Annotated in this window: 119 protein-coding genes, 2 other RNA genes and 3 pseudogenes (2 of these 124 running past the window's edge); 42 read left to right on the plus strand and 82 right to left on the minus strand. The window is 61.6% G+C overall.

What is annotated here, in order from left to right; all coding sequences use genetic code 11:
- The 6 genes from AERO9A_RS17250 to AERO9A_RS17275 form a co-directional block, all read right to left on the minus strand.
- On the minus strand, positions 1-745 hold the 5' portion of the coding sequence (locus AERO9A_RS17250) for a DUF4340 domain-containing protein (protein ID WP_159973150.1). Its footprint begins 248 nt before the window's first position; only the first 745 of its 993 coding nucleotides appear in the window; its start codon is at positions 743-745; its stop codon lies off the left edge, out of view.
- A gap of 189 nt (positions 746-934) precedes the next feature.
- Positions 935-2,767, minus strand: a complete 1,833-nt coding sequence (locus AERO9A_RS17255) for a Gldg family protein (protein ID WP_159973151.1) — start codon at positions 2,765-2,767, stop codon at positions 935-937.
- Between the two features lie 12 nt (positions 2,768-2,779).
- A complete protein-coding gene (locus tag AERO9A_RS17260) occupies positions 2,780-3,511 on the minus strand; it encodes an ABC transporter permease subunit (RefSeq protein ID WP_159973152.1) in 732 nt (243 codons plus the stop codon).
- A complete protein-coding gene (locus AERO9A_RS17265) occupies positions 3,511-4,431 on the minus strand; it encodes an ABC transporter ATP-binding protein (RefSeq protein WP_159973153.1) in 921 nt (306 codons plus the stop codon). The genes AERO9A_RS17260 and AERO9A_RS17265 overlap by 1 nt, the downstream gene beginning before the upstream one ends.
- A 272-nt stretch (positions 4,432-4,703) precedes the next feature.
- A complete protein-coding gene (locus AERO9A_RS17270) occupies positions 4,704-5,927 on the minus strand; it encodes a Bcr/CflA family efflux MFS transporter (protein ID WP_159973154.1) in 1,224 nt (407 codons plus the stop codon).
- Entirely contained in the window at positions 5,924-6,361 is a 438-nt protein-coding gene (locus tag AERO9A_RS17275) for a helix-turn-helix domain-containing protein (RefSeq protein ID WP_159973155.1), read from the minus strand. Before AERO9A_RS17275 ends, AERO9A_RS17270 begins: the two co-directional genes overlap by 4 nt.
- A 208-nt stretch (positions 6,362-6,569) precedes the next feature.
- Here AERO9A_RS17275 and AERO9A_RS17280 point away from each other — a divergent pair, with 208 nt between their 5' ends.
- The 4 genes from AERO9A_RS17280 (at position 6,570) to AERO9A_RS17295 (ending at position 9,070) form a co-directional block, all read left to right on the plus strand.
- Positions 6,570-7,373 (plus strand): SDR family NAD(P)-dependent oxidoreductase, encoded by an 804-nt coding sequence (locus AERO9A_RS17280; RefSeq protein ID WP_159973156.1) that lies wholly within the window; start codon positions 6,570-6,572, stop codon positions 7,371-7,373.
- Positions 7,374-7,415: 42 nt separating this feature from the next.
- Positions 7,416-7,712, plus strand: a complete 297-nt coding sequence (locus AERO9A_RS17285) for a YciI family protein (RefSeq protein ID WP_159973157.1) — start codon at positions 7,416-7,418, stop codon at positions 7,710-7,712.
- A 93-nt stretch (positions 7,713-7,805) separates the two neighbouring features.
- Positions 7,806-8,579 (plus strand): SDR family oxidoreductase, encoded by a 774-nt coding sequence (locus AERO9A_RS17290; protein ID WP_159973158.1) that lies wholly within the window; start codon positions 7,806-7,808, stop codon positions 8,577-8,579.
- Positions 8,580-8,671: 92 nt separating this feature from the next.
- A complete protein-coding gene (locus AERO9A_RS17295; protein ID WP_159973159.1) occupies positions 8,672-9,070 on the plus strand; it encodes a nuclear transport factor 2 family protein in 399 nt (132 codons plus the stop codon).
- Positions 9,071-9,204: 134 nt separating this feature from the next.
- On the opposite strand, the pseudogene AERO9A_RS17300 reads toward AERO9A_RS17295, so the two are convergent.
- A pseudogene (locus AERO9A_RS17300) lies at positions 9,205-10,169 on the minus strand (IS5 family transposase).
- A gap of 632 nt (positions 10,170-10,801) precedes the next feature.
- Here AERO9A_RS17300 and AERO9A_RS22940 point away from each other — a divergent pair.
- From AERO9A_RS22940 to AERO9A_RS17330, 8 genes and pseudogenes are all read left to right on the plus strand, one after another.
- Positions 10,802-10,855, plus strand: a pseudogene (locus AERO9A_RS22940) (hypothetical protein); the annotation flags it as partial.
- 195 nt (positions 10,856-11,050) lie between these two features.
- Positions 11,051-12,292, plus strand: a complete 1,242-nt coding sequence (locus tag AERO9A_RS17305; protein ID WP_372239704.1) for a methyl-accepting chemotaxis protein — start codon at positions 11,051-11,053, stop codon at positions 12,290-12,292.
- 84 nt (positions 12,293-12,376) lie between these two features.
- On the plus strand, positions 12,377-12,790 hold the full coding sequence (locus AERO9A_RS17310) for a hypothetical protein (RefSeq protein WP_159973161.1): 414 nt from the start codon (positions 12,377-12,379) through the stop codon (positions 12,788-12,790).
- A gap of 65 nt (positions 12,791-12,855) precedes the next feature.
- Positions 12,856-13,272, plus strand: a complete 417-nt coding sequence (locus AERO9A_RS17315; protein WP_159973162.1) for a GFA family protein — start codon at positions 12,856-12,858, stop codon at positions 13,270-13,272.
- Positions 13,273-13,313: 41 nt separating this feature from the next.
- Positions 13,314-13,439 (plus strand): hypothetical protein, encoded by a 126-nt coding sequence (locus tag AERO9A_RS22540; protein WP_256665993.1) that lies wholly within the window; start codon positions 13,314-13,316, stop codon positions 13,437-13,439.
- Between the two features lie 89 nt (positions 13,440-13,528).
- Entirely contained in the window at positions 13,529-14,371 is an 843-nt protein-coding gene (locus AERO9A_RS17320) for an EamA family transporter (protein WP_159973163.1), read from the plus strand.
- Between the two features lie 327 nt (positions 14,372-14,698).
- Positions 14,699-17,182: a glycerol-3-phosphate 1-O-acyltransferase PlsB gene (gene plsB / locus AERO9A_RS17325; RefSeq protein WP_159973164.1), complete on the plus strand. Its 2,484-nt coding sequence runs from the start codon at positions 14,699-14,701 to the stop codon at positions 17,180-17,182.
- Between the two features lie 228 nt (positions 17,183-17,410).
- Positions 17,411-18,124, plus strand: a complete 714-nt coding sequence (locus AERO9A_RS17330; RefSeq protein WP_159973165.1) for a serine protease — start codon at positions 17,411-17,413, stop codon at positions 18,122-18,124.
- Positions 18,125-18,436: 312 nt separating this feature from the next.
- Here AERO9A_RS17330 and AERO9A_RS17335 read toward each other — a convergent pair whose 3' ends face one another.
- The 5 genes from AERO9A_RS17335 to AERO9A_RS17355 form a co-directional block, all read right to left on the minus strand.
- A complete protein-coding gene (locus tag AERO9A_RS17335; RefSeq protein ID WP_159973166.1) occupies positions 18,437-20,044 on the minus strand; it encodes a malate:quinone oxidoreductase in 1,608 nt (535 codons plus the stop codon).
- Between the two features lie 292 nt (positions 20,045-20,336).
- Complete coding sequence (locus AERO9A_RS17340; RefSeq protein WP_159973167.1) at positions 20,337-21,020, minus strand: LrgB family protein; 684 nt, start codon at positions 21,018-21,020, stop codon at positions 20,337-20,339.
- On the minus strand, positions 21,017-21,373 hold the full coding sequence (locus tag AERO9A_RS17345) for a CidA/LrgA family protein (RefSeq protein WP_159973168.1): 357 nt from the start codon (positions 21,371-21,373) through the stop codon (positions 21,017-21,019). The genes AERO9A_RS17340 and AERO9A_RS17345 overlap by 4 nt, the downstream gene beginning before the upstream one ends.
- Positions 21,370-21,888: a DUF934 domain-containing protein gene (locus AERO9A_RS17350; RefSeq protein WP_159973169.1), complete on the minus strand. Its 519-nt coding sequence runs from the start codon at positions 21,886-21,888 to the stop codon at positions 21,370-21,372. The genes AERO9A_RS17345 and AERO9A_RS17350 overlap by 4 nt, the downstream gene beginning before the upstream one ends.
- A complete protein-coding gene (locus AERO9A_RS17355; RefSeq protein WP_159973170.1) occupies positions 21,885-23,552 on the minus strand; it encodes a nitrite/sulfite reductase in 1,668 nt (555 codons plus the stop codon). Before AERO9A_RS17355 ends, AERO9A_RS17350 begins: the two co-directional genes overlap by 4 nt.
- Before the next feature lie 342 nt (positions 23,553-23,894).
- Here AERO9A_RS17355 and ccoG point away from each other — a divergent pair, with 342 nt between their 5' ends.
- From ccoG to ubiM, 3 genes are all read left to right on the plus strand, one after another.
- Complete coding sequence (gene ccoG / locus AERO9A_RS17360) at positions 23,895-25,307, plus strand: cytochrome c oxidase accessory protein CcoG (protein WP_159973171.1); 1,413 nt, start codon at positions 23,895-23,897, stop codon at positions 25,305-25,307.
- A 166-nt stretch (positions 25,308-25,473) separates the two neighbouring features.
- Complete coding sequence (gene mapR, locus AERO9A_RS17365) at positions 25,474-26,886, plus strand: GntR family transcriptional regulator MpaR (RefSeq protein ID WP_159973172.1); 1,413 nt, start codon at positions 25,474-25,476, stop codon at positions 26,884-26,886.
- A 362-nt stretch (positions 26,887-27,248) separates the two neighbouring features.
- Positions 27,249-28,421 (plus strand): 5-demethoxyubiquinol-8 5-hydroxylase UbiM, encoded by a 1,173-nt coding sequence (gene ubiM / locus AERO9A_RS17370; protein WP_159973173.1) that lies wholly within the window; start codon positions 27,249-27,251, stop codon positions 28,419-28,421.
- 4 nt (positions 28,422-28,425) lie between these two features.
- Here ubiM and AERO9A_RS17375 read toward each other — a convergent pair whose 3' ends face one another.
- The 3 genes from AERO9A_RS17375 to AERO9A_RS17385 all read right to left on the minus strand — a co-directional run bounded on the left by AERO9A_RS17375 (position 28,426) and on the right by AERO9A_RS17385 (position 31,622).
- Positions 28,426-29,091: a TIGR04211 family SH3 domain-containing protein gene (locus tag AERO9A_RS17375; RefSeq protein ID WP_159973174.1), complete on the minus strand. Its 666-nt coding sequence runs from the start codon at positions 29,089-29,091 to the stop codon at positions 28,426-28,428.
- Positions 29,092-29,294: 203 nt separating this feature from the next.
- Positions 29,295-30,650, minus strand: a complete 1,356-nt coding sequence (locus tag AERO9A_RS17380; RefSeq protein ID WP_159973175.1) for a bifunctional diguanylate cyclase/phosphodiesterase — start codon at positions 30,648-30,650, stop codon at positions 29,295-29,297.
- A gap of 72 nt (positions 30,651-30,722) precedes the next feature.
- Entirely contained in the window at positions 30,723-31,622 is a 900-nt protein-coding gene (locus tag AERO9A_RS17385; protein ID WP_159973176.1) for a LysR family transcriptional regulator, read from the minus strand.
- Positions 31,623-31,723: 101 nt separating this feature from the next.
- Here AERO9A_RS17385 and AERO9A_RS17390 point away from each other — a divergent pair, with 101 nt between their 5' ends.
- The 5 genes from AERO9A_RS17390 (at position 31,724) to AERO9A_RS17410 (ending at position 35,313) form a co-directional block, all read left to right on the plus strand.
- Positions 31,724-32,587, plus strand: coding sequence for an MBL fold metallo-hydrolase (locus tag AERO9A_RS17390; RefSeq protein ID WP_159973177.1), 864 nt, complete (start codon positions 31,724-31,726; stop codon positions 32,585-32,587).
- A complete protein-coding gene (locus tag AERO9A_RS17395) occupies positions 32,584-33,276 on the plus strand; it encodes an SDR family oxidoreductase (protein ID WP_256665994.1) in 693 nt (230 codons plus the stop codon). The genes AERO9A_RS17390 and AERO9A_RS17395 overlap by 4 nt, the downstream gene beginning before the upstream one ends.
- Positions 33,277-33,533: 257 nt before the next feature.
- Complete coding sequence (locus tag AERO9A_RS17400; protein WP_159973179.1) at positions 33,534-34,076, plus strand: chalcone isomerase family protein; 543 nt, start codon at positions 33,534-33,536, stop codon at positions 34,074-34,076.
- A gap of 8 nt (positions 34,077-34,084) precedes the next feature.
- The gene (locus tag AERO9A_RS17405; RefSeq protein ID WP_159973180.1) at positions 34,085-34,618 is read left to right on the plus strand and encodes a DUF3833 domain-containing protein; all 534 of its coding nucleotides are present in this window, start codon (positions 34,085-34,087) and stop codon (positions 34,616-34,618) included.
- A complete protein-coding gene (locus AERO9A_RS17410; RefSeq protein WP_159973181.1) occupies positions 34,615-35,313 on the plus strand; it encodes an SDR family NAD(P)-dependent oxidoreductase in 699 nt (232 codons plus the stop codon). The genes AERO9A_RS17405 and AERO9A_RS17410 overlap by 4 nt, the downstream gene beginning before the upstream one ends.
- Positions 35,314-35,320: 7 nt before the next feature.
- Here the strand turns inward: AERO9A_RS17410 and AERO9A_RS17415 are convergent, their stop codons facing one another.
- The gene (locus tag AERO9A_RS17415; protein ID WP_159973182.1) at positions 35,321-35,722 is read right to left on the minus strand and encodes a hypothetical protein; all 402 of its coding nucleotides are present in this window, start codon (positions 35,720-35,722) and stop codon (positions 35,321-35,323) included.
- Positions 35,723-36,392: 670 nt separating this feature from the next.
- Between AERO9A_RS17415 and AERO9A_RS17420 the strand changes: the two genes are divergently transcribed.
- The gene (locus AERO9A_RS17420; RefSeq protein ID WP_159973183.1) at positions 36,393-36,839 is read left to right on the plus strand and encodes a hypothetical protein; all 447 of its coding nucleotides are present in this window, start codon (positions 36,393-36,395) and stop codon (positions 36,837-36,839) included.
- Positions 36,840-36,953: 114 nt separating this feature from the next.
- On the opposite strand, the gene AERO9A_RS17425 is transcribed toward AERO9A_RS17420, so the two are convergent.
- From AERO9A_RS17425 to AERO9A_RS17535, 23 genes are all read right to left on the minus strand, one after another.
- Positions 36,954-37,409: a DUF1353 domain-containing protein gene (locus AERO9A_RS17425; RefSeq protein ID WP_159973184.1), complete on the minus strand. Its 456-nt coding sequence runs from the start codon at positions 37,407-37,409 to the stop codon at positions 36,954-36,956.
- Positions 37,409-37,945, minus strand: a complete 537-nt coding sequence (locus AERO9A_RS17430) for a DUF4376 domain-containing protein (RefSeq protein WP_159973185.1) — start codon at positions 37,943-37,945, stop codon at positions 37,409-37,411. Before AERO9A_RS17430 ends, AERO9A_RS17425 begins: the two co-directional genes overlap by 1 nt.
- 1 nt (position 37,946) lies before the next feature.
- The gene (locus AERO9A_RS17435; protein WP_218580148.1) at positions 37,947-39,374 is read right to left on the minus strand and encodes a hypothetical protein; all 1,428 of its coding nucleotides are present in this window, start codon (positions 39,372-39,374) and stop codon (positions 37,947-37,949) included.
- Positions 39,374-39,949: a YmfQ family protein gene (locus tag AERO9A_RS17440; RefSeq protein WP_159973186.1), complete on the minus strand. Its 576-nt coding sequence runs from the start codon at positions 39,947-39,949 to the stop codon at positions 39,374-39,376. The genes AERO9A_RS17435 and AERO9A_RS17440 overlap by 1 nt, the downstream gene beginning before the upstream one ends.
- Positions 39,946-41,016 carry a baseplate J/gp47 family protein gene (locus AERO9A_RS17445; RefSeq protein ID WP_159973187.1) on the minus strand — a complete coding sequence of 357 codons (1,071 nt, stop codon included), beginning with the start codon at positions 41,014-41,016 and terminating at the stop codon, positions 39,946-39,948. The genes AERO9A_RS17440 and AERO9A_RS17445 overlap by 4 nt, the downstream gene beginning before the upstream one ends.
- Positions 41,016-41,333 (minus strand): phage GP46 family protein, encoded by a 318-nt coding sequence (locus tag AERO9A_RS17450; protein ID WP_256665995.1) that lies wholly within the window; start codon positions 41,331-41,333, stop codon positions 41,016-41,018. The genes AERO9A_RS17445 and AERO9A_RS17450 overlap by 1 nt, the downstream gene beginning before the upstream one ends.
- A gap of 390 nt (positions 41,334-41,723) precedes the next feature.
- Entirely contained in the window at positions 41,724-42,272 is a 549-nt protein-coding gene (locus tag AERO9A_RS17455; protein WP_178111151.1) for a phage baseplate assembly protein, read from the minus strand.
- Complete coding sequence (locus AERO9A_RS17460; protein ID WP_256665996.1) at positions 42,269-43,396, minus strand: phage baseplate assembly protein; 1,128 nt, start codon at positions 43,394-43,396, stop codon at positions 42,269-42,271. The genes AERO9A_RS17455 and AERO9A_RS17460 overlap by 4 nt, the downstream gene beginning before the upstream one ends.
- The gene (locus tag AERO9A_RS17465; RefSeq protein WP_159973190.1) at positions 43,380-44,765 is read right to left on the minus strand and encodes a DNA circularization protein; all 1,386 of its coding nucleotides are present in this window, start codon (positions 44,763-44,765) and stop codon (positions 43,380-43,382) included. Before AERO9A_RS17465 ends, AERO9A_RS17460 begins: the two co-directional genes overlap by 17 nt.
- Positions 44,762-47,242, minus strand: coding sequence for a phage tail tape measure protein (locus AERO9A_RS17470; RefSeq protein WP_159973191.1), 2,481 nt, complete (start codon positions 47,240-47,242; stop codon positions 44,762-44,764). The genes AERO9A_RS17465 and AERO9A_RS17470 overlap by 4 nt, the downstream gene beginning before the upstream one ends.
- Before the next feature lie 123 nt (positions 47,243-47,365).
- On the minus strand, positions 47,366-47,740 hold the full coding sequence (locus tag AERO9A_RS17475) for a hypothetical protein (RefSeq protein WP_159973192.1): 375 nt from the start codon (positions 47,738-47,740) through the stop codon (positions 47,366-47,368).
- A gap of 6 nt (positions 47,741-47,746) precedes the next feature.
- Positions 47,747-48,118, minus strand: coding sequence for a phage tail protein (locus AERO9A_RS17480; protein ID WP_159973193.1), 372 nt, complete (start codon positions 48,116-48,118; stop codon positions 47,747-47,749).
- An 11-nt stretch (positions 48,119-48,129) separates the two neighbouring features.
- Entirely contained in the window at positions 48,130-49,227 is a 1,098-nt protein-coding gene (locus AERO9A_RS17485; protein WP_159973194.1) for a phage tail sheath C-terminal domain-containing protein, read from the minus strand.
- Positions 49,224-49,463 (minus strand): DUF2635 domain-containing protein, encoded by a 240-nt coding sequence (locus AERO9A_RS17490; RefSeq protein ID WP_159973195.1) that lies wholly within the window; start codon positions 49,461-49,463, stop codon positions 49,224-49,226. The genes AERO9A_RS17485 and AERO9A_RS17490 overlap by 4 nt, the downstream gene beginning before the upstream one ends.
- On the minus strand, positions 49,463-50,026 hold the full coding sequence (locus AERO9A_RS17495; protein ID WP_159973196.1) for a phage protein Gp37: 564 nt from the start codon (positions 50,024-50,026) through the stop codon (positions 49,463-49,465). The genes AERO9A_RS17490 and AERO9A_RS17495 overlap by 1 nt, the downstream gene beginning before the upstream one ends.
- Positions 50,026-50,517 (minus strand): phage protein Gp36 family protein, encoded by a 492-nt coding sequence (locus AERO9A_RS17500; protein WP_159973197.1) that lies wholly within the window; start codon positions 50,515-50,517, stop codon positions 50,026-50,028. Before AERO9A_RS17500 ends, AERO9A_RS17495 begins: the two co-directional genes overlap by 1 nt.
- Positions 50,514-50,930, minus strand: a complete 417-nt coding sequence (locus AERO9A_RS17505; RefSeq protein WP_218580149.1) for an HI1506-related protein — start codon at positions 50,928-50,930, stop codon at positions 50,514-50,516. The genes AERO9A_RS17500 and AERO9A_RS17505 overlap by 4 nt, the downstream gene beginning before the upstream one ends.
- A gap of 3 nt (positions 50,931-50,933) precedes the next feature.
- Complete coding sequence (locus tag AERO9A_RS17510) at positions 50,934-51,839, minus strand: Mu-like prophage major head subunit gpT family protein (protein WP_159973198.1); 906 nt, start codon at positions 51,837-51,839, stop codon at positions 50,934-50,936.
- Between the two features lie 23 nt (positions 51,840-51,862).
- A complete protein-coding gene (locus tag AERO9A_RS17515; RefSeq protein WP_159973199.1) occupies positions 51,863-52,258 on the minus strand; it encodes a hypothetical protein in 396 nt (131 codons plus the stop codon).
- Between the two features lie 3 nt (positions 52,259-52,261).
- A complete protein-coding gene (locus AERO9A_RS17520) occupies positions 52,262-53,245 on the minus strand; it encodes a phage protease (protein ID WP_159973200.1) in 984 nt (327 codons plus the stop codon).
- 56 nt (positions 53,246-53,301) lie between these two features.
- Positions 53,302-54,330: a hypothetical protein gene (locus tag AERO9A_RS17525; RefSeq protein ID WP_159973201.1), complete on the minus strand. Its 1,029-nt coding sequence runs from the start codon at positions 54,328-54,330 to the stop codon at positions 53,302-53,304.
- 228 nt (positions 54,331-54,558) lie between these two features.
- On the minus strand, positions 54,559-55,032 hold the full coding sequence (locus AERO9A_RS17530) for a phage virion morphogenesis protein (protein ID WP_159973202.1): 474 nt from the start codon (positions 55,030-55,032) through the stop codon (positions 54,559-54,561).
- Positions 55,033-55,136: 104 nt separating this feature from the next.
- The gene (locus tag AERO9A_RS17535; protein WP_159973203.1) at positions 55,137-56,414 is read right to left on the minus strand and encodes a PBECR2 nuclease fold domain-containing protein; all 1,278 of its coding nucleotides are present in this window, start codon (positions 56,412-56,414) and stop codon (positions 55,137-55,139) included.
- Between the two features lie 46 nt (positions 56,415-56,460).
- On the opposite strand from AERO9A_RS17535, the gene AERO9A_RS17540 reads away from it, so the two are divergent.
- Positions 56,461-56,754: a hypothetical protein gene (locus AERO9A_RS17540; RefSeq protein WP_159973204.1), complete on the plus strand. Its 294-nt coding sequence runs from the start codon at positions 56,461-56,463 to the stop codon at positions 56,752-56,754.
- Here the strand turns inward: AERO9A_RS17540 and AERO9A_RS17545 are convergent.
- From AERO9A_RS17545 to AERO9A_RS17690, 30 genes are all read right to left on the minus strand, one after another.
- Positions 56,749-58,308 (minus strand): DUF935 domain-containing protein, encoded by a 1,560-nt coding sequence (locus AERO9A_RS17545; RefSeq protein ID WP_159973205.1) that lies wholly within the window; start codon positions 58,306-58,308, stop codon positions 56,749-56,751. The genes AERO9A_RS17540 and AERO9A_RS17545 overlap by 6 nt on opposite strands.
- On the minus strand, positions 58,308-59,891 hold the full coding sequence (locus AERO9A_RS17550; RefSeq protein ID WP_256665997.1) for a hypothetical protein: 1,584 nt from the start codon (positions 59,889-59,891) through the stop codon (positions 58,308-58,310). Before AERO9A_RS17550 ends, AERO9A_RS17545 begins: the two co-directional genes overlap by 1 nt.
- Entirely contained in the window at positions 59,888-60,226 is a 339-nt protein-coding gene (locus AERO9A_RS17555) for a DUF3850 domain-containing protein (protein ID WP_159973206.1), read from the minus strand. Before AERO9A_RS17555 ends, AERO9A_RS17550 begins: the two co-directional genes overlap by 4 nt.
- Positions 60,223-60,735 carry a DUF3486 family protein gene (locus tag AERO9A_RS17560; protein WP_159973207.1) on the minus strand — a complete coding sequence of 171 codons (513 nt, stop codon included), beginning with the start codon at positions 60,733-60,735 and terminating at the stop codon, positions 60,223-60,225. Before AERO9A_RS17560 ends, AERO9A_RS17555 begins: the two co-directional genes overlap by 4 nt.
- A 4-nt stretch (positions 60,736-60,739) precedes the next feature.
- Positions 60,740-61,042 (minus strand): hypothetical protein, encoded by a 303-nt coding sequence (locus AERO9A_RS17565; protein WP_159973208.1) that lies wholly within the window; start codon positions 61,040-61,042, stop codon positions 60,740-60,742.
- Positions 61,039-61,353 (minus strand): hypothetical protein, encoded by a 315-nt coding sequence (locus tag AERO9A_RS17570; RefSeq protein WP_159973209.1) that lies wholly within the window; start codon positions 61,351-61,353, stop codon positions 61,039-61,041. Before AERO9A_RS17570 ends, AERO9A_RS17565 begins: the two co-directional genes overlap by 4 nt.
- Positions 61,353-61,970, minus strand: a complete 618-nt coding sequence (locus tag AERO9A_RS17575; RefSeq protein WP_159973210.1) for a hypothetical protein — start codon at positions 61,968-61,970, stop codon at positions 61,353-61,355. Before AERO9A_RS17575 ends, AERO9A_RS17570 begins: the two co-directional genes overlap by 1 nt.
- On the minus strand, positions 61,967-62,422 hold the full coding sequence (locus AERO9A_RS17580; protein WP_159973211.1) for a lysozyme: 456 nt from the start codon (positions 62,420-62,422) through the stop codon (positions 61,967-61,969). Before AERO9A_RS17580 ends, AERO9A_RS17575 begins: the two co-directional genes overlap by 4 nt.
- Positions 62,419-62,754 (minus strand): hypothetical protein, encoded by a 336-nt coding sequence (locus AERO9A_RS17585; protein WP_159973212.1) that lies wholly within the window; start codon positions 62,752-62,754, stop codon positions 62,419-62,421. The genes AERO9A_RS17580 and AERO9A_RS17585 overlap by 4 nt, the downstream gene beginning before the upstream one ends.
- A gap of 82 nt (positions 62,755-62,836) precedes the next feature.
- On the minus strand, positions 62,837-63,601 hold the full coding sequence (locus AERO9A_RS17590; protein WP_159973213.1) for a DUF4339 domain-containing protein: 765 nt from the start codon (positions 63,599-63,601) through the stop codon (positions 62,837-62,839).
- Positions 63,594-64,037: a Mor transcription activator family protein gene (locus AERO9A_RS17595; RefSeq protein WP_159973214.1), complete on the minus strand. Its 444-nt coding sequence runs from the start codon at positions 64,035-64,037 to the stop codon at positions 63,594-63,596. The genes AERO9A_RS17590 and AERO9A_RS17595 overlap by 8 nt, the downstream gene beginning before the upstream one ends.
- Entirely contained in the window at positions 64,034-64,441 is a 408-nt protein-coding gene (locus tag AERO9A_RS17600; RefSeq protein WP_159973215.1) for a gp16 family protein, read from the minus strand. Before AERO9A_RS17600 ends, AERO9A_RS17595 begins: the two co-directional genes overlap by 4 nt.
- A complete protein-coding gene (locus tag AERO9A_RS17605) occupies positions 64,438-64,728 on the minus strand; it encodes a hypothetical protein (RefSeq protein ID WP_159973216.1) in 291 nt (96 codons plus the stop codon). The genes AERO9A_RS17600 and AERO9A_RS17605 overlap by 4 nt, the downstream gene beginning before the upstream one ends.
- Positions 64,729-64,800, minus strand: an RNA gene (locus tag AERO9A_RS17610) — hammerhead ribozyme type II.
- A complete protein-coding gene (locus AERO9A_RS17615; RefSeq protein ID WP_159973217.1) occupies positions 64,799-65,035 on the minus strand; it encodes a hypothetical protein in 237 nt (78 codons plus the stop codon). The genes AERO9A_RS17610 and AERO9A_RS17615 overlap by 2 nt, the downstream gene beginning before the upstream one ends.
- A gap of 7 nt (positions 65,036-65,042) precedes the next feature.
- Entirely contained in the window at positions 65,043-65,450 is a 408-nt protein-coding gene (locus AERO9A_RS17620) for a hypothetical protein (RefSeq protein ID WP_159973218.1), read from the minus strand.
- Positions 65,451-65,455: 5 nt separating this feature from the next.
- Positions 65,456-65,527: hammerhead ribozyme type II (locus AERO9A_RS17625), an RNA gene on the minus strand.
- On the minus strand, positions 65,526-65,744 hold the full coding sequence (locus AERO9A_RS17630) for a hypothetical protein (protein ID WP_159973219.1): 219 nt from the start codon (positions 65,742-65,744) through the stop codon (positions 65,526-65,528). The genes AERO9A_RS17625 and AERO9A_RS17630 overlap by 2 nt, the downstream gene beginning before the upstream one ends.
- Positions 65,745-65,752: 8 nt before the next feature.
- Positions 65,753-66,247, minus strand: coding sequence for a hypothetical protein (locus AERO9A_RS17635; RefSeq protein ID WP_159973220.1), 495 nt, complete (start codon positions 66,245-66,247; stop codon positions 65,753-65,755).
- Between the two features lies 1 nt (position 66,248).
- Positions 66,249-66,536, minus strand: coding sequence for a hypothetical protein (locus tag AERO9A_RS17640; protein WP_159973221.1), 288 nt, complete (start codon positions 66,534-66,536; stop codon positions 66,249-66,251).
- A 1-nt stretch (position 66,537) separates the two neighbouring features.
- A complete protein-coding gene (locus AERO9A_RS17645) occupies positions 66,538-67,017 on the minus strand; it encodes a hypothetical protein (RefSeq protein WP_178111152.1) in 480 nt (159 codons plus the stop codon).
- Positions 67,017-67,655: a DUF3164 family protein gene (locus tag AERO9A_RS17650; RefSeq protein WP_159973222.1), complete on the minus strand. Its 639-nt coding sequence runs from the start codon at positions 67,653-67,655 to the stop codon at positions 67,017-67,019. Before AERO9A_RS17650 ends, AERO9A_RS17645 begins: the two co-directional genes overlap by 1 nt.
- 10 nt (positions 67,656-67,665) lie before the next feature.
- A complete protein-coding gene (locus AERO9A_RS17655; RefSeq protein ID WP_159973223.1) occupies positions 67,666-67,974 on the minus strand; it encodes a hypothetical protein in 309 nt (102 codons plus the stop codon).
- The gene (locus AERO9A_RS17660; RefSeq protein ID WP_159973224.1) at positions 67,961-68,347 is read right to left on the minus strand and encodes a hypothetical protein; all 387 of its coding nucleotides are present in this window, start codon (positions 68,345-68,347) and stop codon (positions 67,961-67,963) included. The genes AERO9A_RS17655 and AERO9A_RS17660 overlap by 14 nt, the downstream gene beginning before the upstream one ends.
- The gene (locus tag AERO9A_RS17665; protein WP_178111153.1) at positions 68,344-69,141 is read right to left on the minus strand and encodes a hypothetical protein; all 798 of its coding nucleotides are present in this window, start codon (positions 69,139-69,141) and stop codon (positions 68,344-68,346) included. The genes AERO9A_RS17660 and AERO9A_RS17665 overlap by 4 nt, the downstream gene beginning before the upstream one ends.
- Positions 69,141-69,860 (minus strand): AAA family ATPase, encoded by a 720-nt coding sequence (locus tag AERO9A_RS17670; protein ID WP_159973225.1) that lies wholly within the window; start codon positions 69,858-69,860, stop codon positions 69,141-69,143. The genes AERO9A_RS17665 and AERO9A_RS17670 overlap by 1 nt, the downstream gene beginning before the upstream one ends.
- A gap of 17 nt (positions 69,861-69,877) precedes the next feature.
- Complete coding sequence (locus AERO9A_RS17675) at positions 69,878-71,935, minus strand: DNA-binding protein (protein ID WP_159973226.1); 2,058 nt, start codon at positions 71,933-71,935, stop codon at positions 69,878-69,880.
- On the minus strand, positions 71,928-72,344 hold the full coding sequence (locus tag AERO9A_RS17680) for a hypothetical protein (RefSeq protein WP_159973227.1): 417 nt from the start codon (positions 72,342-72,344) through the stop codon (positions 71,928-71,930). Before AERO9A_RS17680 ends, AERO9A_RS17675 begins: the two co-directional genes overlap by 8 nt.
- Positions 72,341-72,784, minus strand: coding sequence for a hypothetical protein (locus tag AERO9A_RS17685; RefSeq protein ID WP_159973228.1), 444 nt, complete (start codon positions 72,782-72,784; stop codon positions 72,341-72,343). Before AERO9A_RS17685 ends, AERO9A_RS17680 begins: the two co-directional genes overlap by 4 nt.
- A gap of 14 nt (positions 72,785-72,798) precedes the next feature.
- A complete protein-coding gene (locus tag AERO9A_RS17690; protein WP_159973229.1) occupies positions 72,799-73,056 on the minus strand; it encodes a helix-turn-helix domain-containing protein in 258 nt (85 codons plus the stop codon).
- Positions 73,057-73,176: 120 nt separating this feature from the next.
- On the opposite strand from AERO9A_RS17690, the gene AERO9A_RS17695 reads away from it, so the two are divergent.
- From AERO9A_RS17695 to AERO9A_RS17705, 3 genes are all read left to right on the plus strand, one after another.
- Positions 73,177-73,530: a helix-turn-helix domain-containing protein gene (locus AERO9A_RS17695; RefSeq protein ID WP_159973230.1), complete on the plus strand. Its 354-nt coding sequence runs from the start codon at positions 73,177-73,179 to the stop codon at positions 73,528-73,530.
- A 180-nt stretch (positions 73,531-73,710) separates the two neighbouring features.
- The gene (locus tag AERO9A_RS17700; RefSeq protein WP_159973231.1) at positions 73,711-74,337 is read left to right on the plus strand and encodes a hypothetical protein; all 627 of its coding nucleotides are present in this window, start codon (positions 73,711-73,713) and stop codon (positions 74,335-74,337) included.
- Positions 74,338-75,060: 723 nt separating this feature from the next.
- Positions 75,061-75,738: a DUF4197 domain-containing protein gene (locus AERO9A_RS17705; protein WP_159973232.1), complete on the plus strand. Its 678-nt coding sequence runs from the start codon at positions 75,061-75,063 to the stop codon at positions 75,736-75,738.
- Between the two features lie 54 nt (positions 75,739-75,792).
- Here AERO9A_RS17705 and AERO9A_RS17710 read toward each other — a convergent pair whose 3' ends face one another.
- From AERO9A_RS17710 to AERO9A_RS17730, 5 genes are all read right to left on the minus strand, one after another.
- A complete protein-coding gene (locus AERO9A_RS17710; RefSeq protein ID WP_159973233.1) occupies positions 75,793-76,578 on the minus strand; it encodes an EAL domain-containing protein in 786 nt (261 codons plus the stop codon).
- Between the two features lie 47 nt (positions 76,579-76,625).
- A complete protein-coding gene (locus tag AERO9A_RS17715; protein ID WP_159973234.1) occupies positions 76,626-76,940 on the minus strand; it encodes a hypothetical protein in 315 nt (104 codons plus the stop codon).
- A 382-nt stretch (positions 76,941-77,322) separates the two neighbouring features.
- Entirely contained in the window at positions 77,323-79,284 is a 1,962-nt protein-coding gene (gene acs, locus AERO9A_RS17720; protein ID WP_159973235.1) for an acetate--CoA ligase, read from the minus strand.
- Between the two features lie 218 nt (positions 79,285-79,502).
- Complete coding sequence (locus tag AERO9A_RS17725) at positions 79,503-80,507, minus strand: TRAP transporter substrate-binding protein (protein ID WP_159973236.1); 1,005 nt, start codon at positions 80,505-80,507, stop codon at positions 79,503-79,505.
- Between the two features lie 123 nt (positions 80,508-80,630).
- Positions 80,631-81,551, minus strand: a complete 921-nt coding sequence (locus tag AERO9A_RS17730) for a LysR family transcriptional regulator (protein ID WP_159973237.1) — start codon at positions 81,549-81,551, stop codon at positions 80,631-80,633.
- A 167-nt stretch (positions 81,552-81,718) separates the two neighbouring features.
- Here AERO9A_RS17730 and AERO9A_RS17735 point away from each other — a divergent pair, with 167 nt between their 5' ends.
- The 3 genes from AERO9A_RS17735 (at position 81,719) to AERO9A_RS17745 (ending at position 84,172) form a co-directional block, all read left to right on the plus strand.
- Positions 81,719-82,921 carry a CaiB/BaiF CoA-transferase family protein gene (locus tag AERO9A_RS17735; RefSeq protein ID WP_159973238.1) on the plus strand — a complete coding sequence of 401 codons (1,203 nt, stop codon included), beginning with the start codon at positions 81,719-81,721 and terminating at the stop codon, positions 82,919-82,921.
- A gap of 131 nt (positions 82,922-83,052) precedes the next feature.
- The gene (locus AERO9A_RS17740) at positions 83,053-84,003 is read left to right on the plus strand and encodes a hydroxymethylglutaryl-CoA lyase (RefSeq protein ID WP_159973239.1); all 951 of its coding nucleotides are present in this window, start codon (positions 83,053-83,055) and stop codon (positions 84,001-84,003) included.
- Positions 83,984-84,172, plus strand: coding sequence for a hypothetical protein (locus AERO9A_RS17745; protein WP_159973240.1), 189 nt, complete (start codon positions 83,984-83,986; stop codon positions 84,170-84,172). The genes AERO9A_RS17740 and AERO9A_RS17745 overlap by 20 nt, the downstream gene beginning before the upstream one ends.
- On the opposite strand, the gene AERO9A_RS17750 is transcribed toward AERO9A_RS17745, so the two are convergent.
- The 6 genes from AERO9A_RS17750 to AERO9A_RS17775 form a co-directional block, all read right to left on the minus strand.
- Entirely contained in the window at positions 84,169-85,722 is a 1,554-nt protein-coding gene (locus tag AERO9A_RS17750; protein ID WP_159973241.1) for a sigma-54-dependent transcriptional regulator, read from the minus strand. The genes AERO9A_RS17745 and AERO9A_RS17750 overlap by 4 nt on opposite strands.
- A gap of 152 nt (positions 85,723-85,874) precedes the next feature.
- A complete protein-coding gene (locus AERO9A_RS17755; RefSeq protein WP_159973242.1) occupies positions 85,875-88,949 on the minus strand; it encodes an efflux RND transporter permease subunit in 3,075 nt (1,024 codons plus the stop codon).
- Positions 88,946-90,031: an efflux RND transporter periplasmic adaptor subunit gene (locus AERO9A_RS17760; protein ID WP_159973243.1), complete on the minus strand. Its 1,086-nt coding sequence runs from the start codon at positions 90,029-90,031 to the stop codon at positions 88,946-88,948. Before AERO9A_RS17760 ends, AERO9A_RS17755 begins: the two co-directional genes overlap by 4 nt.
- On the minus strand, positions 90,028-91,152 hold the full coding sequence (locus AERO9A_RS17765) for an efflux RND transporter periplasmic adaptor subunit (RefSeq protein WP_159973244.1): 1,125 nt from the start codon (positions 91,150-91,152) through the stop codon (positions 90,028-90,030). The genes AERO9A_RS17760 and AERO9A_RS17765 overlap by 4 nt, the downstream gene beginning before the upstream one ends.
- Before the next feature lie 22 nt (positions 91,153-91,174).
- Positions 91,175-92,035 (minus strand): alpha/beta fold hydrolase, encoded by an 861-nt coding sequence (locus AERO9A_RS17770; protein WP_159973245.1) that lies wholly within the window; start codon positions 92,033-92,035, stop codon positions 91,175-91,177.
- Between the two features lie 849 nt (positions 92,036-92,884).
- Positions 92,885-93,865 carry an IS5 family transposase gene (locus AERO9A_RS17775; RefSeq protein ID WP_159972500.1) on the minus strand — a complete coding sequence of 327 codons (981 nt, stop codon included), beginning with the start codon at positions 93,863-93,865 and terminating at the stop codon, positions 92,885-92,887.
- Here AERO9A_RS17775 and AERO9A_RS17780 point away from each other — a divergent pair.
- The 3 genes from AERO9A_RS17780 (at position 93,864) to AERO9A_RS17790 (ending at position 95,627) form a co-directional block, all read left to right on the plus strand.
- Positions 93,864-94,295: a hypothetical protein gene (locus AERO9A_RS17780; protein ID WP_159973246.1), complete on the plus strand. Its 432-nt coding sequence runs from the start codon at positions 93,864-93,866 to the stop codon at positions 94,293-94,295. The two genes, AERO9A_RS17775 and AERO9A_RS17780, sit on opposite strands and share 2 nt — an antisense overlap.
- 111 nt (positions 94,296-94,406) lie before the next feature.
- Positions 94,407-95,192 (plus strand): phenylalanine 4-monooxygenase, encoded by a 786-nt coding sequence (gene phhA / locus AERO9A_RS17785; RefSeq protein WP_159973247.1) that lies wholly within the window; start codon positions 94,407-94,409, stop codon positions 95,190-95,192.
- Positions 95,193-95,273: 81 nt separating this feature from the next.
- Entirely contained in the window at positions 95,274-95,627 is a 354-nt protein-coding gene (locus tag AERO9A_RS17790; protein ID WP_159973248.1) for a 4a-hydroxytetrahydrobiopterin dehydratase, read from the plus strand.
- 209 nt (positions 95,628-95,836) lie between these two features.
- On the opposite strand, the gene AERO9A_RS17795 is transcribed toward AERO9A_RS17790, so the two are convergent.
- Both AERO9A_RS17795 and AERO9A_RS17800 read right to left on the minus strand, forming a co-directional pair.
- Positions 95,837-96,190, minus strand: a complete 354-nt coding sequence (locus AERO9A_RS17795) for a 5-carboxymethyl-2-hydroxymuconate Delta-isomerase (protein ID WP_159973249.1) — start codon at positions 96,188-96,190, stop codon at positions 95,837-95,839.
- 247 nt (positions 96,191-96,437) lie between these two features.
- Positions 96,438-97,313, minus strand: coding sequence for an SDR family oxidoreductase (locus AERO9A_RS17800; protein WP_159973250.1), 876 nt, complete (start codon positions 97,311-97,313; stop codon positions 96,438-96,440).
- 81 nt (positions 97,314-97,394) lie between these two features.
- Here AERO9A_RS17800 and AERO9A_RS17805 point away from each other — a divergent pair, with 81 nt between their 5' ends.
- From AERO9A_RS17805 to AERO9A_RS17850, 11 genes and pseudogenes are all read left to right on the plus strand, one after another.
- Positions 97,395-97,832, plus strand: coding sequence for a helix-turn-helix domain-containing protein (locus tag AERO9A_RS17805; protein WP_218580150.1), 438 nt, complete (start codon positions 97,395-97,397; stop codon positions 97,830-97,832).
- Between the two features lie 307 nt (positions 97,833-98,139).
- Positions 98,140-99,006 (plus strand): formyltetrahydrofolate deformylase, encoded by an 867-nt coding sequence (purU, locus tag AERO9A_RS17810; protein WP_159973251.1) that lies wholly within the window; start codon positions 98,140-98,142, stop codon positions 99,004-99,006.
- Positions 99,003-99,878, plus strand: a complete 876-nt coding sequence (gene folD, locus AERO9A_RS17815) for a bifunctional methylenetetrahydrofolate dehydrogenase/methenyltetrahydrofolate cyclohydrolase FolD (RefSeq protein ID WP_159973252.1) — start codon at positions 99,003-99,005, stop codon at positions 99,876-99,878. Before purU ends, folD begins: the two co-directional genes overlap by 4 nt.
- Positions 99,879-99,883: 5 nt before the next feature.
- Entirely contained in the window at positions 99,884-101,122 is a 1,239-nt protein-coding gene (locus AERO9A_RS17820) for an FAD-dependent oxidoreductase (RefSeq protein ID WP_159973253.1), read from the plus strand.
- Positions 101,123-101,132: 10 nt separating this feature from the next.
- Positions 101,133-101,441: a sarcosine oxidase subunit delta gene (locus AERO9A_RS17825; RefSeq protein ID WP_074938280.1), complete on the plus strand. Its 309-nt coding sequence runs from the start codon at positions 101,133-101,135 to the stop codon at positions 101,439-101,441.
- Entirely contained in the window at positions 101,438-104,335 is a 2,898-nt protein-coding gene (locus tag AERO9A_RS17830) for a 2Fe-2S iron-sulfur cluster-binding protein (protein WP_159973254.1), read from the plus strand. The genes AERO9A_RS17825 and AERO9A_RS17830 overlap by 4 nt, the downstream gene beginning before the upstream one ends.
- A 1-nt stretch (position 104,336) precedes the next feature.
- Positions 104,337-105,011, plus strand: coding sequence for a sarcosine oxidase subunit gamma (locus AERO9A_RS17835; RefSeq protein ID WP_159973255.1), 675 nt, complete (start codon positions 104,337-104,339; stop codon positions 105,009-105,011).
- A gap of 105 nt (positions 105,012-105,116) precedes the next feature.
- Positions 105,117-105,896, plus strand: a complete 780-nt coding sequence (locus AERO9A_RS17840) for an IclR family transcriptional regulator (protein ID WP_159973256.1) — start codon at positions 105,117-105,119, stop codon at positions 105,894-105,896.
- Between the two features lie 267 nt (positions 105,897-106,163).
- Positions 106,164-107,237: pseudogene (locus AERO9A_RS22945) on the plus strand (methyl-accepting chemotaxis protein); the annotation flags it as partial.
- Between the two features lie 114 nt (positions 107,238-107,351).
- Positions 107,352-108,095 carry a methyl-accepting chemotaxis protein gene (locus AERO9A_RS22950; protein WP_372239706.1) on the plus strand — a complete coding sequence of 248 codons (744 nt, stop codon included), beginning with the start codon at positions 107,352-107,354 and terminating at the stop codon, positions 108,093-108,095.
- Between the two features lie 148 nt (positions 108,096-108,243).
- Positions 108,244-109,075, plus strand: partial view of a di-heme oxidoredictase family protein gene (locus AERO9A_RS17850; protein ID WP_159973258.1) — the 5' portion only. 581 nt of this gene lie beyond the right edge of the window; 832 of the gene's 1,413 nt are visible here — the first part of the coding sequence; its start codon is at positions 108,244-108,246; its stop codon lies beyond the right edge, outside the window.

Genomic DNA, 109,075 nt, shown 5'->3' on the forward strand with positions numbered 1-109,075 from the left:
CGGCGTCGGCGAACTGCAGGTTGGAGAACAGCGTGGCCACACCATTGGCGGCGCCCTCGAAGCTGAGCTTCTGCTCCTTGCGCAGCTCCTCGACGGCCAGGTTGTACTGCTTGGCATCGGCGCGCGTCAGGGTAAGCGTCTGGCCATCGGCATGGCGCAGTTCGAGGCGGGCAATATCGAGGAAGGGAATATCGGTCATGCGCCGATCCAGCCAATCCAGCTCCGCAGCCGGCAGTTGCAGTTGCTGATCAATCAGCCAGACCTGATCCTCCCCAGCACGCCGCACCAGTTGCCCGCCGCCCTGCTGCGACAGCTTGCCCAGGCGCAGTTGCAGATCCGGGTGGCCGTCGAACTTCAGCGTCAGACGCTGCGCCTGCTCGTCAGCCTCGCCCTGCTCAGCCAGGCCCAGGCGTGCGTGCCACTGCGGGTTGGCGGTCTTGGCCTCGACGATGCGCGCCTCACGCAAGCTGCGCAGCAGGTCGGCCAGCGTCTGTGGCGCCGCCGGATAATCAGCCTTGGCCGGCACCACCCAGGTTTCACCATGGCGCTCGATACGCACCGACGGTTGGCCGGGCGACTCGATTTCCAGCGCCTGCAAACTGCCCAGGTAGCCCTGCTCGGCGGCCAGCCACGGCGCCTGCTCGACCTGCGCGGTGCTCTGCTGCTGACTGCGCTGCACGGCCAGGTAGCCCGCCACGCAGAGCAGCACAATGACGATCAATGCGATCAGACCTTTGCGTCCCATACTCGTCTCACTGTTGATGATTCGGTAGCGGCGTAGGGTGGATCACGTTTCACCGATCCACCGTTGCGGTGGATGTACAAAGCGACATTCACCCTACGCTCGGTTCGTGGGAGGGGCTTTAGCCGCGACTGTCACCGCTCAAGCGCCTCCCACAGGTGCAGCCCTCAGCCCCTCTCATGGCTACTGGCCTCACGCGCGACTGCGGCGGCGCCACACCCACAGCGCCAGCACGCCGAACGTCAGCAACGCCGGCACCAGGGCAATGTTGATGATCTTCAGCGTTCGCCCCAGCGCCTCGATATTGGCGTTGAGCTGGTATTGCACGTCGCGCAGCTCCTTGCGGATTTCCAGCTTCTGCTGGATGAAACGCTGCAGCGTCTTCTGCTGCTCTGGCGTCAGTTCCAGGGCCTTGTTCGGATCATCGCTATGCTGCAACGCGGCTAGTTGCTGCTCGGTCTCACTCAGGCGTGCCTGCAGGGCCTGCTCCTTGTCGCGGAAACGCTGCTCGGCGGCGCGCTGCAACTCGTCCACCACGGTGAACGGACGGCTGAAGCGACCGCGCGAACGCACGCTGATCAGCGCGTCGGAGCCGGTCAGGTTATCCAGCGCGTTGACGGTGAAGCTGCCGTTATCGGCCCAGGGTTGCGGCATGCGCTGGCCGAAGAAGTCCTGCACCTGCACCCACATGCGGTCGCTGAGGATGTCGGTGTCCGCCACGGCGATGACATTGATGTTGTCCGCCTGCTTGAGCCCGTCCTTGTGCCCCTCGATGCCATCGGGGAAGGCGCTCTTGGCCGGCCCATCGATACGCGCGGCGATGGCATAGCGCTCGCCGGTCGGCTCCAGTTCGCGGATCAGCTCTTCCGGGTTGCTGAGCATGGCAAAACGCTTGGCGTCGAAGGGCATGGCGTATTCGGAGCTCTGGATCAGCGGGGTGAAATGCGTCTTCGCCCCTTCCACAGGTTCGAGGATGCCAGCGGTAGCGACGGTGATGTTCTCCAGCCCGGCGGTGGCGATGTCGTTCTGATCCAGCGCCTTGCGCGGCAGGTTCAACCAGGCCGCGTGGCGCACCGGGCGCTGGCCCTGACCACGGTTGACCGACATGGCGTAGGAGCCATCACCCAGCACCTTGTCCGGCACCATGCGCAGGCCCCAGGCCTTGAACAGCGGCTCGAGATCGGACGACTTGTCCACCGCCATCTCGCCCGGCATACCGCCCGTATCGGCTTCGGCATAGGGGTCGACGAACACCATCAGCTTGCCGCCACGCAGGACGAACTGATCGATGGCATAGAGCGTCTGCTGTGGCAGGTTTTTCGGGTGCACCAGCCACAGCACCGAGACCTTGTCAGGAATCTGATCGACGTCAGGCTTGAGGTTCTCGATCTGGAACAACTGGCGCACCTGCTCCAGCACCATCCACGGCGGCGTCGGCTGCTGCGTCATCATGTCGAAGCCGCCGGTCATCGGCAGCCCGGAGAGCACCCCAACCACCGGCAGTTGCGGCTTGGACAGCGTCTGCACCAGACGGCTCAGCTCGTATTCGAGGTGCTCCTCCTGATCCAGGGCGAAGAACGGGATCACCTGGGTGTCGTCCAGACCATTGGTGCCAGCCAGGCCGAAGTAGATCGAATCACCGCCTTGCTGCAGCGGAATGGCCTGCAGGCCGTACTGCGCCGCCTTGTCCTCGTCCTCGGAGAACGGCTCGGGGTCGATGATGTGCAGGTGGATCTTGCCATTGGACTGAGCCTGGTAGGCCTTGAGCATCTCCTCCACACGCTGCGCGTAGGTGCGCAGCGCCGGCAAGTCCTTGGCTATCTTGTCCGAGTAGAAGAAGTACAGGTTGATCGGCTCATCCAGCTCACTGAGGATCTGCCGGGTGCCGTCAGAGATGGTGTAGAGCTTCTGCTCGGTCAGATCCAGGCGCGCACCGCCCAGACCGATACCGGTCAGCAGGTTGAAGGCGATGAAGGCGACCGCGATCAGCAGCAGCCCGGCGCCGGAATAGATCAGCTTTTTCATGGGCGCATTCCTTCAGTCAGCTTTCTTCAGGTCGATGACTACGGCGGTGGCGGTCAGCCAGGCGGCGATCAGCGAGAGGAAATACAGCAGGTCGCGCGCATCGATCACGCCCTTGCTGATGGCATCGAAGCGCACCAGAAAGCTCAGCGAGGCGACGGCGTCCACCAGCCACTGCGGCGCCCAGGCAAAGGCGTCGAGCACCATGGGAAAACCACTGACGATGAACAGGAAGCAGGCACTGACCGCGAGGATGAAGGCGATCACCTGATTCTTGCTCAGCGCCGACATGCACGAGCCGATGGCCAGGTACGCGCCGGCCAGCAGCCAACTGCCGATGTAACCGGTGACGATGGCGCCGTTGTCCGGCTCACCCAGGTAGTTGACGGTGATGACCATGGGGAAGGTCAGCAGCAGCGCAATGCCAGCGAATACCCAGGCCGCCAGGAACTTGCCGGTGACCGCTTCAAAACGGGTGATCGGCAGGGTCATCAGCAGCTCGATGGAGCCGGACTTGCGCTCCTCCGCCCACAAGCGCATGGCGATGGCCGGCACCAGGAACAGGTACAGCCAGGGATGGAAGTTGAAGAAGGCCGACAGATTGGCCTGGCCACCCTCGAAGAAACCGCCCAGGTAGAAGGTGAACACCGCGGACAACACCAGAAAGATAACGATGAACACATAGGCCAGCGGCGTAGCGAAATAGCTCGCCAGCTCGCGCTTAAAGATCACGGGCAACTGGGTCATCACTGCTCTCCCCGGGTCAGCGTGCGGAACACTTCATCGAGGCGGCCGCGTTCCACATTGAGTTCACGCACCTTCCAGCCGCGTTCGGCAATCAACGCATTGACCTGCGGGAAGATCACCTCACCCGGCTGCGCCAGCACGCTCAGGCTGTGCTCACGGGCGTTCTCCTCGACACCCGCAACACCCGGCAGCGCCGCCAAGGCGGCATGATCCAGCGCCTCATCGGCCACCAGCGTCACCGCCTGGTGGTAGCGCGAGCGGCTCTCCAGTTCCAGCGGCGTGCCATCGGCCAGCAAACGGCCCTGGGCGATGATCACCGCACGGGAGCACAAGGCCGTGACCTCTTCGAGGATATGGGTGGAAATAATCACGATCTTGTCGCGCGCCAGGCCCTGGATAAGCTGGCGCACCTGATGCTTCTGGTTGGGGTCGAGGCCATCGGTGGGCTCGTCGAGAATCAGCACACGCGGATCATGCAAGATCGCCTGGGCCAGACCGACGCGACGCTTGAAGCCTTTTGACAGCGTCTCGATGCTCTGCTCCAGCACCGTTTCCAGCTCCACTTGCTCGACTGCGCTCTGCACCCGCAAGGTCTTTTCGGCGCCACGAAAGCCGCGCACCTCGGCGATGAATGCGAGGAACCCGCGCACCGTCATGTCGCCGTAGCACGGCGCGCCTTCGGGCAGATAACCAATCTGCCGCTGAGCCTTGAGGGTCTGCGTCTGGATATCGCAACCGAGAATGCTCGCCGTACCGGAGGTCGGCGCGAGAAACCCCGTGAGCATCTTCATGGTGGTGGATTTACCGGCCCCGTTGGGGCCAAGAAAGCCCAGCACTTCCCCAGGCTGGACACTGAACGACAGATCATCGACTGCCGTGTGCTGCGCAAAACGCTTGGTCAGGTTGCTTATCTCGATCATGGCCTCTCACCGTCGCGAAGACGCCTGAGCACCGCGTAACCACCGCGAGAGCGCAGGCCGCAAGAATGTCCGGCGCAGCGAAGGAACGCACGCGGACAGGGGCATGACTTGGCATAAAGCAAAAAGTTCAAGCAAACGATTGCAACAAACAATGAATCACATATAGGTTCAGCAACCGAACAGGTTCACGCCCATCCGCACAGCCAAAACACCTCTGTGACCTGAACTGAGCAAGGCCAAAACGCACTCGACCAAGACCGGCTTCTGTTCTTTTATTCAGGGCGAGTGGCTGTCCTGGATTTATCCCAGAAAACGACCCAAGCAAACATTTGAAAACCCGCGATCAAAAGTCCGACAGCGGCCATGTGAGAAGCGCCGCCCATCGCATTGACCAACATAGCGCCAAGTGCTGCGCCTGACATCTGCATGAATCCCAGCATGGCGGAGGCTGCACCTGCGTGCGCACCAAATGGCGAAAGCGCCAATGCAGTACTGAGTGGATTGGCAACGCCCATCCCCATGAGGAAGACACAAAGCCCGAATGTGAATGCAGCGAGGCTTGATGGATATTGCACGGAAGCCAACCAGATCATGCCTCCTCCAACCAACGCAAACACGATTCCAACTTGGATAATTCGAGGTGCGCCCCACCGATGCGAAAGCCATGGGGCGGCAAGACCTGTAGCAAAAACCACCGGCACGGTGGCTGCAAAAAAAAGCCCCATCTCCAACGCGCTCAATTTTATGGCACCCATCAGTACCGACGGGGCAGCAGCGAAGAAGCCATATAGCCCGCCTGTGAGACACATAACAGCCACGACTGGGCGTAGGAAGCGTGGATCAATCAGAAGGCTGCAATAGGTTCTGAGAATTGGACGAACGGCCAGAGACACACGTTGCGACGCCACATACGTCTCCCGAAGTCGGAAGGCATACCAGATCGCAAGCACGACACCGCAAGCGCTCACGGCCAGAAAGGTCATACGCCAGCCAATAATCCGTTCAGTCATGCCGCCCAGCAGAGGGGAGAACCCAGGAGCAGCGGCCATCGCAACAATGACCATGGCGAGAACCCGTGCCAGCGTTTCTCCCTCGTAAAGATCTCTGGCGATTGCGCGTGCAAGTACGGCAGCCGCGCATACGCCAGCGGCCTGTATGCCTCGTCCAATAATCAAATCGGCAGGAACGGCCGCCTGGGCGCACACAACACCACCGGCGGCGAAGATCAGCAGACCACCGATCACCAGCTTTCGACGCCCGAAGCGATCCGAAATCGGCCCCACAACAAGTTGCCCAGCCGCAAAGACAATAAAGAAGACGCTGAGTGTCAGGCTGAGTTGCGTGTCTGATGCCCCCAAGCCTGCAGCAATCGCAGGAAACGACGGCAGGATGATGTTAGTTGACAATGCACCTATCGCGGCAAGAGCTGCCAGTAGCGCAACAACTCCACGAGCTGGGTTATCAACAGGCGAGGAAGCCAGCCGGGCTGGCTTCATTCGGGCATTACCATACGAATTTCGCGAGTCCCGATTTCAGCACCGGTCTCCGCATCAATCGCAACGGGCTTGAGATCTTTACCGGTTTCAGCATCTAGGAATCGCATCAACTTGCCTTCGCCGCGGTGCTTCCGGCCCCAAGCAGCAATCATGAAGAGGACGGGCAAGTAGTCGCGTCCGGCTTGAGTTAGGACGTATTCCTCCCTTGGAGGACGCTCTGAATACTGACGTTTTTCAAGCAGGTTCTCCTCTGTGAGGGTCGCTAGCCGCTTAGTCAGCATGGTGGGAGCTATCCCCAGGCTCTTGCGGAACTGATCGAAGCGCGTCAAGCCAGAATTCGCATCCCTGAGAATCAGCATAGTCCAGGCATCACCAAGGAATGCCAAGCTGCGAGCAATCGGGCACGTGCTTTGAGAAGATTCTTTTGAGTTCATATCGTTTTAGTATTGACTGAGTACTCAAACGATACTAACGTGTGATCACCGTGCCGTCCAGTATGAGATCGCTCGAAAGGAATGCTGCATGGTGAGTCTCGAGCCATTCCGAACCAATCAGCAACCAAAGCGTGCTCGACTCTACGACTTGGCTTGATCGCATAGCGCTCAGAAATCTATCTAGATCCATTCTTAGGAAAGCTTACAAATGAAAAAAACAGTTTTGATCACTGGTGCGTCCTCAGGCTTCGGCCTGTTGCTGGCCAACAGCCTTCACAAGCAAGGCTTTGATGTCATCGGTACCAGCCGCGAACCTGAAAAGTACGCTGGCAAAGTTCCTTTCAAACTGCTTCGCCTGGACATCAGCGACGACAAATCTATCAGCGCCTTCGCTGATGAGCTGTTCCGCAACATCAAGCAATTGGATGTATTGGTAAACAATGCTGGCTACATGGTGACGGGGCTGGCAGAAGAAACGCCCGTCGAGCTGGGAAGGCAGCAGTTTGAAACTAATTTCTGGGGTACGGTCAAGGTAACGAATGCCTTGCTGCCACGACTGCGCGCGCAGAAGCGTGGCCAGATCATTACTGTCAGTTCAATCGTGGGGCTAATTGGCCCGCCAAATCTCTCGTACTACACAGCGTCCAAGCACGCAGTCCAGGGTTACTTCAAGTCTCTGCGCTTTGAGCTGGATCAGTTCAACATTCAGGTCAGCATGGTTGAGCCCGTGTGGTTCAAGACCAATCTGGCTCACAACGCCGTATCACAATCAAACGGCCGTATTGCTGATTATGACGCCTACCGCAAGCAAGCTAACGCTGCTACGCAAAAAGGTATTGATGGGGCCGAGGCACCTGATGCGGTAGTTAACACTATCACTAAGCTCATCGCGACCAAGAAGCCAAAATTCAGTAATCCGGTTGGAAAGATGACTGGGATGATCCTCTTCTTACAGAATTATGCGCCCAAGATATTTGAGGGCTCCATCCTCAAAAGCGTGAAGACTGTTTAAGTGCCACAACGATCGAATACGCGATTTAGATAAGGAGCCATCATGAAATACTACCTGTGCAAATTTGTCCCTCCGCGACCCAACTTTCTAGGCACTATGTCTGTCGATGAAAAAGCATTGATGGAACAACATGGCGCCTACATGAACGGGCTTCTCGATCAGGGCTTGATAGTGGCCCACGGGCCAGTTATTGACGATGGCGACGGCTATGGCGTCTCGCTCTACCAGATTGCCGACGACCAAGACATTGCCTCCTTTACATCACAAGATCCCATTGTGAAAAACGGAATTGGTCACTACGAGCACTTCACCATGGCCAGTTTGAAAGCACGCGCTTAAAGGCATCTTTCTTAGTCGTAGAATTTCTCTGCCATTGATGCATTTCGTCTCCCAGACGTGTCATCAAACGGCTGAAACCAATAGGGATAAGATATGACAACCACTCTCATTACTGGTGCCTCCAGTGGCATCGGTGCCGTTTATGCACGCCGCTTCGCGGCCCGCGGCCACGATCTTGTACTCGTCGCCCGGGCCACCGACCGCCTTGATGTACTGGCCGAAGAGTTGCGCAAGGCACATGGCGTGACGATTGAGGTGCTCACGGCCGATCTGACCGAGGCAGCTCAACTCGATGCGGTCGCGCAGCGGCTGCGGGCTCAACCTGCTATCGACATCCTCGTCAACAACGCCGGCGCGGGGCTAGCAAACGGCTTCGTGCAGGCCCCTGTGGCAGACATGCAGAAGTTGCTGAAACTGAACGTGGAGGCCCCCACAGTGCTCGCGGCAGCGGCGGTGGGCGGGATGATAAAGCGTGGCAGTGGCTCCATCATCAACGTGGCCTCTGTATTAGCGCTTTTGCCCGAATACTCACAAGGCATCTATGCCGCAACCAAGTCGTACATGCTTACGTTCTCTCAGAGCCTGGCGGTTGAGGTCAATCCACAAGGTGTTTATATCCAGGCAGTCCTGCCTGCGGCGACCCGCACGGAGATATATGAGCGGTCTGGTGGCGACATCAGCAAGGTGCCGGACGTCATGGAAGTCGATGACTTGGTCGATGCCGCTTTAGTGGGCTTTGATCGCAAAGAGTTGGTGACAATTCCGCCAGTGCCCGAAGTGTCAGCGTGGGAGGACTTCGAGCAGGCACGGGGCACCTTAGCTCAAGGGTTCAGCAATTCTCAGCCAGCGGCGCGTTATCGCGCCTGATCATTACGCTTCGCCCGCCAAAGACAATGCCAACCTAACGGTTCCATAGTCAACTTCTGGCGACACCGAATTACTGCAGTTAGGAACTAGCTATGACAAATATCACTGTTGATCCACTCAGCGCTCTTGATGAATGGCACCGCATCGTCACCCAACTCGACTGGGATGCATTGCCCGATCTGCTCGCAGATGATGTGACTTATCACAATCCTGGCCAGCTTGAGCCCTTGCGCGGCAAAGATGCATTCGTCGGAACCTTGCAGCTAGTGTTCGAAATCTTCGAAGACTTCGAGTATGCCCGCCGTTTTTCCGGAGACGAGGGCTATGTATTGGAATTTCGAGGACGTGTTGGAGATGCACCGTTCACGGGTATCGACATTGTCCGCTTTGATGAAACAGGAAAGATCACTGATTTGGTCGTGATGATCCGTCCTGTCGGTGCCATCTTGAAGCTAGGGCAGGAAGTGGCTCACCGCCTAGGGAAGGTCTGAACTAGGCCGCTGTTTTTGGTCGACTTCGGCCATTGCCGATTTTAAAAGAGGTGAATTGATCATAAACGGTCAAATCACCTGCTTTTTTGCTGTTTTCGGCCTCCACAAGCTGCCTGCGGGGGTCAATTCCCGCATTACAGGCGCACCTCTCCTGCACGGCTCAACAAATGTCGGCGTGCCATCCACAGATTCGATAGAGCGGACAGCGTCACCATCTGGACGGTGTTCTTCGCCAAACCACGAAACCTCACCTTCGTATAGCCAAATTGACGCTTGATCACCCGAAACGGATGCTCGACCTTCGAGCGCGTCTGCGCTTTGGCTTTCTCGATAGCCCGATAGGCTTTGTACTGCTCGCTTTTCTTGTCGTGCTTTTCGTACGCGCTGCGCCGAGCCGCGATCTGCCAGATCACCAGGCGCCCCGCATGTTCCTCGCGCTTCTCGACGCCCCTGTAACCGGCATCAGCCGCCACCATGTTCTCTTGACCGTGCAGCAGCTTGTCCACCTGGGTGACATCCGCAACATTGGCCGCCGTGACATGGACGTGGTGCACCAAGCCCGACTCCACATCGACCCGATATGCGCCTTGGCACCGAAGTAATACTGGTTGCCTTTCTTGGTCTGGTGCATCTGCGGGTCACGTTCACGCTTCTTGTTCTTGGTTGATGTCGGCGCATGAATCAAGGTGGCATCGACGATAGTGCCCTGGCGCAGCGATAGGCCGCGACTCCCCAAATAGCCGTTGATGACACCGAGAATGCCGACAGCCAGGTCGTGCCTTTCCAGCAAGTGTCGGAAATTGAGGATGGTCGTTTCATCAGGGATGCGATCCAGGCTCAAACCTGCGAACTGGCGCAAGATCGTTGTTTCGTACAGCGCTTCTTCCATTGCCGGATCGCTGTAACCAAACCAGTTTTGCAGCAGATGAACCCGCAGCATGACCATCAACGGGTAGACCGGACGACCGCCTTCGCCCTTGGGATAGTGCGGCTCGATCAGGGCGATCAGGCCTTTCCAAGGCACGACCTGTTCCATCTCGATTAGGAACAGCTCCTTGCGGGTCTGTTTGCGCTTACCGGCATAATACAACTCGGGCAACGGGGTCGGCGTATTTCACCAGATTGGGGAAGTGAAATTCAGCTTTCCTTAGGGAGCGACGACAGGTGTGGAGGCCTAAATGGAGTTTAGACACCTGCGCTGCTATCTCGCCGTGGCTGAAGAACTCCATTTCGCTCGCGCGGCGGTGAAACTTTTTTACTGCTTCGCCCTCTCCCCAACGCGCTTGCTTCTACACTGAACAATCTACAGACACACCGCCGCGATTGGGCATCGAATAACTACTCACGGATGATTTCGCTAAAGGTTCTACACCACCAGTCGAAACCGAGAGAGACCGTGGATTTTCTGCCAGGAGCTGCAATATGCAGTCGCTGAAGTCGCTGTACGATGCTATCGAGATACATTTTTTCAACACCCTGACCAAGAAGCTCTCCAGCCTCTTCCTGCTGGTGTTAGTCAGTGGCCTGTTGTTCTGGGTAGCCATCAGCCTGCGTGCCGACATCCTGCAACTGCTGCACAACGCCAAGGTGGAGAGTGCCCCGCTGGCACAGATCGAGGCCAAGCTCGACACCCTCGGCACCGCCCTGGCGCTCAGTGCGCTCTTCACGCTGGCCATGGTCAGCTTCATGGTCTGGTATTTTCGCCACCTGATCGTACGCCCAGTCGACAACATGACCCGCGCCCTCGAAGAGATCGCCAACGGTGAAGGCGACCTGTCGCGCGACCTGCCCCTGCTGACCCACGACGAAATCCGTACCCTGGCCAGCACCTGCAACCGCTTTTTGGCCAAACAGCGCGAGATCATCAGCAACGTGCAGGCCCTGACCGTACAAATCGCTGTCGAATCCGCCCGCTCACTGAAGAACATCAGCGACTCCAGCGACAGCGCCACCCACCAGGCACGCTTCGCCAATGAAGTGATGAGCGAGAGCAACATCGCGGTCGGCCGTATCGACGAGGTATCGCAGCAAACCGTCGCCATCTCCAGCACCACCGCGCACAACCTGAGCATGGCGCAAGACTCTTATGCCGAACTGCAGGAAGTGACCGGCAAAATCGGCGCTATCTCCAGCAGCCTGACCGAGTTCGGCGCCCTGGTCGCAGCCCTCAACGAGCGTTCCTCGAATATCAAATCCGTGGTGGGCCTGATCCAGCAGATTTCCTCGCAGACCAACCTCCTGGCCCTCAATGCCGCCATCGAAGCCGCCCGCGCAGGTGAAAGCGGACGCGGCTTCGCGGTCGTTGCCGACGAAGTTCGCACGCTGGCACAAAACGTCAGCCGCGCCACCGGCGAAATCTCGCAGAACATCGACGCCATGCTCAAAGAAGTAGGCTCGACCCACGAACAAACCACCCTGATCAGCCAAAGTGCTCGCGAAACCCAAACAGTGGTTGAGCGCGCCACAGGCCACTTCGAGAGCATGATCGCGGACTTCGAGTCCACCAACAGCAAGCTGGCCGACATCGCCGAACACATTCAACAGGTCGCCGATACCAATACCGGCATCAACGAACGCGTCACCCAGATTCACGCCGACAGCCAGGCCATCGACCAGCGCATGCAACGCTCAGCCACCGCCACCCGCGACCTCTCCACCGTGGCTGAACGCGTGCAGACCTTGCTGGGCCGCTTCATTCTTGGCGAAGGTGAACTCGACGCCGCCATTACCCGTGCCACGCGCTGCCGTGATGCCCTGCAAACGCGCCTGGCAACCCTGCAACGCGAAGGCGTGAACCTGTTCGACCAGAATTACAAACCGGTGCCCAACACCGACCCCAAACAGTTCCTCACCAGCTACACCGACCGCTTCGCACAAATCTGCCAGGACGAGGTCGACGCCCTGACCAAAGGCACCACCGGCGGCATCGTCACCTTTATCGTCGACAGCAAAGGCTACTGCCCGGTGAACAATAGCTGGGTCTCGAAGGCGCCAACCGGCAAGCGTGAAATCGATCTGCCGGTATGCCGCAACAAACGTATGTTCTCCGACCCGGTGGGCCTGCGAGCAGCCAGCAACACCCAACGCTTCCTGCTGCAGACCTACCTGCGCGACACTGGCGAAATCATGACCGAGATCGACGTACCCTTCTTCTTCGAAGGCCGCCACTGGGGCAACCTGCGTATGGGCTTCGACGCTGCGCGTTTGCTGGGTAAGTCATAACCCGCGCGCATCGGTCAAACTGCGGGGCAATCGCCCCGCCCCGCTCAGCCGAGCTGGGCCTCACACCTCTTGCAGGAAGCAACCATGTTCACTCCCGTCATACAGGAAGAAATCTCCGGCTGCGCAATTGCCGCCGTCGCCAACATCCTCAGCAAGTCCTACGCCGAGATGAAAGCCATCGCCAACGGCCTGGGCATTTATGCCGAAGACCCGGCGCTATGGTCGGACACCCGCCATGTACGTCGCTTACTGGCCAATGCCGCAATACCTTGCAGTGCAGAGCAAACGCCCTTCACTGACTGGCAAGCCCTGCCCGACCTGGCACTGCTGGCTATCAAGCACCACCGCGAAGGCGACCGTGATTTTTGGCATTGGGTAGTCTTCCGTCGCAGCGGCGACTACGCCTGCGTGCTCGACTCAGCCAGCTACCTGCCGAACAACCTGCGCACCGACTTTGCCGAGATGCAACCGAAATGGTTTATCGAAGTGCAGGGATAAGCTGAGGCCCCGTGTTGAAGGCAAGCCGCTCACTTGCAATACCCCACGCCCCGAATGGAGATCCCATGAAAGTCCACGGTAGCTGCCACTGCAATCAGATCCAGTTCGAAGCCGAGACCGATCCGGCATTGGTCAGCATTTGCCATTGCAATGACTGCCAGAAGCTCACCGGTACGGCGTTTCGCCTGTCCACCCCGGCCTTATCGGGCACCTTCAGGGTGCTCACCGGGACACCTAAGATCTATGTGAAGGTGACAGAGAGTGGTTCACGGCGTGCCCAGGCGTTCTGTGGCGAATGTGGCTCGCAACTCTTCACTTATGACGCGGACAACCCGGTGGCGTACATCCTGCGCGTCGGCGTGCTGGACGAACGCCAGCAATTGCCGCCAACCTGGCAGAAATGGTGCGAGGCGGCCCTGCCCTGGACGCAGGACATCTCGGGGCTGGAGCAGGCGCCGCAGAACCAGCGCACTCGCACATAACGTCGCAACGCCTGCATGCGGTACCCAGCGAGCGCCGACAGATGGACTTCGAGCTGGCAGGCTGCGGCTGGGCCGTCGATTCGATCATGGCGGCAGACGATGAGGCCGCGCTGCTGCATGCGCTGGTGGTGGAAGCCGGTCGCCGGGCAAAGGGCCCAGACTGCTGAGGACACCTGGCCGGTCAAGGTCAGAACTCCGTTGCGGATAGACTCGCAGACAAATACGCCATTCCTGCCCCCCACCACCGAGGCCCGCCTTGGACACACCTGTCTTTCTCGCCGTCATCGCCGCCGCCGCTCTGCATGCCGGTTGGAACGCGATTCTCAAGGTCGGCCTCGACCGTTTTCTTACCGCCACGCTGATCCAGATAGGTGCGGGGTTAGTGGCGCTTTGTGCGCTGCCGTTGGTGGCCGTGCCGCAGGGGGCGGCCTGGCCGTGGATTGCGCTGTCGGCGCTGTTGCATGTCGGCTACAACATCTTTCTGGCTCGTGCTTATCAGTATGGCGATCTGGGTCAGGTCTATCCCATCGCCCGTGGCAGTTCGCCGTTGATGGTCGCACTGCTGGCATTACTGCTGGTGCATGACCCGCTCAGTAGTACGCAGCTCTTCGGCATTCTGGTGTTGGTGGCAGGCATCTGGCTGATGGCCCTGCGCGGCGGTCAGCACAGGGCGCCGCATCCTGCGATGCTGTTCTGCGCGGTGATGACGGCGCTGTTCATCGCCGGCTATACCCTGAGCGATGCCGTGGGCGCCCGCACCAACGGCGATGCGTTGAGCTATTCGTTGTGGTTGTTCAGCGTCAACGGTGTGGTGATGGCGGCGGTGTTGGCCGTCAGCCGTGGGCCGCGCGCCTTCCTCGCGCTGGGCCCGCACTGGCGTGGGGGATTGGCCGGTGGAGCGATGTCGATGGCGGCTTACAGCATCGTTATCTGGGCCATGACCCAAGCGCCGGTGGCGCTGGTGTCGGCGTTGCGTGAGACCAGTGTGGTGTTCGCTGTGTTGTTGGGGATGGTGTTGCTCAAGGAGAGGTTGCGGCCGATTCGTCTGGTGGCGTGCGCGGTGATCGCATCCGGCGTGGTGGTGATGAAATTGGCGTGAGCGGTGGCACAGGTGTGGTGGGCTGAAGCCCACCCTACGGCTGAAGCGGATCGCCCCCAGCCAGGCTGCAAGGACACCTGTAGGAGCGCACCCAGCAGCTCAGGAGGTGCGCCGTTCGACGGGAGCGGCCTGACTCGGGCTTGCGTTCGGGAACCTGAAGCCGTTTTGCGGTTCAGTTATCGGGTAGGCGCGTTGCTTCGATCTTTCGTCATCTGCGTGGCGCATGCTGCCCGCCAACAGTGAGAGTTTTTTGCCCGCCAGGTGCGGCTTGCGGCACACTAGCGCCCTTTCCCGAGCCTGCGCTCGCTCAACTGCCCAAGAGTCCGTATGACCCGCTCCCCTTTGCGCCGCATGGCCTTTAGTGCACTGCGCCGTCTGTTGTACCTCTGGGTACGCTCGGAAACCATCAACCAGTCCGCCTTCACGCTGAAGCTCGACCGCAGCAAGCCGGTGTTTTACGTGCTGCAGCAGCCCTCGATGAGCGATTTGGCAGTGCTCGACCGTGAGTGCAGCAAGTCCGGTCTGCCGCGCCCGGTGCTGCCGGTGGCAGTCGGTGAACACATGGAGCCTGCGGCATTCTTCTATCTGACGCCTGAGCCGGACTGGTTCGGCCGTCAGGACAAGCGCGGCATTTCACCGACGCTCGACCGCATCGTCAACGCCCTCGGCCAGCATGCCGTGGATGATGCGCAAATCATTCCGGTCAGTGTGTTCTGGGGGCAATCGCCGGATCGTGAAACCAGCCCCTGGAAGCTGCTGTTCGCCGATAGTTGGGCGGTGACCGGACGCCTGCGCCGCCTGGTGAGTATCCTGATTCTCGGGCGCAAGACCCGCGTGCAGTTCTCCACGCCGATTCACCTGCGCGAGCTGGTCGAACAGGACAAAGGCCAGGAGCGCACGCTGCGCATGGTGCACCGCATCCTACGTGTGCATTTTCGCAATCAGAAGGCCGCTGTCATCGGCCCGGACGTGTCGCACCGGCGCAATCTGGTCAAAGGGTTGGTGCACGCGCCACAGGTACGCCAGGCCATTGCCGAGCACACCGAGCGCGAGAAGGTCACCCAGGAAAAGGCCGAGGCGCAGGCGCTGCGCTTCGGCAATGAAATCGCCTCGGACTACACCTACACGGTGATCCGCTTCCTCGAACTGGTGCTTTCCTGGTTCTGGAACAAAATCTACGACGGCATCAAGGTGCACAACATCGAAGGTGTGCGCGACATCGCCCAGGGCCACGAGGTGATCTACGTGCCCTGCCACCGCAGCCATATCGACTACCTGCTGCTGTCCTACCTGCTGTTCCGTAATGGCCTGACGCCGCCGCATATTGCCGCCGGCATCAATCTCAACATGCCGGTGATCGGCGGCCTGCTGCGCCGTGGCGGCGCCTTCTTCATGCGCCGCACCTTCAAGGGCAACCCGCTGTATACGGCGGTGTTCAACGAGTACCTGCATACCCTGTTCAGCAAGGGCTTCCCGGTCGAGTATTTCGTCGAGGGCGGCCGCTCGCGCACCGGGCGCATGCTCAGGCCGAAGACCGGCATGCTGGCCATCACCCTGCGTAGTTTTCTGCGTAGCAGCCGCCTGCCCATCGTCTTCGTGCCGGTGTACATCGGCTACGAGCGCGTGCTCGAAGGCCGCACCTACCTGGGCGAACTACGCGGCGCAAGCAAGAAGAAGGAGTCGATCTTCGATCTGTTCAAGGTGCTCGGCGCGCTCAAGCAGCGCTTCGGCCAGGTGTCGGTGAATTTCGGCGAGCCAATCAAACTCGGCGAGTTTCTCGACCAGCAGCAGCCGGACTGGCGCCAGCAGGAACTCGGCCCGCAGTACCGCCCGGCCTGGCTCCACGACACCACCAACCGCCTGGGCGAGCGCGTGGCGCGCCACCTCAACGAAGCGGCAGCGATCAATCCGGTCAATCTGGTGGCATTGGCGTTGCTCTCCACCAGCAAACTGGCCCTGGATGAACGCGCACTGACCCGTGTGCTCGACCTCTACCTGGCGCTGCTGCGCGCGGTGCCGTATTCGCCACACACGACCCTGCCAGAGGGTGACGGTGCGGCGCTGATCGAGCACGTACAGGGCATGAATCTGCTCGCCGAACAGAAGGACGCGCTGGGCAAGATTCTCTATCTGGACGAGCAGAACGCCGTCCTGATGACCTACTACCGCAACAACGTGCTGCACATCTTCGCCCTGCCGGCGCTGCTGGCGAGCTTCTTCCAGAGCAGCGCGCGGATCAGCCGCGAGCAGATCCTGCGCTTCACCGGCGCGCTGTATCCCTACCTGCAATCGGAGCTGTTCATCCGCTGGGAGCCGAGCGAGCTGGAAGGCGTGGTCGACCAATGGCTGGCGGCGTTCGTCGAGCAAGGCCTGCTCAAGGTCGAGGGCGACGTGTATGTGCGCCCGGCGCCCAGCTCGCGCCAGTTCGTGCTGCTGACCTTGCTGTCGCGCTCGGTGGCACAGACCCTGCAGCGCTTCTACATGGCCATTGCCCTGCTGCTCAATGCCGGGCAGAACGCGATCAGCGCCGAGGAGCTGGAAGACCTGTGCACGGTCATGGCTCAGCGCCTGTCGATCCTGCATGGCCTGAATGCACCGGAGTTCTTCGACAAGAGCCTGTTCCGCCACTTCATCCAGAGCCTGTTGGATCAAGGCGTACTGCGCCAGGACGAAGCGGGCAAACTCAGCCATCACCCACTGCTCAGCGAGCTGGCCGAGGGCGCGGCCAAGCGCGTGCTGCCGGCGGAGATTCGCCTGTCGATCCGCCAGGTGGCGCTCGATCGCAACGAGGACGAACCGGCTAGCGTATGACGCGGGTGGGATTTAGCCCAGGCTGGCAGCGTGGTGGGCTGAAGCCCACCCTACGAAGCTCACAAAAACCGGCATCGGGAGCATACGCGGGAGCCGGCCAGTAACCGCTCACCCCGGAGGATGTCGCTTTTTACATCCACCATGGCGAAGGCTCGATACCATCAGACGAACCTGTCACGCGCGTGGCAGTCAGTCGCTAAGCCACACACCGGCAGGAGGCCAATAGCAATGATCGATTCCCTGATGCTCAGCGCCGCGCGCATCACCACCCTGGCGGCGGGCCAAACCCAGACCAACGCCAGCGGTTTTTTCTTCCAGCGCGATGCTCGCCTGTTTCTGGTGACCAGCCGTCATGTCGTGCTCGACGAACCCAGCGGCCACCAGCCCGATAGCCTGCAAATCGAGTTGCATACCGATGCCGACAATCTGGCCTGCACCGTCAGTTTCGCCATTCCGCTGTATGACGGCGTGCAGCAACTGTGGCGACAAGGCATGGATGGCGCGGGCGAGATCGATGTGGCGGTGATCGAACTGGATCAAACCGCCCTGCCCTATAACGGCGCCTACCAGGCCTTTACCCCGCGGCACCTGCTGCAAGCCGACGAGCATGTGGAGATCGGCTCGACGCTGCTGGTGGTCGGCTTCCCGCTGGGCTTCCAGGACACCCTGCACCGCATGCCGGTGGCGCGCCATGCCGGGCTGGCATCCTCTTTTGGCCTGCGTTTTCAGGGGCTAGGCTACTTTCTCACCGATGGCCGCACCCACCGTGGCCTCAGCGGTGCGCCGGTGGTCAGACGCACCAATAGTGCCGACGACCTGCCCTGGCGCCTACTCGGCATCCACTCCACGCGCCTGCTCGGCAATCGCGACGAAGATCAGGACGAAGCCCTGGGCCTGAACTGCACCTGGTACGCCGATATTCTGATGACGCTGACGGAGTAACCGTATGACCTCATGCCAAAGATGTCGCGGCTAAAGCCCCTCCCACAGGCACGGTGGGATCTGTGGGAGGGGCTTCAGCCGCGACTGGGTATGGGCATGCCCCCGGGTTGCGACTGGGCTACGGTACTTGCATGCAAGCCGGTGCCTTGGGGCTAACAAAAACATCGCGGCTGAAGCCGCTCCTACAGGTCTTCCCCCGCCCCGTAGGAGCGGCTTTAGCCGCGAAAGATTCAGGTCACGAATATCAGCCGCCCAATAAAAAACCCGCCCTGCGCATCACGCAGGGCGGGTTCTTGTACAGCGCCGGACGCCTTACAGGGTCACGGCTTTCGGCTCAGGCTCGGCGGCCACGTCTACGTCCGGGGCCACGTCGACGTGCAGCAGGCCAAGGCGCTCGCTGCTCCACTGACGGATGCGGTTGGTCAGTTCCAGGTCATCGTTCAGCTTCTGCCCATAGGACGGAATGATCTCCTTCAGGCGCGCCTGCCACTCGGGGGTGGCGACCTTGTCGGCGAAGGCCTTCTCGATCAGGTGCAGCATGATCGGTGCCGCGGTGGAGGCACCCGGCGAGGCGCCCAGCAGCGCGCTGAGGCTGCCGTCAGCGGAAGTCACCACTTCGGTGCCGAACTGCAGCACGCCACCCTTGACCGGGTCTTTCTTGATGATCTGTACGCGCTGGCCGGCGTTGATCAGCTCCCAGTCCTCGTCACGCGCCTGCGGGAAGTATTCGCGCAAGGATGCCATGCGCTCTTCCTGGCTCAACATCAGTTGGCCCATCAGGTAGGTGCTCAGCGACCAGTTGTCCATACCGGCGTTGACCATCGGCATAAAGTTGTCGGTGGTCATGGCGCTGAACATGTCCAGCAGCGAGCCGTTCTTGAGGAACTTGGTGGAGAAGGTGGCGAACGGGCCGAACAGCAGCACGGTTTCGCCATCAATCACGCGGGTGTCCAGGTGCGGCACGGACATGGGCGGCGAGCCGACCGAAGCCTTGCCGTAGACCTTGGCCAGGTGCTGGGCGACCACGTCCTGGTTGCGGGTCATGAGGAACTGGCCACCCACCGGGAAGCCAGCGTAGCCCTCGGCTTCTTCGATGCCGGATTTCTGCAGCAGCTTGAGCGCGCCACCACCGGCGCCGATGAAGACGAAACGTGCGTTGACGCTCTGCTCGGCGCCACCCTTGGCCAGGTCGGCCACGGTCACGCGCCAGGTGCCGTCATCATTGCGCTGCAGGTCACGCACCTCATGCTCCAGGTGCAGGCTGGCCTTGTCCTTGCCGATCAGCGAGTCGGTCAACTGGCGGGTGATCTCACCGAAATTGACGTCGGTGCCGATGGCCATGCGGGTGGCTGCGATCTTCTGCTGCGGGTCACGGCCTTCCATGATCAGCGGCACCCATTGGGCGATCTGCGCGGGATCCTCGCTGAACTCCATGCCACGGAACAGGTTACTGTGCTGCAGCGCAGTGTGGCGCTTGCGCAGGTATTCGACGTTGTCGTCACCCCAGACGAAGCTCATGTGCGGAGCATTGTTGATGAAGGTCTTGGGCTTGCTCAACACGTCGCGCTCGACCTGGGTGGCCCAGAACTGCTTGGAGATCTCGAACGACTCGTTGATGGCGATGGCCTTGCTGATGTCGATACCACCGTCGGCGGTTTCCGGCGTGTAGTTCAGCTCGCAGAAGGCCGAGTGACCGGTGCCGGCGTTGTTCCAGGCGTTGGAGCTCTCACCAGCAACGCGGTCGAGACGCTCGTAGATATCGATGCTCCAGTCCGGCTGCAGCTCGTTGAGGTAAGTGCCGAGGGTGGCGCTCATGACGCCGGCACCAATCAGTACGACGTCGACAGTTTTCTCGGGCTCCTGGGGTTTGGAGCAGCCGATCACGCTGAGGCAGAGCAGCGTCAGCAGGGTTTTCTTCATGGGACAGTCCAGTGTTGTCGCACGGCGATAAGCCATGCAGGCAAGGTTTCAAGTAGCAGCCGTATGGGCCGCTCATGGGCGATAGCCGCAGGTCTGCGGCGCGGCGGGAGGAAGGGTGCTTCAGGCCTCTTGATGGGCGTACTCCAGCGCGCCGTGGGCTAGAGCAAGTTACGTGCCGCTGAAAGGTTTCAGCAGTAATAACGCGGCTTTCTGCCGCAGCCCCATGAAAATCTGGCGAGAACTCGCCAGATCGCAGGGAAACTAGCGCCAACACTGGCGGGATTCCGCCCGCTCAAGCCAGCAGCAGCGGCAAGAGCAACGCCGTAATGATCCCCAGCAGGCTCATGCCCAACGCCGCGAAGGCGCCGCACTCTTCACCTTCCTGCAGGGCGTGGGCGGTGCCGATGGCATGGGCGTTGATGCCGTAGCTCAGGCCGCGCGCAGCCGGATGCTCGACACCGGCCCAGCGCAGCAACAACGGCCCCAGCGCCGTGCCGATCACCCCGGTGAGCATCACCATCACCGCCGCCAGCGACGCCACGCCGCCGATCTGCTCGGCCACCGGCATGGCAATGGGCATGGTGACGAACTTCGGCGCCAGGCTCATCACCACGCTCCAATCGGCGCCCAGTGCCCAGCCGATGGCCAGGGTCAGCGCCACCGACAGCACACCGCCGGCACAGAGGGTGATCAGCACCGGCCAGAACAGTTGGCGAATACGCGCGATATTGTGCTGCAGCGGCACGGCCAGGACGATGGTGGCCGGCCCCAGCAGCCAGGCGATGGGCTCGGCGCCAGCGCGATAGGTGGCGTAGTCGACACCGCAGGCCAGCAGTGTGCTGACAATCAGCACCACGGACACTAGCACCGGCTGCAACAGTAGCCAGCCGCTGCGCCGATAGAGCCAGGCGGCGATGAGAAAGGCCGCCAGGGTCAGGGCGATGGCGAACAACGGGTGCTGAGTCAGCACGCTCATCGCTTGCGCTCCTGACGGCGGATCAAGGTTTGCAGCAACCAACCGCAGAACGGCACGGTGATCAGCAGCGACAGCACCAGCGCGGTGGCGATCACCGGCAGCTCGGCGAGCAGCAGGTCACCGCTGGTCATGATGCCCGAGGCTGGCACGGCCAGCAGCAGCGGCAGGAATGGCAACAAACCGCCCGCTGCCTGTTGCAACGGCTCGGGCACGGCGCCGCGCCACATCAGCCACACCGACAGCAGCAACAGACCGATGATGGCAGCCGGCAGCATGGGCAACAGCCAGTGATTGAGCACGACACCCGCGAGCTGCAGCAGCACCAGCCAGAACAGGCCGCGCAGCAGCGTCATAGCGACTCCTCACTGATGCGTCCGCGCCGAAACAGGGGGCGCGGTTCGATGGCCGAGCGACCGTAGAGTACGCTCAGGCCAGCCAGCCCCTTGAGTGCATCCTCCACCGATTTGTCGGCGCGCACGGCAAAGGCATCGAAGCCGCACTGGCGCATATGCGCCAACTGGTCACGCAGCACATCGCCCACCGCACGCAACTCGCCGCGCCAACCCAGGCGGGTGCGCAGCAGGTAGGCCTGGCTGTAGCCACGGCCGTCGCGGAAGCTGGGAAAGTCAATGGCGATCAGCGGCAGGCTGGCGAGAAACGGCTGCAGCACTTGCGGCTCGTCATCCACCTGCAGCAGCAAGCCATCGGCGCTCAGCGCCCTGCCCTCCAGCACCTCGGCGGATTGCCGCTCGCGCCAGGCGGCCAGCGGCAGGATCAACGGCGCGCCGCTCTCTTCGTCCTGCAGTTGCCAGGGATCGTCGCTGACGATGCAGGCCTGGCCGTCGATCAGGCGTATCAGGTTGTTCATGCCACCTCCTCGCGGCGGTACACGCGCTCCTTGAACGGCTCCAGGCCGATGCGCTGGAAGGTGTCGAGAAAGCCCTCGCCCACCTCGCGATAGTCCACGTACGTGCCGACGATGCGCTCGATCACTTCGGGCACCTGCTCGGCGGCGAACGACGGGCCGATCACCTTGCCCAGCGCCGCCTGCTGACCCTGGCTGCCGCCGAGGGTGAGTTGGTACCACTCGCTGCCGTTCTTGTCGACGCCGAGGATGCCGATGTTGCCGATATGGTGATGGCCGCAAGCGTTCATGCAGCCGGAGATGTTCAGGCTCAGCTCGCCCAGATCATGCAGGTAGTCGAGGTCGTCGAAACGCTGCTGGATGGCCTGGGCAATGGGGATCGACTTGGCATTGGCCAACGAGCAGAAGTCACCACCGGGGCAGGCGATGATATCGGTCAGCAGGCCGGCGTTGGCGGTGCCCAGGCCGGCTGCCTGGGCCTCCAGCCATAGCGCATGCAGATCGGCCTTGCATACGTCGGGCAGCACCAGATTCTGTTCGTGAGCGACGCGAATCTCGCCGAAACCGTAGCGCTCGCTCCACTCGGCCACGGCCTGCATCTGCGCGGCGGTGACGTCACCGGGCGGCGCGCTGATACCGGGTTTGGTCGACAGCACCACACTGACGTAACCCGGCACCTGATGCGCCATGACATTGCACGCGACCCAGCGGGCGAAACCGGCGTCGCGCGCCAGGTGGGTGCCAAAGTCCAGATCGGTCTGCGCCAGCGACGCGTAGGCAGGCCGACGGAAAGAAGCGGCGACGCGCTGATACTCGTCCTCGGTCAACTGCGCCGGGCCCTCCTTGATCATCTGCCACTCGCGCTCCACTTCGGCGGCGAAGGCCTCGATGCCAAGGGCCTTGACCAGGATCTTGATGCGCGCCTTGTACTTGTTGTCGCGCCGGCCGTGGCGGTTGTACACGCGCAGGGTGGCCTCGACGTACGACAGCAGGTCGCGCCAGGACAGGCCCTCACGCAGTGGCTGGGCGATGATCGGTGTGCGCCCCAGACCGCCGCCGACCAAGACGCGCAGCAGCAGCTCGCCGATTTCGTCGCGGTAGACCTGCAGGCCGATATCGTGCACCTGCACCGCTGCACGATCCTGCTCGGCGGCGCACAGGGCGATCTTGAACTTGCGTGGTAGGAAGAGGAATTCCGGGTTGACCGTCGACCACTGGCGGAGGATCTCGGCCAGAGGACGCGGGTCGAGGTATTCGTCGGCGGCGACACCGGCGAAGGCTTCGGTGGTGATGTTGCGCACGCAATTGCCCGACGTCTGGATAGCATGCATGTCGTGATCGGCCAACCAGTCGAGGATGTCCGGTACACGCTCCAGCTCGATCCAGTTGAACTGGATGTTCTGCCGCGTGGTGAAGTGGCCATAACCGCGGTCGTACTCGCGGGCGATATGCGCCAGCGCGCGCATCTGCCTGGCCGACAGGGTGCCGTAGGGGATGGCCACGCGCAGCATGTAGGCATGCTTTTGCAGGTACAGGCCGTTCTGCAGGCGTAGCGGCAGGAACTCCTCCTCGCTCAGCTCGTCAGCCAGGCGCCGCTGGACCTGGTCACGGAACTGGGCGACGCGCTCGCGCACCAGCGCACGGTCATAATCGTCGTATTGGTACATGCCGGCAGGCCTCCTGATCACGGGGAGCCGACTATGCCTGCCAGACGTGCACCGAAAACAGCGCCAGAAAAGCCTTAAAAAAGCGGATCAGATCGGTACGGCAGGGACCGCTGCAGCGCACTGATTGGCGTGGCGCGATGTCGCAGGGCGGCCTCTGTATCGCCAACCAGCAAAGCTACAGGCGCCAGACAGGGCGCGGCTTGGCGAGCTTCCTGACACCACCCCCTGCGCTTGCCTCAGCCATCTGATCTGCTTTTTTATCGAAAACCTGAGTCTGTTTTGCAAACAGCCCCACTCGGATCATGCCGCCAGCCTGAATAAATGCCTGATGAGGGCAACGCCATGACCGATCTGATCCCCGTGCGCAGCGTCGAGACCCTCGACCCGAGCAAACCCATCCGCCTGACACCGGCCCAGGCCGGCGGCCCGATCCATACGCGCAGCTTCACCGGGCGCTTTCGTAACCTGCGTTTGCTCGGCGCCGGCCTGCTGTTCCTGTTGTTCTTCGGCACCGCCTGGCTCGACTGGAACGGCCGCCAGGCCGTGCTCTGGGACCTGGAGAACCGCCAGTTCCACATCTTCGGCGCAACCTTCTGGCCGCAGGATTTCATCCTGCTCTCAGCCATCCTGATCATCGCCGCCTTCGGCCTGTTCTTCATCACCGTGCTGGCTGGCCGCGTCTGGTGCGGCTATGCCTGCCCGCAGAGCGTATGGACCTGGGTGTTCATGCGTGTCGAGCAGATCACCGAGGGTGACCGTGGCCAACGCATCAAGCTCGACGCCGCGCCCTGGTCGCTGCAGAAACTGGCTCGGCGCAGCGCCAAGCACGGCCTGTGGCTGGCGGTGAGCCTGCTCACCGCACTGGCTTTCGTCGGCTACTTCACCCCGGTGCGCCAGTTGACGCTCGATCTGGCGACCCTTGAAGTCGGCGCCACCACGGCGTTCTGGGTGCTGTTCTTCACCGCCGCTACCTATATCAACGCCGGTTGGCTGCGCGAGAAGGTGTGCCGCGACATGTGCCCCTATTCGCGCTTCCAGAGCGTGATGTTCGACAGCGATACGCTGGTCATCTCCTACGACGCCGCCCGTGGCGAGAACCGTGGCCCACGGCGCAAGGACGCCGACTACAAGGCCGAGGGCCTGGGCGATTGCATCGACTGCACGATGTGTGTGCAGGTCTGCCCGACCGGCATCGACATCCGCGATGGACTGCAACTGGAGTGCATCGGTTGCGGCGCCTGCGTCGACGCCTGCGACAGCATCATGGACAAGCTCGGCTATGCCCGCGGCCTGGTGCGCTACAGCTCGGAGAACGAGTTGGCCGGCGGCAAGACCCACTGGCTGCGCCCACGCCTGATCGGCTACGCGGCGATGCTGGCGGTGATGATGGGGGCCTTAGTCTGGGCGCTGGCCGAGCGCCCGCTGATTTCCCTCGACGTGACCCGCGACCGTGGTCTGTTCCGCGAGAACGCCCTGGGTCAGATCGAGAACATCTACAGCCTGAAGATCATCAACAAGACCCAGCAACCGCGCAGCTATGCCATCAGTCTGGTAGAGCCCGGTGACTTCGAGCTGCACGGCCCGCGCGCGCTGAACCTGGCACCGGGCGAGATCCGCGATTTGCCGGTCAACGTCGCCCTGACCGCCTCCAGTAACGGTGCCAGCACACGCACGGTGGAATTCGAGGTGAGCGACCAGGCCAACCCGGACAGCCGCGTCAGCACCCAGAGCACCTTCCTCGCACCGTTGCGTTGAGGCCTGTAGCCCGGATGCAATCCGGGGGCTCTGTGCCCGTTCCCCGGATTGCATCCGGGCTACATCCGCCATCCCCCTCCTGAACGATTCACGAGGCACTGCCATGTCTGCCGCGCACCCCGTAAAGTGTTCGCCCGTACCCTTTGCGGCGGTGAACCAGGACAGGATGAAACGCTACGAAAAATTCGCCGACGAGATTGCCGAGCTGATTCGCACCGGCGTGCTCGGCCCCGGTGAAAAAGTGCCGTCAGTGCGTCATGCCAGCCGCACCTACGGCGTCAGCCCATCCACCGTGTTCCAGGCCTATTACCTGCTGGAAGATCGCGGCCTGATCCAGGCGCGCGCCCGCTCCGGCTACTTCGTTCGCGAACACGCCAAGCGCCCACTGCACGAGCCTGAGCTGACCGCCCACGCAGCCCACACCACCGAGGTCGGCGTCAGCGAACTGGTTTTCTCCGTGCTCGCCTCGCTCAAGAACCCGCACACCGTACCCTTCGGCTCGGCCTTCCCCAGCCCCGACCTGTTTCCCCTGCCGCGTCTGGCCAAGAGCATGGCGCACGCCCTGCGCAGGCTCTCGCCGCACGAGATCATCGCCGACATGACCGCCGGCAACGCAGACCTGCGTCGGCAGATCGCCCTGCGCTACATGGTCAGCGGCGTGATGCTGCCGATGGAGGAGCTGGTGATCAGCAACGGCGCCATGGAGGCACTCAACCTCTGCCTGCAGTGCGTGACCCAGCCGGGCGACCTGGTGGCCATCGAGTCGCCCACCTTCTACGCCTGCCTGCAGGTGCTGGAACGCCTGCAGCTCAAGGCGGTGGAAATTCCCGTGCACCCGCGCGAGGGCATTGACCTGAAGGCTCTGTCGCAGAGCCTGGAACAACTGCCAATCAAGGCCTGCTGGTTCATGAGCAGCCTGCAGAACCCGTTGGGCGCGAGCATGAGCGAGGAGAAGAAACAGGCGCTGTACGAGCTGCTGGTGGAGCATCAGGTGCCGCTGATCGAGGACGACGTGTACGCCGAGCTGTACTTCGGCAGCCGCCCGCCCAAGCCGGTGAAGAGCTTCGACCGCGACGGCCTGGTGATGCATTGCAGCTCGTTCTCCAAGAGCCTGGCGCCGGGTTACCGCATCGGCTGGGTGGCCGGCGGGCGCTATGCCGAGCAGATCGCCCGGCTCAAGCTGATGACCACCATCTCGCCCTCGGTGCCGGCGCAGGCGGCGCTGGCCGATTACCTGCAGCACGGCGGCTACGACCGCCACCTGCGCAAGCTGCGCCACGCCCTGGAAATGCAACAGAGCGCCATGCTCGCCTCGGCTGCCCGGCACTTTCCCGCCAGCACGCGGGTCACACGGCCAGCCGGCGGCTACTTCCTCTGGTTCGAGTTCCCCGAGCGCCTGGACTCGCTGCAACTGCTTCGCCTGGCGCTGGCCCAGGGCATCAGCCTGGCGCCAGGGCCGATCTTCTCCGCCAGCCAGGGCTTTCGCCACTGCGCGCGGCTGAACTACGGCCACCCATGGAATCCGCGCAGCGAACAGGCCATGGAAGTGCTTGGGCGTCTGGTGGCCGGATTGTTGTAGGGCACCTCTAAAAACTACCTGCGTTGCCATCGCGGCGTTAAAAACAGGCTCAAAATGCTCATTTACAACTCGTAAACTGCGCTTTTTCGCCTGTTTTTGCCTTGCGCTGACTGCCTCGCCTACGTTTTTAGAGGCGCCCTGTAGTCGGATATTTCCTGTCGCGGCTAAAGCCCCTCCCGCAAATCATCTGCGCCTGTAGGTAGGAGCGGCTTTAGCCGCGATTCCTAACCATGATCCCGGACAATATCAGGCACTACCTGCCGGCCTAGACTCGCCCTTCCGAGTTCACGTAGGGCGGGTGCAACCCGCCGCCCTCGTGGCGGGCTTCGCCCGCCCTACTCATCCGCACGGAGAGCAGCAGCATGTCACCCGATATCGTCATCGTCGGCGCCGGCCCAGCGGGCTTGTGCCTGGCGCGCGCCCTGTCCGGGCACGGCTTGTCCATCGTCGTGCTGGAGCGCCAGGCCGAACAGGCGTTGGCGGAACCGGCCTTCGACGGCCGCGAGATTGCCCTCACCCATGGCTCGCAGGCCCTGCTCGAACGCCTGGGCCTGTGGGCGCGCCTGCCCGCCGAAGAGGTCGCCGTACTGCGCGACGCCCAGGTGCTCAACGGCCCGTCACTGTTCGCCTTGAAAATTCGAGCCGAGCAAGCCGGCGCCGAGCGGCTCGGCCACCTGGTGGCCAACCAGGCGATTCGCCACGCCGCCTATCAGGCCGTGAGCGACTGCGCCGATGTGCAACTGCTATGCGAAAGCAGCGTACGCGCCATAGAACACAGCGCGGGCAAGGTAAAGCTGGTACAGCAGGACGGCCAGGTGTTGCAACCGCGTCTGCTGGTCGCCGCCGACAGCCGCTTCTCGGAAACCCGCCGCCAGCTCGGCATCGGTGCGCAGCTCAAGGACTTCGGCAAGACCATGCTGGTGTGCCGCATGCAGCACGAGCAGGATCACCAGCAGGTGGCCTGGGAGTGGTTCGGCTACGGCCAGACCCTCGCCCTGCTGCCCCTGAATGGCCGGCAGTCGTCCACCGTGCTGACCCTGCCGCCACGCGAGATCGAGCGCCTGCAGAAGCTGGACGAAGCCAGCTTCGCCCGCGAGATGGAGCAACGCTTCGACCGCCGCCTGGGCGCCATGCAACTGGTCAGCAGCCGCCACGCCTACCCGCTGGTGGGCGCCTACGCGCGGCGCATGGTCGGCAACCGCTGCGCCCTGCTCGGCGATGCTGCCGTGGGTATGCACCCGGTCACCGCGCACGGTTTCAACTTCGGCCTGATCGGCGTGCAGCTACTGAGCGACGCCCTGCTGGCGGCTCATGCCAAGGGCCAGGACATCGCTGCAAGCTCTGCCCTCGCGCGCTACGAGCGCCAGCTCCGCCTGGCCACCTGGCCGCTGTACCAGGCCACCAACCTGCTGGTGGAGCTGTACACCAACGACAATCTGCCAGCGCGCCTGCTGCGCGGCGCCGGATTGCGCGTGGCCCAGGGCCTGCTGCCGCTGAAGAAGGGTATCGCTCGTCACCTGACAGCCCGTGCCTGAGACATCAAACCCATTGGTCGCTGCGCTTGCGCTTGACCCGCAGCATGGTTGGCAGAATCAAACCCAGCAACAAGCCGGCACCAGCAATGCTGCCGCCATAAACCATATAGCGCATCAGCACCTGCTGCTGCTCATTACCCAGTTGTGCCTGGGCGTCACGCAGTTGCGAGCGGGTGCTGGTCAGTTCGGCATCCAGCGCACTGCGAGCGGCCTGCAGCTCGTCGATCAGTTGCTTGCGTGAATCCAGGGTTTCCTGCATACCCTGCACGCGCGCCTTCCAGGCATCGTCGATGCCTTTAAGCTCGGCGGAAAGATCCGCCACTTTTTGCTCCAGTTGCGGCAGGCGTTCGGCCTGGCCCGGCACCGACTGCAGGTCGCTACTGGGAATCCACACCGTATCGCCGTTTTCGCTGCGCACCTGGCTGTAATCACCTTGAGTACGCAGCAATGTCACTTTCTGCCCGGAGGCCAACGTGCCGACGATGCGGTAGCCATCGGTAGGCCCACTGCGAACATAGGTGTTGAGGCTGTCGCTGACCCAGCGTTGATCGCTGGCGGCCTCTTCGGCGTGCAGCGGTGCTACACCGAGCACACTGCCAAGCAGGCAGGCCCCCAGCAGGCGGGAAGGTGACGGGGTGAGGCGAACAGAAAACGGGCGGGATAAGCGCATAGGAGATCTTCGACTGGCAGTGGTACGAAGCCCGACTGACGGGCGTGCTGAAAGCCGACACGCAGGTTGAATGCAGGATCGCCGCTGAACTGCGCACAATGACAGCAATTTGCCATTAAATTCTGCCCTGCCTGGCCGACAGCAGACAGACCCTGGCAAGCCGCCACGAGTTCACTCGAACGCCGAAATGGAGGATGGACGGTTCAGCCGTTATGCCGCTGAACGAATTGGCAGAAGTCTTCCAGCGGCATCGGCCTGCCCAGCAGATAGCCCTGGAACTGCTGACAGCCGCTGTCAGCCAGAAAATGACGCTGCGCCTCGGTCTCCACACCTTCGGCAATCACCGTCATGCCCATGCTCTGGCCGAGGGCGATGACGGTACGCACAATGGTTTCGCTGTTGGCATCGGTGAGCACGTCGCAGATGAACGAGCGGTCGATCTTCAGCTTGCTCAGCGGCAAACGCTTGAGGTGGCTGAGGGACGAGAAACCGGTGCCGAAATCATCCAGGGAGAAACGCACGCCGCGCTCGACCAGCGCCGCCATCTTGCTGGTGAGGTCTTCCATGTCTTGCACGATCAGGGTTTCGGTCAGTTCCAGTTCCAGGCGCCGCGCGTCGATAGCATGGCGCTGGATCAGATCGAGTATCTCGGCGACGAAACTGGCCTGACTGGCCTGCTTCTGGCTGATGTTCACCGCCAGACTGAGATGCTGGTAGCGCGGATCATCCTGCCACTGGCGCAAGCGGGCAGCGGTTTGTTCCAGCACCCACTGGCCGATGGCGATGATCAGGCCGGTCTTTTCCGCGTGATCGATGAACTCGCCCGGCCCGAGCAGACCGCGTTGCGGGTGCTGCCAACGAATCAGCAGTTCAGCGCCGAGCACACGATTGTGCTCGTCCAGTTGAGGCTGGTAATGGAGCACGAACTGCTGCTCACGCAAGGCGGCCTGCAGGTCGCGATCCAGCTCGGAGCGCTCGGCAGTGTCGGTCTGCAGGATGTACAGGAGCATGAACAACATGGCCATGGCTGCCGCGCCCTGCAGCCAGGAGCCAACTGCGCGCACCTCGTCGGGCAGCGCATAGGCCAGGGTCGGCGACCAAGAGGAAGCCCCCAGCGCCAGAAACAGCACAAAGCAGAATAGGCACATGCCGTAGCGCAGCCACAAGACTTCGTCGCGAAAGGCCATCAGCGCGGCGACGGCCACCGGCAGCAGATAAAGATGAGTGGCGCGCGGTGCGGCCGCCGTCTGTGGGTCGAGAAACAGGGTGGAGCCGACGATGGCCAGGATCAGCGCAGCGAACATCACCAGATTGGCGCTGCGTGCTCGCTGTTTCAGCGTAAGGATGAACACCACAATACCGCTGACGATGATTGCCACGTCCATCGCCACGATGGGCCACTCACCCCGAGTGGCGAAGAACAGGCCCCAGCCCACACCAACCAGCGGCATCACCAGGCTGGCCAGCAGACGCATGCGGCGCTCCCGGCGCTGACCGATCAGCGCGAGATCCGCGGCATCCCAGAGTTGGCGAATACGTTTGATGAAGCTGAGGAGCATGGAGGGGGTGTCCGATAGGCCAACACCTTCATTCTCGAAGGTCGCTGGCCGAATGCAAGTACGGCTGCTCTTTCAGGGTTGCCAGTGCGCTTCGCTGGCCAGGCGTTCGGCGATGAAGTCCAGCAACAGGCGCATGGCCGGCAGCATCTGTCGCCGTGTGCCGTACAGGGCGTGAATGCCCAGCTCCGGCGGCTGGTAGTTCGACAGCAAGCGCACCAAACGTCCCTCGCGCAGCAGGCCATCCACCGAGTACAGCGGCTGCAGGCTGATGCCGCTGCCAGCCAGGGTCGCCTCCAGCAATACCATCGACTCGTTGGCGCTGAGGCTGCCGGTTACCGACACGGCGCTCACCTCGCCCTGATGCTCGAACTCCCACAGGCTGCGGCCGAAATAGGCGTAGGCCAGGCAATTGTGCCGGGCCAGATCCTCGGGGCGCTGCGGCGTGCCGTGCCGCGCCAGGTAGGCCGGGCTGGCACAGACCACCGAGCGGCACACGGCCAGGCGCCGGGCGATCAGATTGGGGTCGAGCTGATTGGTGATGCGCAGCGCCAGGTCGATGCGCGCCTCCACCAGATTGACCGCTTCGCTGCCGACCAAGAGATCGACGCTGACCTGCGGATAACGCTCGGTGAAGGCCTGCAGCGCATGCACCAGCCAGGCCTGAGCGAAGGACTGGCTGCAGGTCATGCGCAAGGTGCCGCGTGGCGTATCGTCCGCACTCTGCCCCAGCGCCTGCATGCGCTCGGCCAGCGCCAGCATCTCGCGGCACTGCGGCAGCATCTGCTCGCCGGCCACGGTCAGGCTCAGCTTGCGCGTGCTGCGGTGCAACAGGCGTACGCCGGCCCAGCCTTCGAGTTCGGCCAGGTAGCGCGAGATCATCGCCCGCGACATGTCCAGCCCGTCAGCGGCAGCGGTCTGACTGCCCCGCTCCACCACCTCGACGAATACCCGCGCCGCTGTCAGTCGATCCATGATTCGCTCGGTTTATGCAACAAAGATGGCCAGCTTACGGGGCTTTTCGCTCGCCGGGTAGCGCATAGGATGCAGCCACCCTTACCTGCCTGGAGATCACCATGTCCCTCGCCACCCGCCTTATCGCCGGCATTGGTTTGCTCGCGGCCGTCGGCAGCGCCCTCGCCCAGCCGCTGACCCTGGACACCTACAACCCGCGTGAAAAGGCCGTCTTCCCGGTCAGCTCGACCCTGATCAGCGGCGAGAAGGATGCCATTCTGGTCGATGCACAGTTTTCCAACACCGAAGCCCAGGCATTGGTCGAACGCATTCGCGCCAGTGGCAAGCGTCTGACCACAATTTTCATCAGCCATGGCGACCCGGACTATTACTTCGGCCTCGACTTGCTGACCCGCGCCTACCCCGAAGCCAAGGTGCTGGCCACCCCGGCCACCGTCGCCTACATCGAGAAAACCCGCGCGCCGAAGCTGGCTTACTGGGGGCCGATCCTCAAGGACAGTGCGCCGACCCGCACCCTGGTGCCGCAAGCGCTGCAAGGCAATCAACTGGAACTGGAAGGCCAGCGCATCGAGGTGGTCGGCCATGATCCAGAGCACACCAGCCTGTGGATTCCCAGCATCAAGGCCGTGGTTGGCGGCGTGCTGACCAGCGCCAACATCCACCTGTGGGTCGCCGATGCGCAGAGCGCCGAAGCACGGCAGAGCTGGCTGAAATCGCTGGACGAACTCGAAGCCCTGCAACCGACCACGCTGATCCCCGGTCACTACCTAGGCGAACCGGCGATGAACCTGACCGACCTGCACTTCACCCGCGACTACCTGTCAGTTCTGGAGCAGGAGTTGCCTAAGGCCAAGGACAGCCAAGCACTGATCGCAGCGATGAAGGCGCATTACCCGAACCTGCAAGATGACAGCAGCCTGGAACTGAGCGCCAAAGTGCTCAAAGGAGAAATGCAGTGGCCGTGAAACGCCAAATTCTGATCTGTGGCGCCTCACGCGGGCTGGGCCTCGGCCTGGTGCGCGCCTTTCTCGACGCCGATTGGCAAGTGCATGCGGTGGTGCGTGAACTGCGCCCAGCCAGCCCGCTCGAAGCGCTACGCACCCAGCGTCCAGATGCTCTGCAAGTGATCACCTGCGACCTCAACCGCCAAGACGCCTCCTGCACTGTCGCGGCAGCCCTGCAGGACCAGCGCCTGGACTGTGCGCTGTTCAATGCCGGCGTCTATGGCCCAGCACATCAGGACCCACGCCAGGCCGAAGGCGAAGACATCGCCCAGTTGTTCCTCGCCAACGCCATCGCGCCCATCCGCCTGGCCCAGCAACTGGTCGATCAGGTGGTCGACGGCGGCGTGATCGCCTTCATGAGTTCGCAGATGGCCAGCCTGGAACTGGCACGCGCCGCCGAGATGCCGCTATACGGCGCCAGCAAGGCAGCGCTGAACAGCCTGCTGCGCAGTTGGCAGGCGCAACTGCCACAACTGCCCTGGAGCCTGCTGGCCCTGCATCCCGGCTGGGTACGCACCGACATGGGTGGCGATGCCGCGCCCTTGAGCGTGGAGCAAAGCGCCCGCGGCCTGCGCAACGTGATCATCGATCAGTTGCAGCGGCGACACTGCGCCTTCCTTGATTACCAGGGCCAATCTCTGCCCTGGTAAGCCTAAGTAACCCATGCGCCCAACAGTGTCCCCCGACCTGTCGGGCGCATGGCTTTGTGAGACGACAAAAGCGCAACGACACGGCTTGCAAAATGATCGCTATAGCTCTACAAAAGCTATACACATAAAATTCTTGTACAGGTTTTACTGACCGACTGCGCAATCCGGCAGCTCACCACTCCCCTTTTTGGCTGCCGGATTTTTTATACCCTGGCGCGCGCTACACGCGCTCGCACCACAAAATCGGAGGGATAAACATGGCGGCGCTCGCCTCGCGCCTCTGGGTGCTGTTGCTGCTCAGCCTGATACTGAGCCTATCGGCACAGGCCAACAGCCCAACCGGCTGGCGCGCCCAACTGCCGCAGGCCAGCCTGGTTGGCAGCGGGGACTTCAGTTGGTTCGGCTTCACGGTCTACAACGCCAAACTGTGGAGCCCGGCACGGCAGGTAAACTTCGAGCAGCCCTTCGCCCTGGAACTCACCTACCGGCGCAGCATCAGCCGCGAAACCCTGGTCGATACCAGCCTCGACGAAATCCGCCGCATCGACGCCAGCGCCCTGCAGGGCGAGCGCGAAGCTCAGTGGGCGCAACACATGCGCCAAGCCTTCGTCGATGTGCGCGATGGCACCCATATCACCGGCGTCTACCTGCCAGGCCAAGGCTGCCTGTTTTATGTCGACGGCAAACTGCAGCACGAGGTCGATGATCCGTCCTTCGCCCGCGCCTTTTTCTCCATCTGGCTCGACCCGCAAACGCGCAGCCCAAAACTGCGCGCCGCCCTGCTCGGCCTCAACCCATGAGGTATCCCATGAAAGCTCTGTTGATGGTGCTGACCAGCCTGCTACTGATTAGCTGTGGCCAAGTACCGGTCGAGCGCTACGCAAAAGAGACACCAGCGCTCGACCTGCCCACCTTCTTCTCCGGCCCGGTACAGGCCTGGGGCATGTTTCAGGATCGCTCCGGTGAGGTGATCAAGCGCTTCCACGTCGACATCCAGAGTCGGCGCGACGGCGACAAGCTGATCCTCGACGAGCGCTTCCTGTACAGCGACGGCACCCGCCAGCGCCGGGTCTGGACGCTGACGCCCGACGGCACGGGCCGCTGGATCGGCACCGCCGGCGACGTGGTCGGCGAGGCTATCGGCGAAGTCGCAGGCAATGCCCTGCACTGGCGCTATCACCTCAACCTACCGGTGGGTGACAGCACCTACGTCGTCTACTTCGACGACTGGATGTACCTGATGGACGACGACACCCTGATCAACCGTTCGGCGATGAGCAAATTCGGTGTCGAACTGGGCCAGGTGACGCTGTTCTTCCGCCGTGGCGCAGCCCAGCCATGAGCCTGACCAGCCTGGGCAGCGACTACAAGGCGCTGGTGATCGGCGCCAGCGGCACGCTTGGCCAGGCCTTCTGCCAATTGCTGCGCGCTGATGACAACTGCGCCAGCGTGCGCGAGCTCAGTCGCGGCAGCACGCCGGCACTCGATCTAGAAGCCCCACACAGTATTGCCGCTGCTGCTGAGGCACTGGCCGACGAAGGGCCTTTCCAGCTTATTTTGCACACCGCAGGGCTGCTGCATCGCCCTGGCATTGCGCCGGAGAAGAGCCTCAGCGCCATTGAGGCCGACTCCTTGCAAGCGGTGTTTCAGGTCAATGCCCTGGGCCCGGCGCTGGTGCTGCGTCACTTCCTGCCGCTGCTCGACAAGCAGGGAGCCATGGCCATGCTCTCGGCCAAGGTCGGCAGTATCGGCGATAACCGCCTGGGCGGCTGGTACGCCTACCGCGCCTCCAAGGCCGCGCTGAACATGCTGATCAAGACCGCCGCCATCGAACTGGCGCGCAGCAAACCCAAGGCGCGCCTGCTCAGCCTGCATCCCGGCACGGTGATCTCCCCACTGTCACACCCCTTTCGCGGCGCCACAGCCGCGCGACCGGCAGAACTGGCTGCGGCGCAAATGCTGCAGGTGATCGACAGCCTCGGCCCCGAGCACAGCGGCAGCTTTCACGCTTACGATGGGCAGCCACTGCCCTGGTAAGAGTCGACTAAAGGCCGCCAAACAAATCGAAGGAATCGAGCAAGCGCCAGGCGATTTCCGGGTTCTTTTCCATCGCCCGGCGGATGGCGGCAGGAATGCTCTGCCGGGTCTTGCGGCACAAGCCTGGATGCGTGTCGAAACGCATATGGATGCCACGCATAGTGCGTACTTCGCTATGCGCGGGTTCGATATGCAGGCGAATGCCCAAGTTCTCGAACATACGCTGCTGCATACGCCGCAAGTCCTCCAGGCTCTGCAGACTCTCCAGGCGCTCAAGCAGGCGCTGCTCCTCGTTGCGAGTCAGCAGCAGCACACGCGTGTCGGCGCCCGGCACCTGCAGCAGTTCGTCGCGCTGGCAGTCGCAGGCGCCGGGTGGGCAGGGATTACGCAAGGGTAATGGGGAATTCATGGTTCTGATCATAGCCATCGCCGGGCGAGCTGCCCATCCATGGCTACCGGCTGGCTGACGTCATGAGGTGGGAATGAACATGTTGAGGGGAATGCTGGTTTGATACTGGACTGGCAAGTTTGTGTTTTTTGGTGTTCTGGACGCCGCTACGGTGTGTTCGGAAACTCCTTGTTTCGCCCCCTCGGGCGACTCACTTTTCTTTGAAATGCGCAAAGAAAAGTAAGCAAAAGAAAGCGCACCCCCGCCATCCGGGTCTCGCTGCGCTCGACTTCCCTCACTCCGGCACCGCTCCGGGGTCGGCTTGCAAGGGCCATCCATGGCCCTTCAAGCCTCTCGCGGCATCCATGCCGCTCGCCCCCTGCGCAATGCCTACGTTCGGCCTCCTGAAGGGGGATTTTCGCGCGCCTGAAAGTATTGGTTTCACTCGAAAGCCATGTCGTTCTCTGTGTAAGCGCGCGCCGTTTTTGGCACCGCCACGCGCAGTGATTGGCACTGCCTCTCACGGGCAAAGCCGTCTAAATTAGCGGCATAATTGGCACCTCAGAACAGTCCTGCAGGCACCACCCCGATGCCCTCGGCACGAACCTCCAGCGGATGCGATTTAGCGAATTAATTGGCACCAGAACTGGTGGCCGGTTAGCTTGGCAACCATCACGCCAAGGAGTGAAAAATGCCCAGTAAAGAGGATTTAAAGGCAGCAGTTAGTGAGTACAAGCAGAAGCTAGCGTCCGATGAGGAAGACCAAGTGCAGCTCGTACGCCGACTGGAGGCGGAGGCCACAGAGTTTGGACAAATGGTCTCGAAGTGGCTTTATCTAGTGGATGAAGACCTCAAAACCTCTGTAGCCACAGAGTCAGTGACTGGCCCCAGGGGAAAGCTCATTGAGCTTAAATCGATCCATATCGAAATTCTGAACAGGACAATTTCAATCAGCGCAGAGCTTAGGAATGATGCCGTTACCTATCCTCTGACAGGGTTGGGGGATAAGGAGCGTCCGAATGTCGTGCGGAAGGAAGACCAAGTGTGGAAGGTTCTTAGGGCAAATGACGGTACCTATGTGAGCCACTTCAACGAAGACTACTTGATTGATCGTCTTATCCGCCTGCTGAAGCCTTAACAGCAAGCTCCCCGTCGTTCGCGCGAGCAGGAGGGCCTTGGCTGGCTTGCAGGCCTAGACTGCTGGTCGGCGGCCCGTTTGGGTGCTGGAACACTGAAACGGGTCGCCCTCTCTTTACTGCTTGTTGTAGCGCCAGTGCCCGCCGATACGGACACCGGCATACATGAGCCAGGCTCGCCAACGGGCCACGCCGCTGGCGCGTAAGGCTTGGTAGAACACTCGATCCGCCCAATAGCGGGACAACTCTCCGGTGGCGTACAGGCGGTCATGAATGGTCGCCGCCGCGTGGCCATAGCCGACGACGCTGGCGTATAGCGCCAGGGCGCCAAACCCCGCAGTGCCGACCGCAGCGCCGAGCATCGGCAGGAACCAGCCCACCACCAGACTCAGAGCCAGCAGACCCACTGCGATATTGCGTAGCGGGCGTACGCTAGCGAAGTCCGTCTCGAAGCCGGTCGGAACGTGCACAGTCGGCCCGGCAGGGTCGTGGTACATGAACTCGGTGAGTAGGCGGGCCAGTTCGCCGCCATCGAGCAGTTGCACGTTCAGCGGCAGAGGAAAGCGCCCCATCACGGCCACCACTTGTCATCGGTGTAGTCGGCCGGAATCGACTCCATATCCTTGAGTTGTCGCGCGGCGAAGATCAGCGCTTGCTTGCGCTCTGCCGCAGCCTTTCCGAAGGCGACCACGGTTTGTGCGTCCATTGGCACAAGGCTGTTGTCGCTGGCGATCCAGGCGAAGTCGACATCGGCGTTCGACCAACGCAGGTCGCCAGGCTGCGCCCCGGAAACCACGGCCATAAATCCGAGCTGTGCGGCGCCCGCGATGTTCTCACGGTCGGTTGCGCGGGACTGGAACGTCACGCCTTGGAACTCAATGCCTCCGTCAATGCGGCGGTCGCGCTCGGCGTCGACATCCGCAGCCCCAGCACGGAATGAGGGAGGAACGAACTCTATGGGGTTGCCATCCTCGTCCACATCGAGCTGTTTCCCGGCCAGCTCGATGTACCGTTCTTTTGTGATTTTGACGACGGGCTGTCCAATTGCATCGCCCGTGGCATTGCCGGGGTAAAGGCCGCGCGTTGCGGCGCAGAAGAAGTATTCCATGTCATTTACCTAGGGAAATATAGAAGGCTTGTTGAGCGCCTGTCGGCGCGCCCGATGCTCCAGTAGCAGAATCAAGAACAATCGTCAGCGTGCTGAGACTTGCGGGGAATGTGCTAACAGCTAGTGAGTCATTAACGAGCTGAGCGCGCTTGTAGTTGCCCACCGCGCCCCAGTGTTCGCTTGGGTATGCATGCGCGAGTGTTACCGTAGCTGCGCCGCCATTAATTGCCGTGTTGATGTCGGCATATCCCCAGTTTGCAATCACCCCCCCAAGCCACGTAGGAAACGCGATATATCCATTTGCAGCCAGCAAGCAGGAGAAACCCTGACGCAACTTTTTCGGCGTCACTGTAACGTCATCGAGAGAGCCTGCATCGACCTCTTCTTGTGTGCCTACACGCAGTACGCCACGAAGCACTTCCGTAGCGTTTGCAGCGGCTGAACGTAGGGCCTGGAATACGCTCAGCGGAGACATCCAGCGTTTGGTTGCAGTTCCGGCCTCAGCTTCTAGCTTTGTTGCCTCATCGTCGCCCGTAACCAACACCGTCCACGTCGACCATGCACTACCAGACCATTGGCTGCGCTTATAAAAGTTGCCGAATGGATCAATGAACAGCTGATGTCTACCGCCTGAACTACCTCGCTCATAGTGCAGCAAGGTGCCAATCATGCCGGGGGACGGAGGCGTGCCAAGCGTCGTAGCAACGACGATGTAGACGCCATTAATTGCTAGGGTGTCGATATTGGTGGTTTGTGCTGCAACCCACGCAACACCGGCCTGGCCTAGCGCGACGGCGTCGGCAATACCATACCCCGCCAACGTCGTTGGCGTACCACTGCCAATCTTGCTCCACGGCAGGCTGGGAATATCCGCTGCAGTAAGAGCCGCCCCCGCAGTTACCAGCCCCTTGGCATTGACGGTGACCTTCGGGTAGGTGCCCGCAACTGCACCGCTGTCGGCCAGGGTTAGGGCGATGTTGGCGTTCGCGCTACCGTCAAAGGACGCACTGCCACTGCCAGCACCGCTGATCGACACGGTGCGGGCAGTGGCAAGTTTGGTCGCTGTTGCAGCATTGCCCGTGGTGCTCTGATTACCCGCCGCATTGACGCCCGGCAGGTTGATGTTGGCCGTGCCGTCGAACGCCACACCACCAATTGTGCGCGCGGTGGCCAGCTTGGTCGCGGCTACGGCTGTAGCGCTCGCGTTTAGCTTTCCCTGTAACAGCACTCTTATGGCAGCCCGCAACTGGGTGTCATCATTCGGGTCAAGCGATAAGCCGGCGTCCTCGATCACGGCTACCAGCTCTCGTTGAATCGCATTGAGCCAGGCTGCACGCAGCAGCGTTGCAGGAATGCCGCCCGCCGCGCTGCCTTCGGTGAACTCGCCCGCCGCGTTGGCCGTGTTCGTGCTGTCGGAGATTTTCTGCATCAGTTGGCACCGTATCCAAAAATGAGAGTTGCATGCGCCGGTTGCATGGCTCTAAGCCTGCATTCAAGCGATTTGTTACCCCAGACGGCTAACGCCTCACCGGCTGCGGTCGTACCCGCGACGGCGCGAAACACCGTTACAGCAGGCGCGTTGACGCGCCAGGCGCTAGTCCAGCCATCACCGACAATCGGATCTCCCGCGCGAACCGTCCCGACCCGTGGCGGCATGAACTCGGTGATGGTCACCTCATAACCGAGGTCGGCCGCTAACTGGATGAAGAACGCCCGAGACTGACCGCCCACACCGCGAAGCCTGGCGATGACCGCCGCCACACGTTGGCGCACGGTCATGTCGTCGCCCACGACACATGGGTCAGGCAGGCCCAGTACGCGCTCCCAGTCGTCCAGCGCGGCGGCGTTGTCAGGCCACGCCCTGTCCAGCACCTGATCACCTGCACGGTTGGCCGCTTCCAGGCTTGCCGCCTGCGCACGATTGAGCGCCGCCAGCAGCGGCGCCGCACCGTCGTAGGCCTCGGGTGGCAACAGAGCGCGAAGCTGATCAGCGACCCCACTCACGGCATCAGGCTCAAGGTGATGGTGCCGGGCCGAATCCAACCCACGGCGTCGGCCACGTCGGTGGCGGGCACATTGGTGTCAGGTGTTTGCACGACACGGTCGACCACACCGGCCAGGTTGGAAATGAGGGTGTCGATACGCGACCGGCGCAGGGTATCGCCGGGTAACAATGCACCGAGGGATTGTGCATAGGCCGTATCGGCTGCTGCCTGCACGTCGGCGAGCGTGTATCCGGCGGCCAGCTCAACCTGTGCCACGGCATCCACAACGCGCACAAGAGGCGCGTAGACGAATACCTCGGCTGTGACCGGACGCACTTCGTCGATGTAACTCGCACAGGCATCAATGACAGACTGACTCGGCACGCCATCGGCTCCAGTGATGACCACATCAACCGTGGTTGGCCCACGACGCTTGGGTAGCACGGTGGCGCTGGCCACGCCATCGACTTCAAGCGCCCAGCGCCGGTAGTCATAGGTGGCGCCACCTGCGGGCGGGTTGCGGATGATATCCAGCAGCCGGGTCAGCACTGACGCCATGCTTTCCGCATCGACGCCACCGGCCAGTTCGCCGGTCAGCGTGGCGCTGGAGTCCAACCCAAGCGGCGCACTGGTGAGAATCAACGCGCCGGCCAATTCGTTTAGGCTGGTTCCAGACGTTTGCGCCGTCACTGATAAAGTGGCGGTGCCGTCCTCGCCTACAGTGGCATCGGCATTGGAGGTCAGCAGCTCACCGCTGGCCACATGGGTAAAAACAGCACCGCTATCAAGGGTGACGCCGACCGAGCCGGTAATCACGGCGATGCCTTCTGCAGCGACGGCCGCTTTCTGAGTCAGGCCGCGAATAGCCGCGTGGTGCAGCAGCTCTTCCTCGTCGGCTAGGTCAGGGAATATCTGGCGGTAGAGCCAGGCCAGCTTTTGATAAATACCCTCGACCACAGCCGCCACGGCCGCAGAGCGCACGAAGTTGTCACTGTCGCTGCCAATATCAGCATCAGGTAACTGGCTGACGATCTCGCGCAGGATGGCGTCGCGGATGGTTGGGTATGAAGGGGCGCTAAAGGCCATCAGATCACCTGAACATGATGCTGGAAGGTCTGGGTGCGGCCACCAGCGTCCGTCACCTCGATTAGAAGCAACAGGCGCCCGTCGTGCGGCTGCTCAGCCGTGACGTCAATGGCAATGGCACGGCCGTCATCAAGCAGGCCTTGCAGCGCCTCACGGGCGTACTGAACGGCCAGGCGCGCCACCCGAGGGCGGTCTTTTTCGCGGCGCAGGGTATACAGCAGTGAGCCCAACTCGGGATCAGCCCAGTAGCTGCCCAGCGGGATCATCAATCGGAGGTAGACGGCGTTCTGCAGCGAGCTGATTCGCTCGCCGGTCAAGTCGCCTGTAAGGGGGGAAATGCCTGCGTCCATAGGCAGGCAGAGTGCCCCGCGTGCGGGCGGGGCGGTGTTTCAGCTTGGTTTAAGACGCTGCAAGCGCCTTAGCCTTGATTTTCACGAACGCGTCCTCAGACTCGTGATGGTAGACCGCGTTTATGGGCGCCTCTATCAGCCCTGGAGTCTGGGAACGTGGCCCGTCATAGATGCCTGGCTTAGGAAGCAGCCCAACTACTTCCCCGTTTTCGAGCAAACCCCAAGCTGCTACTGGCGTGATGTGAGGTGGAGCAACTTCCTCGCATACGTGAAACCAGCCTTGGCTAGGGATGATCTGAATAATTTTCCGCACAATTCAACCTCCTATGTTGATGAAGGCCAAACCCTACCACAACCTCACTGCTGCGCGTCAGGCACCGGACTGCTGCCGTGCTTGTGCCCGTTATAAATCGCCCGATCCTCGCTCATGGCCCTGATGCCGTCACTGACTTCGCCTGCCGCCGCGATGTGCCCAGCGGCCTCGATCTTCGGCGTCTCAAACACCACCTTGGTGCTAGCCTTCACCACCAAGGTCTGCGTTTCCACCTCGATCAGCCGGCCACGCTTTAGGTGGATGTAGTCGCCTTCGTCGGTATACAGCGCCACTTCGCCGTCAGCCAGCTTGACCCGATAACGCCCATCCTCGCTGGCGATCACCACGCTATGGCGTGACGTACCGCCGACCGGCAGCACGATGTACTCGGCCCCGGCCAAGGGCGCGGAGGTGAAGCCGTAGTGCTGCATCAGCTCGCCGCTGACGTTCTCGCCTGCCAGCCCCTGCATCTGCACGCCGATCTGCGCGCCCTTGTGGTTGTTGCGGGCAGCGATGGCACGGAAGGCCTGGCGAAAGCTGGCACGTTCACGGGCAGCCTGCTCCCGCATCAGCCCTGCTAGCCCTCGGCTCATAGTTCACCTGCCGCTTTACGCATCACAAAATCCCTCTCAGCGTCAGATGCTTTGCCCTTGCGGGTTTTCTTGGCAGGCCTGGCATCGAGCACCCAGGTTTTGTCCTCTACCAGGTTAAGTTCGGTGATGGCGCCCTGGCGGGTCAGGCGCAGGGTGCGTGACATCAAAAAGTAAGTGCCATCGACCTGGTGCGGCTCGCTCTTCACCACCACACGCTGACCAGGTGCCCACACAGTACCGTTGCTGTTGCGGTGGCCATGTACCACAGCCCGGATGGCAAAGCCGTCCAGGCGGCTATCGGCGAGCAGTTTACGGGCGCGAGTGGTGGCCATGTCCTGGCTTTCGCTGGCGCTGTCGATCACCACTTTGGGGCGAAAGATGCCGCGCTTGGCTAAGGCCTCATCACGCACTACCGAACGCAGGCTGCTGCGGCTGGTGTCGTAGCCATCGTTATCGTACTGGCCGTGTTGGCCCAGCAGGGTGATTTGGCTATAGCGCCCCGGCATCGAGCGGCGCACCGACAGCCGTTGCACGTTATTGCCCTGGCCATCACGGCGCATAATCAGCGTGGCCACCGGGGCAGCCTCATAGTCCGGGCCGCCTACCACTAGGCGGCCGTCCGGCTCCATCCAGGGCCATAGGCCATTGGCCTCGGCAACCTGCAGCAGCGCTTCCCATGCGCTCTGCCCAGGCTCGATCTGCACGCGCCGACTGATACCCGCCTTGGTCGCACGTACGTCCACTTTGTCGATACCCAGCGGCTTGACCACCTGGTTGATGATGTCGCTCAGCGAGGCTTCACGCATGGCCACGAACGGGGTCGAGCAATCCACCAGGATGCTGGCCCGGTCGCGGCCAGTGATGCGTACTGTATGGCGCTGGCGGGAGATGTCCTCCTCGATCTCGTCGATAACCCCGGTCAGCACACGCTCACCGTCCAGGGTCAGGCTACAGGGCACCCCTTCAGCCAGCGCCGGTGGCAAGCTGGCACCGCCCTCGGTGAACACCTCCAGCTCGAACGCATCGCTGGGCGTCAGCAAGTCGCTGTCTACCGACCAGCCGTCCCAATGCTCATGAGCATGACCGCCGATAGTCAGGCGGATGGTCTTACTGGGCGTAGACACGAAGCATCTCCCCAGCCGGTACGGCATACGGCGTGCGCAGTTGCGGATTTAGGCGCAACAGCTCGGCGGCGCGGCTGTGGTCGCCGTACCAACGGTGAGCCAATAGACGCAGGCAAGCCGTGGTCTCCACCTCGCGGTCAACCAGGGGCGGACGCAGCAGCACCACCTGGCGTGCCGTCTCCAGCACCAGGCTGGCCACCGCACGCAGGGGCTCGATGACGCGCAGCGCCTGCTCTACGCCATACAGCCGACGATGCAGCACGATTGCGGCCTGTGCCAAACCTCGCGCTGAACCCACCAACTGCTCAAGCTCGGCGGGGCTGAGTGTCGGTGAGGATCTTTCAGCGTCAAGAATCAGCGCCACCGCCGAGGCCTGCGCCAGGGCCAGTTCGGTTATCACCAGCACCGTCATAGCCCAGGCAGTGGCCTGCACGGGGTCAGCGGCCTGGGCTTCATCGAGCAGCCCCTCGGGCACGCTGGCCACCGTGGCAGCCGGTACATCTTGCGCCTGGCGAGCGGCCAGAATAAACGCCGTAGCTGTGCGTGCTACCTGGGCATCCATCGCCGCAGCACCCGGCATGGTGGCAGGCAGGTTGTCCAGGGCCAGCAGCGAGCGAGCCAACACCAGTGGCTCACTATCAGTTGGCGCCACGGACGCGCTGATGGCCGAACGGATCTCAACCGGCGTTCGCGGTATATCCAGCAGCGGGTCGAAGTTGGCCGCCGAGCTGCTGCCTGAACCAGAGCGCACCAGGCCCAGTACGCCCGACAAAATGCCCCCTATCTGGCTGCGCAGTTGAGCCAGGCGCAGGCCGATACCTGGCAAGCCCAGGACGTTCTCCAGCAGGCCGACCCAGCCACCACCAATCCACTGCTGCACGGTGGCCACCAGGACATCGAGCTGGCCGAACAGATCCAGCAAACCATCCTGCCAGGTCGGCCCCGTGTCGGCATCGAGCACGCCCACGTCGACGAACTCAAACTGCCGTTCAAAGAACGGGTTGCCCGGCGTACGCTCCAGAAACACCAGCGCCACTTCGGCATAGTCCGGGCGCTCGGCGCCGTGTTGCACCGTCCAATCCTGGGCTACTACATCCAAGCGGCCGTAAATGGGGTGGATCAGCACACCTGGCCCCGGTGTATCCAGGGCACCTAGCAGATTCTGCAGCTCGATCTCGTAGTTGATCCCCCATATCACCACGTTCAAGGAGAAGCGGCGGGCACCACGGCCCAAGTCCTCCACCTCGTCGCCGTCGCGGTAAGGTACGCCGTGGGTGCTCAGCGAGCGCTGCGCCTGCAAGTTCTCATCTTTGACCTGCAGCGTTACTCCCCGGTAACTGGCATCGAGCAGCGTTTCTTTCCAGCTCATTGGCCGCGCCTCGCTTGTATGCCCGCACGTCGCTCAACGTCGGCATAGATCATGTCCGAGTCCGTACGCACTTCAATGACCAGGGGCTGGCCGACCAGTGACTGGATCTGGTTGAGCAGGCCTTGCACAGCGCCCGCGACGTCGGGCGTAAGCCCAGGCTGGCCGGCAAGCGGGGACGGCGGGTTATCCAACCTGGCCGCTGTGGCACCGGCCCATGCGCCAACGCCATCGGTACGGGTAATCTGCTGCACATCATCGCGAAACTGCTGCGAGTGGGTGACATCCAGCAGTTCCAAGCCAGTGACCGGCTTGGCGCTGATGGCATTGCGTAGGCGGTTGTTGAGGTCGCTGGCCCAGGTCTTGGCGTCGGCAATGGACTGGCCCTGCGAGGTCAGCCCCGTTTGCTGGTGAGCCAGGCGCTGGGCATTGTCGTTGAGCCAGGTCTGCCGCTCACCGTAGCTCAGATCCTCGGGCGCCTCGTCGGCCAGGGCGATGCGGTTGCGATAGAAGGCTTCCTGGTAGGTTTTCTGGCCATCGGTCAGCGACTTGTCACGGGGCACCATGGCCAGGCGTGCTGCGTCGTCTTGCGCCCCCGACGCCCCGGATAACAGTAGGCTGCTGCCAACTACAAAACCTGCTGGCCCGAATCTTTTCGTCAGCTCCAACAGCCCGACGAGCTTGCCAAAGTTACTGACTCGATTATTAGAGGGTGAGGGCCGCGCTGGCGGCTTTTTGTTTGGCTTATCACCTGTCTCTGGCAGATCAATGCCACCAGCTAATCCTGCCGCAGGCCAGTTGGTGACGAACACCGACTGCACGCCGGTTGCTTCCTCCAGCACCTTGCCAACGGCCAGATTCTTGAGGGTATCCGTACCACCCAGGAACTTGTTCAGCAACGATCCAGCGCCTGCTTTGGCACCGCGCCCGGCGTAGTAGCCCGCCACACCAGTGCCTACAGCCCCTGCCAGCATCTGCTCACCGGACAGGTTCAGGTCATCGAGCAGGTAAGTGCCAAAGTCGGCGAATGACTTGTTGAGCGGCTGGGCCATACGGTCGATGGCTCCGCCCAGCACCGAGCGCATGCGGCCAGCGGTGCCGGATGCACTGCCTATGTTATCGGCCAAGTCTTTATTAAATACGGGGGCGCCTTCGCTAATAGCTTGAGTGTGGCTTGCAAACTTACCTAGAACGCCATCACTCAACAGGTAGCGGACGCCACGCAGCAGATCCTGATCCATCCCCTTAAAGACCGTGCCCATGTATTTAGCGCGCTCTTTATCGGTGGTGAGCCGCCCATACTGTGTGCCGATATCCTGTAGGAAAGTCAGCGGACTGCGCGTGCTTCCGTCCTTGTTGTAGTACGAGAGGCCCGTGGCCTTGGTGATCTGGTCGCGGTACTGCGGGTTTGTGAACATGCGCAGTGTGGATGCCGCCAATGTGCCCAGCCGGTCGGGCGCCCCCTCCGTCGCGGAGAGCGTCTCAACAAACGCCAGGGACTGCTCCAGGCTCATACCTGCGGCCTGAGCGTCTCCCCCAATTTTGGGGAAAATATCGGACAGGTTCTCCAGCTCGGCCCGACCAAGACGGCCAGCGACTGTCATTTTCTGGAGCATGTCCAGGGCAGCGCCGCCTTTCTCCAGATCGATATTGAAAGCAGCCGCACCGGACATAAGAGCGTCCGCCAAAATGGCCGGGTCAGCCGCAGTCACCGCGCTGGCCTGGCCCATTGCATCGGCACTCGCCTTGACTGCCGCATAGCTGAGGCCACCCGCCAACAGGGCATCCCCACCCGTGTAGATGGCCGCTGGATCGACCCCGTAGGCCGATCCAATACGTTGCCCTTCTTGTCGCCATTCGTCGCGCTGTTGGGTGGTCATGCCAGCGGTTTGCTGAGTACGAATCAACTGGCGATCCAGCATCGCACTGTTCTTGAGGCTCGCCGCTGCCCCGACACCCACGCCAAAGCCCGCCAACTGGCCCATGGTCGAGCTGCCAAAGCCCTTGAGCCGGTCGAACTCAGAGCGCACGCCCGCCGCAATGGTCTTCAGTGCTCGCAGGTTGCGGCCACCGTTCTGCGCCATACGGCGTAGCGCGTTATCGGTGTTGTTCACACTGCGGGCTAGCGGCTGCATGCCTTCGCGGTCAGTTCTGACCAGTTCGGCTTTGGCATCCTTGGCAGCCTGACGGCCGATGAGCCCCAGTTGCTTGAGTTCGGCCTGGGTCTTGATGACGTCCTGGCGCAATACGCCAGCGCCTTGCGTGGCAGCCTCACGCATCGCCTGGCGGATGATGCGATAGCTGGCGGCCCCTTCGCGCCCGGCCTTGTTGACCACCGCTCCAGCCTTGTTGGCTTCGTCGCTCAAGGCCTTGGCGCCATTCTTACCCGCCTGGCGCAAGTCACGCTCTAGCTGCTGCACCTCACGCCGGGTGTTGCCCGCATGGGCTTGAAAGCGCAGGGCTACGCGCAGGTCACTCATGTTTCACTCCAGGTTGCTAGGCGGGCTTCTTGCGCTGACTGACGTAGCGAACGGCTTTCTGGCGGCCGGTCAGTAGATCAATGCGGCTTTCGATCTCTGCCCGGCCCATCTGGCGGATCTCGGCTAGGTCGTAGCCTGCTCGGGTGAGGGCGTGCTCGATGCGGCGCCAGTCGCCGAGGCTGCGCTCGGCTGCGCGAGCTTTTTTTCCAGTTCCGCGTCGGCCTCGGCAATCCGCGCCAGGTCGCCCTCGGTCAGGCTCTCGCGCAACAGCTCAGTGGTCAGGTTGTCCGGCGGGATATCGCCCACCGCCAGCAACTGCTGGCGGTACACCTCCAGGGTCACCAGTTGCATGGGGCCATGGGGGTGTTTTTCCTGGGCGGTGATCAAGTCCCCGGCCACTGCCACACGCAGGGTGAAGCTGCGGTGAAAGGAGCCCGCGAAGTACACGCCAACGCCCAGCTCTTTGGTGATGGTCAGGCCATTCCAGCGCTTATCCATCGGGCATTACTCCTGGTAGTAGTTGAGTGCGGTAATGGTCAGGTCGCGTTGGGCTTCGCCCTCGACCTTGTAGTTGCTGCCCAGCTCGACCAGGGAACAGCCTGTCCAGGTCTCGCGCAGACCGCCGCCGTCTTGCGGGTAGATGGTCAACTTGGCATCGACCAGGGCGCGCCAGTCCGGCTCGCCGGTTTTCGGGATGGCCACGCTGATACGCAGGTCATGCTCTTCGATGCCCTTGGCCGTGCCGGTTGGGCGGCCAGTGCGGTTCATGGTCTTTACAGTGGTGCGGCCGGTCTTGAGGGTGGGCTCAACGCTCACCACCTCGTAATCCGTCCCGTTGATTTCGAGCACGATCTGCCCGACGAACTTGTCAGCCATGGTTTGACTCCTTACAGCAGCATGTCGATGCGGCCAGCGAATACATGCAGGCCGTTGACGACATCGGTGGGAATGGCAGCGTTGAGGCGGTTGGCGTCCTGCAGGGAGCGCTCCACCACCAGGCCGTCGGCGTTGGCGTCGACCTCTTCGACGATCTCCAGCTCCTCGCACTTCTTCAGTACGTCCAGCAGCTCGCTACGCACGGCGGCAGCCGTACGGCTCGACAGCTTGGCGCGCGGGAAGCGCAGGCGGATGCGCTCGCGGCAGGCCTGGCGCACGTAGTACAGGGTGCGAATGCTGGTCAGGTCGAGCAGCGACACGTCATCGGCACCGGCTGCGGACTTGGTGTAGGTGGATACGGCGCGGACGATCTGCACAACATCACCGGCGCCCACCTCCAACGGGGTTACGCCGTTCTTCAGCGCGGTTTCCTGCTCCACGCGGCCCAGGCGCTGGGTGATGGCTGGCACCTTGAGGCCTGCCAGCACCAGGGTATTGAGTGGGCGGGCGGGATCTTCCTCGGACGCGATCACCGCTGCATAAGCAGCCGCCACCTGGCGCGGTGTCGAGCTGCTGCCCGGCAATACGGCCAGGGTAATGGCACCGGCATTGAGCGAAGCAGCCAGGGTCGTGGCTGCCGACAGCGAACTGGTCAGCGCGCCCACGCCGATGATGCTCTGTTGCTCGATGCTGTCGGTGTAGGTGGCAATGTGAGAGCGCAGCGCCGTCAGTGCAGCCTGGCTGAACCAGGCAGGCACCAAAATCGTGAAGTTGCCCAGGGCAGTGGCATCCAGCGCGGCGGCAATGTCCGGCTCGGCATCGCCTTCGGTCACCACACCGACGCAGGAGATAGCCACATAGCGGTACGCCGTAATGGCAGCGGCCACCATCTCGGCAGCTACATCACCGAAGGCTTTCTTGGCTTCATCGGCGCTGTATACCTGGGTGGGCACATTGGCTGCAGCAGTAGCCCCTTCGCCCAGCGGCACGATCAGGCAGATGCTTTGCGCGTTGGTTGGCAGCGTACGCACCGCCAGGCTGGTGTTGAACTCGAAATAGGCACCGGGCTTGCGGATCGATGCCGGGATGGTGTCAAAGCTGATGGTCATGCGCGGGCGCCTCTCTTGGCCTTGGCGGCGTGTTTGGCACTGGCCTCTGCAGCGTCTGCTACAGGGGCCGGTTGTTCGGTGGCCTCTGCCACCAGGGTCAGCTCACCGCTGGCGACACGTCGGCGGTAGTAGCTGGTATCGGGCACCACTACCGGCTCAGCCGGGTTGTGCGTGATGTGTTTGCGCGGCTCGGTCTCGTACGGAACCTGCAGCCCTTCGGCAGCGGTAACACGCATCAGGTGTTCTCCAGGTCGATGATGTCGATGGCCACCGCCTCGGGGCTGCCGGGCGGTACGTGGTAGTGCAGATCAACGCCAAGCAGGTCGGGCAGTGCCTCGGCGGGTTTCTCCCAGTCCAGCTCGATGGCGAACGACTGCCCGAGTACGGACAGGTAGTCCGCCTGCAGCTTGCCGTTGACCAGGTTGGCCAGGTCGGTCGGAACAACCAGGGCGCGGTCAGGCCAGGGCTGCCAATCCACCAGCTTGGCCATGCAGGCCGACCACAGGTCGTAACTGCCAATATCCCGGCCCGTACCACGGCGGGTTGTGCGCTCATCGCGGGCACTACGGGTGGCAATCACCAGGCGAAAGGTGATGGCGACGCTGTAGCGCCCCTGGGAGCGCTTGCGGAACACCGCCTTGGGCGTGGTGAGCAACAGGGCCGGGCAGCGTTTGAGCAGGCCCGCCAACAAATCCGGGTCGCCCAGTTCGCCGCCATAGGTATCCACCGCGATCTGGCGGTTCTGCTCGCGCAGTTCCTCCAGGCGGCGCTGGATCAAATCCTCCAACTCGCCAAGCATTACAGGCCGCTCAGCGTGTTGCGGTTGAACATCCTTGGCTGGCTACTGAGCCGGAGCCCAGACTCACCAGCCTCGGATGCGCCCCGGCTCTCGTCTTCCTCGGCGAGTGTTTCGAGGCGTTTGATCACATCCTTGTAACGGGCACGTACTGTCGACTCTTCCTTGCCCGCGTCATCCACCAGGTGGTAGCGGGCAAGCTCCATCAAGTCGTCAGCGACCCACACTGGCGCATCCACGCCAGCCTTGCGAAAGCGCAGGTAGAACGAAACCTCACTGCGCGCCCGCGTCACCGCGTCGGCAATCCGTGCCAATGCCTGTACGGCAATTGCAACGTCCTCGGCCGGCCAGGCGCCCATGTCATCACCGCCTGCGGCTGCGGTCAGCAGCTCCGCATCGATGACATACTGGTCGCGCGGTACAGCGAGTTCAGTCAGTTGCTTGGCGCCATAGCGCACAATCATCTGGCTGGCGGACGGCAGTGAGAGGTTCATTCGCCGTTGCCCTCGCCACCCTCACCCTTGCCGTCTTCAGCGCCTTTCGGCTCTTCGGTAGCAGCAGGGGTAGCGGGTTTCTGTGCAGCAGGTTTGGCACCGGCCTTGCCTTTTACAGCGGCCTTAGCACCAGTTGCCTTAGCTGGCTGCGCAGCCTGCGCCTTAGCCGGCGTAGTACCAGGTGCCTGGGTAGAACCGGCCGCAGCCGTGGAAGGGGTGTTTTCATCCTCCAGCTCCTGTTCCAATTCTTCAGGCGGCGTCACGCCTTCAACCACCACCAGCATCGGTTCCGCGCGCAACTGCTCCAGTTGCTCGGCGGTGAAGCTGTCGTCGGGCCAGTAAGTGCCAGCGGTCGAGTGGGCTACGCCAGCACGGCGAAAGCCGTCGGCCAGCGCGGTAATGAGCAGTCCCATGCGTCAGGCCTCCCCAGTCGAGCCGTAGGCCAGTTGCCAGAAGCCGTAGCCACCGGCTGCACGGGCTTCGGCACCGAACTTGAATTTCTTGCGGTTGAACACGTCATCCGCTTCCGGGTCGGTCTGCTGCACGAAGTTGGGGGCTTCGCGTTCCTGGTAGATGAACGGCCTGACCGGCAGGCTGGTGTCGAGCAGGAACCACGCGGTATCCGACTCGATGCGCGCATCGACCACCAGTTCAGCGGTGCCCTTGTAGGGGTTGGCCTTGCCATCTTCCAGGCGGTCGTTGGTCAGCAGTGCCTTGGCGGTGTCTTCCAGGGCCGGGCCAACCAGCAGGATGGTCGGCTTGATGCCCAGCGGGCGGCCGTCCTCATCCTTGAACTTGCGCATGGCGGTGCGGCCAGCGCCATAGCTGGCACGGGCTGCCGCCTGGCTGGCAATCGACAGCGCTGCCGTGCCTTTATTGCTGACACTGCCTTTACCAACCGGGTGGTCGGTGTCGAAGAAGTATTGCCCGTCATAGCAGCGGTTGGTGAAGGCACCATTGACCAGCTCGTAAACGATCTCGTCCGGCAACTGCTTGGCCGAGTGCCCCGCCATCTGCGCTTGCGGCGCATAGATGCCCATTTGGTCATCCTTGATGTGGTTGCGGTCGACCTCGACGGTGGCTTCCCAGTCTTCGTTCTCGACGGTGTAGGTGAAGGCCTTCAGGTTCTTGACGTGTTTTTCACCGATCCAGCGGCGCATGCGCGGGAAGGCGCTCAGCCAGGCATACAGGTTGCTGCCCGTGCTGGATGGCACCTTCATGGCGATCTTTTCCCAACTGGTGGGTGCCGCCGCGAATGCGTTGTTGAACAGGGTTTTCAGGCCGACGAATGCCGCCTGGATGGACTCTTTATTGATCAGCATGCGCTATGCGCTCCTTGGTTGGGTTACTCGACCCACACGCCGTCCGCGTCGATGGCAACGATCTGGCCCGCAACGGAGCGGGCGCCTTCGTTGTCATCGGCCGCGACGGTTTGGTCGTCGACGATGTAGGCGCTACGGAACAGGTGGGCCTGGGTGATCGAGCCGTTGTTCTCCCACTTGAAGGCCTTGCCACGGCGGATCTCGACGGACTTGGCACCGGCCGCGCCGTCGCGGTTGTCCACGTACTCTTCGGCGCGGCCGATGTAGGCCAGGCCGCTGGCCTCATGGCCTGGCACGGCAAAGCCCGTGGCGTTGGCCACCAGCAGGGCGCCAGCGAAGATACGCACGTTGGCGCCGACACCGGCCACCACCACTTCGCTGGCGGCCTGCGGGGTATTGCGGTCTGCGGTCAGTGGCATGGGTTAGCCCTCGCTCTGCAGGGTTTTGGCGTACTCCACCGGGTCAATGCCAAGCTGCGCGCACATGGCTTGCTGCTCGGTATTGAGGGCGGTGGCGGTTGGGGTGGGTTTGCGCTCGCCCAGGCCAGATGGGGCAGCGACAACCGGAGCTGCAGCCACGAAGCTACGGAAGCGCTCCAGGCCGCCTTCTTCCTGACAGGTCGCACGGTAGTAGTCCGTGGTTGCCGGGGTGATCTTGCCTGCCTTCAAGGCGGCATCGATCTCGGCCTCCACGGTCTTGTCGTGCTCGGCCTTCTTGCTGCTGGCCAGCGCCTGCTCGGCGTTGGTGGCGCGCAGCAGCACGTTGTCGTAGTCCGTACGGGGTACGAAGCGCTCCAGGGAGGGTTGCTCGTTGTTCTTGGCCTGAGCGGTGGCCTTGAGCTGGGTGATGGCCGCAAGGGCCTTTTCTTCGGAGTCATCGACCGACAGGCCGAGAGCTGCCGCAAGCACAACAGAAAGTGCCATGGGTTTCTCCAGGGGTGGGGTTTCGTGGTTCAGCGCGGTAAGCAGGAAATTCGGCTTATTGGTGATCCCGGCGCTGACCAGCAGCGCAATGCGCGTGGTGTCCGGGTCGTAGTCGAATACGGGGGAAAGGAAGCGGTACTCTTTATTGGCCACCTGGGCGGCGGCGCGCGGGTTCCATTCGACGCGCCCCCACAGGGCGCCATCGCGGATCTCAAGCTCTTTGATCCAAGCCCCGGCCGGGGCCTCTTCGCCCTTGGGCGCCTTGATCTGGGTGGCGTGCTCCCAATCAATCGGCAGATCGATGGCACGCCCCGCGAAGGAAGAAACAACCAGGTGCTGCGACGGTTCATCGAACAGCCACTGGCGGCCATCGCGACCACGAACCACCGGGCCAGCCGGAATCAGCTCGACCCACTCCGGCGCTTGACCATCAGCGGTCAGCGCGGCGGAGAGGTCGGTATTGAGTGCGAGGAGTGTTTTCATGCCGCCAGAATGGCGGCATCAGGTCAGGCGGGGAGTTTCAGGAGGGTTTAAGGTTGCTAGCGTGGAAGCCTTGGGGAACGGCTTTCGTCAATCTCTGCGGCACCAATAACAATGGCTTTTTTTATTTCATCGCCGACCATACGAGCGTTGATGGCTAGCTGTACGGGCGTGCGCGCCCATTCAGCCTCACGAATCACACTTCTATGACGACTATCAAGCGTATCGTCTTGCACAATTGCGATGAACTCCTCACCTGTTTCTTCATCTTTAACGCGGATCTTAAAAACGTCGATTTGAGAGGCATCGACCGTTTGAACGCGATAACGCCCATCGAGACGGATCTCTTTCGATTCACGCCTGGCGTTTTTAGTCAATTCACTGGCCAGTTCGCCCTCGATCTGTAAACCGCCGATTGACGACTCCTCTGCTTTGCGGACAGAGCGAACCAGGTCTCGGTGTGCGTCCTCTGCGTACTCGCGCACATTTGCAGCACGAGGCTCATCCCTAACAGCATCAGCCAGTATCTGCATGCGTTTGATATCAGCCTCGTCGGCGTAGCGGCGTGATTCAAGCTCCGCAATCCGCTCCTCAGACTGAAGCTCGGCGACACGCGTAATACGGCGTTCCTCCAGGTAGGACTTGAAAGCGCTGGTACCGAAATAACTGGTTGCGACAATGAGGGCGATGATGACCAAGCTTTTCGGCGTCAATTTATCACCTGCCTTTTCAACGAAGCGTTCGAGGAGCGCCTGGAAGTCAACAGTGAATTTTGAGCTTCCTGCTTCGACCTTAATCCACAACTCGAGAGCGTCTTTCTCATCTTGAGTAAGACGGTTGATATTGGCCGAGTTGTAACGAGCAAGGGAAAATGTGCGATAGATGGCTTTTTGAAACTCAAGAAAACCCTGCATGACGCTGGGGTTGATCGTTCCGTTGTAATTATCGCCCTTGACGATGATTTGCAGCGTGGGCCAGCCTTCAAATCGTATCTCGACATGATCTGGCAAATGGCCTGACGTTGCGAGTTGCAGCGTGTCGTATGCGTCCTGTTCGGATCGAATGACAATCTCTTTTCCCTGAGCCACCCCAACACCCCCGTAATGGCAATGAGCCCTCAATTCTTCTCGACCTGCACTTTAGGGGCGGCCAATGGATAGAGCAACGCTTTTTGCGGCCATCCATGCTTGCTTGTACCTTTAAGCTATTCAATATCAAAACCTAACGCACCTTTAACGCCCCTTGCACCTCGCAGCCATACGAAGCCAGCACCCAGCTCGGAAACGGCCTTAAAACGCTTCCTAGGCGCCTTGCCGTTATTCAACCAGCAACCAGCTTTCGACGATGGCCAGCACCTCGGTTTCATCCTCTGCCGATAGGCCCAGATAAGGCCGCGCCGGAATGTCGCCCCAAGGGATGGGCGAGCCACGCCGATTGCGCCCCGATGCACCGGCCCTCTGCCCGAACTGGTGGACAGCGCCGTAGGGTCGATCCGTACCGAACAGCAGCTCGTCTCCCTGCACCTGGCCGCGTAGGGTGTCCTGCAGGTCGCCGCTTTCACGCAGGGTGCGCGGGCCTTTCTTCCTGGCCAGGGTCGAGGGTGCCAAGGGCGCCCAGGGCGAACCGTCCGGGCCGACCTGCTGGCGAAAGCGCTCGTCGGTGGACTGGTGCAGGTATTCGCGGATGTCTTCCAGCGGCGTGCGCAGGTCGCCCATGCGTTCGGCCAGTTTGGCCAGCAGTTCGCCAACCTGGCTGTCGCTCACCTCTACATCAAGCATTGCCCCGGCCATTGCCATCTCCTACTATTGAATCACCCTTATCGGCTGAGCAGTCCCCGCCCGGACGTCCAACCCTACAGCCGAAGGCGAACCACGTGTGGCGGCGCGTGGTTTTTCTATTGCCCCCGGCGATAGAGCCGCACCCCTAAGCGCAGTTGCTCCAGGTACTCGGGGTTATCCGCATTCGGGGCGAAGGTGGTGATGCCATCCCAGCCATCGTCCCCTACCTCGAACACGGCCAGGGCCGGCAGCGGCTCGCCCGCCACGTCGAAGCGGCTGATATAGCGGCGGCGCACGACGGCCTTGTTCTGCGCGTACATCCACTCCAGGCGCACCCACACTTCATCCGGTGACTTGAGGGCGTCAGCCAGCAACAGCAGCTCGCGGGAGTGGCCAGGCTTGCCGACCTTGAGCTTGCCCGTTTTGGCCTGGGTGAATAGCTCGCGGCCGATCACCACGGCGTCGCCCGTCACATCCTTGAACACGGCAGGTGCCTCGGGCGTTGCGCCGAACTCAGCCAGGAAGCGCGCCATATACTGCTCATCGCTCAGGCCCGCCGGGAGCATGCGCTCAGCGCTAGCCTTACGCGCGGGCGGCAGTGGCGCTTGCGGGCGGCGGTTGGGCAGGCCTGCCGCCGTTGCGCTGGATTTGGCACCCGGCGTTGGCTCAGGCAGCGGGTCATAGCCCCGCAGTGGGGGTACGGCATCGCTCAGCCGCGAGCGCCCAGGGGCGTACTCGAAACCCGGATCGATGCCCTTGGGGACGCGCACGGTGCGCGGGCCGTTCGGGCTGTTCTTACCGATCACCTGGTCTTCATACTCAATGGCAGGCGCCGTGCCCACCTTGAGCCCCTGGCGCTCCAGATCCCGCTCGCTGAGCATGAACTTCTTGCACTTGCAGCCCCAGCCGTTTTGCGGGCTGTGCGTCGACCACCATGGATCCTCCAGGGGCAATACCAGGCCGTTCCATGCCAGGTGCTGCGGCCTTGGGTTGGCGCTGTCGCCGTGCCGGTACAGGCCATAAGGGCGGCGCTTGCGCAGCTCCGGGTCAGCCATTTGCGCTTCGCGGCCAGCGTTGTAGCTCTGCCGCAGGTTGGTTTCGTAGATCACACGGGTACGCCAGCCGCGCTCGCCGTTGTACTGCCAGCCGTGACGCTCCACCACCTGGTCGAAGTCGCGGCGGAATTGTTCCAGGGTGCCGCCTGCGGTGATGACTTTCTCGACCGCGCCGCGCAAATCGGCCAGCAGTGCGCGCTTGTTGGCGCCCGCAACAACGAAGGCCCAGTCATGTTCCTGGGCGTAGATGTCCGTCCAGGCGCGGATCGGTAGATCGACCTTGCCACGGAAGTAGTCGATCTGTTCCTGGAACGGTAGAGAGCCGTGAGATACTGCCATCTGGTATGTACCGTTATTGCATTGAGCAGTTTAAAAGGAGATAGAAATGGTTACTCGGGATCAGTTGGAAATTGCTAAAGCCCTCTGGGAGCAAGTACGGATCGGCTGTGCGCTTGCTCATCAAAACTGGCAGTTGCTCAACAGTAGTCGACAAAACATTATTAATAGCTTGGTAAATCAAGGGTTTACCGCCACGCAAGCCGTTGAGGCTTTCAATGAGTACTACCAAGGGCATCAAGAGCAGTATGAGGCGCTCTTCAAAGCAATGACTGAGCGCGCTGACGAATACAAATTGATCGAAGATCAATGGAAAGCTCAGAAATCTGAGGCTAATTCATAAACCCCGCACCACATCCCACCGCCCAGCCAAGTGCGCCGCTGCCATGCCATCGGCCATGGCATCCGCCAACTGGGTGGTGTTCATATCCGGGTACACCTCGATCAGCCGATCCCGGAACTCTTCCAGGCTGTTCACTGAGTCCAGCAGCTCGCGGATATCGTCCACCATGTCATCCAGTGGCGCGGCTACTGTCTGCTCCAGGGTGCGTACCTGGCTATCGACAATGTCCGGCACATCGGCTGCACGGCGCGGCTGCTCGCGGTTGAGTGCCTGTGCCAAAGGCGGCGCATCAGCCGGGGCCTGGCTTGGCGCGTGCAGTAGCTTGGCGCCTTTGTCCGGCTCGGGCAGGCTGAGCTTGTCGCGGATCACCGACTGTTCAACCTCCAGCCCCATCGGCACCAGGATCTGCAGCGCGCTGACCAGCGCCTTCGTGTCCTCGGGCTGCGGCACCACTACAACCAGCTTGGGGTAGCCACGCCCTGGGGCAAAGTTCAGGTCGCACCAGGGGCGCACCAGGCCACGGTTCAGGGTGTTGCTCAGCGCCTTGGCGTCGGCTTCCAGCAGATCCAGGCGAATACCGTCATGCACGCGGGCCTGGGCCATGCTGCTGCCGTCATCGGCCGTCATAGTCTGGCCCAGCGTGGCCTTGCTGATCTGCTTGTCCCACCACTCAGCTAGACCCTGGAAGAATTGCCCAGCACCGGCCACCTGCACCGCCTGGGTAAAGTCGATACGCATGCTGTCCGGGATTACCGCCGCCGCATCGCTGCCCAGGTTGGCCACGGCGGACATCAGCACGCCGATATCATCCTTGCTCGCGCCTGGCCCGTAGCGGCCCACACGCATGGGCATGCCGAAGATATCGGCGAAGGCCATCCAGTCCTTCCACGTCCAGGCCTTGCACATGTAGCCCACGGCGGCCAGGCGCGCCAGGCCGCCCCGAATTGGCAGGCCTGAGCGAATGCGCGGGTAATGCACGATGAACTTGTAGGGGGCCAAGGCCAGGCCGTTGACCATATCGGCATCATCGAGCAGGCGCAGCTCGCGCCCGGTTTCCTGGTCGAACTTGAAGAAACGCTGATCACGGGCCTCGAAGCGCTCAGGCGTCCAGGTCTTGCCGCTTCTGTCCCAGATGATCTCGCTGACGGCGTAGCCCTTGCCCAGGGCGTCGGTCTGGTCGGCCTGCAGCTCGCCGAACTCGGGCGAATCGACCAGCTCGCGCAGGGCATCGGCCCGGCGTACATCTTCGGCATCATCGCTGAACGCTTCGATGCGTACCTGCAGGCCGCCCAGGCCGAGGCGGCGCGTGCCCAGCACAGAGGCATAGTGCAGGTCACGCTCTTCCATTTCCTCGGCCAGGGTGAGGTAGTCGTGGGCATTGCCCTCGGCTGCCGCCTGCAGAATGTTCGCCAGGCGCCCAGGTGTCAGGCCACTGGCCACGCTCGGGTGCCAAATCTGCCGCACGCCCATAACGCGCGGGCCTGCGACTTCCTCGGTGAGCTGGTCGTACTCGATGTGTCGCCCGTACTGGTCGACGATGGGGGACTTGGCCATTACCAGATGCCTTTCTTATGGCGCCAACCCGCGCCGCTCTTAATGGCACGGGTGTGCCCGGCGGCGGGGTTCACGCGGTGGTACTCGAAAATCTCAACGTCCTGGCGTGAGGCGAAGTCCGCCAGGGCCAGCGCGATACCGGCGTCACCATGGCGTTTGGCGCCGCCTTTCTCGGTGGTGCGGGTGTCGGGAATACGCGCAACGCCTTTCACGACGCGGAATGCCCGCACGTCGGTGACCACATCCTTGTCAGCCGGGATGGCATAGAGGGTGTCGTCTTCCAGGTCGGCCTTCAGGCCGGGCATGTTGTCCCGATACCAACCCTCGGTAAGCATCACCTGGTCGATGCGGTTGTGGCCGAACTCCACCGCCGCAGCCTCGGCAATCTGCTGGCCGTTGCCTCGGGCGTCATGGGCACCTTTGAGGAAGTTGGGCAAGCGCCGCACCATGTAGAACAGGATCTGTTCCTGTTGCTTGAACGGCACGTTGCGCAGTTCGATCACAAACGGCGTGCGCTTGCGCAAGTCCTGTTCTTTGAGCAACGGCCAGATCACTGACAGGTCACCGCTACGGGCGAAGTCCATGCCGTAGTAGCTGTGCACGTCGGCGGGGATGACCTGCAGCAGCGGCAGCAGCTCACGCTCGCACCACTCGTGGGACTCGGCCAGGCGCAGGTACTCGGCGCTCACTTCGTAGCCTTGCGGGCAGGTCAGGCGCAGTGCCGGAGTCTCGCGGCTGGTGCGCTGCTCGATCAGCGCTAGGCTGAAATAGGCGCCGCCGCCCTGGCTGGGGATGCAGTCCAGCTCCTCGTTGGCGGCGTCACCATAGAAGCTGTACACATCATCGACCCAGGCCTGCTCCTCGGCTGCGTCGTAGGCGATGCCTTTGCGCAGGCAAACGCGCTTGTACAGGCCATCGGCCACGGCTTCCTTGAAGGTGCAGCGGAACAGCGCGCCCTTGCGCTTGCCGGAGCGGATCTCCTCGATCAGCTCATTGAAGGGGTTCTCGACACCATCGTGGGTGCTGATCACATGCACCTCGCCGCCCCAGATCAGCAGCGCCAGCGCTGCTTTGAGCAGTTCGGCCAGGTCTGAGTGGAACGCAGCCTCATCGATCACTACCACGCCCTGGCGACCACGCAGGTTGGACGGGCGGCTGGTCAGGGCAACGATGCGCTTTCCCGAGGGAAAGGTGATGGTATAGGTCTTGATGTGCTTGTCGGGGTCTTCATCCTCCCAGATGCCTTCCTCGATCTCGCCCGCCGCGTAGTTGAACGCCCGCGCCCACATGGCACAGGCCTGGATGTATTCGACGGTCATGTCCTGGTTGTAGCCCAGGTAGTAGACGTTCATGCCCCCGGCCTGGGTCGAGCTGGCGGCTACCAAGACGTTGTCGGCAGCCTCGGCCCAGGTCAGGCCGATACGGCGGCTTTTCTCACCGACCTTGAGTGGTGCACGGATACCGACCCAGCGCTGTTGGTAGCCGAGGAGCACCTCGGGCACGCTGACGACTTTGCCGACCGAAAGGATCTCGGCCAAGGGCGAGAGTTGCGGTTCGGGGATTTGCTTGGGGGCGAGTTTCATGCCGCGCCCTCAAGCTGTTTTTTAAGCCGCGCTATCAGCACTGCTTGGCGTTCTACGATAGCCCGCAAAGTGCGCTCGATAATTCCATCGATACCATGGGCGCTGTACGACAGCACGCACAGGTTATCTGGCAGGCCATAGCCTCGTTGAATATGAGTTATAAAAAAAAGCTGCTCGCGCCCGCTGGGCTCTCCGTCAGCGTGAATTTCCTTTAAGAGTGCAAAATCGCCGACTTGGAAGTCGCGATCTGAGCAGTCACGCACCTCACCTGTTTTAGCCCCTGATTTCAGGTCGCTAAAAGGCCCGCCATGACCCTTTAGGGTGTGAATTGTCATGCCGCCACCCCCAGAATTTCCCGGCGAATCTCGGCCACGGTCTCGGCATTGAGCCCACCTTTCTTGGCGATCTTCTCGACCTGGGCAGCGGCGGCTTCGGCCTTGGAGCGAACCTCGCTTTGCCACTTCTTCTGCACCACGGATGCCCGGCCCAGTTCGGCTACGGCCTTGGCCACCTTGGGCAGGTCGAACTTGCCATCCTCGGCCAGCAGCAGCTTGAACAGGTGTTCTTGCACCAGGCGCATGAGCGCCTCGTTTACTGCGCCTTCTTCGTCCGGCGCGGCGGCCACAACCGCGCGAGCTTGTTCGCTGGCCATCTTGAGCGCAGACAGGCGCCCCTCGAAGTTCTGGCCATAGGCGTGCAGCGCCGACTTGCCAATGCTGTAGCCGCGCTCGGCCAGCTCGGCCGAGAGCAGCTCATAGCCCGAGAAGTTGTTCTCGATCAGCGCCTGATCCAGCCAGGCTTTTACCCCTTTAGGGAGTTGGCCTACCTTGCTACGCGGTGGCATGGGCTCAGCCTCGCGCGGGCCGGGCAATGCCCGGATTGCACTCGATGGTGTACTCGGCGATGTCGACGCCGTAGTGAGTCAGCCCGGCAATCCAGACGCCGCTAGGCTGCTTATCGAGGGTCACAAGGCTGCGGTCTTTGAGGTAGTCCAGCTCGCGGCGCACTTCGAGCTGGGTCGCGTCGCTGTAAATGCCCTGGATGGTGGAAAGCACCAGCGCTTCATGCGGGTCTACTGGGCGCGCGTTGTTGAGGGTGAGCAGGATGTACCAGCGCATCGACTCTCGGCGAATCTTGGCGGCATCGATCATTGATTGGCTCCTTTCATCTGGACGACTTCAAGCTTGTCCCGTAGCCCGTCCAGCTTGGCTTCGATCACTGTTTGGTTGCGCACGTAGTCCTGGCGGTGGACGTAATGCAGGGGCAGCTCTGCCTGGAAGCGCAGGAAGTCGCGCTCCAACTCAGCCAGCTTTGCGATCTCTTTTTCCTGGCTGGCGAAGCGCTCACCGAGGCGTTTTTCCATCTGGCTCAGCAGCAGCTTGACCAGGCCGAATACCAACGTGCTGAAGATGCCCAGCAGCGAAATGGCCCAGGTCACGGCCTGCGCAAAATCCATCACCATCAGTTGCCCCCTACGGCGTCGATCAGAGCATCCAACTGCGCGGCAGTGTTCTTGCACTGCTCGGCGTAGTGGACGTGATGGGCCAGGAGAGTGTTCTGGCTGATGCCTGAGTCGAGCTGCTCAGCGGCTCGGGCTTGGGCGACTTGCGCAGCAGCTCGCTCGGGATCTGCGGCGGCGGGCAAAGCGGCTGGGGCTCTGGCTCCGGTGGATTCGTCCCACACGCGGACAAAGCCAGCAGTGAACACGCAAGCAGGCAGAGGCTTAGGCGGCGCGTCGAGCGCCTCCCGGTAAAGGTCATTGACACGGGCAATCTCCCCAGAGAGTCGGTCGGTGGTTTGGCGGTGTTGGCGTTGTTGCTCGGCCAGGTCTGACGCGAGCTTGTCGTTTTGCGCCTGGGCTTCCTGCAGGCGTTTCGCAGCATCTTTGGCACTCGCTTCGGCAGCACGGGCGCGGGCCAGCTCCTGTTCCTGGTGCTCGCCGCGCAGCTTCTCTAGGGCTAGGGCGCCCTCGGTTTGGGCGGTGTCGTAGCCGTGGCGGTAGGCGATGTAATTGATGACCAGACTCAGGGCGGCGAAGAACAACACGGATAGCAATGGACGCGTGGCAAGCCAGGTCATAGGCCCACCTCGCACAGTTCGCGCTCAGCCGCGCGGCGCTTGACCAAGCCCGCAAGCTGGCGCCCCTTGGCATACACCCAGCGGCTCAGCTCCGCGCAGGCTCCAGCCACGTCGCCAGCATTGAGCTTGCGCAGGAGGGTCGAGCGCTCGAAGGCGACGGCGCCGACGTTGTAGACGAACGAGCCGAGGGCAGCACGGCGGGTGTCTGGCAGTGGATTGCGGCTCAGGCGGTCAACGGCTGCTATGGCCTCACCCAGCTCGGCGGCCAGCAAAGCATCGCACTCGGCGGCAGTGCGGGTCTGGCCCAGCGTTACCCCGGCTGTGCTGCCATAACAGATGGTTGGGATGCCCACCGGGTCGAGATAGGCAGCCAGGTTGCGCCCCTCGTAGTAGCCCACCATGGGCAGAGCAATGGCCAGGGCGCCGCCCAGGACTCGGCTTTTCAGGCTCATGCCACCCCCTTGCCGATGATGGCACGCAACTTGGCGAGCATTGAGTTGCCAACCTCGGGAGCCGAGCGGGATACGGGGCGGGGCTTGGGGGTTGCATCGCGGCGCTGTGCGGCCGGGGCCCTCTCGCGCGCCTGTTCTGCCCGGCCCGCTCGGTGACGGCGGTAGGCGGCGATTTTCGGGTACGCGCTACGCACATGCTCTTCGACCGTGCCACGCCAGTCAGGCGGGCAACGCTCCATCAACCATTGACGGCGATCAAGCGATGCCTCAGCCAATACGGCTGCAGCGTAGGCGCGGGGGCTAATGAGGGTGCTGGGGTCTAGTGTGCTCATGCCGCCATGATGGCGGCACGGATTCAGAGGGGAGTTTCAGGAGGCTTTAAGAAGAAGCCCCGCACTGGGCGGGGCTAAAAGACTACATGCCTTCAATTCTGACGTAGTACTCACTGAATAGCTGATCTGACCAAGTGATTGTGTAGGCAAGTGGTACGCCCCCAAGAAATGTCTGCGTCTTACTCACGCAGGTTCGGCTACTTGAGCTGTTTGACTCCGAAACCTGGCGAATATCCGACATAAACAGGTCGCTGTATCCAGGGGTAAGTAGACCACGTTCATCAAGGATTTCGGCGAGGGTCTGACGAACCTCAGGGTTATCGCAGGCTGGTAATGAGGCGTACAGATTGAAGCCAGTAGCGCTAACCATTAAAGAGGCGACCATCGCTATAAACCAGCCGATCAAGGGTGCCTGATTCTTCTTGGCGTATTTTGAACGCTTGTAGAGATAGATTGGCACCAGAAAGAGCCAAATAAAGCTTGGTAGGGCGTAACCGGCCTCACCCAAAACGCGACGATCCAGAGCTACAAGCGCAATCAGCACACCCATGATGATTAGCGGCAGATAGAGCGATGTAGGGTCAAGCAGCAGGAACGCCAGCGGGCTTATAGCTATTGCCCATACCCATAGGTCGCTGACGCTTTTCGCGTGAAGCGGTGGTGGCGTTGATGGAAGGTGCTCAATCAACCCTGTTGATTCAAGCGGAACCCAGTCTGCAAGGCCTTTGTGCCAGACTGGAGTCCCATACCCGAGCCGGGATGACTGGATTAGTTCGGCCATGGCGGGGGCGGTCACGGGGCCTTTTCTACTTCCAGCCTCTTCGTAATACCAGTCAGCCTCATTCATTCCCTGTATCTCCATCAAACCCAAACAGATCCGGTTCGCTGCGCCGATGCAGCGCCCGTTGGCGGGCGATGATGTCATAAATCGTCTGGCTAGCCAGCCGGTACTTACGCGCCAAGTCAGCGGGCCGGGCGTTGCGTTCATGCCATTCGCGGAATATTTCCGCATCGCGCATGGCATTCTTCAGCAGCTCGCCACGGGGCAGATAGATAACGCTCCCGCCCATCGTGTCGCAGATGCCGAAGACAACGTGGCGCGCCAGGGCAGGCACTTCCTCTGCGTTGCCCAGCTTGTTGCGCAGGCTCGCTTCGGCGATCTCAACCATCTCCTTCAGCGAACCTTCCCAGCGGCGCAGCACGGTTGGCGCCGAGAGGTGCGCCAGCACCTTCTCGGGGTCAAGGCTATCGCTGTCATCATCAAACAGTTGGCCATTACTCATACCGTCCTCCCGTGGCGTTTGGCGTTGTAGCTCAGGGCCGCGACCAGGCGGCGTAGCTGGTCGGTGTCGCACCACTCGACGCGCTCGACCTTGAACATGCGTAGCGCCATGGCGTCGACGTACTCCCAGGGGCGCCCGGCCTCGGTGAGTTGGGCCTTGATCTTGCCCACCAGCTTCTCGCGCTCGGCTGCCGGGTTCGGTGCGGTACGACCTTGGGCCTTGCCCTTGGCCGTCGCCTTGGGCTTCCAGCCCAGGCGCTCAAACTCGGCCAGCACGCGGCCAACCTGGCGCGGGCTTAGGTCTTTGGCCGAGCGCACGCCGGCCACTCGGGCCAGCAGCTCGCGGTAAACGTCGTCATCCATCCCGAGCTGGGATTTTGCGATGTGGATCTTGGCCAGGCTCATACCAGGTTCCTCGGGTCGAGTGCGGCGCGCAGGGCGGCAGGGTCGCGGCGGGCCATGTTGGCCACGTAGCGGATGGCCAGGGTCAAGCCTTCCTCGACCTGCTCGAAGCCTCCGGCCAGGCGGATGCACTCCATGTCGTCGCGGGTGCCGGCGTACGTCTCCCACTTGAACTTCTCAGCGCCAACGGCGGCACGATGCTGGGCATCACGCTCGCGCTTGCGGCGCTGCCGGGCCGTATCCTGGGCGCGGACTTTCGCTGTTCTGGGCTTCTTCTTTCTCGTGCTCATGTGTGGCTGCTCATCAGTACCGGGCTACCACGCCCGGCAGACCTTCGCCCCTGGTGGGGCTAGGTTTCGCTTAATTGTTGCTGGGCGACTTCTCGCGGAAACGGCGCGGGAACCAGTCGCAGTAGGTGTCCGTTGGCGTGTGGCCAAAAATCAGGCAGCAGCGGCGCTCATGCACGCAGTCGCCACAGGTCTTTTCTTCCGGCAACTCCATGCAGGTTGCGTCGGAGCACGCTTTGTCGGCACAGCAGCCGTGTTTGTTTTGCTTTGCCATAGGTGCATTAACGGACTCGTTCGTCAGGTTCATCATCATGTGCTCAGTGGATTCGCTCGATGCTGGTGTTGTTGGCCAGCAGGTGCTTTTTCAGGCTGTTGAAGCTGTTCCAGGTTGGGAGGTAGTAGACGAAGACCTCGGCCGCGATTTTGTTGGCCTCACGTTTACCAAAGGCTTTGCGGTAAGCCTCCACCTTCTTAGCGCTGTGCAGACGACGAGTGACCTTGCGCAGGAAGCGCCGACCTTCTTCGTGTTTCGCTTCGCCTTTCTCGTCGGCGGAACACCAGGCGCCCTTAAAGATCCCGTCGACATAAACGGCTGTAGCCCATTTGTGGCCTTTGGAATCGACCTCCTGAGAAAGCGCCACCTCGAACTGGTCGCACTTCAATTTCATGTATCCGTATGGGCTGGCCATCTGCTGTTTCAGATCGTCCCAATCTTGCTGCTGCATAGGTTCCTCGGCTGCTCATCAGTACCCAGCCACCACGCTGGGCAGACCGCCCCGGCCAGGCCGAGGCGGTTTCGCTCAGTGAACGGACTTCGTCGTGGAGTGGATGTGTTGGTGTCGCGCAGCCGCGATGCAATCGGCTAAGCGGTTGGATTCACTCATCATTGCCAAGCGCAGGGCTTTGGCTGCCTCAAGGGCGTTGCTATCCGTGCCCTCAAAAGGCTGGATGCCGCTGATTTGGATGCTGATGCCGCTTTCTGCCTCGGTAACCGTTACGGTAAAGCTGTGCTCGGCCATGGGGCCTCCTAGCGTTGGCGTTTGAATTTGATGTTGAAGTCGCGCGCCACCTGACGCGCTTGTTTCTCGGTGATGCCGATTGCCCGTGCAGCGATGCCCGGTGATGCACCCAGCGCCGCCTGCACCATCAGCCGAGAGGCCATGGCAACGTCGCGCGGCTCCTGGACAACGTCGGCACGTTTCGGCGCCGCCGGTTTCACCTCTACTGCAGGCGCTTCGGCCTTCACCTCCGGCTTGGCCGGGGCCGTGTTCGGCTTCACGGCAGGCTTGGCGCGCACCGGCTCGTCCTCCGGGCGCACGAACAAGTGCGCGTAGACCGGAGTCTTGGTTGGGTTGATGAAGAAGGTCGGACTGGTAGCCTGCATCTGGTGGCCTACCTGCTCGATCTGCCCGCCCTTGGCTAGGAACTCTTCGGTAGCCTTGGCAATGTTCAGGCGTTCCTGGTCGTGGTAGGGCGAGCGAATCGGCAGCGGGTCGCGGCTGGCGTCGTGATAGCGCTGCATGTCATGCCCCCAGCGCACGGATACCGGCCGTGCCGCGCTTTGCCAGCGCCTGGATGTAGTAGGCGATGGCTGCGAGGTTGGCGCGCGGCTCGGCGTCGTCCAGTGTTTCAGGCACACGGAATCGACCGGGTTTGTCTGCGCCCTGGTAGTAAGGCACTGCGGTCTGGTGGATCTCTTCGACCAAGACGGAGAAGTCACCAACAGCCAGGGCAAACTGGCCATCTTCCGGTTGTTTGTCGGTCAGTTGAATCAGGCCGGCGATGTTGCAAACGGCGTAGAACTTGGCCATGTCATTCCTCCTCGCCCAGCTCGTCGGCTGGCTCTGTCACGGTCAGAGGGAACTTGCCGAACATCTGCAGGGCGAGATTGACGCCCTCCTGAAAGCCGGCACGCAGTTGACCGGTCAGTTCCAATGGCTTGCCATCCGGGTCGCGCGCCTCGATCTTCACGTCTGGCCCTGCGTTCGCTACCAAGCTCAACTTCTTGACCCGACTGCTGTGCCACTCCTGCATCAACTCGACGATATGCAGCACCTGGTCGTCGTTGGTGTGCGCAACAACAGCGCCGCCAGCCGGGGCCGGTTGGCTACGGGAACGCAACCGCTCCAGCAGCTCGACCACTTTTTCGACATGCGGGCCAGTTACCAGCGCCAGGAGGAAGTCGCGGCCGCTGTTCAGCTCCAGGTGCTCGAAGTCCAGGACGTCGACATCGAGCAGCTCGACGGCGTCAGCCACGGCCTTGACCTGGTCGAGTTCAGTTAGCAGCCCCATCACTGCACCCCCGGCAGGCCAACGCCTGCAATGTCCAAGCTGATCGGCACGTACTGGTCGGTATCGCCAACACGCTCGTAGATGCGGATGTAACTCTTGGAGCCGACCACCTGCAGGGCATCGCCGATGGCATCCATCGCCTTTAGCCAGCGCTCGTCCTTGATGTTCATACGGCGCAGGGCCAGCACGCGGCCAGTGCGAATCTCGCCCTTGGTGTCTACCTGGAATGCGTCTTTGACCAGGGTGGCCAGCTCGGGGCGGGCGTCTGCCGTCCATTCCTGCAGGCATTCGTCGATCAGGGCGCGCGCTGCCTGCAGGCGCTCATCGAAAGCGATGCTTTCCTGTACCGCTTTCTGGATCTTGTAGCGGCCATCGAAGCTCAGCAGCGACAGGTTGCCCTTCTTGCCCCCTAGCTTGGCGCCGTACTCACTGGCTGACAGGTCGGCAAATGCGTCGATCTCGCCAAACGCAGTGGCCTTGAATGAGGCCAACGCGGCGGACTGGGCGCGTGCTAGCTCGACCAGGCGCGACACTAGCTCGTCGCGCAGTTTGTCGACCGGCTTGATCTGCTCTTCACGCCACAGGCGCCCCTGGGCGTCTTGCCGGTAACCGGCTGGAATGGTCTGTTGTTCGGTCATGTTCGGTTCCTCAGTGGATAGTCGTTTGTAGGTCGCGGTAGCTAATGGGGCGCCGCCATTCGAGGGTTACGCCCTCGAACAGCACCGTGATGCGGTCACTCCCTGCCGAGGCGTGGCGCTGGTAGCCCTCGGTCAGGCGCTCACGCACAAGGCGCTCGCCGTCCTCTGGGCTGATCTGCAGGCGGTTTTCGGTCGGCAGGATCTGCAGCAGTCGCACGCCCTTCGCCTGCAGGTGGCGGGCGGCTGCGTTGAAGTCGCGCAGGCTGGTGGCCAGCGAGGCGTTCAGGACTTTCAGCGGGCGGTTTTCAGTGGCTGCCATGGCTTGACTCCTTTGCTGCACAGTTGGGGTTGTTGGGGCAGTGCTGGCAGGCACGCCAGTGCTGCATGGCCATCGGGTTGTGGGTGGGTGCCGGGCGCTCGCGGTAGGTTTGGCACTGGTCGGCGGTGATGACTTCGCCCAGGGCCACGCACTCGATACGGCCCAGGACGTCCATCACTCGGCGCTCCATGCGCTCGGTGCTGGGCGACGGGTAACGGTTCTGCAGCAGCAGCGTCACGGCAGTGCGGCTCACGCCAATGCGCTCGCCGGTCTTGGTGCGATTGCTCTGCTCAACCTCGCGGGCCAGCAGGCTGACCCACAGCGGCGGCTGCTCGCCCCAGGCGGACAGGTCTACTCGGGCGGCCTGGTTCATGCGCCCACCTCCTGCAGCAGCTTGTTCAGGCGTGCGAGCACGTCGACGCCTTCGGCTCGCTCACTGTCGTCAGGGTGGAACTGGGCAACCGCACGGCCAGCCAGTGCCTTGACTGGGCCGAGTGCTGCGCGCAGGTCGTTGAGCTGCTTACTCAGCCGTGCGTTGTCGAGACGCAGCCCGGCCAGGTCTCCAGCCTGCTGGCACTTCTCCCACACGATCTGATCCAGGTTCGGGTCATAGACCTGCTCATAGCTGGAGCGCTGGTAGATGGGATGCAGCGGGCCGCTGTAGCGCCCTGGCAGCAGGCGGTAGCTGGCAGGGATGCCAGGCGTGCCGCCAGTTCGCACGGTGTAGCCAGCCAGGGCCAGCCCCTGCAGGTAGATCCGCGCGCCATCTTCGGTAATAGCCGCACCACCAGCAGCAGCCTGGCTGGCCGCTTCGGCGGCGGTCAGCTCGCCCAGGATGCGCAGTGCGCGCCAGATGCATTCGACGGCCTCGGGCGGCAGTCGCTTGCCCTGCTTGTTGACGCGCGGCGCCTCGGCGCCTTCGTCCTTGAGCAGCTTCCACGTCCCGTCGCGGCCTTTCACGGCCACCTTTGCGACGATGTCGGCCTTGGCCAGGCTCAGCAGGTAGCTACGCGCGGCTTCGTCTTCTTCGTCAGAACGGCGGGCGACGGTGTAGGTGGTGAACTCGGCGCCGTCGCGGGCCAGTTCGCGAATGGCTTCCCACATGCGCTGGCGTGGCAGCTTGCCGCCAGTCATGGCCAGGTGAATCGGCTTCTTACCGGAGCGCATTACTTGGCCCCCCGACGTGGCGGCTCGCCGGTGAACCAGCCCGCCGTCCAGGTGGCCAGGTCGATCTTGCCCAAGGCCTTGGCGGTGCATTCGCTGTTCACCCGGTACAGGTTCACAGCCGCGCGGCGCAGGCAGCCCTTCACATGCTTGACCAGGTCGGCCAGCAGGTCGTCAGCAATCTGCAAGTTGGGGTAGCTGCTAGCAGCCAGGCGCGTTACATCGGCCAGCGTTGCGGCCTGTGCGGGCACCCATTCCAAAACCCTGTTATGCAGGCGCTCCAGCCGGGCCAGACTGGTGGCCACGTTCTCTTCGCCGATCAGGACGATGGTGCCCTGGCTGGCGTTGTAGATATCGGTCAGGACGTTGGCGGCGGACTTCTCCAGCAAGTACTGCACGTCATCAACGATCAGCGGGCGACCGCTGCGGCTGAGCTGCTCGGCCACCTGGTCGACCATTTCGCTCAGGGTGCGCGCCGGGGTGACGGCCATCTCGCGCAGTACGGCGAGCAGGAAAGCCTTCTTCGTCCAGGTGTCGCGGCACTCGACGTAGTAGGCGCGGTGTTGGTTGGCCGAGCAGGCAGCGGCCACGGATTTGCCCAGGCCGCTCGGGCCGTACATCACTACCAAGCCAGGCAGGCCAAGCGGGCGCTGCATGGCGCGCTCGATGGCGCCGGCCAGCAGGCCGACATTGGTAAGCGGGATGATTTTGGAAACGCTCATAGGTGGTTCTCCCCTGGTCAAGCAGTGGCCTCAGCGGCCTCGAAGGTGGCGTACATACGTTGAATGGCTTTAAAGCCTGGGTTGTTCGGGTAGAGGGCGTGCCAGTTGGCCTCGGCCTCGCTGAGCACCTCGCCGCGTTGGCGACGGGCCTCCAGCTCCTGCCACAGGTCGTAGCGGGTCATGTCGTTGTCGGGCACGGTGAAGGTGGGTGCCTGGCGCTCCAGGGTCAGCGCCGCATACTCGCGGGCGTCCTCAAGCTGCTGCTCGCTCAGCTCGGCGCTTGGCGCGGCCTTTGGCACTAGGCGCAGCTCGAAGTCTTCCCCGGTAAGGGTCTTGGCCTTCTTGCCAAGCTTGTTGACCTGCCCCTCGATGCGCTTCTCTTTGGCCTTATCCATAAGGCTCTGCGGCTTGGCATCGACGGTATTGCCATTGATCAGCGCTTCGCCAATCAGCTCACCGTCCAGCGTGTGCACCCACACCCGGCTGGCATCGCGGAAGTCATAGCCCACGCGCACTTCCTTGCCGTGGTAGGGCTCCAGCGCCTGCAAGAAGTAGGTATGACCATGCAGTTGCACCTTGGCGCGGGTTGTCGTTCGCACTTCTTGCGGTCGCACGATGGTGGCCACCACGTCGGCATCTGCCATGATGGGTTCCCAGCCCTCGGCCATGGCCGACTTCCAGGATTCCATCGGGCTTTGGTGGCGCAGTCGGCCAGTCTCGATATCGCGGATCTTCGGCAGGCCACGGTGTGGCCGGTGGTTGTAGTCATCCAGGGCGTTGCCCAGGTCAGCGATGAACTGCACGAACTCGGGCACCTGCTTGGGCTTGAGACCCAAACCCAGCTCCTTGCGTGACAGCTTGTGCACGCGGGTGGACGCTTCCTTGTCCATGTCGGCGCCGATGTAGCTGTCGTAGGTTTTGGCCAGGCGTACCAGAATCGTCCGGTGTGAACGCTCGATAACGCCCCGCGCCTGTGAGCTGTAGGGCAGCGAGTGAGTGATGGTGCCGCCCAGTCGGTCGTTCACCTCATAGATGGTTTCGTTCTTGAAGCCCTTGCCGTTGTCCACGTAGAACACCGCATACATACCAACACGGGTCAGGGCATCACGCAGGGCATCGAGCGTGGCCAAGGTGGACTCGGCCAGGTTGACCGCGAAGCCAACGATACGGCGCGTGCCCCAGTCGATGATGGTGGTGACCTCGGGCCGAAAAATCTGGCCGGTGTCCGGGTTGATCACCTCGGCATCGAACTTGTGGCCGTCCGCGACCCACACGTCGTTGGGCCACAGAACATCGGCGTTCATATCCTTGTGCGCCTTGAGCGACTTCAGCTCACGCGGCCCCATGCGCCCCTGTTCCCGCACCTGCGGCGCCATCTTGGCCAGCATCCGCCGCACCGCATGAATGCTCGGCGCCCCCGGATACTCGGCCGTGAAGTCGGCATAGGCCGCTTCGGCGCTCGGCTTCTGCGGGCGCTGGTAGTGCTTGAGGAACACGGGCGCCCACACCGGCAGGGTCATGTCTGGCTTGCGGCGAATCGGCGCCAGGGCAATCTCGCCATGCTTGCGGAAGTCCGCCAGCCAGCGCTTGATGGTGCGCTCGCTCAGGGTGCGGTCGGCGGTCTTGCGGTCGTTGGCACGCTCGACCCGCTCGGCCAGATACGGGCTGAGCTGGCCATCACGCGCCAGGCCAACCAGGGTCAGGATGGCCCGCTGCTGGCTGACCATCTGGCTCATGCGCTCGACCTCACGGATGATCGACACCCGCGCGCTCATGACGTCGCGTTGATCATCGGTAAGGCGTGACGTTGAAATGCCGTCACGCTGCGGCGAAATGAGCGTATGAGGGGCGGTCGGTTTCGGCGCCTCGGCAGGTTGCTCGGCTTGCACCATGCGCGCGACCAGGGCGGCCTGGGTTTCGGCGGGTAGGACGGCGAAGCTGTACTCGATGGCCTTGGAGCCCAGGCGTCGCTGGCCTTCCCAGCCTTCACTGCGTGCTTTTAAGGTCACATTCCAACGGGATCCAGGCAGCCCCGGTAGCCCGGCCAACTCGGCGGCGGTGAACCACTTACGCATGGTCACCACCTTCGGCCAGCAGCTTGCTGGCAACGCGCTTGAAGCGAGCCACCTCCCAGCCTTCAACCAAGGCAAGATCCAAGATCGCCCGCAACGCGCCCAGCTCATCTGCAGGCAGCGCTGCAGCACTGTGGAAGGCCTCGTCGCGGCTTTCAGTTTTCGCACTCTCCACGGCATCGACGCCTTCGGCAGTCAGGCGCAGCAGCCAGTAGCCGCCTTCTTTCCGAATCTTCAGCAGCCCACGCAGGGCCAGATAGTCCAGCTCGCGGCGTAGCGACTGGTTATTGAGGTTGGGGAAGGCGGCAAAGCGCAGGAACGCTTCCAGGGCAGCATCCGACAACCATGTCGGTCGAACCTCGTCCAGGTGCTCCAGGCACATCCGGCGCAGATGCTTGCGATTCGATTTCATGCTGGCACCTCCAGAAACTCTTCCCAGGTCTGGACAAGCACTCGACCATCGGCGCGAAAGAAGGTGACCCCTTCCAGATCCATGTGGTAGGTGCCGTGCTGGTTGGTGAGGGTTGTGACCAGGCCCGCCAGCAGGGAGCGGCACAAACTGGCCAGGGCACGAAAACCCTTTCGGGTGGCGGGGGCATTGAAACGGAGCGTCATCGCTTCCCATTTTTCGGGATCAAACTCTCCAACACCCCCTTGCCAGGTGGCGCTATAGAGGTCGACCCGTGCCTCCAACAAGCCGCCGAGGTCGACGATCACGAAGTCCCAGCTCGGTGCATTCGGCGCCGCAGCGGAAAGCCCGCCGCGTCCGATATCACAACCAAAGGCTTCGGCGGCTACGCCGTCCCGGCCCATGCGCTGTAGCAAATCAACCTCACGCTGAATCGATTGCATGGCGAGCCCTTCCGTCACAGTGCTGAACGAGCAGCGGCAGCGCGCTGCGCTTCGACCTGGGCACGAGTACGGCGCAAGCGCACCTGATTCGGCCAGATGACGGTCACTGGCTTACCGATGATCTCTGCGATACGCGCCTGGATACGTCCGCTTTTGATATGGCCACTAATGACCTGAGAGACGGACGAGGCTGCCACCTGCAGCTCGTCGCACAGCATGGCAGGCGTAACGCCTGCCATTCGCATGGCTGCCTTGATCTCTTCGGGGTGCATGTTGGTATCCTTCTGCCTAAGTAATTAGGTTGATCAGTCGCCGTAATGTGTTCGGCGCTGGTTTAGGCAAAGGATGGTACGGATATCCGTACCTGTCAATGACTTGGTACGGATTTCTGTATGAGTATTGGTGCGCGACTGAAAGAAGAGCGAGAGCGGCTAGGGCTGACAATTTCCGAGTTTGCCGAAATTGCGGGCGCCAAAAAGAACACAGTGATTGACTGGCAAAAGGATGTGTCTGGGCCGCCAGCAGCCAAGCTAGCGGCTCTCGCTGCTGTAGGAATTGATGTGATGTATGTCCTTACAGGACAGCGCAGCCAGCAATCTCCGACAGCAGAGCTGCCACCGCGACAGCGTGCATTGCTTGATAACTACTCTCATCTGAGCGAGGAGGATCAGGCCGCTCTTGAGCGCACAGCCTCTGCGCTGGCGCAATCGGTAGGACAGACTGTAGGCAGGAAAAGCACGGGGTAGCTCGTGCTTTTCTCTCCAGGCGTAAAGACCGCTTACTTTTCATAGAAAGCCATAAAAAACAGGGGTTTATAAAGAAAAGCACGCATGCTTTTCTTTTTGAAGCCAGCGTGCTTTTCCTTAGTAGGGAAAAGCACGCTAGTAACGGACTGAGCAGTAGGCGCAAGTCAAAGGAACGTAAGCATGAAAAAAAATGAGGCGACGGGGATTGCGACCCTGATTATGTTGGCTTTGATCGCATACCCCTTTATCTGGCTGTATGAGACCGTTGGGCAGGGCTGGTTCCTATTCATTGTCATTGGCCTGCCAGTTCTAGGGCTGATTACCTACATCGTAGGGGCTTGGCAGAGCAAGGCCGAAGCCATGGAGCTGGCACGAGAGGAACAGCGCCTGCTGGCTCAGGGCTGGGTGTTCGATGACGCTTTCAATTTGCGCTTGCTGGCCAAGATCGAGCACGCAAGAACTGAGGCAGACCTGAATTGGGCGCGTGGGCAGCTACAGAAAATTGCCTACACGCTCGTAGGTAAAAACGTGCCGCAAGAGCAGAAGGATCGTTTCACAGCCGTCATGAAGCAATTCGCTCTGATCGATCCGCTCTACAAGCAAATCATGGAAAAAGCGCTACCTGTAATACAGAGCAATCCTGGCGTCACTCAGAGCACGCTTTACAAGGAGCTGTCGTCCAAGGAAAAAGAGCTGATGAGGTATGTGTTCTACTTCGCCCACGAGCTGGGGCATATCTATCGAAAGAAAAAGGGAAACTCGTATCGGCTGTTTGCTACCAAGGAGATTGCCGACTCGCTCGGCTGAGCGAACTGCTCGACCTAGACAAGCTCTGGCAGGTACACTCGATCACATCGCCGAATCAGTGCCTGGCGTAGGCCTCAAACCGTAGTGCCAAATCCCCCTGCGAAATCCTGGCCGTCAGGCTGTTTCGAGTTTTGGCACTACTTCCGCCGACCTTCCCCCTACACCCCGCGCCATCCGGGCTCTTCCGGTTTCCCCCGGCATCTTCCAGCCCCTCCCGCCCTGTGCCAATACTCCCACTAGCTCACACTCTGTTGCTCTTGCCAGAGCACTCTTCGCTACTTCTGAGTTACCACAGGTTCAGGCGCGTGCAGAGCCCGCCCAGGAGGGCGAACGGAGTCGTCGCGGAAGAAGTTGAGCGACATGGATGTCGCGAGAGCCGCGATGGGCCAAGGATGGCCCACCGCGGCGGGCCTCTGGAGCGGCGATGGAGTGAGCGAACCCTGGCGCAGCCAGGGCCGGATGATCGGGCGGAGGGTTTTGGTTACTTTTGCCCGCAAAAGTCACTCGCCAGGGAAGGCGAAACTAAAAACATCAGCCAAAACGCGGCAAGCCGGAACGGGCACCCGAACAACCAACAAGTCACACACAAACTTGCCAGTCCAGTATCCGCCCAACTTCCCTGCCCTTTCACAAAGAACCCTGCAAGCCTGAAGTGCCAACACAGCCGATTTCTCAACAGCCTGTTAAGCTCGAAACATTTCTCCCGATGCAAGGATCACCACAATGCTGCGCCTCACCACCCTCGCCGTCGGCTTGCTGCTTTCGGCCAACGTCTTCGCCCTGTCCCTCTCCGACCTAAGCCAGCAGGACGCCAGCGGCGGCCTCAAAGACGCGTTGATCCAGAGCGCGCAGGTGGCCGTCAAGCAACTGGGCACACCCGGCGGATTCAGCAACAACCCGGATGTGCGTATCGAACTGCCCGGCAAACTCGGCAAGGCCGCCAAGACCATGAAGATGATGGGCATGGGCGCCCAGGTCGAGCAGCTCGAAGCGAGCATGAACAGCGCCGCCGAAGCCGCTGTGCCACAAGCCCAGGCGCTACTGGTCGACGCGGTAAAGAAAATGACCGTGGCAGACGCCAAGGCCATTCTCAGCGGCGGCAACGACTCCGCCACGCAGTACCTGAACAAGAGCAGCCGCGAGCAGATCCGCGCCAAGTTCCTGCCTATCGTCAAGCAAGCCACCGACAAGGTCGGTCTGGCTCAGAAGTACAATGCCTTCGCCAGCCAGGCAGCCAGCTTCGGCGTGGTCGATGCGAAAAACGCCACCGCCGAAGGCTACGTCACCGAGCAGGCGCTCAACGGCCTGTTCGAGATGATCGCCAAACAGGAAAGCAGTATCCGCGAAAACCCGGCAGCCGCCGCCACCAGCCTGGCGAAGAAGGTCTTCGGCGCGCTCTGAAAATGCTGCACGCCAAAAAAACGCCCTGATCATCAGGGCGTTTTCGTCAGAGTCTCAAGGTAGAAAAAGCCTGTCGATCTGCGGCTTGGCAAAGAAGTATCCCTGCATATAACGGACGCCTAGTTCGAGCAAAGCATCGCGCTCCCCGGCAGTTTCGATCCCTTCAGCAATGATGCGAATACCCAGGCGCTGCGCCACCAACACGATGCCGGCGACGATGGCCTGACGCACCTTATCTTGATCAATGCCGCGGGTCAGGGCCATGTCCAGTTTGAGGATATGTGGCTGGAAAGTAGCCAGCAGGTTAAGCCCCGAATAGCCAGCGCCGAAGTCGTCAATGGCTGTCGTAAAGCCCTGGCGCCCATATTCGGCGAAGATTTTTTTGAGGTGCTCGGGGTCATGAATACGCTCGCCCTCGGTCACCTCGAACATCAGGCGCTCACGGGGGAAGTCAAAGCGTTTGGCCGCTTCCAGCGTGGCTCGGATGCAGGTTTCGGCGCGGTACACCGCGTTGGGCAGAAAGTTGATACTCAGCAGGCAATCCGGGATATCCAGCAACCCCAAACTCGCGGCTTGCTCAATGGCCTTGACCCGGCATGCCTGGTCGAACCGATAGCGATTGCTGTCGTTGACCCACCCGAGAACCTCCCCCGCCGACTCCCCGTTGAGGCCACGAACCAAGGCTTCGTAGGCGAAAGGGCGTTGCGCCTGAACATCAAGGATCAACTGAAATGCCATGGTGAAGTCGAAACCCAGAGCCTGAGTATCACGGCACTCACTGCAGCCCAGGGCCCGAAAGGGTTGATCGAAGGTAGTCGGATTTTCCCTGTGGATCAGCATGCCTGCCTCCGCGCGTCGACAACTATCAAGGACCACTAGCCTCGCACTCAGAAACGCAAGACCAGAACCTTCTCCGCCACAGGAACAGGCAAGTCCTGCAGGCGCTGAACCTTTGCGTCACCACCTTCACGCAACCACTGTCCCCGCAAGGGCTGAGCGTCGACAGAACGACGCTGCCGATCCACATTGTCATGAGTTAGCTCACGCAATTCGCTAAAGCGCTCTACAAAGACCTCTTTACTGACCACAGGCGCATCCCAGAATAGATCGCGAACACGGTGTTGCAACAGCACAGCGAGAGCTAATAAGACGACAATCAACGCGACATAGAACCTTTGCGACGTGCTGAGACTGGCAAACATAAGCACCTCTTGGCCTAGACAGAGACTCTGGCGCACAGCATCTCGCCCTCAGGCATTCGGCCCGAATGGGGAGTTAACGATGCGGACGAGATAAATGGTGGGCATGCCATGACTCTGGCATGAGGCCATTATGCATAGCCCACAAGACTTGTACAAAATTTTATTCTTGTACAAAAATAACGAAATATTTCGTACATATAAGCGCCAAAAGCCCTAAAACCAGGCTCACCGCGCAGAACCAGTTCTACAAAGCGCCTGTTTTAGCGACCGACCGTTCATCGCCCCTTCTTAAAAGAGCGACAGCCACTAAAAACGGGGACGCCAAACACAGAAAACCCCGCGCGGCGACTAACCGGGCGGGGTTTCAGGATGCCGCTGGTGATTAGGCGCAGGCGGCTTGCATCTGGCGGTGCGTGTCGATCAGGTGCTGCACTACGCCTGGATCAGCCAGTGTGGAGATATCACCGAGCGAATCGTACTCAGCGGTGGCGATCTTGCGCAGGATACGCCGCATGATCTTGCCCGAGCGAGTCTTGGGCAGGCCTGGCGCCCACTGGATGACATCCGGCGAGGCAATTGGGCCAATCTCCTTGCGCACCCAGTTCTTCAACTCCTGGCGCAACTGTTCGCTCGGCTCTTCACCCGCGTTGAGGGTCACGTAGACATAGATGCCCTGGCCCTTGATGTCGTGCGGCACACCTACCACGGCGGCCTCAGCCACCTTGCGATGCGCGACCATGGCGCTCTCGATCTCGGCGGTGCCCATGCGGTGGCCGGATACGTTGAGCACGTCATCGACACGCCCGGTAATCCACCAGTAACCATCTTCATCACGACGTGCACCGTCACCGGTGAAGTACATGCCCCGGAAGGTCTTGAAGTAGGTGTCGACGAAACGGTCGTGGTCGCCGTACAGGCTGCGCGCCTGACCTGGCCAGGAATCGATGATCACCAGGTTGCCTTCAGCGGCGCCCTCGATGATGTTGCCCAGGTTATCCACCAGCGCCGGTTGTACACCGAAGAATGGCCGCGCGGCAGAGCCCGGCTTCATGGCGTGAGCGCCCGGCAGCGGGGTCATCAGGCAGGCGCCGGTCTCGGTCTGCCACCAGGTGTCGACGATCGGGCAACGGCTCTGGCCGACGTTTTCGTAGTACCACTGCCAGGCTTCCGGGTTGATCGGCTCGCCGACCGAACCGAGCAGACGCAGGCTGGAACCATCGGCACCTTCGACCGCAGCCTTACCCTCGGCCATCATGGCGCGAATGGCGGTCGGCGCGGTGTAGAGGATATTGACCTTGTGCTTGTCGACGATCTTGGCCACGCGGGTGACGTCCGGGTAGTTCGGTACGCCCTCGAACATCACGGTGGTCGCGCCATTGGCTAACGGCCCGTAGACCAGATAGGTGTGACCGGTGACCCAGCCAACATCGGCGGTGCACCAGAAGACCTCGCCTGGGCGGTAGTCGAACACCCGCTCATGGGTCAGCGAGGCATACACCAGGTAGCCACCGGTGGTGTGCAGCACGCCTTTGGGCTTACCGGTGGAGCCGGAGGTGTAGAGAATGAACAGGGCTTCTTCAGCGCCCATTTCCTTCGGCGCACACACGCTGCCGGCGACCTTCATCAGGTCTTCGTACCAAATGTCGCGGTGCTGATTCCACTTGATGTTGCCACCGGTGCGGTTGACCACGATGATCTTCTGCACGCTGTTGGTTTCGGGGTTGGTTAGCGCATCGTCGACGTTGGCTTTGAGCGCCACCTTCTTGCCACCGCGCACGCCTTCGTCAGCGGTGATAACGACCTTGGATTTGCAGTCGATGATGCGCCCGGCCAGCGCCTCTGGTGAGAAGCCGCCGAAAACCACCGAGTGAATCGCGCCGATGCGCGCGCAGGCCAGCATGGCGACCGCTGCCTCGGGAATCATCGGCATATAAATGGTCACTACGTCGCCGCGATGGATGTCCTGGCCACGCAGGGCATTGGCGAACTTGCACACTTGCTCGTGCAGTTCGCGGTAGGTGATTTCCTTGTGCTCGGATGGGTCGTCGCCTTCCCAGATAATCGCGATCTGATCACCGCGCTCTTCCAGGTGGCGATCCAGGCAGTTGTAGGAGACGTTCAAGGTGCCATCGGCGAACCACTTGATGTCGACGTGGTGATCGTCGAAAGAGGTCTGCTTGACCTTGGTGTAAGGCTTGATCCAGTCGATACGCTTGCCCTGCTCACGCCAGAAACCCTCGGGGTTGACCACCGACTGTTGGTACATGGCCTTGTAGGTGGCCTCGTCGGTCAGGGTTCGCGCGGCCACTTCGGGACGTACAGGGTAAAGGGACGCAGCACTCATGGAATCACCTCGGCGGCTAGATTTGTTTTTGTATGCGGCCTTTTGTATCCCCCGCCTCTGCGTGAGGCCATTCGACCATGGTATTACCGCCATAAAGCCATATTGCGCCGATTTTGCCCGCCAGTTGCCGCAAGATCCCGTCAATGCACAAGCTATCCACGCGCCAGATGCAACGAAGCCACGGCAAATGCCGTGGCTTCATCAACCGCAGCACAGCCTCAGTGCTGGTTGGCAGCCTGGGCGGCCTCGATCACATCGGTACCAATCTCGGCCTCGAATTTCTTCCACGCTGGGCGCACCGCGTCACGCCACTTGGCACGCTGCTCGGGGGTGAGGGTGATGATCTCGCTCTTGCCAGTGGCAAGGATGGCCTGACGAGCCTGCTCGTTCAGCGCCTCGGCCTGCTTGTTCACCTCGACGGTGACCTCGTCGACGATCTTTTCCAGCTCGCTGCGAATGTCCGTCGGCAGGCCGTTCCAGAACTGGGTGTTGGTGATCAGCAGGTAGTTGCCGATGGCATGGTTGGACTCGGTCATGTACTTCTGTACCTCGAAGTACTTCTGCGAGTAGATGTTCGACCAGGGGTTGTCCTGGGCGTTGACCACCCCGGTCTGCAAGCCCTGGTAGATCTCGGCGAAGCTCATCTTGCGCGGCACGGCGCGCAGTGCGCTGTATTGCGCAGCCTGCAGGTCGGATGGCTGCACGCGGAACTTCAGGCCACGGGCGTCAGCCGGTTCGATCAGAGGTTTGTTGGCAGTGAACTGGCGCATGCCGTTGAGCCAGTAAGCCAGGCCGGTGATGCCCTTGCTTTCCATCGACTTGAGCAGCGCCTTGCCCTTGCTTGAGGCCTGGAAGCGCTGCGCGGCGGCCACGTCATCGAACAGGAACATCAGATCGAACAATTGCAGTTGCTTGGTGTACTGCTCCAGCTTGGAAGGTGCCGGCGCCAGCATCTGCACTTCGTTGAGCAGCAGCGCTTCCATTTCCTTGCCATCGCCGTAGAGCGAGGAGTTGGCGTAGACGTCGACCCTGACCTTGCCGGCCAGGCGTTCCTCCACCAGCTTCTTGAACAGCAGCGCGCCCTGGCCTTTGGGCGTGCTATCAGCGGTGATATGGGAGAACTTGATCAAGATAGGATCGGCTGCATGGGCCGAAAGCGCGCCAAGCAGTGCGCAACCGGCGAGTACGCCGGCCAGGCCACGACGGACGAATGAGAATTTCATGGAAGGCTCCTGTTGTTTTTGTCTGAGCGTCGAAGACCGTTAGCCGTCCCTCGATTGGCCCGGACTCTACTCCGCCGTCCCCACCCGCTGACATTCACATTTGAACAACCGAGCCTTCGGCATTCACGAAGGCAGCACTGCAATCTTCTCTGCAGATGGGCTGTTACGCAGGTGATCAAGCATCTGCTTCGCGGTCAGCGAAAGGCTGTCCTGATTGCGCACCGCCACCTTGAGTTCGCGCCGAGCCCAGGGGTCGTACAGCGGGATCACCCGTACATCGAGCGCCTGCAGGTAAGTACGCACCGCCAGGTCTGGCAACACACCGACGCCCATGCCGGTGTGGATCATCCGGCAGATGGCTTCGAAGCTGCGCACCTGGATGCGCAGGCGCAAACTCACGCCCTGGCTGTGCGCCACCTGCTGCAGCAGGCCGTGCAAGGAGGCATCCTGCTGCAGGCCGATAAAATCGAAGCCCACTGCCTCGCGCAGGAACAGGCCGGCGCGCTCGGCCAGCGGATGCTCGCGCGGGGTGACCAGCACCAGTTGGTCGTGGCGGTAGGTGAACACCTGTAGATCCTCGGCCGGCACGTGGCCGGCGAAGATGCCGATATCGGTCAGCCCCTCGCGCACCGCGCGAATGGTCTCGCTGCTGACCCGCTCCTCCAGGTCGATCTTCACCTGCGGATGCAGGCGGCTGAAGCTGGCCAGGTCCTCGGGCAGGAACTCGATCACCGCCGAGGTGTTGGCGTGGATGCGTACATGGCCTTTCACCCCTTCGCTGAACTCGCTGAGGTCGGCGTTGAGCTGTTCGAGGTTGTCCATCATGTTGCGCGCATGGTGCAGCAGCGCGTGGCCAGCCGGAGTCAGTTCGACACCCTTGGGCTGGCGATAGAGCAAGGCGATACCGAGCTGATTTTCCAAATCGCTGACGCGCTTGCTCACCGCCGCCAGGGCCAGGTGCTCGCGCTCAGCAGCGCGGGTCAGGCTGCGCTCGTCAGCGATGGCGACGAACAGCTTGAGGGTGACGAAATCGATACGACGCATGGGGTCTCCATTTCGCGCCTGGCGAAGCGAGGCTGCCAGAAAGCTGATTTACAGCATGCCACTTCGCAATACGCGAAGCCTAGCTTGGCCATTGGGTAATTGTCGCCACCGCTGCGCTGCGCCATTCTGCGCACCACGAAAAACGCACAGGCAAATCAGGTGCAGCTATGACTCAGAGCAACACCCGCAACATGGCCCTGCAGGGGCTCAAGGTGATCGAGATGGGGCAACTCATCGCTGGTCCCTTCGCCAGCAAGCTGCTCGGCGAATTCGGCGCCGACGTCATCAAGATCGAGCCACCAGGCGTCGGCGACCCGCTGCGCAAATGGCGCAAGATCAAGGACGGCACCTCGCTCTGGTGGCACGTGCAATCGCGCAACAAACGCTCGCTGACCCTCGACCTGAAGCAGGCCGAAGCGCAGGACATCGTCCGCCGTCTGGTGAGTGAAGCCGACGTGCTGGTGGAGAACTTCCGCCCCGGCACGCTGGAAGGCTGGGGCCTGGGGTATGACGCGCTAAAGGCGCTCAACCCACGGCTGATCATGCTGCGCATCTCCGGCTACGGGCAGACCGGCCCCTACCGCGATCTGCCCGGTTTCGGTGTGGTCGGCGAAGCCATGGGCGGCCTGCGTCACCTCTCAGGCTACCCCGGCCAGGCGCCGGTGCGCGTAGGCATCAGCATCGGCGATTCGCTGTCGTCGCTGTATGGCGTGATCGGCGTGTTGCTGGCCCTGCAGGAGCGGGCGCGCAGCGGCGAAGGCCAGGAGATCGACGTGGCGCTGTACGAGTCGGTGTTCGCCATGATGGAAAGCCTGATCCCCGAATATGACGCCTTCGGCTACATCCGCGAGCCGGCCGGCAGCGCCCTGCCCGGCATCACCCCATCCAACTCCTACCCGTGCAAGGACGGCAGCTACGTACTGATCGCCGGCAATGGCGACAGCATCTATAAGCGCCTGATGAGCCTGATCGACCGCGACGACCTGGGTAACGACCCGCGCCTGGCGCAGAACGACGGGCGCAGCCAGCACGCCGAGCTGATCGACGGCGCCATCGCCGAATGGACTGCCCAGCGTGGCCGCGATGAAGTGATCGAAGCGCTCAAGGGCGCGCGCGTACCGGCCGGCTACCCCTACACCGCCGCCGATATCGTGCAGGACCCGCACTACCTGGCGCGGCAGATGATCGAGCAGGTGCAAACCAGCGTCGGCCCGCTGAAAGTGCCGGGCGTGCTGCCCAAGCTCAGTCGCACGCCGGGGCGCATCGGTACTGGAGGCCCGCAACTGGGCGAGCACAACGACGACATTCTCGCCGGGCTTGGCCTGAGCGAGGAGCAAGTCAAAGGTCTGCGCGAGCGCGGGATTATCTGAGCCGTGGCAAGCGGTGGATGGATAAAGCGTCATCCACCCTACGCAACTGAAATACACAGATCCGTGTAAGGCGGACAACGCGAAGCTTGTCCACCGCTGTTACGGCTCGCGAGAACAACAGGACTCCCCTCATGAGCAAACGCCTCTATATCCAGGACGTCGCCACCCGCGACGGCTTCCAGATCGAAGCCAGCTTCGTGCCCACCGAAGACAAGATCGCCCTGATCGACCGCCTGTCCCACACCGGCCTGGCCAAGATCGAGGTCACCTCCTTCACCTCGCCCAAGGCCATCCCCAACCTGCGCGATGCCGAAGAGGTGATGCGCGGCATCGCCCGCGTGCCAGGCGTCGAATACACCGTGCTGGTGCCCAACGTGAAGGGCTGCGAGCGCGCGCTGTCCTGCGAGGTGGACGAGATCAATCTGGTGATGTCGGCCAGTGACACCCACGGCCTGGCCAACCTGCGCATGACGCCCGAACAATCGCTGGCGCAGTTCGCCGAGATCATCGAGGTCACGCGTGGCAGCGGCGTGTTTATCAACGCCTCGCTGTCAACCACCTTCGGCTGTCCCTTCGAAGGCGAGGTGCCCGAAGCCCGCATCTATGAGCTGCTCCAGCGCCTGCTAGAAATCGGCGTGCAGGGCGTGACCCTGTGCGATACCACCGGCATGGCCGACCCGGCGCAGGTCGAGCGCCTCTGCCGCGAGGCCCTGCAGCGTTGGCCCAAGGCCGTGTTCACCGCACATTTTCACAACACCCGTGGCATGGGCCTGGCCAACGCCCTGGCGGCGCTGAATGCCGGCATCGACCGCTTCGATGCCTCACTCGGCGGCCTTGGCGGGTGCCCGTATGCGCCAGGCGCCAGCGGCAACATCTGTACCGAGGATCTGGTGCACATGTTCCAGCGCATGGGCCTGGACACTGGGGTCAATCTCGACGCCCTGCTCGACACCGCCGCCAGCCTGCCAGGCCTGATCGGCCATGATGTTCCAGGCGCCATTCTCAAAGCCGGAAAAGCCGATCGCCGCTATGCCAAGCCCAAGTGGATGCAGGATGCCGAGCGTGAAAACATTCGACATTGATACAGACGAAAAAAAGGGCGACCAAATTGGTCGCCCGCCCATTCAAGGCATTCCAGGGGAGGAATGCAAAAACGCTTGCACCCTGATCACGCAGAATGATCGGGACAACCGAAGTGTCGGCGCAGAGGTCTGCATTGCCTATTACACCATGGTCGTAGGTCGCGACTAATCCTTACCCAAACTATGCTGCCGCAGCTTGTTAGCAATGGTGGTATGCGAAACGCCGAGGCGCTTGCCCAGCAGTCGGCTACTCGGATGCTCGTGATACAGACGCGCCAACACCGCTTTCTCGAAGCGCCCGAGGATGTCATCCAGATTGCCCTCAACTGAAAATTCGCCCAAAGGTTGAGGCGCGCCGTAATGCGGCAAGCGAATGTGCTCGGCCTTCACCGTACCGCCCTCGCACAGCGATACCGCCTGGAACAGCACGTTCTCCAGTTGCCGTACGTTACCCGGCCAGTGGTAATGCGCCATGCGCTCGAACGCCTGCGGCGCCAGCGTGGGCAATGCGCAGCCAATCTGTCGGCTGGCCGAGTCGAGAAAATGTTCGACCAAAGGCGCCAGGCCATCGAGGCACTCACGCAGGGGTGGAATGTGCAAGCTGAGTACGTTGAGGCGGTGATAAAGATCCTGCCGAAACTCACCATGGGCACACAGCTCGGACAAATCCACCTGGGTGGCGCAGATCACCCGTACATCCAGGTATACCTCTTCGTCACTGCCAACACGGCGAAAGCAACCATCGTGCAGAAAACGCAGCAACTTGGCCTGCAGGCGCGTACTCATCTCACCGACGCCATCGAGAAACAGCGTGCCACCGGCGGTCAATTCCAACAGCCCAAGCTTACCCTCCGGGCGCGCGCCCTCGAAGGCTCCAGGGCCGTAACCGAACAGCTCGGTCTCGGCCATGGAGTCCGGCAAGCCCGCGCAGTTGAGCACCATGAAGGGCGACTGCCCACGCGGGCTGGCCAAGTGGCAGGCACGCGCCAGCAGTTCCTTGCCTGTACCGGTTTCACCCTCAATCAACAACGGTGCATCCAATGGCGCCATGCGCCGTGCCTCGCGCACTACAGCGGCCATCACTTTGGAACTCTGGAAAATCGAGTCGAAGCCACGTAGTTCCTGCTTGCGTACGTGGTAGATGCGCTCGCCAACACGATCAGCGCGGTGCAGGGTCAGCACCGCGCCGGCCAGCGCCTCACTGTCGTCGTGTTCGTTCTGCAACGGCGCGATGTCGGCGAGGTACACGCTGCCCTTAATCGTCACCCGCATACCGTTGATCCGCGCCTTGTTGCCACGTACCAGTTCCGGCAGGTCGAAATCCTCGGCATAGCGCGACAGCGCGATACCCGGCACTTCGTCCACACGGACGCCCAGAAGCTGTGCGGCACTGCGGTTGGCGGCCACGATATCGCCGTTCATATCAATCGACAGCACGGGGAAATCCAACGCCCCGAGCAGCGCATTAAGCTCCAGATGACGCCGTTCGCTGGGCATCAAGCCAACGCGCTTGATGCCAAATACGCCGGAAACAGCCTCGAATTTGGGGCGCAACGACTGAAATTGCAGATTGATCAAGTTAGGGCAATGCAGATAGATGGCATTGCCCTGCTCACCACCAACCTCACCTCGGGCGACGTTTATGCCGTACTCGGCCAACAGGTTGAGCAGGTCGCGCAGGATACCCACACGGTTCTGGCAGTGAACCTTAACGCGCATGGCACCCCTCCGTACGCGGCAACACCGGCATTGGGTAGCAAGACACTCGACATTCAATAACTCTCAATGGTCTTTATCCTTATGTTGAGAGAGCATCACACCCTAAGGCGCGCACCCGTGACCATTTTCTGCACGCTCATGCATTACTCGGCTCAGAGCACCTCATTAGTTGCCATAACCTCCTGCTGCTCGGCCTCACGAGCATGACAAAGCAGATACAGCGCAGGCAGGAAGAACAGGGTCAATACCGTCGCCACAGCGATACCACCGATCATGGCATAGGCCATAGGCCCCCAGAACGCCTCACGGGCAATGGGGATCATCGCCAGGCCGGAGGCCGCTGCCGTCAGCAAAATGGGGCGACAACGATGCTCGGTTGCGCTAACCACAGCGTCCTGAAGCGCCAGCCCCTGCTGGCGGAAGAGTTCGATCTGAGTGACCAGAATCACCGAATTGCGCACAATAATGCCGATCAGTGCCAGCACCCCGAGGATGGCGACAAAGCCCAATGGCGAGTTGGTCGCCAACAAGGCCGCCACCACACCGATCAGCCCCAACGGCGCCACACTCAGTACCAGCAAGACCTGTTTCACGCTCTGCAACTGGATCATCAACAGGGTCACCATGAGAAACAGCATCCAAGGTACGACACGCAGAATCGGTGCCTGTGACCGCGCGCTGGCTTCAACCGCCCCGCCAACCGTCACCTTGTAACGCCCAGGCAACTGCGCAGCGAAGTCGTCGACTGCCGAGTCCAGTTGTTTGACCAGCGCATTGGGCTGCAGATGGCCGACAATATTGGCCTTCAGCGTGATGGTCGGCAGCCGATCACGCCGCCAGACCAATGGCTGCTCCTGTGCATAACCGATACTAGCGAATGCCAGGAGCGGAATCGATTCACCAGTACGAGCAGTCGGTATTTGCAAGCTGCCGATCATCTCCGGTGACTGCCGCTCATCGGCCTGCGCCCGCGCCACCACATCGACCAGATGGATGCCATCTCGAATCTGCGTGATGCTCGAACCTGACACCACACTGTTGAGAATTTGCGCGGTGTCCTGCGAGGAGAGGCCGAACTGCCGCGCTTTGTCTTGCTCGATATCGATGCGCAGCACCTTGGCCGGCTCGTTCCAGTCGTACACCACCTGGCCAATATTCGGGTTGCCATCGATGATCGCTGCCAGACGCATAGCCTGGCGACGCACCTGCTCGATATCCGGGCCGCTGACCCGATACTGAATCGGCCACCCAACCGGGGGCCCCATGTTCAGCGGCTGCACATTGAAGCCGATGCCGACGAAGTCCTGCCGTAGGCGCTCGCGTAAGCGCGTCAGCAAACGATCGCGGGCAGCGCCGCCCTGACTGACGATCACCACCTGACCATAAAAAGGGTTACTCAACTGCTGATCCAGCGGCAGGTAGAAGCGCACCGCCCCCTTGCCGACATAGGAACTCCAGCGCAATACATCTGGGTCATCGCTTAGCGTCTGCTCGAAGCGATCCATCGTCGCGCGGGTGGCGTTGATCGAGCCCTGCTGTGGCAGGTGAAAGTCCACCAGAATCTCCGGGCGATCCGAGTCCGGGAAGAACTGCCGCTGCAACAGCCCCGTCGCCGCTAGAGAGATGAAAAAGGCAAGTAAGGTCAGGCCTATCGTCCAGTTACGGTGGCGCAGCGCCAGGGCAAGCCAGCTAGAGAACAACTGCTCCCAGCGACGACTGCCATACGCCTCGGCATGAGCCGGGCGGCGCAGCAGGTAGACTCCCAACAAAGGAGCGAACACGACGGCCACCAGCCAGGACAGCAGCAACGCCACGGCTATCACCGCGAACATGGTGAACACGTACTCGCCGGCAGAGCTGGAGTTGAGGCCGATGGGCACGAAACCAGCAACCGTAACCAGCGTGCCGGTAAGCATGGGAAACGCTGTCGAGGTGTAGGCATGAGTCGCTGCCTGGGGTAAGGAATCGCCCATCTCGATACGCTTGATCATCATTTCAACGGTGATCATGGCATCGTCCACCAGCAGACCAAGGGCGATGATCAGAGCGCCAAGGGAAATACGCTGCAAGGTGATGCCGCTGTAGGACATGAACAGAAAGACCATGGCCAACACCAGCGGGATAGAACACGCCACCACCAGCCCGGCACGCATACCGAGACTTAGAAAACTGACCACCAGTACGATCAGCACCGCTTCGAACAGCGCCTTAGTGAAGCTACCGATGGCCTTGTCGACCACCTGCGCCTGACTGGACACCTGATGCACGTCCAACCCCAAGGGCAGGTTGGCGGTCAGTTCATCGATTCGCCGCTGCAGTGCCTCGCCGAAATTCTGGATGTTGCCACCTGCCTGCATGGCCACGGCCAGGCCAATGGCCGCCTGGCCGTTGTAACGAAACAGCGACGTCGGCGGTTGTGCATAGCCGCGTTCGATATGGGCCAGGTCGCTCAAACGCAGTAGACGATCACCGAAACGCAGGCTGACCGCCTTGAGATCCTCCTCACTGGCAAAGGCGCCGCTGGCCTGTACAGCGATACGCTCCTGCTCACCATCAATCGCCCCTGCCGGAGTAACCGCATTCTGCGCCTGCAAGCTCTGAATAACCTGACGCAAATCGATACCAAGCGCAGCCAGGCGGCGAATGGAAAAGTTCAGATAGATGACTTCCGGCTGGCTGCCTAGCAGTTCCACCTTCCCCAGCCCCGGTACCCCTTTGAGCCCCAGGCGCAGTTGCTCGGCATAGTCGCGCAACTGGCGCGGGGTAAAACCTTCACCGGTCAGGGCATAAATGTTGCCGAAGACATCACCGAACTCGTCATTGAAGGCTGGCCCCTGCACGCCTGCGGGCAACTCGCCGCGCAAGTCCTGCATCTTCTTGCGCACCGTGTACCAGGCATCAGGAATCGCGCGAGCGGGCGTTTCACTCTTGAGGAAGACGAACAGTGTCGCCTCACCCGCCAGGGTGTAGCTGCGCACGTAATCCAGCGCGTCGATTTCCTCCAGCTTCTTCTCCAACCGATCAGTGACCTGCTGCAGCGTTTCATCCAGCGTCGCGCCCGGCCAACGGGCCTGAATCACCATGGTCTTGATGGCGAACGCCGGGTCTTCCTCACGCCCCAATTGCAGATAGGCGAAAGTGCCCATCAACAAGGTGATCAGCATGGCGTACCAGACCAGCGTGCGATGTTCCAGCGCCCAACCGGACAGGTTGAATCCTTCTTTCATGAACCGCCCTGCCCCTCAAGCCGCACCTGCTGCCCCTCACGCAAACGCGTGACTCCAGCACTGACAATTCGGTCACCCGCCTGCAAGGCTCCGCGCACACGTGCATGCGCTCCACTGCGCTTGAGCACCTCGACTTCAACGGCCTGCACCTGCGAGCTCTGCTTGTCGATCTTCCAGACATAGTGCTGCCCTGCCTGTGCCCATACTGCGGCAACCGGCACCAGTGGCTCGGGAGCTGCATGCGAACGACTCAGCTCCACATTGACCAATGACCCCAGGTGAACATCCGCCGGTAAACGCTCCACGGCCAGCCTCACACGTTGCACACGGGTGCCGACATCCAACTGTGGGTCAATCTGCCTGACATGGGCCAAGCTGCGCGCTGCCCCATCGCCCATCGAGGTCACCCAAATGCGGCGCGGCTCACCCTGCGCGAGCAACTCGCCAAGCCCCTGCACAGGCAGATCGACCCACACCTCCAGACTGTCCAACCGCGCCAGACTGAGCACCGGTGAGCCAATCGTCAGCACCTGACCAACCTCGGCATGCCATGCCGTGACAACCCCCTCGAAGTCAGCCGTCACCTGCGTCTGCTGCAGGTGCTCCTCGGCCAGTTGCAAGGCAATACGCGCCTGGCTCAGAGTCGCCGCACGCACCTTCACCTCGCTGGCCAACTGCTCAAGCACGGCAACACTGCCAACGCCCTGCTGATGCAAACCCTGATAGCGCGCCAACTCATCACGCGCGTTGCGCCAGAGCACCTCGGCACGTGCGAACTCGCCCCGGCGGCTGTCGACCTCACCGTGCTGATCCGCATTTTCCAGTCTTGCCAACAGCTGCCCGCTACGCACTTGTTGACCAACCTCGACCTGTCGACTGAGCAGATGACCATTTTGGCGGGATGCAACCAGTAACTGATGGCGAGGCTGAACGGTACCGGTAAAGCGAGCCGTCACCGGGCGCTGCGCAGTGGCGATTTCGTCGAACATGACCGGGCGCTCAACCTGCACAGCAGGCGTCGGCTCACGGCAAGCCGCCAGCAGGACACAAAGCAGCACTAAACCGAAAGCAAGACGCCTCATGGCTGCTCTCCTACATCGGCCACTGCAAGCACACCAGCGACTTCCACCTGCTGACCGGGATAGAGCAACTGGCCGCCCTGAGCCACGACCAGATCGCCGTCCTGCAGCCCAGCGGCAACCAGTACCCGCCCAGACTCGTAACGTAAAACCTCAACGTCGACCAACGTGACGCGTTGCTCTGCGTCGAGACGCCAAACCGCAGGTTTGCCCTGATGGCGGCTCAGGCTAGCCCAAGGCAACACGACAACCGAGCCCAGCGTTTCACGCAGATGCGCGACCACCACCGAGCCCAGTGGCCACGGCCCCGACTCGGCGGGCAAGCTGACCCGCAGGCGCAAAGTCCCCGAACTGGCAGAGACACTGGGGGCAATTTCACGCACCTGTCCGACAGCCTCACGCCCTGGCTCACTCAACGCGGACAATGCGATGGAGGTTCCTTCTTCAAGCCCTGACGGTAATGCCTCGTACCAGTCGAAGACGGCCTCGGGGGCCTCGTCTTGCGCCAGCGACAGCACCATCTGCCCGGCCTGTACCACTTCGCCGGCAGAAACCGGGCGAGCGACCACCACGCCATCGGCCAAGGCCCGCAAATCGGCATCGGCCACGGCATCCTTGGCCACCTGACGACGAGCAATGGCCGTCATCAATTCAGCCTCGGCGCCCTTCAGCGCTGCCTCAGTCCGTTCATATTCGTTGCGATTGGTATAGCCCTGCGGCAGCAGGCGCGCTTGCCGCGCGTAGTCGCCACGTGCCAGCTCAACCCGTGCCTGCAAGGCTTGCACCTGTGCCGTACTGGTTTCCAGAGTGGCGCGCAAGTCCAGCGGATCCAAGCGCCCAAGCAACTGACCGACAACGACCTTGTCACCAACATCAACCAAGAGCTGGGTAACCTTACCCGCACTAGGGAAGGCAAGATCACTGACAAAACGCGCCTGTACATCCCCCGTCAACACTGTCTGCGCCACGCCTGGCACCTGCTCGACCCGTTGTACTAGCACTCGCACAGCGGGTTTCTGCGGCGGCAGCTCCGCAGAACATCCCAGCAGCAAAGTGCCGCACAACCAGGCTAACGCCCAGTGGTATAGCTTCAAGCGCGCTACAGCTTCCAATCCAACGCTCATTCCCTATCGCGCCCTATACACATCACACCAACGAAGGAGATAGCTCGGTAAGTGCAGGTGCAGGGACTTCAGCCCCAAGAAATGACAGCGCTGTCTCTCGCGAGAACAACCAAGCCGCTTTGCTCTCCAAATCAAGGAAATGCCCAGCGCCTGGAGCCACTGCGAAATGGCTGTGCGCAACGTAGTTGGCAAACTGCCGAGCATCCGCCGCTGTCGTGTAATCGTCGCGCTCACCGTTAATGAACAAGACCGGTATTTTAATTTGCGCAAAGCGCTCAACATAGTTTTTGGCGCTCAATTCACGAACTTGAGCGATATGAAATTCAATTTGCTGGTATTCATGCTCGGCCAAACTAATCAAGTGCTTGAAGTTGTAGAGCTTAAACAGTCGCGGTAAGTATTTACCCACCGTGTCATTGAGCAAGCTGCCGATTTTTCTCTTGTCCCGCGTAGCCAGATACGCCTGCCCCTTGTCGAGATAATCACGCATGGCATCGTTGATCACAGGTGAGAACGAACTGATGATCGCGCGTTCGACACTCGGCGGCGACTCAGCCAATGCCAACATCGCCGAAACACCGCCCCAGGACACAGACAGCAGCGAATTAACCTGGAACCGCTCAATCAGTGCCAAAATAATACGCACTTCATCTTCCTTGGTGACAACACGACCTAAGGTGTTGTGTTCACGAGACTTCCCAGCAAAAGGAAGATCGAAAAGAACCAAGTTAAAATGCGGTTGCAAGTATTTAACTGTCTGCCCGAAGGAACCTGTGGTGGAGAGTGCGCCATTGATTAGCAATACCGTCTTGGCCTGTTCGCCCCGCCAATACACCTCGGTATAAACATTAAAACCAGCCGCCTGCAGTACCTTCGTTTCCATGCCCTAGACTCCATAAATATAAATTTAATCATACGCATTCTCATTGCTAGGGCCCGCAAAACGTCAAAAACCCGTTCAACCCCAGAATGAAAGCTTCGTGAAAGATTCGAATTCCCTCCCCTCCAGCAGGAATTCGAAATTTTTATAGCTCAGGGCGGACGCGACCGACAAGTCAGTGACGCCATTTTTTAGACGCGCGACCTGCGAGCAGCACAGCCTCCAGGCAATTCTTTCCGCCCGAGCAAACCCGTCTCAACATCTGACAGCCAGGACTCATCGGGCATCGCACCCTGCTGTATCAAATTACTGACAGAGTACCGTGCAGAAGCTGAGAAACATTTTGTTACATATTTATAAAATATAGAAGCATGTTCACGGCGCCATTTACGGAACCCACACACCAAAAATCTGTAAAGTTTTCATGCCGTAAAAATAAAATGACAGCGCAATTAACTAGCCATCAACCCAGTTGGCATTCGACGTAAATAGCATGACCAATTTACTACCCAAGAAATATGAATTAGCTCACACAACAACCAACCCAATAACGCTTGAACACGCTCAAGCAGCAACCCAGCACAATGTATAAATAGCCATAGAATGCATGCCACCATCATTGAACTACACCAGGAAAAGTGCTGCACACTATTAACACTCATCAACATGGATTAATACTGACTACTGGCTTCCGAAAGATCGCTTAGGGATGGTCTGAAATAGCCCGACATTTCCGGCCGACTTCGACCTCTGCCGATTTTGAACGCACCGACCAGTCAAAACCGGTCAGGTTGTCCGCTCAGCGCTTCGTTTTTGGCCGTCACGAGCACCTCGTAGCGGCCATTCCTCACATTACAGGTGTACCTCTCCTGCGGTAGTCAGCAAATGTCGGCGCGCCATCCATAGGTTCGACAGGGCAAACAAGGTCATCAGATGAGCCGTGTTCTTCGCCAGACCTCGGAAGCGCGTCTTCATGTAGCCGAACTGCCGCTTGATCACCCGGAACGGGTGTTCAACCTTGGCACGCACCTGGGCCTTGGCTTTCTCAATCTTGCGTCTGGCTTTGTAGAGCGGATTGTTCTTGCCCAGCTTCTTGTACGTGCTCCGGCGCGCCGCAATCTGCCAGATGACTTCGCGTCCTTCATGCTCAAGCCGCTTCTCGACGCCGGTGTACCCAGCATCGGCCGCAACCATGTTCTCTTGGCCGTGCAGCAGTTTGTCGACCTGAGTAACGTCTGCAACATTGGCTGCCGTCCCGACCACGCTGTGCACCAGACCCGATTCCTCATCGACACCAATGTGAGCCTTCATGCCGAAGTAATACTGGTTGCCCTTCTTGGTCTGGTGCATTTCCGGGTCGCGCTTGCCGTCCTTGTTCTTCGTCGAACTGGGGGCATGGATCAACGTGGCATCGACGATGGTGCCTTGGCGCAGCGACAGGCCACGATCGCCCAGGTAGCCATTGATCACGCCAAGGATGCCGACCGCCAGCTCATGTTTCTCCAACAAACGACGGAAGTTGAGGATGGTGGTTTCGTCGGGAATGCGCTCCAGGCTTAGCCCAGCGAACTGACGCAGGATGGTCGTCTCGTACAGCGCTTCTTCCATAGCAGGATCGCTGTAGCCGAACCAGTTCTGCATCAGGTGCACACGCAGCATCGCCATCAGCGGGTAGGCTGGACGGCCGCCGTCACCCTTCGGGTAATGCGGTTCGATCAAGGCAAGCAACCCCTTCCACGGCACCACCTGATCCATCTCGATCAGGAACAATTCTTTGCGGGTCTGCTTGCGCTTACCTGCGTACTCGGCGTCGGCGAAGGTCATCTGCTTCATGGAAAAACTCGGCTGGCGGGATCAGCGTATTTCAACAGATTCGGGAAGTCTTTTTCAGACCATCCTTAGAGGCGCCCCTTGCCCGCCCGGCATGCGCAGGCCACACGACTACGAGTTGAAGCACGTCGTCGGCATTGCACCGACTGCCTATCAGTATCAGGACACCTGGGCCGTACTCATATCTAGAAAAGGTGAAGCCTGGTTGAAACCGGCCTGCAATGCTCATTTACAGCAGGTAAAGCACGGCTCCCCCGCCATTGCTCAGCTGTATTTGGCAAGTGCGCCATCGGTATCGCCTGACCTTCGCTCGACGACTGTTCGTACAACCCTTAAGCCCTCCTCCGCAAAGACCACAAAACTGCAACAAAAACCTTACAGTCACTGCCAAAGAAAGCTTTTAAATGTGGCCAAAACCTGCATTCGTAAATAAAACATTACAGAAGCACACGAAACAACCCATTCCCATGCGAGCGCGCGCCCTACACGACAGAAGACTTATGCCCCATGCTTGCAGGTAAAAAACAACAGAGGGACGGCCACAATGAAGAGCACGCAATATCTGGCCAGACAGCCGGATGCAAATGGCCTTATCCACTACCCCGAACAAGAGCATCGGGTGTGGAACACCCTGATCACCCGACAGCTAGAGGTGATACAGAATCGCGCCTGCCAAGAATATCTGGACGGCATCGAGCAACTTGCCCTGCCACTGGACCGCATACCTCAGCTCGGCGAGATCAACCGCGTGCTGGCCTCCACTACCGGCTGGCAAGTGGCGCAAGTACCAACGCTCATTCCCTTTCAGATGTTTTTTGAATTGCTATCGCGCAAGCAGTTTCCCGCCGCGACCTTTATCCGCACAGCCGCAGAACTGGACTACCTGCAGGAACCGGACATCTTTCACGAGCTATTCGGCCACTGCCCTCTGCTAACCAACCCGTGGTTTGCCGAATTTACCCACACCTACGGCAAACTTGGCCTCAAGGCCACGAAAGAGCAACGTGTCTACCTGGCGCGCTTGTATTGGCTAACCATAGAGTTCGGACTGCTCGACACACCTGCAGGTCTGCGCATCTATGGTGGTGGCATTCTCTCTTCACCGAAGGAAACCCTTTACGCGTTGTCCAATGAGCCGGAGCATCAACCATTCGATCCACTGGAGGCGATGCGAACGCCATATCGCATCGATATTCTGCAACCGCTGTACTTCGTACTGCCGCAGCTCAAGCACCTGTTCGAACTGGCGCAACAAGACATCATGCCCCTGGTGCAGCAGGCCATGCAGTTAGGCCTGCATGCCCCGAAGTTTCCAACCAGAGCTGCATGAACCCAGAGCGCCGCGTTTTCGTCCACGATAGAGCGCAGACGCGAGCTCTGCGCCACCACCAACACCTTCAGGAGGGTATCCATGAGTCTTGCCCAAGCCCAATGCGAAGCTTGCCGCGCCGATGCACCGAAAGTGTCCGAAGAAGAGCTTGCCGAACTGATCCGCGAGATACCCGACTGGAATATCGAGGTACGGGGTGACCACATGGAATTGGAACGCACATACCTATTCAAAAACTTTCGTCACGCCCTGGCCTTTTCCAACGCAGTAGGCGCCATCGCCGAGGAAGTTGGTCACCATCCCGCACTGCTCACCGAATGGGGCAAAGTTACCGTGACTTGGTGGAGCCACGAAATGCGCGGCCTGCACCGCAATGATTTCATCATGGCAGCCCGCACGGACGTAATTGCCGCCGACGCCGAAGGGCGTAAATAGGCATCCTGCACCGGTAGGACGAAGATCGCACGAGGCTGGGCCAGAATAGACAGAGCGAGCCTGGGCTTTGCACGAGCAATAACCGTGCAAAGCTCGATACCGAGACGGCCCCACTAAATGGCTCAGAAAGCGAGCAGAGCTGGAATAAGATTTACCCGCTGTAAATCAGGCAGGCACTCCAAATCAGATTGCCACCATGCCTGGCCCGCTCAGAGCTCCAGGCAGTTACGCCGATTACTGAAAGTTTCCCGGCGCATTTCACGCACATCCATGGACAAGGCAGGCACCTCTGGCAGGCGCTCGAGCAACGCGCGCACCACCCGCCGCGAAAGCTCACGCCGCTGCTCCTCATCACGCCCACTGAGCACATAACAAATCAAATGCACAAAGAGCCCTGGCTCACCTGCTACATAAGCATGCTGGTATAGGCTCAGACGCACCTTGATGTCGCTTGGTGGGCACACGCCACTGGCCGCGATGTGCTCATGCACAAGGCGCAACAACTCGTCCTCACTAATAAACTGCAGCACCTCAGCCGAGGCCTCGATTAGGCAATGCGGCATGGCAAACTCTCCCTTGCGTAAAACTTGTACGTTATCACACAACATACCTGAATCGAGGGCAGCAGATGCCACAGACAATGATTGAGGCATGCTTCAAGATTAAGCAGAAAATTACCCGACACGCTCAACTCGCCAGCCATCAGGGGCTGATAGAGACGAACCCGACCATTGCAGCCAGAGTTTAGGGGGCGCCCCTGGCGCCGTATATGAGGCGCCAGGGGCGTTTGTCTACTAGCGGTGTGAGTTTTTAGGAAGCCAGAACCTGATTCACGGTTTCGCTTAGCGGTGTGGTCGGGCGCCCGATGAGTCGGCTTAAGGTCTTACCCGACTCGTACAGCGAACCCTCTGCCGCCCGTGCATCACTTTCGGCGAGCATCTCAGCGAAACCTTCGGGCAGCCCTACGTCGATAAGCGCAGCTCTGTAGTCGGCCTCAGGCAGGTTCTGGTAGCGCACCGGGTGGTTAGCCTGACGGGTAATTTCAGCAGCGAAATCGGCCAGGGTGTATGCCTCGTCACCAGCCAGCTCATAGACCTTACCTGCGTGTTGTGCAATCTCCCCGGCCATCACCATGGCAGCCGCCTCGGCGTAATCACGGCGCGCGGCCAGCGACAGTTGACCATTACCGGCAGCGCCCAGGACGATGCCATGCTCCAGTGCAGCAGGCACACTTTGAGCGTAATTCTCGCTATACCAGCCATTGCGCAGTAGCGTGAATGGCAAACCACTAATGCGAATCAGCGCTTCAGTTTCGCGATGCTCACGCGCCAAAGCCATTGGGCTGGTATCAGCATGCAGCAGGCTGGTGTATGCAATCAGCTTGACTCCCGCCGTTACGGCAGCCTCCACCACGTTGCGATGCTGGGCAGTACGTTGCCCGACCTCACTGGAGGAAATCAGCAGCAATTTGTCCACGCCCATCATGGCGCTGGTCAAAGCGACGAGGTCGTTGTAATCGGCAACGCGTAATTCGACACCCTGCTGCGCCAGATCGAGAGCCTTACCGGCATCACGCACCAAACCAACAATATGTAGATGCGGCGCCCGACGCTGCAGGGCAGAGATGACCAAGCGACCCAGTTGGCCATTGGCACCAGTGATCAAGACGGTTTCAAAAGTAGCCATTGTGTTCACCTCGTAGACTAGAATGAGAACCAGGTTCTATAGTGAGACCACTTCGATAAAGGTGGAAGGAGGCAGTTTTTCGTGACTAGGTTACCTGCAGATAACCCATCTACTGCTCGCGCCTACCTGGCAGCCAACTTCGAGGCCTGGAGCGAGCTACCGTTCAACGCCGGGCTTTGCCCTGTACGAGATGTGCTTGATCATCTCGGCAGCAAATGGACAACCCTGATACTCCTGGCCCTAACCCAACGCGCACTACGTTTTAGTGAAGTGCACCGCGCTGTGCCGGATATTTCCAAACGCATGCTGACGCAGACCTTGCGCGAGCTGGAGCGCGACGGCTTGATCGAGCGTTGCGTCTACGCCACCAAACCACCGAGCGTGGAATACAGCATGAGTGCCGTAGGCGAGTCGCTCATGGTGCCGTTGGCCAAGCTGCTCGATTGGGCACATGACACTCACCCCAGCATCATCGATGCCCGCCAGCGCTACGACACCGCCCAACCCAAAAGCGCCTGATCCTCCGCAGAGGGCGCCTCCCGCCCTCACGGCATCCCTCCTCCCAAGCAGCGCATGCCTAAAGGCTGCGCGCGCGCAGTCACACCCACACTCCAGAGCAGCGGCTCGCAGAGAGCGCAGAGGCTTCCTCCAACCTGTTTCCCATGGAGATAAAAAAATTCCCCTCAGGCATAGACACACTCACTCCATTCACTTATAAAAATAACCTCTACGAAAAATAGATTCTCCAGGGTAAATATTCTTCATAGAAGAAAAAACCTTTTATCTATAAAGATTTCCTGCCGCCGCCCCCAGCAGAGGATTCGCCATGCAGCACGCCAAACACCCCTACGTGATCAAGATTAGTTGCCCGGCCACATCCGGCATCGTCGCCGCTGTCACGTCCTTTCTCGCCGATCATGGCTGCTACATCAGCGAAATGGCGCAGTTCGACGATGAGGTCAGCGGCGCCTTCTTCATGCGCGCGGTCTTTCGCTTCAATGCAGGCTTCTCTGGAGACATTCAGCAAATTCAGACGGGCTTTGCCGAGGTCGCCGAGCGCTTCGAGATGACCTGGGAACTGCACGACACCACCGCGCCGATGCGTGTGCTGCTGATGGTCAGCAAGTACGACCACTGCCTGGCAGACCTGCTCTATCGCCACCAAAAAGGCGAGCTGCAAATGAAGATCACCGCCATCGTCTCCAACCACCTCGACCTGCGACCGATGGCCGAGCGCGAGGGCATCCGCTTCATCTATCTGCCGGTGACCAAGGACACCAAGGCCCAGCAGGAAGCCGAGCTGCTGAAGATCGTCGACGAGACCCAGACCGACCTGGTGGTGCTGGCGCGCTACATGCAGATCCTCTCCGACGATCTATGCAAGCAGCTCTCCGGCCGCGCCATCAACATCCACCACTCCTTCCTGCCCGGTTTCAAGGGCGCCAAGCCTTACCACCAGGCCTTCGACCGTGGCGTCAAGCTGATCGGCGCCACCGCCCACTACGTCACCTCGGATCTCGACGAAGGCCCGATCATCGAGCAGGAGGTGCAACGCGTGGACCACAACTACACCCCCGACGCCCTGGTGGCGGTGGGCCGCGACACCGAAACCGTGGCCCTGTCCAAGGCGGTCAAGTACCACCTCGAACACCGCGTGTTCCTCAATCACGACAAGACGGTGATCTTCCGGTGAGCGCGCAACTGATCGACGGCAAGGCCGCCGCCGCGCGCGTGCTCGCCGAAGTATCCAGCAGCGTGACCGCGCTCAAGGCCCAGGGCATCGAGCCGGCGCTGGCCGTGGTGCTGGTCGGCGATGACCCGGCCAGCCAGGTCTACGTGCGCAACAAGGTGCTGCGCGCGGGCGAAGTGGGCATCCGCTCACTGGAATACCGCCTGAGTGCCGACGCCAGCGCCGAGGCGGTGCTGGAAGTGGTGGCAGCGCTCAATGCCGACGCATCGGTCAACGGCATTCTGGTGCAGTTGCCGCTGCCGGCGCATATCGATGAAACCCGCGTGCTGCAGGCCATCGACCCGGCCAAGGACGTCGACGGTTTCCACAGCGAGAACGTCGGCGGCCTCAGCCAGGGCCGCCCGGTGCTCACCCCTTGCACCCCGGCCGGCTGCATGCGCCTGTTGCGCGACACCCTCGGCGAGCTGTCCGGCAAGCATGCCGTGGTGGTCGGCCGCTCGAACATCGTCGGCAAGCCGATGGCGGCACTGCTGCTGGCCGCCAACTGCAGCGTCAGCGTGCTGCATTCGCGCAGCGTCAAGCCGGAGAAGCTCTGCGGCCAGGCCGACATCGTCGTCGCCGCCGTCGGTCGCCCGCGGATGATCGGCGCCGACTGGATAAAACCCGGCGCAGTGGTGATCGACGTCGGTATCAACCGCATCGAGGAAGACGGCCGCTCGCGTCTGGTCGGCGATGTCGACTTCGACGCCGTACGCCAGGTGGCCTCGGCCATTACCCCAGTGCCCGGTGGCGTCGGCCCCATGACCATCGCCCTGCTGATGCAAAACACTGTCACCGCCGCCCGCCAGCAACATGGCCTGACGGCCCAGGAGTAAACGCAATGCCTTTTGCCCTACTCAAATACGGCCTGTCCTCGGAATACCCCGTGGAGGTCGACCTGCCTGCGCCGAAGGAACTCAAGTCGGCCTATGACGTGGTCATCATCGGCGGCGGCGGCCATGGCCTGGCCACTGCCTATTACCTGGCCAAGTACCACGGCGTCACCAACGTCGCGGTGCTGGAGAAGGCCTACCTCGGCGGCGGCAACACCGCGCGCAACACGGCGGTGATCCGCTCCAACTACCTCACCAGCGAAGGCGTGCGCTTCTACGCCGAGTCGGTGCGGATGTTCAAGGAGCTGTCTAACGAGTTCGACTTCAACATCATGTATTCCGAGCGCGGCCAGCTCACCCTGGCGCACACCGACGCCACCGTGCGCGCCTTCCGCCAGCGCGCCGAGGTGAACAAGCACTTCGGTGGCCGCACCGAAATGATCGACCGCCAGCAGATCCGCGAACTGGTGCCAATGCTCAACCTCGACCCCGGCCATATCCCGGTGCTCGCCGGCCTCTGGCACATCGACGGCGCCACCGCCCGTCACGACGCCGTGGCCTGGGGCTACGCCAAGCAGGCGGCCAAGCGTGGCGTGGAGATCCATCAACTGACCGAAGTGCAGGACTTCGTCGTCGAGAACGGCAAGGTCACGGCAGTGCAGACCAACCGGGGCACCGTGCGCTGTGGCTGCGTAGTGCAGGCGGTGGCTGGCGCCAGCTCGCTGCTGATGAACAAGCTGAACATCAAGGCGCCGATCCACACCTACCCGCTACAGGCCATGGTCACCCAGCCGTTCAAGCCTTTTCTCGATCCGCTGGTGAGCTCCAGTGCACTGCACTGCTACGTGCAGCAGACCAGCCGTGGCGAGATCGTCTTCGGCGGCGGCTCCGATCCTTACCCGCTGTACAACACGCGCTCCACACTGGATCTGAAGGAAAGCCTGCTGACGGCAGCCATCGAGATGTTCCCCTTCATGGCCGGCGCCAAGCTGATGCGCCAGTGGGCCGGCAGCACCGACATGACCCCGGACTACAGCCCGATCATGGGTCTCTCACCGCTGGACAACTACTACCTCGACGCCGGCTGGGGCACCTGGGGCTTCAAGGCCACGCCAATCTGCGGCAAGACCATGGCCGAGCTGGTCGCTACCGGCCAGCCCCCGGCGCTGATCAAACCCTTCGCCCTTGAGCGCTTCTCGACCTTCCGCCAGGTCAACGAGATGGGCGCCACGGCTGCCAGTCACTGAGGTTCGCACCATGAAGATCATGCCCTGCCCGCTCAACGGGCCTCGCAACATCAACGAATTCACCTACGGCGGCGAACTCAAGCGCATGCCCGATCCGAACACCTGCTCGGACGCCGAATGGGCCGACTACGTGTTCAACAGCGAGAACATCGCCGGCGTCGTCACCGAATGGTGGATGCACAACGCCTCCAGCTACTGGTTCCTGGCCGAGCGCCACACCGTCAGCGACGAGATCCTGCGCACCTTCGACCCCAAGGAACTGTTCGACCGCCGCGTCGACTTCGCCGCGCCTGCCAAACCCCAGGAGGTGAGCGCATGAGCGCCGCTACCCGCCTGCCGGCCCCGCTGGGCCTGCTGATCGACCGCAACCGTCCCGTCAGTTTCGACTTCGAGGGCACCACCTACCAGGGCCTGGCCGGTGACAGCATCGCCAGCGCCCTGCTGGCCAACCAGCGCTGGCTGCTGTCGCGCTCGTTCAAGTACCACCGACCGCGCGGCCCGCTATCGATGGCCGGGCAGGATGCCAACACTCTGGTGCAACTGCCGGACGAACCTAACGTGCTGGCCGACATGCAGCCGCTGAGCGCTGGCCTCGACGTCACCGCGCAGAACTACAACGGCAGCCTGGACAAGGATCGCGACGCCCTGCTCGGGCACTTCTCCAAGTTCATGCCGGTGGGCTTCTACTACCGCTCCTTCTACAAGCCCAAGGGCATGTGGAAGGTCTGGGAACCCTTGATCCGCAAGAAAGCCGGCCTGGGCGTGCTCAACCTCAAGTTGCAGCCGCAATACCATGACAAGGCCTTCCTGTTCACCGACCTGGCGGTGATCGGCGCCGGCCCGGCCGGCCTGTGCGCGGCGCTGACCGCTGCCAACGCCGGGGCCAAGGTACTGCTGATCGAGCAGCAGAATTATCTGGGCGGCGCGCTGGCCTGGGCGCGCTTCGATGTCGAAGGCAAACGCGCCAGCGAGCTGCGCGCCGAGCTGCTGGCCGCCGTGGAAGGCCACGCCAATATCCGCATCCTCAAGGAAGCCACCTGCAACGCCTGGTTCACCGACCACTACCTGCCGGTGATCCAGGGCAATCGCATGTACAAGGTGCGCGCCCGTCAGTGCATCAATGCCGCAGGCGCCTTCGACCAGCCGGTGGTGTTTCGCAACAACGATCTGCCCGGCGTATTGCTGACCAGCGCCGCACAGCGCCTGATCAAGCTCTATGCGGTCAAGCCGGGCCAGCGCGCGGTGGTGCTGACCGGCAACGACGACGGCTACCTGGCCGCCCTCGACCTGCTCGATGCCGGCGTCGAGGTCGCCGCCCTGGTGGACATGCGCGAGCGCGCCGATGACGGCAGCCTGGCCACCGCCCTGCAAACCCGTGGCGTTGACTGCCATGTCGGCAGCACGGTGTACGAAGCGCTGGGCGACAAGCACCTGAGCGCCGTGGACGTACGCCGCATCGCTGCCCAGGGCGAGGTTGCCGCGAGCGGCCTGCGTATCGACTGCGACCTGCTGTGCATGTCCGCCGGCTACATGCCGGTGTACCAGTTGCTGTGCCAGGCCGGCGGCAAACTGGCCTACGACGACGCCAGCGCCTGCTTCAGCCTGTCTGGCCTACCGAGCGGGTTGCAGGTGGTCGGTTCGGTCAATGGTCGCAACGCCCTCGACGCGTTGCTCATCGATGCCGCCAACGGCGCCCTGCGCGCGCTTACTGCGCTGGGTCTGGAGGCGGGTTCGAGCCCGCGCGAGCTGCCAAACGAGCCGCGAGTCAACTTCCCCTGGCCGATCTTCCCCCACCCCAAGGGCAAGGATTTCGTCGACTTCGACGAAGACCTGCAGGTGCGTGACATCGTCAACGCCACCCGTCACGGCTACCGCGACGTGCAACTGGTCAAACGCTTCTCCACCGTCGGCATGGGCCCCTCGCAGGGCCGCCACTCGGCATTGCCCACCGCGCGCCTGGTCGCTCAGGCCACCGGGCGCAGCGTCAGCGAAACCGGAGTGACCACCGCGCGCCCGCCGTTCAGCCCGGAAACCCTGGCGCAGGTCGCTGGACGTGGCTTCGACCCGTATCGGCAAACCGCCATGCACCAACGCCACCTGGAACTGGGGGCGAAGATGATGCCCGCCGGCATCTGGCAGCGCCCGGCCTACTACGGCAAGCCGGAAGAACGCGAAGCCTGCATGCAGGCCGAGGCACGCCAGGTACGTGAGAAGGTCGGCCTGATCGACGTGTCCACCCTGGGCGGCCTCGACGTGCGCGGCCCGGACGCCGCCGAACTGCTCAACCGCCTCTACACCTTCGCCTTCGCCAAGCAGCCGGTGGGCCGTTCGCGCTATGCGCTGATGACCAACGAGCACGGCGTGGTGATCGACGACGGCGTCTGCGCACGCTTCGCCGACGAGCACTTCTACGTCAGCGCCACCACCAGCGGTGTCGACCGCGTCTACCAGCAGATGCTCAAGTGGAACGCGCAATGGCGCCTGAACGTCGACATCACCAACGTCACCGCCGCGCTGGCTGCGGTCAACCTGGCCGGGCCGGACTCGCGCAAGGTGCTGGGCAAACTGTGCAGCGATGTCGACCTGTCCGCCGAAGGCTTTCCCTATCTGGCGGTGCGCCTGGGCACGGTTGCGGGCATTCCCGCACGCCTGCTGCGGGTCGGTTTCGTCGGTGAACTGGGCTATGAGATCCACGTCCCGGCGCGCTACGGCGAAGCCCTGTGGGACGCGCTGATGGAGGCCGGTCGGGAGTTCGACATTCGCCCATTCGGCGTCGAGACGCAGCGCCTGCTGCGTCTGGAAAAAGGCCACGTCATCATCAGCCAGGACACCGACGGCATGACCAGCCCGGCCGAGATCGACATGGGCTGGGCCATCGCCCGCAGCAAGCCGTTCTTCGTCGGCAAGCGCTCGGTGGAAATCCTCGAAGCGCAGCCACCGATCCGCAAGCTGGTCGGCTTCACCCTGCCCCAAGGCAGCCCGCAGCCGCTGGAGGGCCATCTGGTGCTCAAGGGCTCGGACATCAGCGGCAATGTCACCTCCTGCGAGTATTCGCAAACCCTCGGCCAGATCATCGGTCTGGCCTACTGCGCACCCGACCAGGCCGCGCCGGGCCAGCGCCTGCCGATCCGCGTCGAAGGCGGCGAGATGGTGCAGGCCACGGTGGTGCAACTGCCCTTCTATGACCCTGAAAGCCAACGCCAGGAGCTGTGAAATGACCCTCCACGCCAATCAATTCGCAGCACGCAGCCCGCTCTACCGCCTGCAGGCCGACGCCACCCTCGCCCCGTTCGGCGAGAGCTGCATCGTCACCACCTACGGCCAGGGCGACGAAAGCGCCCTGCTGGGCCACTGCGCGCTCATCGACCTGACCAGCCTCGCCCGCTACGGCCTGCGCGGTCCGGCAGCGGCTGACTACCTGGGCGCACTGGGCTACCAGCTACCGCAGGCGCCCAACCAGGCGCTGAGCCAAGCCGATGGCAGCCACGTTCTGCGCCTGTCGCAGACCGAGTACCTGCTGCTCGGCAGCCTGCACGATGCCGGCAGCAAAGCGCAGCGCGAGGAAAGCCAGTGGCAGCCCAGCGCCGGCCAGTACCTGCTACCGCGCCAGGACAGCCACGCCTGGCTGGTGCTCACAGGCACCTGCCAGACCGAGGTGATGGCCAAGCTCTGCGGCGTCGACCTCAGCCCGCAGGCCTTCGCCGTCGGCCAGGTGGCGCAGACATCTGCGGCGCGGATCAACGTCATCGTCGCCAACCTGCCGCTGGGCGACGTGCCGTGCCTGCACCTCCTCTGCGACCGCGCCTCGGTGCATTACTTCTGGGGCGCGCTGCTCGATGCCATGCAGGAGTTCGGTGGACAGCCGGTAGGGATAGACGCCCTGCCATAACCCCACGGTGGATCGATGAAGCGTGATCCACCCTACGCGGCCATGGATGGCCGTAGGGTGCTGACGATTTTCCCATCCACCGCCTCACGGGCCAAGAGGACAACCATGGGCATCCAAGAAGACGAGCTGGACTATCGCGTCCCTGCGCTACAGCGCGGCCTGAGCATCCTGCAGATGTTCAACGCCAACGAGCGCAACCTGAGCAGCAACGTCATCGCCGAGCGCCTCGGCGTCAGCGTCTCGGCCATCTACCGCATCCTGGTCACGCTCACCGACATGGGCTACCTGCGCAAGCTCGGCAAGAACAGCTACGAGCTGGGTCCGCAGGTACTCTGCGACGGCTTCGCCTACCTGGCCAGCCGCGACCTGGTGGACATCGCCATGCCGCACCTCAATGCCCTGCGTGATCGCACCTCGCTGTCGTGCCACCTGTCCATTCGCGAACAGACCGACAGCCTCTACATCGGCCGCGCCTTCGCCGCCCAGCGGCTGTCGGTGAACATCCCCATCGGCACGCGCATACCTTGCCACTGCACAGCCATGGGCCGCGTGCTGCTCAGCGGCCTGACGCCCATGGAGCTGGACAAGCTCTACCAGCACGTACGCCTGGATGACTACCCACCGCCCGCCCCGAAAACCCTGCCCGAGCTGCAGCAACTGCTCGAACACGACCGCGAACGCGGCTGGGTGATACACCGCTCCGACTACTCCACCGCCATCGCCTGCGCCGTGCGCGACAACCGTGGCGACGTGGCCGCGGCGATCAACCTGTCCGGCCCGGAAGCGGTGATGGACAGCCCTGTGGCGCGCGAACGCTACCGGGAAAACCTGCAACAATGTGCGGACGCCATCAGCACCGAGCTGGGCGCGAAAAACCAGCGCTGAAGCGATGTGCACCACCACAGCGTGACCCTTCTACTCCCCCCCTTTTGTCCTGCATGTACCTTCTAGCAAGCGGCGAGCGTCATTAAAGCCACACAATATAGGTGGCCATATGCAATCACCGCCACCCCATAAAAATACGCCCCCGAACACCACTGGTGAATGGGTAATACCCCGCCAGCCTAAGTCAGCTATGGTTCTTTTGGGCTGAACAAAAATCAGAGCGCACAAGGAGTCTTAATGAACACCATCACCCATACGCTACTTAACATGAGTGTTCGTAAAAAACTGCTTGGCGGCTTTGGTCTGATCCTGGTGATCACCCTGGCAACAGCCTGGATCGGCAATAACAGCCTGAACAGCACCCTAAAACGCATCGACAACCTGCTTGGCGTCAGCGAGATCGACACCACCCTGTTACGTGCGCGCCAACATGAGAAGAACTACCTGCTGCGTGACGATGAAAATGCCATGCAGCAAGCGTTGACCCTCTCCCAGCAAATCCAAGATCAGGCCGCCGCAAAGGAGGCCGTGCTGGTACGTCCTGAGAACAAGGCCCTGATGCGACAGATTCAGGAAGACGCCAGTAGCTACCGCAACGAACTGCTGCAATTACAGGCCGCAGGTAAAGTTAGCAGCGACGCGCAGCAGGCCATGGAAATCTCCGCCCGCGCTGCGCTGAAAGGCTTCAACGATTTGGCGGACACACTGCGCCAGCAGGCTGTCGAACAGATTCGTATGAACGGCGAGCAAGACAGTATCGGCACCCTTGAGCGCGCCAACCAAGCCAACGATATGGCCATGGAGATGCTCCAGGCACGCAGGCGCGAAAAAGACTTCCTGCTACGCCACGATCCGCAGTACGCGCAAATGCTCGACGAGCACTTCAACCTGCTCGATAGCAAAGCACAACAATTGCTCGCTGCCATGCCAAGCGGCGACGCCCGCTCGACAGTGCAAGAGGCCATAAAAGAACTCACCACCTACCGCAATAACTTCGGCCAGCTCAAAGCCAGCATCGGTGAGTTGAAGCAAAGCGAAAATGACATGACCGAACGAGCCCGCGAAGTTACGGACGCCTCGACCCAATCGCTCAAACTGCAACGTGAACTGCTGGTCAGCGATACGGACAGTGCCAAACGAAACCTGCTGCTCGCCAGCGTGATCGCTTTCATACTGGGCGGAATCTGCTCCTTGTTCATAACCCAAGCCATCGTCGGCCCGTTGCAACGGGTAGTAGGCATCGCCCGTCAAATCGCCAACGGCGATCTGACGGGCAACATCGACAGCGATCGCCGTGACGAGCTGGGCCAACTGATGCAGGCCATGCAAGCCATGACCCTGAGCCTGCGTGATTTGATCAGCAAGCTCAGCTCCGGTATCACGCAACTGGCCACGGCAGCCGAAGAACTGTCTGCCGTAACCGAACAAACCAGTGCTGGCGTCACCGAGCAACGCATGGAAACCGAGCAGGTGGCCACCGCCATGAACCAGATGACGGCCACCGTGCAGGATGTCGCTCGCAATGCCGAAAACGCCGCCAACTCGGCCAGTGAGGCTGAAGGTCAGACCGGAGAAGGCGCCACGATCGTGCAGCAGGCCATAAGCCATATCGAGCAACTGGCCCAAACCGTGGAAAGCTCGGCCGAAACCATTACCCGGCTCAAAGGCGACAGCGCCAATATCAGCACGGTGCTCGATGTGATTAAAAGCATCGCCGAGCAAACCAACCTGCTGGCGCTCAATGCCGCCATCGAGGCCGCAAGGGCAGGCGAAGCTGGCCGTGGCTTCGCCGTGGTCGCCGACGAGGTACGCGCCCTAGCCAGACGCACGCAGGAGTCCACACAGCAGATCGAGCAACTGGTCGCCACGTTGCAAAACGGCGCCGAAAGTGCCGTAAATGTCATGACGCAGAGCCGCAGCATGGCCGGTGAAACCGTGGATGTGGCGCGCCATGCCGGCGCCGCTCTCACGCGGATCGATGAAGCGGTTTCACGCATCCAGCAGATGAACCAGCAAATCGCCACGGCCTCCGAGCAACAAAGCTCGGTGGCCGAGGAAATCAACCGCAGCATTTCCAGTATTCGCGACATCGCCGAGCAATCGGCGGCGGCAACCGAGGAAACCTCGGCAGCCAGCATCGACCTGGCACGCCTAGGCGGCGAGCTACAGCTTCAGGTCAACCGCTTCCGCATTAGCTGACCCCCAGGCAAGCCACCTTTGGCTTGCCTACGCCCTGCAAACCGAGCGGCGCGCGACCTGCGTGCCGAGCGTTAACGCTAGTAGATCTTATTTAAAACTCCTTAGCCTGCTAATCTTAGCGCCCCCGCCGCCCCGGATTGCTCTACCGATGTCGCCGTATCTGCGCAGCCTGCTTCCCCCCCTGGCCTTGCTTCTGGCCGCCTGTGACCAGCAACCGCACTTCACCGCCGCCGAGCCGGGTGAAGCGCTCTCGGCTGGCGCTGCCACGGTGCGTAAATTCGACCATAACGCCTTCTCCCAGTCCTCGGCCAATCTGCCCCCCAGCCGCCGCCTGGACTTCGCGGTGGGCAACAGTTTCTTCCGTAACCCCTGGGTCACCGCCCCGGCCACCACCACCGCGCGCGACGGCCTCGGCCCGTTGTTCAACACCAATGCGTGTCAGAACTGCCATATCAAGGATGGTCGCGGCCATCCGCCTGCAGCCGAGGCCGCCAGCGCCGCATCAATGCTGGTGCGCCTGTCGATTCCTGCTGGCACCGATGACGCCGAACGTCTGCTGCATCAGGGCGTCGTAGCGGAACCCACCTACGGCACCCAGTTGCAGGACATGGCCAACCCCGGCATCGCCCCGGAAGGCAAAGTGCGGATGAACTACAGCCGCGTGCCGGTGCATTTTGCCGACGGCACCGAGGTGCAACTGCGCAAACCGCAGTTGGACGTCAGCCAGCTTGGTTACGGCCCCATGCACCCGGACACGCTCTTTTCGGCACGCGTAGCCACCCCAATGATCGGCCTGGGCCTGCTCGAATCCATCTCCGAAACCGATATCCTGGCCAATGCCGACCCCGACGACAGCAACGGTGATGGTATTTCCGGGCGCCCCAATCAGGTCTGGGATCGCGCACAGCAGCGCACCGCACTCGGCCGTTTCGGTTGGAAGGCAGGTCAACCAACGCTCAACCAGCAAAACGCCGAAGCCT

Origin of the sequence: Pseudomonas sp. 8Z (genome assembly GCF_902506535.1) — a bacterium.
Taxonomy (GTDB): Bacteria; Pseudomonadota; Gammaproteobacteria; order Pseudomonadales; family Pseudomonadaceae; genus Aquipseudomonas.

What these genes read in the sequence shown, in the direction of transcription:
- AERO9A_RS17405 (WP_159973180.1), top strand. Translation starts at nt 34,085, where the DNA reads ATGAAAGCTCTGTTGATGGTGCTGACCAGCCTGCTACTGATTAGCTGT.
- AERO9A_RS17590 (WP_159973213.1), bottom strand. Translation starts at nt 63,601, where the DNA reads ATGAATGAGGCTGACTGGTATTACGAAGAGGCTGGAAGTAGAAAAGGC.
- AERO9A_RS17645 (WP_178111152.1), bottom strand. Translation starts at nt 67,017, where the DNA reads ATGGGGCTGCTAACTGAACTCGACCAGGTCAAGGCCGTGGCTGACGCC.
- AERO9A_RS17355 (WP_159973170.1), bottom strand. Translation starts at nt 23,552, where the DNA reads ATGTACCAATACGACGATTATGACCGTGCGCTGGTGCGCGAGCGCGTC.
- AERO9A_RS17340 (WP_159973167.1), bottom strand. Translation starts at nt 21,020, where the DNA reads ATGAGCGTGCTGACTCAGCACCCGTTGTTCGCCATCGCCCTGACCCTG.
- AERO9A_RS17725 (WP_159973236.1), bottom strand. Translation starts at nt 80,507, where the DNA reads ATGAAATTCTCATTCGTCCGTCGTGGCCTGGCCGGCGTACTCGCCGGT.
- AERO9A_RS17775 (WP_159972500.1), bottom strand. Translation starts at nt 93,865, where the DNA reads ATGAAGCAGATGACCTTCGCCGACGCCGAGTACGCAGGTAAGCGCAAG.
- AERO9A_RS17700 (WP_159973231.1), top strand. Translation starts at nt 73,711, where the DNA reads ATGAAAAAAAATGAGGCGACGGGGATTGCGACCCTGATTATGTTGGCT.
- AERO9A_RS17600 (WP_159973215.1), bottom strand. Translation starts at nt 64,441, where the DNA reads ATGAGCCTGGCCAAGATCCACATCGCAAAATCCCAGCTCGGGATGGAT.
- AERO9A_RS17705 (WP_159973232.1), top strand. Translation starts at nt 75,061, where the DNA reads ATGCTGCGCCTCACCACCCTCGCCGTCGGCTTGCTGCTTTCGGCCAAC.
- AERO9A_RS17430 (WP_159973185.1), bottom strand. Translation starts at nt 37,945, where the DNA reads ATGGAATACTTCTTCTGCGCCGCAACGCGCGGCCTTTACCCCGGCAAT.
- AERO9A_RS17835 (WP_159973255.1), top strand. Translation starts at nt 104,337, where the DNA reads ATGACCCTCCACGCCAATCAATTCGCAGCACGCAGCCCGCTCTACCGC.
- AERO9A_RS17675 (WP_159973226.1), bottom strand. Translation starts at nt 71,935, where the DNA reads ATGCGTAAGTGGTTCACCGCCGCCGAGTTGGCCGGGCTACCGGGGCTG.
- AERO9A_RS17710 (WP_159973233.1), bottom strand. Translation starts at nt 76,578, where the DNA reads ATGCTGATCCACAGGGAAAATCCGACTACCTTCGATCAACCCTTTCGG.
- AERO9A_RS17685 (WP_159973228.1), bottom strand. Translation starts at nt 72,784, where the DNA reads ATGCAATCGATTCAGCGTGAGGTTGATTTGCTACAGCGCATGGGCCGG.
- AERO9A_RS17415 (WP_159973182.1), bottom strand. Translation starts at nt 35,722, where the DNA reads ATGAATTCCCCATTACCCTTGCGTAATCCCTGCCCACCCGGCGCCTGC.
- AERO9A_RS17275 (WP_159973155.1), bottom strand. Translation starts at nt 6,361, where the DNA reads ATGAACTCAAAAGAATCTTCTCAAAGCACGTGCCCGATTGCTCGCAGC.
- AERO9A_RS17825 (WP_074938280.1), top strand. Translation starts at nt 101,133, where the DNA reads ATGAAGATCATGCCCTGCCCGCTCAACGGGCCTCGCAACATCAACGAA.
- AERO9A_RS17505 (WP_218580149.1), bottom strand. Translation starts at nt 50,930, where the DNA reads ATGGGACTGCTCATTACCGCGCTGGCCGACGGCTTTCGCCGTGCTGGC.
- AERO9A_RS17630 (WP_159973219.1), bottom strand. Translation starts at nt 65,744, where the DNA reads ATGGCCGAGCACAGCTTTACCGTAACGGTTACCGAGGCAGAAAGCGGC.
- phhA (WP_159973247.1), top strand. Translation starts at nt 94,407, where the DNA reads ATGAAGAGCACGCAATATCTGGCCAGACAGCCGGATGCAAATGGCCTT.
- AERO9A_RS17690 (WP_159973229.1), bottom strand. Translation starts at nt 73,056, where the DNA reads ATGCACCCCGAAGAGATCAAGGCAGCCATGCGAATGGCAGGCGTTACG.
- AERO9A_RS17485 (WP_159973194.1), bottom strand. Translation starts at nt 49,227, where the DNA reads ATGACCATCAGCTTTGACACCATCCCGGCATCGATCCGCAAGCCCGGT.
- AERO9A_RS17605 (WP_159973216.1), bottom strand. Translation starts at nt 64,728, where the DNA reads ATGAGCACGAGAAAGAAGAAGCCCAGAACAGCGAAAGTCCGCGCCCAG.
- AERO9A_RS17285 (WP_159973157.1), top strand. Translation starts at nt 7,416, where the DNA reads ATGAAATACTACCTGTGCAAATTTGTCCCTCCGCGACCCAACTTTCTA.
- AERO9A_RS17480 (WP_159973193.1), bottom strand. Translation starts at nt 48,118, where the DNA reads ATGGCTGACAAGTTCGTCGGGCAGATCGTGCTCGAAATCAACGGGACG.
- AERO9A_RS17545 (WP_159973205.1), bottom strand. Translation starts at nt 58,308, where the DNA reads ATGGCCAAGTCCCCCATCGTCGACCAGTACGGGCGACACATCGAGTAC.
- AERO9A_RS17455 (WP_178111151.1), bottom strand. Translation starts at nt 42,272, where the DNA reads ATGAGCCGAGGGCTAGCAGGGCTGATGCGGGAGCAGGCTGCCCGTGAA.
- purU (WP_159973251.1), top strand. Translation starts at nt 98,140, where the DNA reads ATGCAGCACGCCAAACACCCCTACGTGATCAAGATTAGTTGCCCGGCC.
- AERO9A_RS17490 (WP_159973195.1), bottom strand. Translation starts at nt 49,463, where the DNA reads ATGCGTGTTACCGCTGCCGAAGGGCTGCAGGTTCCGTACGAGACCGAG.
- AERO9A_RS17715 (WP_159973234.1), bottom strand. Translation starts at nt 76,940, where the DNA reads ATGTTTGCCAGTCTCAGCACGTCGCAAAGGTTCTATGTCGCGTTGATT.
- AERO9A_RS17265 (WP_159973153.1), bottom strand. Translation starts at nt 4,431, where the DNA reads ATGATCGAGATAAGCAACCTGACCAAGCGTTTTGCGCAGCACACGGCA.
- AERO9A_RS17560 (WP_159973207.1), bottom strand. Translation starts at nt 60,735, where the DNA reads ATGCCACCGCGTAGCAAGGTAGGCCAACTCCCTAAAGGGGTAAAAGCC.
- AERO9A_RS22540 (WP_256665993.1), top strand. Translation starts at nt 13,314, where the DNA reads ATGGACTTCGAGCTGGCAGGCTGCGGCTGGGCCGTCGATTCGATCATG.
- AERO9A_RS17635 (WP_159973220.1), bottom strand. Translation starts at nt 66,247, where the DNA reads ATGCAGCGCTATCACGACGCCAGCCGCGACCCGCTGCCGATTCGCTCG.
- AERO9A_RS17740 (WP_159973239.1), top strand. Translation starts at nt 83,053, where the DNA reads ATGAGCAAACGCCTCTATATCCAGGACGTCGCCACCCGCGACGGCTTC.
- AERO9A_RS22950 (WP_372239706.1), top strand. Translation starts at nt 107,352, where the DNA reads ATGGAAACCGAGCAGGTGGCCACCGCCATGAACCAGATGACGGCCACC.
- ubiM (WP_159973173.1), top strand. Translation starts at nt 27,249, where the DNA reads ATGTCACCCGATATCGTCATCGTCGGCGCCGGCCCAGCGGGCTTGTGC.
- AERO9A_RS17665 (WP_178111153.1), bottom strand. Translation starts at nt 69,141, where the DNA reads ATGCGCTCCGGTAAGAAGCCGATTCACCTGGCCATGACTGGCGGCAAG.
- acs (WP_159973235.1), bottom strand. Translation starts at nt 79,284, where the DNA reads ATGAGTGCTGCGTCCCTTTACCCTGTACGTCCCGAAGTGGCCGCGCGA.
- AERO9A_RS17550 (WP_256665997.1), bottom strand. Translation starts at nt 59,891, where the DNA reads ATGAAACTCGCCCCCAAGCAAATCCCCGAACCGCAACTCTCGCCCTTG.
- AERO9A_RS17800 (WP_159973250.1), bottom strand. Translation starts at nt 97,313, where the DNA reads ATGGCTACTTTTGAAACCGTCTTGATCACTGGTGCCAATGGCCAACTG.
- AERO9A_RS17820 (WP_159973253.1), top strand. Translation starts at nt 99,884, where the DNA reads ATGCCTTTTGCCCTACTCAAATACGGCCTGTCCTCGGAATACCCCGTG.
- AERO9A_RS17270 (WP_159973154.1), bottom strand. Translation starts at nt 5,927, where the DNA reads ATGAAGCCAGCCCGGCTGGCTTCCTCGCCTGTTGATAACCCAGCTCGT.
- AERO9A_RS17535 (WP_159973203.1), bottom strand. Translation starts at nt 56,414, where the DNA reads ATGGCAGTATCTCACGGCTCTCTACCGTTCCAGGAACAGATCGACTAC.
- AERO9A_RS17330 (WP_159973165.1), top strand. Translation starts at nt 17,411, where the DNA reads ATGATCGATTCCCTGATGCTCAGCGCCGCGCGCATCACCACCCTGGCG.
- AERO9A_RS17530 (WP_159973202.1), bottom strand. Translation starts at nt 55,032, where the DNA reads ATGGCCGGGGCAATGCTTGATGTAGAGGTGAGCGACAGCCAGGTTGGC.
- AERO9A_RS17310 (WP_159973161.1), top strand. Translation starts at nt 12,377, where the DNA reads ATGTTCACTCCCGTCATACAGGAAGAAATCTCCGGCTGCGCAATTGCC.
- AERO9A_RS17425 (WP_159973184.1), bottom strand. Translation starts at nt 37,409, where the DNA reads ATGGGGCGCTTTCCTCTGCCGCTGAACGTGCAACTGCTCGATGGCGGC.
- AERO9A_RS17760 (WP_159973243.1), bottom strand. Translation starts at nt 90,031, where the DNA reads ATGAGGCGTCTTGCTTTCGGTTTAGTGCTGCTTTGTGTCCTGCTGGCG.
- AERO9A_RS17495 (WP_159973196.1), bottom strand. Translation starts at nt 50,026, where the DNA reads ATGCTTGGCGAGTTGGAGGATTTGATCCAGCGCCGCCTGGAGGAACTG.
- AERO9A_RS17380 (WP_159973175.1), bottom strand. Translation starts at nt 30,650, where the DNA reads ATGCTCCTCAGCTTCATCAAACGTATTCGCCAACTCTGGGATGCCGCG.
- AERO9A_RS17345 (WP_159973168.1), bottom strand. Translation starts at nt 21,373, where the DNA reads ATGACGCTGCTGCGCGGCCTGTTCTGGCTGGTGCTGCTGCAGCTCGCG.
- AERO9A_RS17840 (WP_159973256.1), top strand. Translation starts at nt 105,117, where the DNA reads ATGGGCATCCAAGAAGACGAGCTGGACTATCGCGTCCCTGCGCTACAG.
- mapR (WP_159973172.1), top strand. Translation starts at nt 25,474, where the DNA reads ATGAAACGCTACGAAAAATTCGCCGACGAGATTGCCGAGCTGATTCGC.
- AERO9A_RS17375 (WP_159973174.1), bottom strand. Translation starts at nt 29,091, where the DNA reads ATGCGCTTATCCCGCCCGTTTTCTGTTCGCCTCACCCCGTCACCTTCC.
- AERO9A_RS17830 (WP_159973254.1), top strand. Translation starts at nt 101,438, where the DNA reads ATGAGCGCCGCTACCCGCCTGCCGGCCCCGCTGGGCCTGCTGATCGAC.
- AERO9A_RS17580 (WP_159973211.1), bottom strand. Translation starts at nt 62,422, where the DNA reads ATGAGCCTGAAAAGCCGAGTCCTGGGCGGCGCCCTGGCCATTGCTCTG.
- AERO9A_RS17620 (WP_159973218.1), bottom strand. Translation starts at nt 65,450, where the DNA reads ATGCAGCAGCAAGATTGGGACGATCTGAAACAGCAGATGGCCAGCCCA.
- AERO9A_RS17260 (WP_159973152.1), bottom strand. Translation starts at nt 3,511, where the DNA reads ATGACCCAGTTGCCCGTGATCTTTAAGCGCGAGCTGGCGAGCTATTTC.
- AERO9A_RS17280 (WP_159973156.1), top strand. Translation starts at nt 6,570, where the DNA reads ATGAAAAAAACAGTTTTGATCACTGGTGCGTCCTCAGGCTTCGGCCTG.
- AERO9A_RS17435 (WP_218580148.1), bottom strand. Translation starts at nt 39,374, where the DNA reads ATGCAGAAAATCTCCGACAGCACGAACACGGCCAACGCGGCGGGCGAG.
- AERO9A_RS17555 (WP_159973206.1), bottom strand. Translation starts at nt 60,226, where the DNA reads ATGACAATTCACACCCTAAAGGGTCATGGCGGGCCTTTTAGCGACCTG.
- AERO9A_RS17390 (WP_159973177.1), top strand. Translation starts at nt 31,724, where the DNA reads ATGTCCCTCGCCACCCGCCTTATCGCCGGCATTGGTTTGCTCGCGGCC.
- AERO9A_RS17640 (WP_159973221.1), bottom strand. Translation starts at nt 66,536, where the DNA reads ATGGCCAAGTTCTACGCCGTTTGCAACATCGCCGGCCTGATTCAACTG.
- AERO9A_RS17660 (WP_159973224.1), bottom strand. Translation starts at nt 68,347, where the DNA reads ATGAACCAGGCCGCCCGAGTAGACCTGTCCGCCTGGGGCGAGCAGCCG.
- AERO9A_RS17470 (WP_159973191.1), bottom strand. Translation starts at nt 47,242, where the DNA reads ATGAGTGACCTGCGCGTAGCCCTGCGCTTTCAAGCCCATGCGGGCAAC.
- AERO9A_RS17400 (WP_159973179.1), top strand. Translation starts at nt 33,534, where the DNA reads ATGGCGGCGCTCGCCTCGCGCCTCTGGGTGCTGTTGCTGCTCAGCCTG.
- AERO9A_RS17770 (WP_159973245.1), bottom strand. Translation starts at nt 92,035, where the DNA reads ATGGAAACGAAGGTACTGCAGGCGGCTGGTTTTAATGTTTATACCGAG.
- AERO9A_RS17385 (WP_159973176.1), bottom strand. Translation starts at nt 31,622, where the DNA reads ATGGATCGACTGACAGCGGCGCGGGTATTCGTCGAGGTGGTGGAGCGG.
- AERO9A_RS17315 (WP_159973162.1), top strand. Translation starts at nt 12,856, where the DNA reads ATGAAAGTCCACGGTAGCTGCCACTGCAATCAGATCCAGTTCGAAGCC.
- AERO9A_RS17305 (WP_372239704.1), top strand. Translation starts at nt 11,051, where the DNA reads ATGAGCGAGAGCAACATCGCGGTCGGCCGTATCGACGAGGTATCGCAG.
- AERO9A_RS17295 (WP_159973159.1), top strand. Translation starts at nt 8,672, where the DNA reads ATGACAAATATCACTGTTGATCCACTCAGCGCTCTTGATGAATGGCAC.
- AERO9A_RS17565 (WP_159973208.1), bottom strand. Translation starts at nt 61,042, where the DNA reads ATGATCGATGCCGCCAAGATTCGCCGAGAGTCGATGCGCTGGTACATC.
- AERO9A_RS17595 (WP_159973214.1), bottom strand. Translation starts at nt 64,037, where the DNA reads ATGAGTAATGGCCAACTGTTTGATGATGACAGCGATAGCCTTGACCCC.
- AERO9A_RS17765 (WP_159973244.1), bottom strand. Translation starts at nt 91,152, where the DNA reads ATGAGCGTTGGATTGGAAGCTGTAGCGCGCTTGAAGCTATACCACTGG.
- AERO9A_RS17520 (WP_159973200.1), bottom strand. Translation starts at nt 53,245, where the DNA reads ATGAAAACACTCCTCGCACTCAATACCGACCTCTCCGCCGCGCTGACC.
- AERO9A_RS17255 (WP_159973151.1), bottom strand. Translation starts at nt 2,767, where the DNA reads ATGAAAAAGCTGATCTATTCCGGCGCCGGGCTGCTGCTGATCGCGGTC.
- AERO9A_RS17445 (WP_159973187.1), bottom strand. Translation starts at nt 41,016, where the DNA reads ATGGCCTTTAGCGCCCCTTCATACCCAACCATCCGCGACGCCATCCTG.
- AERO9A_RS17575 (WP_159973210.1), bottom strand. Translation starts at nt 61,970, where the DNA reads ATGACCTGGCTTGCCACGCGTCCATTGCTATCCGTGTTGTTCTTCGCC.
- AERO9A_RS17475 (WP_159973192.1), bottom strand. Translation starts at nt 47,740, where the DNA reads ATGGATAAGCGCTGGAATGGCCTGACCATCACCAAAGAGCTGGGCGTT.
- AERO9A_RS17670 (WP_159973225.1), bottom strand. Translation starts at nt 69,860, where the DNA reads ATGAGCGTTTCCAAAATCATCCCGCTTACCAATGTCGGCCTGCTGGCC.
- AERO9A_RS17780 (WP_159973246.1), top strand. Translation starts at nt 93,864, where the DNA reads ATGGAAAAACTCGGCTGGCGGGATCAGCGTATTTCAACAGATTCGGGA.
- AERO9A_RS17515 (WP_159973199.1), bottom strand. Translation starts at nt 52,258, where the DNA reads ATGCCACTGACCGCAGACCGCAATACCCCGCAGGCCGCCAGCGAAGTG.
- AERO9A_RS17695 (WP_159973230.1), top strand. Translation starts at nt 73,177, where the DNA reads ATGAGTATTGGTGCGCGACTGAAAGAAGAGCGAGAGCGGCTAGGGCTG.
- ccoG (WP_159973171.1), top strand. Translation starts at nt 23,895, where the DNA reads ATGACCGATCTGATCCCCGTGCGCAGCGTCGAGACCCTCGACCCGAGC.
- AERO9A_RS17410 (WP_159973181.1), top strand. Translation starts at nt 34,615, where the DNA reads ATGAGCCTGACCAGCCTGGGCAGCGACTACAAGGCGCTGGTGATCGGC.
- AERO9A_RS17755 (WP_159973242.1), bottom strand. Translation starts at nt 88,949, where the DNA reads ATGAAAGAAGGATTCAACCTGTCCGGTTGGGCGCTGGAACATCGCACG.
- AERO9A_RS17570 (WP_159973209.1), bottom strand. Translation starts at nt 61,353, where the DNA reads ATGGTGATGGATTTTGCGCAGGCCGTGACCTGGGCCATTTCGCTGCTG.
- AERO9A_RS17290 (WP_159973158.1), top strand. Translation starts at nt 7,806, where the DNA reads ATGACAACCACTCTCATTACTGGTGCCTCCAGTGGCATCGGTGCCGTT.
- AERO9A_RS17510 (WP_159973198.1), bottom strand. Translation starts at nt 51,839, where the DNA reads ATGCTGATCAATAAAGAGTCCATCCAGGCGGCATTCGTCGGCCTGAAA.
- AERO9A_RS17615 (WP_159973217.1), bottom strand. Translation starts at nt 65,035, where the DNA reads ATGATGAACCTGACGAACGAGTCCGTTAATGCACCTATGGCAAAGCAA.
- AERO9A_RS17420 (WP_159973183.1), top strand. Translation starts at nt 36,393, where the DNA reads ATGCCCAGTAAAGAGGATTTAAAGGCAGCAGTTAGTGAGTACAAGCAG.
- plsB (WP_159973164.1), top strand. Translation starts at nt 14,699, where the DNA reads ATGACCCGCTCCCCTTTGCGCCGCATGGCCTTTAGTGCACTGCGCCGT.
- AERO9A_RS17790 (WP_159973248.1), top strand. Translation starts at nt 95,274, where the DNA reads ATGAGTCTTGCCCAAGCCCAATGCGAAGCTTGCCGCGCCGATGCACCG.
- AERO9A_RS17650 (WP_159973222.1), bottom strand. Translation starts at nt 67,655, where the DNA reads ATGACCGAACAACAGACCATTCCAGCCGGTTACCGGCAAGACGCCCAG.
- AERO9A_RS17465 (WP_159973190.1), bottom strand. Translation starts at nt 44,765, where the DNA reads ATGAGCTGGAAAGAAACGCTGCTCGATGCCAGTTACCGGGGAGTAACG.
- AERO9A_RS17655 (WP_159973223.1), bottom strand. Translation starts at nt 67,974, where the DNA reads ATGGCAGCCACTGAAAACCGCCCGCTGAAAGTCCTGAACGCCTCGCTG.
- AERO9A_RS17730 (WP_159973237.1), bottom strand. Translation starts at nt 81,551, where the DNA reads ATGCGTCGTATCGATTTCGTCACCCTCAAGCTGTTCGTCGCCATCGCT.
- AERO9A_RS17585 (WP_159973212.1), bottom strand. Translation starts at nt 62,754, where the DNA reads ATGAGCACACTAGACCCCAGCACCCTCATTAGCCCCCGCGCCTACGCT.
- AERO9A_RS17680 (WP_159973227.1), bottom strand. Translation starts at nt 72,344, where the DNA reads ATGAAATCGAATCGCAAGCATCTGCGCCGGATGTGCCTGGAGCACCTG.
- AERO9A_RS17735 (WP_159973238.1), top strand. Translation starts at nt 81,719, where the DNA reads ATGACTCAGAGCAACACCCGCAACATGGCCCTGCAGGGGCTCAAGGTG.
- AERO9A_RS17795 (WP_159973249.1), bottom strand. Translation starts at nt 96,190, where the DNA reads ATGCCGCATTGCCTAATCGAGGCCTCGGCTGAGGTGCTGCAGTTTATT.
- AERO9A_RS17350 (WP_159973169.1), bottom strand. Translation starts at nt 21,888, where the DNA reads ATGAACAACCTGATACGCCTGATCGACGGCCAGGCCTGCATCGTCAGC.
- AERO9A_RS17335 (WP_159973166.1), bottom strand. Translation starts at nt 20,044, where the DNA reads ATGAAGAAAACCCTGCTGACGCTGCTCTGCCTCAGCGTGATCGGCTGC.
- AERO9A_RS17500 (WP_159973197.1), bottom strand. Translation starts at nt 50,517, where the DNA reads ATGAACCTCTCACTGCCGTCCGCCAGCCAGATGATTGTGCGCTATGGC.
- AERO9A_RS17540 (WP_159973204.1), top strand. Translation starts at nt 56,461, where the DNA reads ATGGTTACTCGGGATCAGTTGGAAATTGCTAAAGCCCTCTGGGAGCAA.
- AERO9A_RS17750 (WP_159973241.1), bottom strand. Translation starts at nt 85,722, where the DNA reads ATGCGCGTTAAGGTTCACTGCCAGAACCGTGTGGGTATCCTGCGCGAC.